Here is a 107,529-nt window from a genome sequence, read left to right on the forward strand (position 1 = left end):
TTCTATTATACATAAAAGTACCCCATAGAATAGGCTTTTTTAAATTGTCTATTCTATAGGGTACATTTTAAAAAGCTAGTAGGACGTGTCTTTTTTATGTTTTCAAAAGGGAAAGAAAGGGAGAATGGCGAAATATATAAGCTGGGGAATTATTAAATGGGTATTTGAAGAAAATCTTGGAATAGGAAGGAGATAAAAATGAAACTATTAATATATGAATCAGCATATAGACTATTAGATTTTGATAAAGGGGAGTTTGATAGCCATGAGAGTTATATTAAAAATATTGCTGATATTATACAGTGTTTTACATGCAATTCTGTAATATTATTTCCGATTCAAGAGAAGATTTTTTATGATGAAGAATATGAGTTAAATCGTACATTTATAAAAGAGAGAATACAATTTCGTAATAATTTTTGGATGTATAATATTCCTATAGATGACAAAGAGTCTCCTAATATAATATGGTATGGAGTACGAAATGCGAAGGAGGTAATTGAAGTACTTGAATTTAGCCATGATTTTGATTGTGCAATCGTCAGTGAAAATAGTAAGATTGAAGAAGCAATTTATTTATTGAATTTTAATGAAGATGATGAGTTTAATAGCTTAACTATTCGAGAGAAAAATGAAGGTGACTTTATTAATAAAATTGTTCCTAAACTTGAAAAGTTATTTAATGAGAAAATTATAATGGAATAGTAGAGATACGAATACCATCATCTCCAATGCTATGCCGTCTGTAATTCTGTATTCAGAGCTTATGCATGTATTCCCGTAAGGTTGAAAATTTATAAAGGAGAATTTATATTTATGAGATATTTTACAATAGAATTAAGAGATAAATTGAGTAATACTCTGAATAAAGATTATGAGAGTTACGAGAAGAATTGGTATGAAAATTTAAAAAGGTATTGGGAAGATTTTGAGAAATATGAATCTAGATTTCCTAAAAGTTTTTCAAATCAATATAAAAAACATGCTTTTCACGATTTTATGATTAGGCATATACATTTAAATGAAGTTGAGCTTAAAAATAGAATTAAGTATAATGCAGAACTGTTAATAGAAGATGGTAATGAAAAATATGTAATAATATATGAAGATGTTTCAAAATATGACATTGCAATAGATTCATTAGACTATGATACAGCTATCTTTCTGTATAGTGAATTGTTCCCTCTGAGCACTAACGGATTTTCACATGAAATAATATGTGGCAAAAAAAATCGAATATATATTGAATTTAAAAAATTAAAATTTAAAAAAGTAAAATAGGATAAATACAAGTCCAAACATTTGCTAATAAATGTTTAGGTATATATAAGAATATTAAGAAAAGAAGAGTTGATTTTATGGATTTAGCCTTCTTTCTATCATTAATTAAAAGTAGAATATATTGTGGTTCAAAATAAATTAATGTATAAAATGTTTTACGAAATAAACAAAGAAGTACTTAGTCTAAGCTAGGTACTTCTTCTTTTAAATAATAAATATATTCTTAATATTATAGAGTAAGATTTAACGGGTGTGCATCACTTCAATATTTACTATATCGAAGATAAATAGCGCTTATAAAAAGCTTTAGGAATCTAACAGTAATACACTTATAATACACAAATGCTATGTTAATCAGCTTATTTAAAGTACTTACAGTTGCTATTGAAGAAAGTCTGAACAAATAATTTAATTAGTATAAGTTAAATTAAAAATACAAGGCACGTTTTATTAGTGAAAAGCTAGTAGGACGTGTCTTTTTTTGAGTTTACGAAAGGGAAAGTATAGGGGATGGCGAAATATATAAGCTAGAGAATTATATTCAAAGAGAAACTGAAGATAAGGAGGCTTATTTGATGAAGTATTATTCAATGAATTATGATATGGATAGGTATGAAAGAAATGGGGTAATGGCTTATCATGGAGAATTATATGGGGTAGGACAATATGATGTAGGAATGGGTAAAAGCATTACTAATTGGGATGAAAGAATTACATTTGAATTAAAAGATGGGAATGAAATGGCTGATTATATATGGAATAATTTAGGATGGCTTATAGTTTCAAATAAATTTAAAGAAGCTATTGCAGGAGCTAAAATGGCTGGCATACAATTTTTACCGGTAGTTATAAATGATATAAATGGAGAAAGTTTAAAGGATTACTATGTGGTTAATATAACTAATCTAGTTGATGCAATAGATATGGATAGGTCTGAATGTTTTAAAATAATGGATGATTTATATTCTTTTATATCAGTAGTGCTGAAGAAAAATGAAATAGAAGGATTTGATATATTTAGAGTAATGGGTAATGAAATTTCAGAGTTTGTATCTGAGAATTTTGTAAAAATTATAAAAGAAAATAAACTAGCTGGGTTCGCTTTTAGAGAAATAAAAGTCATATAGAGTAAAGAAATGGGTGAGTATTTTGGATTTTAGCTTAGGTGAAGGTTATGATTTAATATGTAAGGTAGTGAATTCTGGAGTAAGTGTAAAGCAAGGTATGGAGGCGTTAATAAAGTATTCTAATGATTACAGCAATAATATGAGTTGGAAGAATGTATTAGAATTGGACTTTGATAATGATGAGAAAAACTTATTAAATTGGCTAGAGCAGGTACTTAAAGTAGAGCCACCTTCTAAAGACATAAAAAAACTTTGGTTTGGATTGTTTGACGGAATTTATGATGGAAATGAACAATGTATTTTATATATTTCAGGAAGTAGTATAGAAAGTAACGAAGACATTGAAGAGTTAGATTTTGAAGAAGAGTATTTACCAGATGATAGATACGCTGATTCTAAAATTTTATATCAAATATCAAGCATTCTTAAGACACAGGATAAAGAATCTAAATATATTGGTGAATATATTCTTTATCTAGGATATACTTGCTTAGTAATTCAAGATATATTTAAAAGAATAGATGAAAATATTTTAGATTGTTTAGATGAATCATGCAAAATAACAGTTGGATTTGATTCAGGTGATTATGTTGATTTAGGAATACTTAAGAATATTAGGATTCATTAAGATAACAATGAAGAATTAGGGAAAAAGTTATAGAAATGAACAAAGAAGTACTTAGTCTAAACTAGGTACTTCTTCTTATGAATAATAAAGATATTCTCAATATTATAGATTAAGATTTAACGGCATTGCATCACTTCAATATTTACTATGTCTAAAATGAATAGAGCTTATAAAAAGCGTTAAGAACCTTACAGTAATACACCTATAATACACAAATGCTGTGTTAACACGCTTGTTTCAAGCACTTACAGTTGCTATTGAAGAAGCTCTAGCAAAATAATTTAATTACTACGGGATTGAAATTAATTATTTATAAAGAAATATTATGGTATAATTTGTATATATTAAATTAATTTATGGAGGTTAGTTTAGTGAAAATAATTGAACTTGAGCCGGAGTTCATTTTAGACCAAGACAGTGAAATGGAGATTATACATATGGATGTAGGGTATAAAGATATTCCATATGGATTTTTTTATACTAAATATAAATATTTATCTTATGATTTTAATGGAAAAAAGATTGAAGATAAAAAAGACTATATTAGAACTAAATCTCTTTGGTTTGTAGATTTTAGTGATAAATCAAAGTACGAGGTTTTACCGTTTGGTGACTATGATATAAATGAAACAAGTATAATTGGAAACTATTTATACATTACAAAGATTATAGACAAAGATCAAGATGGAATACTTGAATATGACTATGATGGAGGAGATATTTATAGAATTAATATACACAATCTTCAAGTTGAATTTTGTTGTAACATTGAGCCATATAATTTTCATGGGTTTGAAGTTGCTACCGAACAGTTTTTGGTTTTTCGTTCTGAAGATCAAATTCCTGATACAGATGAAATTGTGTTTATTGATTTGAAAAATAAAACTAAAGCTATTCTTCTAAATGATTGGAATAAGGAATGTATGGATTATACATTTATTTTTGATGAATTTGGAACTCCTATTTATGTAATTACTAAAAGGTATGTAAATAAAGATGAAATTGGTTCAAGTAATGATAAACTAGGTTGTTTCAGTTGGACTAATTTCTTGAATAAACTTAAATGGAATAGTCTATAAAATATTATTACCAATGTCGCATTATTAAAAATGAAATAATTTAAATATTGAATTGGGATTAAGTAATTATAATTGTTTTTAGGGGGAAATACATGACAAGTATATACTTTATAAGACATGCTCAGCCAGACCATGATTGGGAAGAGGACAGAACACGTCCGTTAAGTGATGCAGGGATGATTGATTCCAAAAGAGTAACTGAATTTTTTAGGGAAATGGAGATTGGGTATTATATATCAAGTCCCTACAAAAGAAGCATTGATACAATAAGAGAAAGTGCAGATGGACATGGCATTAGTATTATTTTGGACGAAAGATTAAGAGAACGTGAAAGTGGCTTAAGTGGTAATAATATGGAAATGTTCAAAAGACGGTGGGACAACCTTGACTTTCACGAAGAATGTGGAGAGTCACTCAAAATGGTTCAAGAACGTAATATAAAAGCAATATTTGAAATTATAAATAATTATAAAGATGCGAATATTGTGATTGGAACACATGGTACAGCATTAAGTACAATTCTGAATTATTTTGAACCCTCATATTGCTGCGATGATTTTTTGAGAATGATTGACTTTATGCCATACATAATTCGCCTTGATTTTGATGGAATTAAATGCGTTGGAAAAGAAGAGTTATTGATAGTGAAAAAAGAATTTAAGGGTAAAAAGTAAATTTATTTTTAAAATAATTAAGTCTAGAATCATATAACTGCTTGTAGTTACACAAATAAAGAGAAGTATATTGTTAAGATTTCACAGTATCTAACAATCTACTTCTCTTTTTCATTGCTAATTATTTATCCTTAAGCTCATCAATATGAAGGGTATTATACCTAGCATTTCTAAGAGCTTTCACAATTCTTTGCAGAGGTGAGTCTGGATTATAATGTATGTTAAGTTTATTGTCATTTGTATCAAAATCAATATATTCTATTTCTATTGATGGATGGTAATAAAAACTTTTAAGTACATCAGGATTACCTTCATTAAATTTATCTATTATACGCTGAGTGTCTGAAACAGGATCTGATATACGGCCTAATGGAGTTGGAACAAATAGATGACTATCATCAGGCTTGTACACGTTATCTTTCTTTGAATAATCATATGGCTCGTATATAAACTGAAAATACTCGCTGATTATTTTCTTTTGCTCCATAGTCTCTCTATAATGAGGACTTTCGTAATATGAAATAGGAATATTTAAAGCACTAGCGGTGTCTATACCTTTTTCAATAACTGCTCGAGTTTCAGCTTCAGTATTATTTACGTCCTTTGACATTTCCTCACCTGTTCCACTTGCAGTGTTTCCAGATTGGTGCGAATAGCCATGTAGCCCAATTTCTCCACCTTTATTAATCATATAATCTAGTATATCTACAAAACCTACATTTGTTATATTGTCCTTTGTGAGTAAATCATTATCAAAATTTGAGGAAGGCACTATGAATCTAGGCATCCATGAAACATGAAACTTCATACCATTTGAATAAAGTAAATTTGACATGATTTTTATTTTTGTTTGATTTCTATCTACTATATTTGAATAACCGCAACCAAAATCTTCAAATCTCATTAGGGCAAATTTGTCACTAGATGGTATTGAAGACTTTTCAGGAGCTGTAACTTCATCTTGAATAAGATTAATTTTTTTATTTTGAAAATCGAATACAGCAATTAAATCGAAAAGCTTTTCTATATCAGATATTGAAATATAGAAAGTATTTTTGTAACTTATTAAATGACCTCGAAGACGTCCCTTTTTTGAGTTTTTTTCATATGAGTCTTCAGTTAAAGAAATTTTATTACTATTATTATATAAAGATAGAGATCCCTTTGAATTATCTAAATTATAATTTAATTTTTTTGATATAAAATCAAGGGGTATATAATATCTTTGAGATTTGAGTATCATTGGAACATCTGCAATGCTTGTCCCATCCAAAATGCTCAAACTTACATCATGAATTTCAGATATACGTCTGTCAGAAAATTTGATTTTGGGATTATAAGGACTCTTGAAGTTGTCCATTTGACGCAAATTTGAATAGGCATTTGTGTTTATTACAGTTCTACTGGTTCTAAAAAAATTAAAATAAGAAGTAATATTATATGCTATAAATAGAATTAAAATTAATGATGTAAAAGAAAAAATGAGTATTTTTAAATTCTTTGGCATATGTTTTATGCTCCTTTGATATTATGAATAAAACTAGTCTATTAACAAAATTATATCATTTTTTTTTTGTGAATTATATTTAATAAACATTAAATTTATGTTACAAATTGGGGAAATTTATTCATAATTTCAAAATAATAATATTAAAGATAGAATTTTATAAATATTTATACACTTCTTGGAAAATATAACAATACAAATTGTAAAAATATTACATAGAATATATATTGGTAAGAAAATGGTTTAAGTATAAATTAAAAATACAAGACATGTTTTATTAGTGAAGACTAATAAGGCATGTCTGTTTTTTATTTGCTTGTAAAGGGAACCAGTTATTCACTTTAAAGGTAAATTGTGAAGTATATTGTAAAATAATCGATAACATAGATAGTGAATTAAAAATAGAATTTATAAAACTGTTTGCCAATAAATGAAAGGAGAAGTTATTATGGAATTAATTTATTTAGGGATTTTGATGATTATAATACCTATATTAATATGGGTTATTTTAAAAGCAACATATAGAAGTATCAAAAGAAATGCTTATGGTAAGCTTATATTAAGTGTAAAGGATCATACATTTGCAATGGATATTTTTGCAGGAGTAATTTTCTTATTGATTGGAGGAAAAAATTTAATAGCTGTATTTATTGATGGAATGACATTAATTACTCCAGGTTCATATTTGATGATATTCTCACTGTGTTCAATTATCTATTTTGTTAGAGCAACATTTAAGATTGAGATAAGAGAAAATGGAATTCTATCAAAAAAAAGTGGTTGGACATGGGAAGAGGTAGAAAGTAGTTACATAAAAGAAACAAATAGCTCAGTAGTTATAACTTTTAAGTTTAAAGATAGTAGAAAAAAATCTACAAGTATTATGTTGCATAAAAAAGATAGGTTGGAAGTAGAGAGTGAGTTAGAAGAAATATTTACGAAAAAGTAATTGATAGGGATTTAAAGCCTCAAGATATAGATTATAATTCTCTTGGAAAGTATGGAAGTTTCACTAGGGATATTAGTAATGCTGTTATAAAATATAAGATTGATGCAGATGAGATTACAAAAGCTTATGAAAAATTTAATCCTAACGATATTTTTAGTGAGAAATATATCATGAATCCCGTTGAAGGTAAAAAATATATTCAAGATATCATTGATACGAATTTGAAATACGAGAAATCCGTAGACCAAGATATAGAACTATTGAATAATTCTGTGGAGAAATCTCCATTTTCTTCAAGAGATAAAGATCAAATCAGAAAAATTATTGATGGATTAGATAAGAGTACAATAAAGGATGCTAAATCAACTTTGACTAGTATAAATACTTTTTATTCAAAGGTTCAGTCCATCTATGATTATTTAGACAGCATAAAAGGTAGATATACATTTGAAGATAATACTATCGTGTTTAATTCTCAGCAGGATATGGACAAGTATGATGAGTTAATTAAAGAGATGAAAGCTAGCGAAAATGCTTTGAAATAGCATGGAAGCAAGGTAAGAAAAGTAAATTTAATTTAAATAATATACATAAAGAATACTTATTAGTTAGAAAATTTGATTAATGACTGATAAGTATTTTTTATCGCAAACTCACTTACATAATATGGTAAAATATTGTTATGATTAAATTATAAGGAGGGTAGAATTATGGTAAGTAAAATATCAGCTTCAAAAGGAAGTCAATACTGCTTGCAATGGTGTATGCTTAATGCCGAAAAGGAATTATCAGATTTAATATTATCATCTTCACCAAGTCTATTATCTTACACTAATTCCAAGGTTAAGTGGATATCTCCAATTTCTAATAATAATTTCTATGAGTATAGAGATGATTTTATAAGAGGTTTATCATTGAAGGACATTAATATATCTGAAACAGAAAAGAAGTTAAGAGAATTTTGGCCTAAGAATGGACCAAAGTGGGATGGACTTGGAGTGATAGAAGATAACGAAGGAAAGCAGGGAGTATTGCTTATTGAAGCTAAGGCACATGCAGATGAAACTAAATCAGATTTGAAAGCTTCATCAATGGAAAGTCTTAATATGATTGAGGAAGCCTTAGAAAATGTTAAGAGATATATGGGAGTAGACAAAAGCTGTAATTGGACAAGAAATTATTATCAATTAGGAAACAGATTTGCTTATTTATATTTTATGAATGAAGGTTTAAATATTCCAACTTGGCTAGTTCTTGTAAACTTTGTTAATGACACATCTTATATTGAGACAAGCCTTGAAGAGTGGATAAAACATTATAATCAAGTATATAGCAACATGGGGGTTAATAAAAATTGCAGACTTCTAGATAAAATTGTTCATGTTTTCCCTGAGACTTCAAATTTAAGCTTAAGGAAACAAGCAACTGTAAAGCCTTAAATTGTTAGGATTTAACCATATTACAATATTTCATATAACTATTTATTTAGAAAAATCCTTATTTTTAGTTTATTTAAGCTGAAAGTAAGGATTTTTACATTTCAAAATGGTTTATAAATTTATAAATTGGAATAATAAATTTAGATTTATATTTAGGAGTGATAGCTTTGAAAAAAAATGATTGCACAAATAATAGTAATGATTTAGAAGGAAAAAGTATAAATGCATATAGTTTAGCAGGTATAGGTGTTGGAGGCATAATAGGTGCTGGATTTTTTCTCGGTTCGAGCTTAGCAATAAATCAAGCAGGTCCTTCGGTAATCTTAGCCTTTTTACTTGGAGGATTAATTATGTCACAGGTTCTTGGAGCAATGACAAGTATAAGTATAAATAGGCCAACTCAGGGTTCTTTTAGAGTATATACAGAACAATATTTAGGAAGATTTATGGGCTTTTTATTAGGTTGGATAATCTTCATTTCAGGGGTATTTTCATTAGGATCAGAAGCAATTGCAACAGGAGTATTTTTAAAATACTGGGTTCCTAATGTTTCTGTATCTGTATTTGCTATAGTTTCATTAGCAATAGTTATAGTTATAAATACACTTGGTACTAAATATTTTGGATATATTGAAACAATAATGGCAGTATTAAAAATTATTGTACTATGTGCATTTATTGTTTTAGGGTCTATAACTATTATGAAAAATGGTATTGTTATTAAACAAAATCCTTTTAATAGCTTTCATGCATTTTTCCCAAATAACTTAAATGGTTTTCTACAGTCAATGTTAATAGTAATCTTTACATATAGTGGAATAAGTGCTGTTGCAATGGCAACTTCTGAGGTTAAAAAGCCATGTATTGAAATTCCCAAAGCCACAATAATCATGACTGTAGGAATAGTCTTTTTATATGTAGTATCAATGATTTTTATTGTTTGTACTGTAGATTGGAATTCTATTAATACTAATATGTCACCCTTTGTTCAGAGCATTAATAATATGGGATATTCTTGGGCTTCAACTTTAATTAACGGAGCAATATTAATATCAACATTTTCCGTAATGATAGGTACATATTATGCATGTGTTCAACTGGTGAAGTCATTATCAAAAACACAAACTATAAATAGTATAAAATTAAGCTCAAGTAAAATAGGTGCCGATATGTATCCATTAATTTTAACAGGAGGAGTTTCAATACTTGTAGTTTTACTGGCCTTTATATTAGGAACAAAACTATTTAATTATCTAATATCTTCATCATCATATTTTTCTTTTTTTAATTGGGTTGTTAATCTTATAACCTATATTACTTGGTTGAGAATGAGAGAAAAAAGTGAGATATATGATTCTCCACTCATAAAAGGCAAATTTGCTGCAATTTTAACAATTGTAATTATATTAATTTTATTTGTTTTGAGCTTAGGAGTGAACGATTTTAGAATAGGTTTTTATGTGGCCTTAGGTATATTATTAATTGTTTCAAGCTTATATAAACTTATTGAAAAGAATAAATAGCATACGTTTTCAAATTTTGAAAATGTATAGTTGTTTTTTATATTAGAATATATTTATAGAGTAAATAGAGCACATAATTGATTAAAGTATAAGATGAAAATTTAAGGGGGATTAAATAGCTATGTTAAAAAATAAAGATTTTCCAAAGGATTTTCTATGGGGAGCATCTACATCTGCTTATCAAGTAGAAGGTGCAAGCTTAGAATATGGTAAAGGCCCATCAGTTCAAGATGTAAAAGTTATACCTGATAATTTGCCTGATTTTAAAGTAGCTAGTGATCAATATCATCACTATAAGGAAGATATAGCATTAATGGCTGAAATGGGATTTAAAACATATAGATTTTCAATTTCTTGGTCTCGACTAATTCCAAAAGGAGAAGGTGAAGTAAATCCTCAAGGAATTGAATACTATAATAACTTAATTAATGAATGTTTGAAATATAACATACAACCTTTAGTAACAATGTACCACTTTGATTTACCAGCAGCTTTAGATGAAAAAGGTGGTTGGTCAAATCCAGAAACTGCAGATGCATTTGTTTATTTTGCAAAGGTAATGTATGAGAATTTTGGAGATAGAGTTAAGTACTGGTTAACAATAAATGAGCAAAACGTAATGGTATTAATGGGACACGTTATAGGAACCTTTAATCCAGAAGGTGTTGAAAATGTTCAAAAAGCATTATATCAACAAAACCACTATATGCTACTAGCTCAAGCAAAGGCTATGGTTTTATGTCATGAAATGCTTCCAGAAGCAAAGATTGGACCAGCACCTAATATATCTGCTGTTTATCCAGCTTCAAATAAGCCAGAAGACACTGAAGCAGCTAATACATTAAGTGCAATTAAGAACTGGATGTATTTAGACATGGCTGTTTATGGAATATATAATGCAAGAGTATGGAGTATTCTTGAAATGCTAGGTGCAACTCCTGAAATTCAAGAAGGAGATATGGAAATATTAAAGAAAGCAAAACCAGACTTTATTGCATTTAACTACTATAGTACTGCTACAGCAGAAGCTTATCCTATTGAGGAAGCAGAAGCAGCTGGAATTAAAGATCAACAATCACCATTCTCACTTCCAGGAGTATTTAGAGGAGTTAAAAATCCATACTTACCAAAAACAGAATTTGGGTGGGAGATTGATCCTATTGGATTCCGTAACACTTTAAATGAAGTTTATTCACGTTATCATTTGCCAATAATCATTACTGAAAATGGACTAGGTGCTTATGACAAACTAGAAGAAGATGGCACAATTAAGGATGATTATCGTATTAAATACTTACAGCAACATATAGAACAAATGCAACTAGCTATAAATGATGGAGTTGAGATGATGGGATATTGTCCATGGTCAGCTGTTGACTTAATATCAACTCACGAAGGCTTTGATAAACGTTATGGATTTATTTTCGTAAATCGTGGAAACTTTGATTTAAAGGACTTAAAGCGTATACCTAAGAAATCTTTCTATTGGTATAAAAAAGTAATCGCATCTAATGGAAAAGACTTATCAAATAATTAATTTTGCTAGTAAACTTTTAATATAGAAGGACCCAAAAAATGATCATGGTTTTTAGTAGTATATAAATACTCTAAAGACCATGATTTTTTTGTAGTATAATAAAGTATAAGTTTTAAATTGAGGGAGGACTTTTATGGGAAAACAAGCACTTTTAGTAATAGACGTTCAAAATGCAATAGTATTTGATAGGCCTTATGATATAGAAGAAGTTATTGGAAATATCAAAAAGTTAATTGAAGCTAGTAGAGAAAATAATATTGAGGTAATCTATATTCAACATACTGAAGAAGAGGGCGAATTTGCAGCTAACTCAGAAGGATGGAAGATCTATTGTGAAGTAGCTCCGGCTATAGGTGAGAAAGTAATACGTAAAAACTATAATTCTGCATTTAGAAAGACAAGCTTAAAGGAATATCTTGATAGTAAAGGAATAGAGGAATTAATCATGGTAGGCTTACAAACAGAATTCTGTTTTGATACCAGCGTAAAAGTTGCCTTTGAGTTTGGATATAAACTGATTATTCCAGAAAAAACAAACTCAACCTTTGATAATGGAAATATCTCAGCAAAGGATTTATATGAGTATTATAACTATAGAATATTTAATAATAGATTTGGAACTGTTGAGAGTATAGATAAGACTTTGGAGAGAATTTATAAATGAAGGGAAAATTCAAAGGATTAGGAATCTTAGCTATTTTTCTAGGAATGGCCCTTTCAAGGACAATTGGAGATAAAACTTATTTTGGCTTAAATGGAAGGGTATTAACGGGAATTATATGCGTAGTATTCTTGCTTATTATAATAAGCATAGCATTTATTAAGAGACAATATGCTGCAGCATTAGTGTTTTTTGGGATGGCTGTGCCTTTAGCGATAGCATTTATAGGAATATATATGGATAATTTAAAGTTGGTTTTCGGGGGAATTATAGGAATCTTTATTATTATGATAATAGAAATCAAAGCTTTAAAAAAATACACAGAAAAAAGAAGTAGAAAAATTAAATACTATGTACATGATATAAATAGAAAAAAATGAATAACTTGATAAAAATAGCTATAGCTTATATAAAAATCAAATAAGCTATAGCTATTTATTTTAGGCTCTGTTTAAGGGTAGTGTTGATATTGTAACATTTTTTAAGTGAACTTATATAAGTTCACTTAATTCACATTTTAATAAGATTATTTATTAACCTCTTTACGCATTTTTTTGTAGTTAATTCTGCTTATAATAAGAAATATTAATCCACAAAATAGAAATATAATTGATGAAGGGTAATTCACATTAATTGAATAAAGTAATGATGCTACAAAAAATGCAATTGCAGTAATCAAATTTAATATCCATAATTTTGCTTTCAACAATATTTCACCTCCTCAAAATATAACCGTATAATGCCTTTCAACTATCCATTTACTTAATTAATTATATAACATATAAATTGAAAAAATGAAATATTTGGAATGTATTACACATAAATTACTTCCCTAACCGTAAAATCCTTTAGTTTTGTATCAGTATGAGATGTATGAGATTGTACCAATAAATTTTTGCTCTTTACAGTATCTTTCTCAGTATTGAAGATTTCAAGCTATTTAAACAAATACATATAATTCACAAGGTATTTGGTTGCAACACCATTAAACCTATCCATCCACTTCTTGTGTTTACTATGGAGAGCGTTAATATGCTGTATATGATATATACCTTCTTTATGTTGATCACGCTTAATTTATTGGAGTTCCATACCTAAATTTTGTGCAAACCGAATATAACTTTTCCCTGTTGTTCCAAAAGCCTCTAAATCTTTTTTTAATGACTCTACTGTTGGCATAATAAGACCTCCATAATAATTTGAATAGTCTTATTACAAGCAATTTTGCAGGGAGTAGTCAGTTTTCAATATGGTTCTTTAACAGAGCCTTATTTTAAAAGTTATCTCAAATAGCTATACCATTTTATATTCTTATCTAATTTCTTGCATATATAGTGAAAAGTAAACATTAGTAAAAGTGAAACAGTAGAGACTAAGTATCCATTGAGCGCTATTGTAAGATAGGATGATAAAAGCATGATTATAGGGAATAAAAGTATCATGCACAAGACAAAGGTTATAAGAATGCAAAGAATTCTGTTTTTTAAACCTCTAAATCTTAAGAATAACTTTTTATAAATAAAGTTGATCATAGTACTAGAAAAAGACCAAGTCAGTAAAATGACCACAACTAAACTTAATGCAATCTTTTCATAAGACAACTGAAATAGAAAAGAAACAATAGTTAAAAATACTAAAGAAAAGTTTACCTTCTTTAATATTGAAACTATTATAGTGTTCTTAGAACTATATGAATTAATTATATCCTTGCAAAAACTTTTAACATCTTCTCCTATTATATTATCTACTGGAAGGCTGTTATTTTGTGCAGATAAAAGCATATCCATCATATCTTCACTTACTTCATTATATAACTTACTATCTACGGAAATATCAGAGCTTTGAAGATAGTTTAAAATATCAAAATAAGCTGCTTTATAGTCACCAGATAAATTATTTTTATTAATATAAATGTTCAACTAATATCACTCCTCTAGAATTGTATTAACATTTAAATATAATTTGTTCCAATAGGCTTTAAAATCATGAAGTTCTTTTTCACCTATCTCTGTTAAATAAAAATATTTTCTGGCAATACCAGTTTCCTCTTTGCGTTTCTTTGAAATAATAAAACCTTTCTTCTCAAGTCGTAATAGAAGGGGATAAATAGTTCCTTCTACCATATCATCAAATCCATTATCCTTTAACTTGATTAAAAGTTCATATCCATAAGTTTCTTCTTTAGAAATAATACTTAAAATACATCCTTCTAAAATTCCTTTTAGTATTTGAGTGTTATTTTCCAATCTATCACCACCTAGCATTACTTTGTATTACAAAGTATATATAAATTATAAAACTAGTTACTTTGTATTGCAAGGTATTTTTTAATTATAATGGAAGAAAATACTTGCATATAATTAAAACTCCACTTAAACTAAGTTATAATAATTTTATAAACTAAAGGGTTATAGGAGGAAATAATTTGAACTGGCATATCAAAAAATTTAATGAGTTAAATATAGATGAATTATATGAAATATTAAAAATAAGAAATTGTGTTTTTATAGTTGAGCAAGAATGCCCATACTTAGATTGTGATGGAAAGGATAAGAATTCATATCATATTTTTTGTGAAGAAGATGGAGAAATTGGGGCATACTTAAGAGTTATAGAAAAAGGAATTTCCTTTAATGAGATATCTATAGGCAGGGTATTGGTTAATGATAAATACCGTGGGAAAAGTTTAGCTAGGAAATGCATGAAAATGGCTATGGATTTTGTTGAAAATGAATTAAAAGAGAGTTCAATTAGAATTGAAGCTCAAGAATATTTAATTAAGTTTTATAAAAGCTTAGGGTTTAAAGAAGTGGGTGATGTTTTTTTAGAAGATGGAATTCCTCATGTAGAAATGTTATATATAAAATAAAAAGGTAATGAATAGGAGTGATTATTTATGGATGGTAGCAAGGATACTACATTTAATACCAAAGAAGAGTTAGTACGTGAAATATTAGAAAAAGATAAGGACTTAAAGGGCAGTAATATTGATGAAGAATTGCTCCATGAACTTATTAGTGGTAAGGTTTCAAAGAATATAAATAATTCAAATGATGAAAATGCTACATTAGGACAAAGAACTGCTGATAAAATAGCTGCATTCGGTGGTAGTTGGACTTTTATAATAACTTTTGGGCTGGTGTTAGCAATTTGGATTATAGGAAATGCTGTTATTCTAAGTAACAAAGCATTTGATCCATATCCTTTTGTATTTTTGAATTTAATATTATCTTGTCTTGCTGCTATTCAAGCCCCAATAATCATGATGTCACAAAATCGTCAATCAGAGAAAGATAGGTTAACGGCTGAAACTGACTATCTAGTTAATCTAAAATCTGAAATTGTAATAGAAGAATTACACTATAAAATTGATTTGCTTATGGAGCAACAGGAAGAGTATAGGAAAAACCAAGAAATACTATTAAAGGCAATAGAGGAGATAAAAAGCAAGATTAGCTAGTATTAATACTTAATTTAAAATACTAAAGAAAAGGATAAAGTATAAAAACATACTTTATCCTTTTTTATTATACTTTTTAAATTGTCTAGATGAAATAAAGAGTCCTATAAGCAATAAAGCTGAGTAAACAAATGCAGCTAAAAGAATTATATTGTTAGAATGAAGCTTGTCTCCATAATATATAACAATTGCTAAAATAGCAGTTAAGAAAGTTACAAAAAGCAAAAAAGCTCCAGCGGAATGGCATAATTTCTTCTCATCAAATTGAGCCTTTTCTTCTTTACTCATAGTATTATATCCTGCAATTAGCCAAGCACCTTTTCCTGAAAAAATGTAAATACTCATGATGAAAAAAATTATTATTAAGCCTATAAGAATGTACATAAGTTTCCTCCATAAGTTCTCTATAATGAAAGTTTTAATAAGTATAGCACAACTAAATAAAAACATATAATTTCATTGCTAGCTGTAAAAGAGAGCATTGTTTAAGAAAATGGTAATATTCATATATAAATGGTATAATTTTATATAAATTCAAGTTTATACAGCAGGTTTTATGGAAGAAATAACAGGTTATTAAGGAGGCAATTATATGAAGTTAGTATTAAGACAACCCCAATTATATAGGTTTTTAAGCTATTGTAACGAAAGTAATCTAGAAAAAACCATATTAGACTGTGGAGCAGGTGGAGATTTACCCCCTCTTTCTTTATTTTTAGAGCATGGTTATAAAACTTATGGCTTAGAAATAAGTGATTCTCAGCTAAATAAAGCAAAAGAATTTTCTGAGAAGCATGGAGTAAAGCTAAATATCTCCAAAGGAGATATGAGAAGATTACCTTTTGAAGATGAATCAATAAGCTTTATATACTCATATAATTCTATTTTTCATATGACAAAAAAGGATATAGAGGTATCCATCAATGAAATAAAGAGAGTTTTAAAACCAGAGGGCATATGCTGCTTAAATTTCCTTTCACTTAATGATGAATGGTACGGGGAAGGAAAAGAATTAGGGAAAAATGAGTTTCTTCAGATTGAAAGAGGAGAAGAGGTTATTCATACTTACTACGAAATCAATGAAGCTGAAAAACATTTTGAGGATATGGAGATTCTTTATAAAGAAGATAGAGTTATTGAAAGAGTGTATGAAGGAAGAATGATAAAGCAAGGGTATATTGATTATATAGTAAAGAGAACTAATAACTAAATTATATTTCTTTAAGGAGAATTAAGAGAATGAGTGGGCAAGTACCAGATCCTAATAAAGTATATCCAAGAACAAATGATGAAAGCATATGTTATTTAAAAAACATTATTACTAATCCCAATATAGAAGTTGGGGATTTTACATTTTATCATGATTTTGATGATCCTATGAATTTTGAGAAAAAGAATGTTTTATATCATTATCCCATAAATAAGGACAAGCTTATTATAGGGAAGTTTTGCTCTATAGCATGTGGAACAAAGTTTATTATGAATGGAGCAAATCATACTTTAAGTTCTCTAGCCACCTATACTTTTCCTATATTTTATGAGGATTGGGCAGGAATTTCAAATGTTACAGAGGCATGGGATAATAAGGGTGATATTACTATAGGAAATGATGTTTGGATAGGTTTTGAAGCTGTAATAATGCCTGGAGTTAATATCGGTGATGGTGCTATTATTGGTACTAGAGCCCTAGTAACTAAAGACGTTCCTCCATACACCATAGTTGGAGGAGTGCCAGCAAAGGAAATAAGAAAGAGATTTGATACTTCAGTAATAGAAGATTTATTGAAAATTAAATGGTGGAACTGGAATGTAGAAAAGATTTCTAAGAACTTATCTGCCATAAGAAATGGTGATGTGGAGGAATTAAAGAAGTTAAGGTAAAAGGAGAAATAATTTTTATGGATAGATTAAGAAGATATGGAGTTAAACCATATAATATTGCAGTTATTCATGGTGGACCAGGTGCACCAGGAGAAGTGGCTCCTATTGCAAGAGAGTTATCTGTTGAATATGGCATTCTCGAACCATTTCAAACTGAAGTATCTATAGATGGACAAATATTAGAACTTAAAAACATACTTAATAATAATGCTAGCTTCCCAATTACGCTTATAGGGCATTCTTGGGGAGCATGGCTTAGTTATATTTTTGCTGCAAAGTATCCTAAGTTAGTTAAAAAGTTAATAATAATTGGTAGTGGATGCTATGAAGCCAAGTATTTATCAATAATGAATGATAAAAGAGTTAATAGGCTTACTAAAGAAGAAAATATTAAAGCTGAAAGTTTATTTAAAACTCTAAATGATATTAATTGTAAGGATAAAAAAGAAGTTTTAGAAGAGTTCGGAAAATTAATGTCAAAGTCAGATTCCTTTTCGCCAATTGTTATTGAGAATGAATCACTTGATTTTTATCCTGAAGTCTTTAAAAAGTGTATGGATGAAGTAAATCATATAAGAAAAAATGGAGAGCTAATAAATATGGGGTATAGAATAAAATGCCCAGTAGTTGCAATTCATGGAGAATATGATTCCCATCCTTATGAAGGTGTCAAAGAACCACTTTCAAAGGTAATAGAAGACTTTAAGTTTATTTTGCTTGATAAATGTGGACATAGTCCTTGGAATGAAACCTTTGCTAAGGGGAAGTTTTATGAAATACTTAGGAGAGAGATTTAAATGGATAAGAAAAAGCTAGATCTATTAAAAAGGAATTTCGAATTAAGGAATATGGAAGCTAAGTACTTTGAGATACTTGAGGATGTGAAGTTAGAGATTTTAAATATAATATCTCTAGATAGTTCAATCGGAATTGGACATTCAGCTACTCTCCAAAGGATGAATATAACAGAAGAATTGCTAAAGAGAGGAAACCCTGTATTCGATAAGGAATTAGCCAAAGACAAGGAAGAATGTAAGATAATAAAAAGAAAAGCTTTATTAACAGACTGGTATATAACTGGATCTAATGCAATATCAGTTGATGGACGTATTATAAATATAGATCATAGTGGTAATAGGGTGGCAGCAATTAATTATGGACCAGATAAGGTTATTATAGTAGTTGGAATAAATAAGATAGTAGACACTTGGCAAGAAGGAATTGAAAGAGTGAAAAATAAAGCCTGCCCTTTAAATGCTAAAAGAGCAGGCTTTAATCCACCTTGTGTAGCTTTAAATAAATGTGTTGATTGTACTTCAGTGGAAAGGGTATGTAATAGTCTATCGATTATAGAGGGACAATCTGTAAAAGGAAGAATTGAGATATTTATAGTAAATGATAATGTAGGATTTTAGTTTAAAAATAAAACACATATATAGTTTATATACATTAGGTAATTTATCAAATATTAGAGTTAAGGGAAACTTTGAGAAAAGTTTCCCTATTTATATCAAAATTATCAAAAATATTTATAAAGTATATCCTAAATTAATTCACTATTTACTTGGATTAATATTTGATAATATCCATTTACTTAATGAATTACCTGCCAAGATGAAGTTATTCCCGTTATCCTTTGATAGAAAGACCTTATTATCATTTGTGATTATAATATTGATTCTATAAGCGATTCCAGCATATTCTTTACTTAAAATTTGAAGAGACATTATTTTATCAAGTTTTATTTCTTGAGGACTACCACCTTCAATAATACTTGAGGAAAATTCCTTTATAATATTTGCATCAGATGTAGTTGAAATTGGTACTCCTAAGGATTGTTTTACCCCTTTATTTGAAATTATACGAATCTCATTAATACTATCTTGTGATAGAGAAAAAGAATTGATTTCTTTTTGGTGATACAAACTTGGAATAGACATTTCACTAGAAGCACTAAAGGCAATCCAATTATGATTCTCTTGGCCATCTATTTCATATATTTTTCCATCTGAATTAGTTTTCCCAATTTCCTTTTCAAAAGAGATAGCTTCTAGTGATGTACAAAAATCCTTATCTAATATATATTCTTGTCCATTTTCATCAGTAAGTACATTTCCATCTTGGGATACAGTGAATTTTTCTAAAGCAGTGGATTTTATATATCCATATAATATTCCACCTATTGATATAAGTAGAGACAATACTATTATTACTATGATTTTTTTCATTGTAATCTCCTAAATGTTTAATTGTTTACTACATTTATTTTTCTTTAAAACAACAATTTTTATTATAATACATAATTTATGATTTGAGTATACTTATGAGATGTTTTGAATCTATTTACCTTAATATGGTAGAATATATAATAGCGTGAGGTTTAATTTTGAAAGGATGATATATTATGGAGCTTTTTTCAAAGCCAGCGGCAGGCGGAATTATAAGCAAAAATATAAGATGGGTTACTAAAAATGAATTAAAAAAAGATAAGTGAAGATATAAATAAGTTTTATCCTATGCATGTAATTGCTATTAAAAAATACTCAAGTGAGAGGTAGAAAAAATGTCATTCAAAATTACTATAAATTCACTATATATTTGTGTTAAAGATATGGAAAGAGCTATTGGATTTTACGAGAAATTTTTTGAACAAGATGTAGATAAGAAAGATGATGTATTTAGTATATTTAATCTAAATGGTTTTAGGTTTTGTTTATTTAATAATAGTAAAGTTAATGAAGAGGTAACTTGGGGAGATAATTGTTTACCGAGTATTGAAGTTGATGATATAGAGAAGCTTAACAAAAAATTAGATGAATTAAATGCAGAGATTGTATTTCCACTAACTAAAATAAATGAGAATCTTGTAATGGAGTTAAAAGATAGTGAAGGAAATGATATCGAAGTATACTGTAAGGCTTAATAGGGGGATAAATATGAAAATAGGTGTTTTATCAGATATACATGGAAATGGTGTTGCACTTAGGTCTGTAACAGATGATATGAAAAAAGAAAATATTAGTAAAGTTATAATACTTGGGGATGTAGTAGTTAAGGGGCCAATGCCAACTGAAGTATTAGAAGAATTGAGAAGATATGAAGCTTTAGCATGGGTTAAAGGAAATACAGATAAGTGGTTTGAGGAAGTAGCAGAAGATTTTTTACCAAAAACAAAAAGAGAAGAAGAAATATATTCATATTTGAAATATGCAAGAGAACATATGAATTTAAAAGATATATCATTTATAAATAAATTACCTGAAGAAGATACCCTAAAATATAAAGGAAGTAGCATTCTTTGTGTACATGGTACCCCTAAATCAATAGTTGAAGCGATAGATGGAAGTGTACCAGTAGATGAAATAAAAGAAATAATTAAAGATGTACAAGAAGATATAATTCTATGTGGGCATTCTCATTGCCCCTTCATAGGAGAAGTGAATGGCAAAAAGATATTTAATGTAGGGAGTATAGGTAATTCACTAGATAAAGATAATAGAGCCTCATATGGTATATTAGAATTTTTAGATGATGAGGTAAAGTTGATTAATAAAAAAGTGACTTATCCAATAGAAGATATCCTTAATCTTGCAAAAGAAAAGAATTTCCCTAATTTAGATGACTATAAAAATATAGTAACTTGTGCATCAATAGAATAAATGTTTAAAGACTATTGACTGTTCCCTTAGGTATTAGCTTATATTATTTCTATGAGGAGGGAGTTTTATGAGAATAAGTGAGGTTATGGAGATTACAGCTCTTACGAAGAAGGCTATTAATTATTATGAAGAAGAGGGATTGATTAAACCTGCAACTAACGAAGAAAATAATTATAGGGAATACTCAAAAGAGGATATTGATAAGCTAATACAAATATCAGTATTAAGGAAGTTTGACGTATCTATAAAGGAAATAAAGGATATATTACAGAATCCAGAACTATTAAAAGAAAATTTAGAATGTCATTTATTAAAGCTTGGAGAGGAAGCGAAAAGAATAGATAAAAATAGAAAAGTAATAAAAACTTGCCTTAGTAATTTATCTAGTTCGAAAATTGAAGTTTCTGATATTACAAAAGAACTTAGCATTTTAAATAAGTGCCTTGATATGGATGATAAAAGCAGGGAAGGATATATGAGGCGCCAAATAGAGAGAATTTTTCCTGGGAATTTTGGTAAGATGATGGCTATTAACTATAGTCCGTTTTTAAATGAACCTTTAGACACAAAAGAAAAGGAAGAAGCTTGGATTGATTTAGTTAAGTACTTAGATGAAACAGAAAGCTTAGAATATCCAGTAGAGATGAAGAAATTATATGATGGCATATCTGAAGAGGAGATAAGGAAATACGAAAAAATCACAAATGATAATGTAGAAAGGTGGCTTAATATTACTGAAGAGCAGCTTCGGGAAGAAAAAGAAAAGATTTTAGAATTCTATCGTAGATTTAAAATAGATTTAGAGGTGCAAGAAGGTTGGAAAAAGACTTTTGAGATGAATAAAACTATAAAGAAGCAGATGGAAGACATAAATTATCATGAAAAATTTGCAAGTAAGTTAAGAGTCTTAAGTAAAGATTACAGTAAATATATTGAAAATAAAGCAAAGTTAAATGGAATTTTAAATATAAAAGTTGATGAAGATGGAATGATAATTATAAATGAGTAATTATTAATTAAAGAGCTTAGGCTCTTTTTTATTTTACAAATTTATAATAATAGGAACTTTTTAGAACAATAATAAAAGCGAAAGTAGGATTTTATTAACTTGACTTTGATATTTGTAAGTTTTATAATAAGCATAAAATGAAGCGTCATTCTATGCTTGAAGTGAGGTGAGACAATGGTTTACAAAACATCAGTAGAAACACAGAAAAGAAAAGATCTTAAAAAGAAGCATATTATAGACACAGCAATTAGCGTATTTGCATTCAATGGATATCATAAAACTACAGTGAAAAATGTTGTAGATGAAGCAGATATATCCGTAGGTACGTTTTATTTTTATTTTAAAAACAAAGAAGAACTATTTGCTACTCTCTATGATGAAGTAATTGATGAATTTTATGAAACCCTATGCGCGTCATTAAGCAATATTAATAATGAAGTAGATGTGGGGTTTAGTAAGGCTATTGCCTTTTTTTTGAAAGCTATCCAATGTAATAAGCCGATAGTTAAAATTATGTTAATTGAGGCTGTAGGGTTAAATTCAGAGTTTGAGAAGAAAAGAGCTGAGGTTACAAAGAAGTTTGTAAATTATTCAGCTGGTCATTTTGAAGAAATGAAGGAAAAGAACATGATTAATGTTCCTGATATCAAGATTTCAGCCCTAGCATTTATTGGAACTTTATATAACGTACTTATGGATTGGCTTCAAAGCGAAGAGGAAAGAGATATTACTGAATATGCATATCCAATCACCATATTTAACCTTCAAGCATTAGGTATAACTTATGATGATGAAAAAGTGAAAAAAAGCATTAACGAAATGCTGACAAATGGAAAAGTACCATAAAGAATAAAAATTAATAAGGAGGCAGAAAGATGCGAAAAATATTAAAACTACGCTGGGCTGTGTTAGCTATTTGGCTTGTAGCAACAGTATTATTTACCATATATCAGCCCAATTTGAAACAAATATTGAACCAAAAAGGTCAAGCTACTATTAGTGAAGATTCGCCTTCTGTAGTTGCTTCAAAAATGCTTAATAATATGGGTACTTCTAAGGGAGATACACTTTTATTCGTCTTTAATGAAGACAGTAAAATATCTGATGAAGGTTTAAAAGATATTGAAAAAGGAATTGATAACGTAAGAGCCAAAAAAGATGAGTTAAAAGTAACAAATATCATGGATCCTTTTTCGACACCAGAGGCCAAAGATCAAATGATATCTGAAGATGGTACAACCTTAATGGTGCAAGTAAATTATGAAAAGGGAACTAGAGACGGGGAAACCATAATAAGTGCATTTAAGGATGCTCTTAAGGATGTAAAAGTTAATCATTATATTACTGGTGAACAAGCAATTAATAATGATTATCTAGATGCTACAAATAAGGGAGTAGATAAAAGTGCAATTATTACTGTAGCTTTCATTTTAATTGTATTAATTATTATGTTTCGTTCAGTAGTAACACCACTAGTATCACTTTGCGCAGTAGGTGTTGCATATCTATGCTCTATGGGAATCATAGGAATACTAATAAACGGATTCAATTTTCCAATAACGAGTTTAACGCAAATGTTTGTTATTTTGGTTCTGTTCGGTATTGGGACAGACTATAACATATTATTATTTAACAGATTTAAGGAAGAACTAGGACATGGTTTATCAATTGATGATGCTGTAGTTGCTACTTATAAGACTGCAGGTAAAACAATTATCTTTAGTGGATTAACAGTATTTATGGCGTTTGCAAGTCTTACTTTTGTTCAATTCCCAATTTATCGTTCAGCTAATGCAGTAGCAATTGGAATAGCAGTGTTATTGCTTGAATTAATGACTCTAACACCAGTATTAATGAAATTATTAGCAGGAAAATTATTCTGGCCATCTCATAATACTGCTGGTCATAAGGAAAGTAAACTTTGGGAGAATATAACTTCCATATCAGTAAAACATCCAGCTATTTCTCTTTTAATAGTTGCAGCTATTATCGCTCCAGTTATAGCATTAAACTCTACAAAATTATCTTTCGATAGCTTAAAGGATTTAAGTGCAGATACACCTTCTGTTAAAGGATTTAATATAGTTGCAGATAAGTTTGGTAGAGGAAAAGCTATGCCAACTACTATAGTTATTGAGAGTAAGAATGCTTTGGATAACAATGAATCTCTAGCAGTTATTGACGATCTAACAGCTAAGTTAAAGAAATTAGATGGTGTAAAACAAGTTTCAGGTGTAACTCAACCTAAGGGTGATGAAATAGCTGATTTTTATACAGATAAGCAAACAGGAACTGTAGTAGATGGATATACTTCAGCAAATGATGGAATAGGTCAAATTAAAGATGGTTTAAATCTAATAGATGAAAAGTTAACCACACCAGATTTTTCAGATGTTAAAAAGTTATCTGATGGTACTGGTGGTATTGCAACTGGAATGGGCGCATTGAATGATGGCTTAAAGAAAATTAACACTGGGATATCGCAAGGTGCAGGAGGGGCAGAAGGTATTGCTCAAGGAATAGCAGGACTTAAGGTTGGAGTGACACAATTAAATCAGGGGCTTCAAGCTATTTCAAGCAATCTTAGCCAAATAAATTCAGGCTACAAATCGCTTCAAGGTGGATATTCAAGTATAGCATCATCTATTACTCCTTTAAAACAGTTAGTGCAATCCATAAGTGGAACTGTTAATACTCTAGCTCAAAATAATCCTACAGATGTAAATATTCAAACACTTAAAGGACAGGTTGCAGGATTAACTGATGCTATAAATGGTATAGAAGCAGGACTAAATGATGCAAATACTAATTTTAAGACTTTGAATGGTGGATTGACAGCCTTAAATGCTGGAATTGATGAAATGATTAAGAATACAAATTCTCAGTCAGAGTTAGTTATAGGAATCGAAAAGTTGGAACAAGGAGCATTAGCTCTTGCAGATGGATTAAAACAAGGAGCTGCTGGACAGGCACAAGTAATTGCAGGTATTGATGCTTTGAAAGATGGGGCAACTCAAGTTAAAAATGGGCAAGATAAGTTGTATAGTGGCTTAACTCAACTAGGTAGTGGAATGGATCAATTAAAGGATGGAATAGGAAAGAGTCGTGATGGACTTGGAAGTATTCATGATGGATTAGATAAGGGAAATGATTTCTTAAACCAATTAACTAATACAAAAACTTTCTATATTCCAAAAGAAGCCTTTGAAAAAGACGATATTAATAAGATGTTTGACGCATATCTATCAAAGGATAGAAAGATTGCTAAGATTACTGTTAATTTAACTTCAGATCCATATTCAAAAGAATCAATAGCAGTAATAGATCAAATGCAAAACCTTGTTAAAAATGATCTTAAAGGTACAGTTTTACAAGATGCTAAGTTTGGAATTTCTGGACCAACAGCAAGTACAAATGATTTAAATTCAATAGCAACTCATGATATTACCTTTACTCAAATAATAGTACTAGCATGTATATTTATATTACTTGTTATTGTAATAAGATCCTTCTGGATTCCAGTATACATTGTAGGGGCTTTACTTGCTGCATACTATACAGCAATTTCAGTTACAGCCTTCTTAACTAGTAAATTATTTAGTGGTATGGATGGGATGTCATGGAATGTACCATTCTTCTCCTTTGTTGTTATAGCAGCACTGGGGGTTGACTACAGTATATTCTTAATGACTAGATTTAAAGAATATCCAGAAATGTCACCAAAGGAAGCTATAGTTATGGCTGCAAAAAATATTGGAGGAGTTGTAATGTCAGCTGCAATAATTCTTGCTGGTACATTTGCAACCTTATACCCTTCAAACATACATGTATTAATGGAATTAGCTATTTGTGTAGTTACAGGTTTATTATTATTAAGTTTAATTTTATTACCTGTTGTTATACCAGCATTAATTTCAATTACAGATAAAATAGCTTCTAAAACTTCAAGAAAAAGCTATAGTGAACATTCAGAAATATAGTTAATATGGAAATTATAATTGGACATCCAAAGTTGAATTTTGGGTGTCCAATTTTTCATATAGAAAAATAAATGGTTCCATTTTTATAAAAAGTACCCCAAAATTATGAGAATTAAAATAACAATTGGTAAATATTTACATACGAATAAGCGTTATGTTAAAGTGTATTGGGAACGATTTCTGAAATTACTCTTTAAGTAAATAAGGAGTTCGTTCGTATCATAATTAGTTAAGGGGGAGAACTGAGTGAAAAAAGCAAAAAAATTATCACTGTTATCAGGAATTTTGAGTTTGCCTATTTTATTAGGTAGTTTACCAGCATCTACGACTTGGGCTTTGGAAGCTTCTGCACTAGGGAAAACTGTGGAAGTTCAAGGAACCTATTCTTCTGGGACAACTCATAAATGGGAAACCCTTAATCCTGTAACCTTTGGAGAGGATGCAGCAAATGATAAAGTTGATACAACAATTACTTTAGATCCATCAACGAAATACCAAGAATATCAAGGGGTTGGTATATCCTTAGATGAAACGAGCATATCCAATCTTTGGAAACTTAGTGCAAGTGATAGAGAAGCAGTTGTTAAAAATTTAGTAGATCCAGTATCCGGTGCTGGATTAGAACAATTTAGAATAACTATAGGTAGTCCAGATTGTATTGAGCACATTCCATTTTGGTCTTATGATGAACTTCCAGAAGGAATAAAGGAAGACTGGAATTTAGAATATTTTTCTATAGAGAAAGATAAACAATATCACATTATAGATACAATTAAGCTAATACAAAAATACAATCCAGATGCACAATTTTTTGCGTCTGCATGGTCTGCACCTGCATGGATGAAGACAAAAAATTTATTTACAGGTTATGTAGAGCCTAAGAATGATGGTTCTAATTCATTTGTACAAGCTAATAAGCTTAGAGATGACTGTATAAATGTATTTGCAAGATATTATACAAAGACTATTCAGGCCTTTGCTAATGAAGGAATTGATATTCGTGCAATTACATTACTGAATGAACCAGGTATGGATGTAGTTTATCCAGCTATGGATATTAGTATAGAACAACAACAAAAATTAGCTTTAGAAATAAAGAGTGAATTTGCAAAAGCTAATTTAAATACTGAACTTTGGGTTCATGATTTTAATTTCTGGGATTGGAAAGATCCATCAAGCACAGCTACAAAGAATTATTATAGAATATTCAAGGACTCTAATGTAGCAAAAGGTGAGGATGTTTTAAAAGCAAGTGATGCAGTTGCATTCCATCCTTATTGGGGGGATCCAAGTGTAATGGCCGATGTTGCAAAAGAATATCCTAATCTTAAGGTACATCTTACTGAAACAGGTGATTTTTCTCCATCCTCTGCAATGAATGATTTTAATAATTATTCTAGCAGTTATACTGGATGGGTAGGAGTTACAGATCAAAATGGGGGAACTTTACATTGGACAGATGTAAGGGATAATAATGTTAATTGGGATGCCGTTAATCCAGGTTGGAAGAATAGATTAGTTGTTGTAGATACAAATAAAAAGACTGCAACATATATGGATTCCTTATATGGACTTGGACAATTCTCCAAATATCTTGCATGTGGAGGAAGAAGTGGCTCTGATAATAGTGTAAAGCAAGGCGCACGTAGAATTTTCTCAACTGGATCAGTAAATGGAGTTTCTAATGTAGCATTCCAAAATCCAGATGGAGAAATTGTAATGGTATTAATAAATTCAGGTGCTGAAAAAGATATAAAAGTAAATATGTTAGGCAAGGCTTTGGTTGAAAAGGTGCCTGCAAATTCTACTACAACTTTAAGATGGAAACCTGAAATTCCTCAAAAAGGAGAAAATAAAGCTCCAGCACTAAATAATATTACTGATATAGGGATGGATCAATATTCTACTAAGAACTTTAAGTTAGTTGGTACTGATGGGGACGGAGATACATTAATGTATTATGGAATAAATCTTCCTGACGGTATTACTGTAGATGCGAAAACTGGCTTAGTAACACTTGCACCAACTAAAGCAGGAACCTTTGATTTATCATTTGTAGTTAGTGATGGGCAAGATAAAGATACTAAAACTATGAAGCTTATTGTAAATAGAAAGGCAACCCCACTATTAGGAAAGATTGAAGCTGAAGATTACTCAATGCAAAATGGTTGGTCAGATGGAGGTGGAAACTTCGTTGAAAATTCGGGTTCAGCAAGTGGTGGTAAGGATGTAGGCTATACATCAGCAGGAAATTGGCTAAAATACTTTGTTAACGTACCAAAGGATGGAGTTTATGATGTAGAATTTGGTGTGGCAAATGGTAGTGGTTCTGAAAGCAAAAATTGCTTCTCAATAAAGAATGAAGCAAATGACGTACTTTGCACAGTTTCTGTACCAGATACCAAAGGATGGGGAACATGGACTGCAGTAAAATCCAAGGTAGCCCTTAAAGCAGGTGATCAATTTATTACTTTATATTGTAATAAAGGAAACTTTAATATAGATTATTTGAAATTCTCTATTGTAGATAAATCTGAGCTATCAGCAGCAATTAGTGGTGCTGAAAAAATTGATTTGACTAAATATTCAAAAGAAAGTGGAGATAAGCTTAAAGATGTTATTAATAATGCAAAACTTATAGTAAATAATTCTGAAGCAACTCAAGAAGAAGTTGATAAAGCTTTAGTAATTCTTAATGAGGCAATGAGCAAGCTAGTTAAACTTCCAGATACTCCTAATAATCCAGGCAATCCAGGTAACCCTAATAACCCAAGTGACCCAAGTAATCCTAGTAACCCAACAACACCAACTAACCCTGGAGACAATGGAAATACAACACCAGATACTCCGACAGCACCAGTTGATAATAATCTTCCTAAAACTGGAGCAATAATTGGTTCAGGTGTATTAATAGCTATAGGAGCAATATTTGTAATAGCTGGTATTGTAGTTAATAGAAGAAAGCTCTCAAAAAAGTCTTCAGAAAATAATTAATATGTATATAATGCAAAAATCATAAGAATCCACCCTTAAGCCTTACATGTATTTAATATATGTAGGGCTTATTATATGATAAAATAAATATATTAAGAAATTAGAGAAAGTAAGAAGATTGAGGTTTGAAAATGAAGGGTATTGAGATAAGAAGATTAATGCAAAATGAAGAAGTTCCCTATGATTTATTATTACTTGCAGATCCATCTATAGTTATAATCAAAGATTATGTAAGTAGAGGTGAAATTGTTGTAGCAAATTACATGGGTGAGCTTATAGGAGTATATGTTTTGATAAAAACGAGACCTCTTACTATGGAATTAGTAAATATAGCAGTTAATGAAAAATATCAAGGAAAAGGAATAGGGAAAAAGCTTATATTTGATGCTATTAAAAGAGCAAAGGAAGAGAATATAAAAGTTCTTCAAGTAGGGACAGGTAATTCAAGCTTGTCACAATTAGCATTATATCAAAAATGTGGCTTCAATATATGTGGAGTAGATAGGGATTTTTTTATAAAACACTATAAAGAAGAAATAATTGAAAATGGAATTAGATGCAAGGATATGATTAGGCTTGAAATGGATTTATAGATAACAAAGCAGTTAGTACTTAAGTTCCCTTAAGTGTCTAACTGCTTTATTAATTAAAGGTATTTTCTCTTTTTAAAAAAGTATACCTCAAATAAAATAATAATCATTAAGACAAGCATAGACATGATAAATCCAAAAGGACGATTTATCAATGGCATATTTTCAAAATTCATCCCAAATATCCCTGTAACTATTGTTGCAGGTAAAGATATAACTGTGATTATGGTTAATAACTGCATAGTTTTATTCATTTTATTAGAAGAAACTGAGTTATATATATCTATACATGAGAAAATAGATGTTTCTACATTTTCAACTAATATAAAGGTATTATCTAATATAAAGGATATTTTATCAAATAACGCTAAATCATTAAATTCTTCTTCAAGATAACTAAGCATAGATCTATAGAAAGTTGTATTTCTCTTCATAATAGAAATTTCTTTTTTTATTGAAAGCAGTTCTTTAAGATTAATATCATCTTTATAGACTGCATTTTCAAAAAGATCATCTAATAGACCTTCAATCTTTATTAACTTTTCTGTATATGTAATGGAGAAATGTTGAAACAATTGAAGTAAAATAATCCTCCAGCTTATATTCTGATATAAAGACCATTTTTCTTTTAAATATTCTATGAAGTCAACGTCATTATAATTAACTATCAGGATATCATCTTCAATTACTGCATGAATATGTATATTTTTATTGTCATGATAAAAAGGAATTCTCATAAAGAGATTATCTTTATTCTTAACAACTATGTCGTTGTGGATGTTACTAACAAATTCACTATTAATACTAAAGTCGTCATTTTTGTCCATTAAGTAGCATATAAGGTCAGGAATTTCTTTATCCCATTCTCTATTTTCTTCTATTGTAAAATCAGAGTAAATTAATGTACCCATATAAACCTCCATATATAATTTTTAAATTATATGTAAATATAGTTTAACATAAAGGCTTTAATAGTTATAAGAATTTATTGTAAAAATTGAGCTTTACTTTTAATTTAATAGAACTATAATAATTATAAATAAATATAAGTAACAGGAGGTTAGAAGATGACTAAGATTTTTGATTCATTTAAAATTAAAGATTTAGAATTTAAAAATAGAATTATAATGGCACCAATGTGCATGTATTCTAGTGACATTACTGGAGAAGTAAAGGATTTTCACATACATCATTATGTAACAAGAGCAATTGGTGGTGTAGGTGGAATTGTTATTGAGGCTACAGCTGTTGAGGAGAGAGGGGTAATATCTCAAAGAGATTTAGGTATTTGGAAAGACGAACATATAGATGGCTTAAAGAAACTAGTTGATTCTGTTAAAAAACATGGAACACCTATTGGTATTCAAATAGCTCATGCAGGTAGAAAATCAGAATTTACAGGAGAGATCGTTGCGCCATCAGCAATCCCATTTGACGATAAAAGCAAAACTCCTAAGGAATTATCAGTTAATGAAATAAAGGAAGTTGTAGAAGCTTTTAAAAATGGAGCGAGAAGAGCCGTAAAAGCTGGTTTTGACTTTATTGAAATACATGGTGCTCATGGATATTTAATTAATGAGTTTCTATCACCATTATCAAATAAAAGAGATGATGAATATGGTGGAACCTTACAGAAAAGAGCAAAGTTTTTAGATGAGGTTCTTAAAGCAATAAAGGAAGTAATTCCAGAGAATATGCCAGTAGTACTAAGAGTTTCAGCTTCAGACTTTACTGAAGGTGGAAATACACCTGAGGATATATCGAAGATAATAAATCTAGTTAAAAATTATGGAATAGATTTAATTAATGTAAGTGCAGGTGCAGTTGTTCCGGCTGCCATAAATCTTTATCCAGGATATCAAGTGAAATTTGCAGAGAAAGTTAAAAAGGAAACTGGATTACCAGTTATGGCAGGAGGATTAATTCTAGATAGAAATATGGTAGAAGAAATTCTAGGAAATGAAAGAAGTGAGTTTGTATTTTTAGCAAGACCATTACTTAGAGAGCCTTACTTGGTATTGAGATGGGCAAAAGAAGTAGGAAGGGAAGATTTAATTCCATATCAATATAAAAGAGGATTTTAATTTAATAATTAATATAAAAGGCTGTAGCGTATTTTTGCTACAGCCTTTTTAACTGAGCAAAAAAAGACAGGATTTATAAAAAGAATTAAAATATAATAAAGTAAAAGAGTAACATAGGTAGGTGATTTAACATGGATCATGATTTATGTATTAAGGAGTCTATTGAATATATTGAAAAGAATTTAATGGAAAAAATAGAACTTAAGGAACTAGCTGATAAAGCATTCCTATCAAAGTATCATTATCATAGAATTTTTCATGCAATTGTTGGTGAACCAGTAGCTGAATATGTAAGAAAAAGAAGGCTTGAAGAAGCAGCTTATGAGCTTATTAGTTCAGATAATAAAATCATTGATATTGCATTAAAATATCAGTTTGGTTCGCAAGAAACTTTTACAAAGGCATTTAAAAAAATATATGGAGTACCACCAAGGGTGTTTAGAGAAAATAGAAGTCAAATTACTTTAATTAGTTCAAGAAATAAGGGTATAAGCAAGCTTTCTATGGTAGCTTGATAGATATTTTAAGGAGGGATTTATGTGAGTTATGTACCAGTTGTAATTGAACAGACAAGTTTAGGGGAACGTACTTATGATATATACTCGAGGCTATTAAAAGATAGGATAATAATGTTAAATGACCAAGTGACTGATGCCTCAGCTAATATAATAGTAGCCCAATTATTATTTTTAGAGTCAGATGATCCAGATAAGGATATACATTTTTATATTAATAGTCCAGGAGGATCAATTACTGCAGGAATGGCTATTTATGATACTATGCAATATATTAAGCCAGATGTATCTACAATATGTTTAGGTATGGCAGCTAGCATGGGATCTTTTTTACTTACAGCTGGGGCAAAAGGAAAAAGATATGCACTTCCTAATAGTGAAATTCTAATACATCAGCCCTCAGTGCAAGGTGGTTTTCAAGGGCAAGCCACAGATATAAAAATTCATGCTGATTGGCTACTAAAAACTAAGAAGAAAATCAATAGGATATATAGTGAAAATACAGGCAAATCTATTGATAAGGTAGAAAAAGATATGGAAAGAGACTATTTTATGTCTCCAGAGGAAGCACTAGAGTATGGAATAATAGATAAAATTTTAATAAAGTAATAAAGTGTAAGTTTGTAAGAGTAGAAATCTAAAAGATTTTTACTCTTTTCATTTTATAAATATTTGGAAAAAATAATTGACATTCTAGCTACTATACATTACCATATAGTTAAGAACTATTATGCATTGCATAATACCTTGCAAAACATAAAAGTTAAGGAGAGATATTATGAAACCTAATGAACTAATTAAAGAAATGAATGAATATGGTCTGAAACTAAATGAAGAAAATCAAGCTTTGTTTGATGAAATAAAGTTAAAAATACGTTTCTCTAAGTTACAGGAGCAAGATGCAGAAGAGTTTAATCATCATTGCCTTTCACTTTTTATTCAAGCAGAAAAAGAGGGGAAAGATATAAAAACAGTACTTGGAACGGATAATATTGATGAATTTTGTAATGAATATATAAGAGAAGTAAGAGATAATTATAGCTTATTAAAAAAGATAGTATTAGCATCAACAATTATACCTTTAGTTATGGCTATTTTTACAGGGGTTTGGGAGATGCTCTTTGGCTACTTAATTCCACTATGGGTAAAAGATAAAACCATTTCCTTTGATGTACCAATAACATTATCAATGATAATTGATACAGTTATTGCTTTTTTAATCATTAACTTAGCCATAAAAACTCTACCGAAAGCCTCTTGGATACTTAATCATGGATCAAAGAAGGAAGATAGAAAATGGACATTAATAATGTATATTGTAGCTTTCTGTACCATAGGAATGTTCGTAGTGACCAAATTATTATTTAATCAGATTCTATTTAATTTAAATTTCTTTATATTTATTATTGGAATAGGCATTTTTTACTTGCTTCTTAAAGTACTTGAAAATAAGCTGGATTAAGGTGACGAATAATGAATAATAAATCACAATTATTAAAAGGAAGTTTAGAGGGGTGTGTTTTAAAAATCATCGATCTAAAAGAAGAGATATATGGTTATGAAATAGCTAGACTATTAAAAGAAAATGGATTCTCAGATATTTCAGAAGGAACTTTATATCCTTTGTATACAAGACTTCAGAAAAATGGACTAATAACTAGTACCATGAAGGCATCAGCTTTTGGGCCAGCTAGAAAATACTACAAACTTACTGATAAGGGTGTTCAGGAGTTGAATGATTTCTTAGAGGCCTGGGGTTATTTAACACAAAATATTAATGCAATCATTAATGGAGATATAGAGTAGAAATTTATTAAATGTTTCATGCTCAATGGATATTTTTATGAATATAAATTCTTAATTATATCATTAATAAAAATAAAAAACCGTGATAATTGTAACATTAGTTACTGAATTGATTCATCTCATAAACTATAATTTAGTTATAAATTATGGGTGGAGGAATCAAAATGAAAAGAAAAATTGTTAGTATAGATAAAGAAAAATGTAATGGATGTGGAATTTGTATTACTGCTTGCCATGAGGGGGCATTAGAACTTATAGATGGAAAAGCAACCTTGGTAAGTGATATCTATTGTGATGGCTTTGGAGATTGCCTTCCAGGATGTCCAATGGATGCAATAAATATAATTGAACGAGATGCAGAGGAATATGATGATGATGCAGTACAGGAAAGAATTAGAAAGAAAAATTTAACTAAAAGTAAGGATATCTTTGACTTTACTCCTTTTGGATGTCCATCAACAAAAGTTGAGATAAATAAAAAGAATAATTCAAAAAAGGTTGAAGTACAAGATAAAGAAGAAAGTGAAACAGCCCTAGCTCAGTGGCCATGCCAAATAAAATTAGTATCACCTAATGCACCATTTTTTAGAGATGCAGAGCTTTTAATAGCAGCAGATTGTACTGCTTTTGCATATAGAGATATGCATAATATAATGGAAGGTAAAATCACACTTATAGGATGTCCTAAACTAGATTCGGTGGACTACTCAGAAAAACTTTCAGCTATTTTAGAAAATAATAAAATTAAAAGTATAAAGGTTGTTAGAATGGAAGTTCCTTGTTGTGGAGGTTTAGTAGAAGCAGTTAAAAGGGCGATGCTAAAGAGTGAGAAAGTAGTTCCTTGGGAGACAATAACTATAGGAACAGATGGTAGAATTATATAAATATTTTAAGGAGAAAATAAGCTTGTCATCAAGACAAGCTTATTTTTATTTGCTTTAAATTAATACTAGTATAAATTACTAGTATATTGCATTTAATACAAAAATGTAAATTTAAATATATTATTCACACACTAATTAATAATTTTGGTATAATGATAGATATTTGTAAAATTTTAAAGTTTAGCGAAAGATGAGATATATTAAACAAATTCGGAGGAAAAATGAGAAATATAGCAAGAAGATGTATATTATTTCTAATGGTTTGTAGCTTGGGTTTAAATTTATCTGTTGAAACCTTTGCTTATAATAATCCAAAGATTAATTTTAGTAGAATAACAATAGATGATGGACTATCACAAGCTTCTGTTCAAACAATACTACAAGATAAAAGTGGATACATGTGGTTTGGAACGTCAGATGGATTAAATAGGACTGACGGCCAAGAATTTAAAATATTAAAGTATAGTGATAAACAAAATGATAGCATAAGTTCTAGTTATATTTCAGATATGATCGAGGATGAGGAAGATAATTTTTGGGTAGGAACAAGTAATGGTCTAAATAAGTTAAACAAAGATGGAAAACTAATTAAAAAGTACGGAATGAATAATAGTAACGAGGGATTATCGCACTATAATATTTGGGCAGTAACAGAGGATAAAAACGGAGATATCTGGATTGGTACTGAAAATGGATTAGATATATTTGATAAAAAGAATGAAACATTTAAGAAATACTTCTATAGTAAAGATGTAGAAATAGGACTAAGTAATAATTTTGTAACAGCATTAACCTTTGATGATAATGGAAATGCATGGATTGGAACCAAAGATGGTCTTAATTTTTATGATGTAAAAACAAAAAAATTCAAGAGATTCACTGATGAGAATGCAAATACTCAACTAAAAAATGATTATATTAAACGTCTTTTATACTATGACAATAAAATATGGATTGCAACTAACGGCGGTGGGTTAAGTGTGTATGACATTAGTAATAATGTATTTAAAACATATGTAAATAATGAGAGTGATAAAATGTCTTTGCCATCAGATTCGGTTGAATGTCTATATAAAGATAAGGACAATAATATTTGGGTGGGTACAGACAAGGGACTAGCATTATATAAAAAAGATACTGATAATTTTGTAGTATATAATAACAAATTTTATGATAGTCAAAGCTTGGTAAATGATGTAGTTCTCTCAATATATCAAGATGAATCCGGCATAATGTGGATAGGTACATATAATGGGGTAAGTTATTTTAACCCCATAAACAGCTTTAATCATTTCAAAAAGAATCCAATTGATGATAATAGTCTTAATGATAATGAAATTGAAGGTTTTTATGAAGATAATGAAGGGGTTCTATGGGTTGGTACCAGTGAAGGTGGACTAAACTCAATGGATAGAAAGACTGGAAAAGTAAATCATTACATGTATTCTCCAACTGATGAGAATAGCATAAGCAGTGATAGCGTTTGGGGAATAACAGGATACGGAGATAAATATGTATATATAGCAACTTCAAATGGACTTAATAGATTTGATAAAGAGACAGGAAAATTTAAAAGATATGATTTGAGTGAATTAACAAATGGATTAGTAAGCAGTGAGAGCAGATTTTTATACATAGATAGCGAAGGATTATTATGGATTGGTACTAGAAATGGGTTAGCGGCTTTTAATCCTAAAACAGAAGGCTTTACATATACAGATTTATTATCTGTTAGCAATATAACTGATAAATTGATTACTTCCATTTATGAAGATATAAACGGCAATATGTGGTTTGGATGCGGACTTGATGGAGGATTAATTAAATATAATAGAAGGACGGACAAGCTTAGAATATATAAAAACGAAATAAATAATCCTAAGTCGTTAAGTATTAATAGTATAAAATCAATAAATGGAGACAGTAATGGAACCATTTGGATTGCCACAAATCATGGCTTGAATTCATTTAATGTAAGCAAGGAGGAATTCACTAGATATACTGAAGATGAAGGTTTAGCTAATGATTATTGCTACGGAGTATTAATTGATAAAGATAATAATCCATGGGTAAGTACAAATGGAGGAATATCAAAAATTGATATGAGTAGTAATAGAGTAATAAACTATGATGTTTCAGATGGCCTTCAAAGTACTGAATTTAATGCATACTCGTTTTATAAAAGCAAGTCTGGCGAAATGTTTTTCGGAGGAATTAATGGATTTAATAATTTTTATCCAGAAAATGTAGTTAAAAACTATTATTTAACGAATGTTAGAGTTAGTTCCTTTAAAATTTATGATAAAGCTATTAATTTTACTCAAAATATAGATTTAAAATATAACGAAAATTATTTTACAATCAGCTACTTTCTTCCTGATTATAGAAATACTAAAAAAATAAAATATGAATATATGCTCGAAGGGGTAGATAAAGATTGGGTAGAATCCGATAACAGAAACTATGCAATGTATACAAATGTAGATCCTGGAAAATATGTTTTTAAAGTTAAGGCAAGAAATTCATCAGGAATATGGAGTGCACCAACGGAAGTAGAAATAAATGTTAATAATCCCCCTTGGAAAACACCAGGAGCATATTTTTTATATGCTATGTTACTTGCTTTAGTGATTTATTTAATTTGGAATTATGTTTATATACTTGAAAACATGGTAAATCAAAGGACGGTACAATTAAATAAAGAACTTGTAGAAAATAAAGTTCTATATAATAAACTTATAGAAAATGAAAGATATAAAAATAACTATTTTATAAATTTATCCCATGAATTAAGGACACCTCTTAATGTTATATTATCTTCTATTCAGCTTATAAGAACACTAAACCAAGAAAATAAGTTAAAGAAGGAGAAAATTGAGCAATACGTAGAGGTTTTAGATAAGAACTCTAATAGATTATTAAAAAATATTAATAACATTATAGATACATCTAGAATAGAATCGGGAAATTACAGACTTAACTTAGAGAAAGTGGATATCGTATATTTAGTAGAAGAAGTTGCACTTTCAATGAAAGACTTTATTGAAAGTAATGGGTTAGAACTTATAATAGATCCGGAAGTTGAAGAAAAACAAATACTATGTGATGCAAACGAAATTGAAAAATGTATAATAAATTTAATAGGAAATGCAGTAAAATTTACTCCGGAAAATGGGTCTATTTATATTAGTATATTAGACTTAGATGATAAGATTGAAATTTCAGTTAAGGATACAGGCGTTGGAATAAAGAAAGAATATATCAATATAATATTTAATAGATTTGCACAGGCCTATAACACTATTACAGAAGAACATGGAGGAAGCGGCTTAGGATTGACACTAGTGAAACATTTAGTCACTCTACATGGAGGAGATATTAGGGTTAATAGTGAGGTAGGAAAGGGTAGTGAATTTATAATAACATTACCTACAAATATAGAAGAGAATAATTAAAATGATGACCTAATGAAAAATACCATTCTCAAAGGAATGATATTCATTGGGTCATTTTTATTTTACTCTTTAAGAATTTATAATATTTTACACATTTTAATAATTAAAGCATATAAATGAAAACAAATGCCAATTAAAGATAAATTGCAATATACCCTCCAGGGGCATGCTAATCATTGGAAATGGGTGATAATTATTATTGATTAATAATACATATCAATTATAATGAAGGTATAAAAGAAATTAATGATTTTAAATATATACAAAAATACAAGGAGGCATGAAACGTGAAGTATAATATATTAATTGGTGGAGCCGCAGGACAAGGAATGGACACCATAAGCGATTTTTTAGAAAAAATACTAAAGCTAAAAGGATATAATGTTTTTTCAAATAAAGATTATATGTCTAGAGTAAGAGGAGGACACAATTTTATTCAAGTAAGGTTTGGGGATGAGCCTATATACAGTCATTCTCCAAATCTAGATTTTATTTTTGCATTAGACAAAAATACATTAGATATTCATCTTGAAAGATTATCACCTGATGGAATAGCAATTGTAGATGAGGCAATAAATTCAGAAGATGACCGGGTTAAAGCATTACCACTTAAGAAAATTTCTTTAGAACTTAAGTTGTCAAAAGCTTTAGGAATGGTAGGACTAGGAGCTATTCTTAAGTTTTTTGGAATATCTCTGGACAAAATAGAAGAAGTTTTTCCTAAAAAGTTTGCTGCTGAAATAAGAGACATCAATCTAAAATCTTTAACCAAAGGATATGAGTTGGTAAATAAAAAATACGAACTTAAACCCATAGGGGATCAAAAAAACTTGCTTTTAGATGGAAATACTTCAATTGCATTAGGAGCATTAGCAGGCGGATTAAATTTTTATTGTGGTTATCCTATGACACCAGCAACTTCAGTAATGACATATTTATCAAAGAAACAACTTCAAGCAGGAATTGTAGTTGAGCAAGTGGAAGATGAGATTGCTGCATTAAATATGGCAATAGGTGCATCTTATGCTGGTGCGAGAGCGATGACAGGTTCATCTGGTGGAGGAGTAGCATTGATGGTTGAAGCCTTTGGACTTGCAGGTATTACTGAAACACCCATAGTAGTACTAGACTCTCAGAGACCAGGACCAGCTACAGGGCTTCCAACAAGAACAGAACAAAGTGATCTAAGCTTTTTATTAACTGCATCTCAAGGAGAATTTCCAAGAGCAGTATTGTCTGTAAGAAACGCTGAAGATGCATTTTATCAGACATTTAAAGCCTTAAATATAGCAGAGAAATATCAAACTCTTGTTGTCTTATTAACAGATCAATATTTAGCAGATGCAAAGGTTACAGTTCCATATTTTAATTTAGATAAGCTCACTATAGATAGAGGAAAATGGCGAGAGGATGACTTCCAAGAGGGAGAAGAATATAAGAGGTATTTACTAACAGATGATGGAATATCTCCTCGAATTGTTCCAGGAAAAATAAAAGGGCAGACAGTTTTAGTAGATTCAGATGAGCATAATGAAGACTCTCATATAACAGAATCGGAAAAAGTAAGAATTGAGCAGATGAAAAAGAGAATGAAAAAGCAAAAGTTGATTGAAAGTGATATTGAGGAACCTGAATATATGGGAAGTGAAAAGCCTGAATTGATTCTAATAGGATGGGGTTCAACTTATGGAGCCTTAAAAGAAGCAGTTGAGCTATTAAATAAAGAGGAAGATAGATTTGGTGCTTTAAGCTTCGGAGATATTTATCCTTTGCCTAAAAAAACATTAGTAAAATTTAAAGGTAAGGTTAAGTTTATAAATGTAGAACAAAACTTTACTGGTCAATTAGGAAAGTTAATAACTCAGGAAACAGGAATTCTAATGGATTCAAGTATCCTAAAATACGATGGTAGACAGATAAATGGGTACGAATTAGTTGAAAGGATAAAAAGTGAGGTGAAATAATATGCTTGATATAAAAATATTTGAATCAAAAGATGAAAATGCTTGGTGTCCTGGTTGTGGGAATTTTGGGCTTCTAGAAGGGATAAAAGAAACCTTAGCGGAACTTGAAATAGAGCCACATGAGGCAGTTGTAGTTTCAGGGATTGGTCAAGCTGCAAAGATGCCACATTATCTAAAAGTAAATGGATTTAATGGACTACATGGAAGAGCACTTCCACCTGCTCAAGGAATAAAGCTTGTAAATAAGAATTTGAAAGTTATTGTTGTAGGAGGAGATGGAGATGCCTATGGTGAAGGCGGAAATCATTTCTTGCACGCAATAAGAAGAAATTTAAATATTACTCAAATTGTTGGAGATAATCAGATATATGGATTAACAAAAGGTCAAGGATCTCCAACTACATTTCTAGGGCAGATAACTTCTATGCAATTTGAAGGAGTAATTCAAAATCCTATAAATCCACTTGCAGTGGCACTTGCTGCAGGGGCTACATTTATAGGAAGGGCTTTTTCAGGAGATAAGGAAACCCTTGTAAGTGTTTTAAAAGAGGCTATAAATCATAAGGGCTATGCATTGGTAGATGTATTAGAACCTTGTGTTAGCTTTAATAAAGTAAATACTTTTAAGTGGTATAAGGATAGGGTTTATAGATTGCCTAAGGAATATGATGCAACAGATAGAGTTAAGGCAATGGAAAAGGCACTAGAATTTGGAGATAAGATACCTACAGGTATTTTATACAAGGAAGAAGGGAAGGCAACTTTTGAGGATTTACATCCTGTCATTAAAAATAAGCCACCAATAATTGATAGAAAGTGGCAAGTTAATGATGTAGAAAAATTCTTAAATGAGTTTAAGTAATCTATAAAATAAGAGAGGCTTGTATAATCATATTTACAAGCCTTATTTTTATGATATAATATCAATAAATTTAAAATAAAGGGGCTAAAACAAATGAAAGATACGAATAATGTTCGAACGGCAAGGTATTATTTAGATAAGCTTATAGAAGGAAATGAGAGATTTTATCATAAGAAAAATTATGAGGAAGTTGATATATCAGAAGCAATGATAAAAAGTTTAGAAGAGGGACAAAATCCATTTGCAACAATACTATCTTGCTCGGATTCAAGAATTACTCCAACAATAATTTTTAATCAAGGACTTGGGGATATATTTGAAATAAGATTAGCCGGAAATATAATTAGCAGTGAAGCTTTGGGATCAATTGAGTATGGGATAACAGCAGTTAATATTCCTGTACTTATGGTATTAGGCCACCAGGGATGCGCAGCTGTTAATGTTGCCATTGAGTATGAAAAAGGAGAAGGGAAATATCAAGGAGAAATAAAATCTATACTTGAAAGAATTTCTCCCTCAGTTAAAAGAGTAAAAACAAGAGTTTATAAGGATTTATATCAAGAAAGCATAATTGAGAATATTGGTAATACCCTTAAGGAAATACTTAAAAGTAGTATAGTTACTGACGCAATAAAAGATGGAAGATTAATTGTTGCTTCTGCTATATATAACTTTGACGGAAAGGTAGAAATATTAGACGTGATTTCATAGGTGTTATTAATTTTATGGAGGTAATAATTATGAAAAAGGATTATAGTAAATATTTTTCTGAAAGTAAACTATTAGAAAAAGCTAAGCATTATTCAAAAAGTGCAGGAATTAAAGTTATTTATGCGGTATTAATACTTTTTTATACCTTACAAAAACCAGAAATCTCAATGAAAGACAGAGCTATCGTAGTTAGTGCCTTAGGCTATTTTATACTTCCTTTTGATGCAATACCAGATTTCATACCTTTTGCAGGCTATAGTGACGATTTTGCAGCATTAGCATTTGCAATAATGAAAATATCAAGACATATTGACCAGGAAGTTAAAGATAAGGCAAAAAGAAAATTAAATACATGGTTTAATAAGGTTGATCCTAAATCGTTAATAATTGTTGAAGATAAAATATTTTAATAAGAGAATAAGAAAAAATTTAAAAGGCTAATTTAAGCCTTTTTTAATTTGACATAAAAGTTCTTATATTCTAGAATTGATTTATTATTTATGGAGGATTTTTTATGTGGTTTATTAATTATATAGATTTAGGAACTATAGATTTTATTAAAAATAATTTAGATAATAAGTTTTTTGACACGATCATGCCTGTTTTCACTAACCTAGGCAATGGAGGCCTAGTCTGGATTATAATATCTATTTTCTTGCTTACGCAAAAAAAGTATAGAAAAATAGGGGTTGTTACTTTAGTTGCGTTACTAGTAACTTATTTAGTTGGAGAGATAGGAATAAAAAACTTGGTTAGAAGAGAAAGGCCTTTTATGAGCATACATGAAATAAAGCTTTTAATTAAGGCTCCAAGTGGATTTTCCTTTCCTTCTGGACATACTGCCAGCTCCTTTACAGCTTCAACAATATTAAGTTCATATTTTAAAAAATATAGAGCAATAATATTTTCTTTAGCTATAATAATAGGATTTTCTAGGATTTATCTAATGGTTCATTACTTAAGTGATGTTTTAGGAGGAGCAGTGCTTGGTATAGGTATGGCTATACTAATAAAATACATCTTTAAAAAATTTGAGAAAAACTATTTATTATAGGATAAATTTTAATTATATATGAATAAAGTGTTACTTATGTAATATAGATATACTATAGTATTAAATAAGGTCGTGTTGAGCAATGGGTAATGGGGTTATCATTAGGTGTAATAACTGCCACTTTTCTCAAGAATTTCTATTGGGTAAAGGGGCATATTTGCCTCAATTAGAAGAAATTTTAAAAACTTCTGATAAAAAATGCATAAGAATAGTAAAACAGATAAATGAAGAGTACCCAATAGAAAGATATACTGTTGTAAGACAATTATTTTATTGTAGTGATTGTAAAAATATAATTGATAAAAGTATACTTAAAGTAGAATTTTCTGAAGGAATTTCCTATGAAGAGGAGATATTTTGCAGTAATTGTGGAAGCAAGCTTAAAAAAGTAATTGATTACAATGAGATAAAGGACATTGCATGTCCAGAGTGTGGACTTGAGGCATTAACTTATATCAATAATTATAGTTCCTGGGAGTAGGATTATTATTTTTAAAAATTAAATTAATTAGTAAAAAATCGATTATTTAATTAATATAAATAATCGATTTTTTTGTATATCCTATTTTATATATAGGTATTTACTAGAATTGGTGGTCTTTGTATAGTATAATAAATGAAAATATAGGGTTTTAAGTTTCCTATAAAAAACCCTATATCACAAATAAAGAAATATAATTTTGAAATAATGGAGGTAAGCATGAGGGGGCATTTATTTAAAAATTCAAGATTAGTTAAGGATTTAGAAGAGAGAATTTTAGTTCTTGATGGGGCAATGGGAACTAGTATTCAATCTTTCAAGCTTAATGAAGTGGATTATAGGGGAGAATTATTAAAGGATTTTCCAAAAGAGCAAAAGGGAAATAATGATATATTATCTTTAACGAATCCAGATATAATAAAAGAAATACATAAGAGTTATTTGGAAGCTGGGGCAGACATTATAGAGACAAATACCTTTAATAGTACTATAATTTCTCAAGAAGATTATGAACTTACTCATTTAGTTTATAATATAAATCTTAATGGTGCTAAAATAGCGCGTGAGGTTGCAGACTTATATACTACAAAAGATAAATATAGATATGTTGCTGGTTCTGTAGGACCTACAAATAAGACATTATCAATGTCTCCAGAAGTAGAAAATCCTGCTTATAGAAGCGTTACTTTTACACAAGTTAAGGAATCCTATAAAGAACAAATTAAAGGACTTGTAGATGGAGGAGTGGATTTACTATTAATTGAAACTATATTTGATTCATTAAACGCTAGAGCCGCAATTATTGCTGCTGAAGAAGTCTTTCAGGAAAGGAATAAAGCTCTTCCAATTATGATATCAGGCACGATTAATGACAAAGGTGGAAGAATACTTTCAGGACAGACTTTAGAAGCCTTTTGTGCATCTATGAATAGTGAGTATGTTATTTCTATTGGGTTAAACTGCTCCTTTGGGGCTAAAGAGTTAGTTCCATTTGTAAAAGAGTTAGCTAAAAGCCAAGGGTTATTTATATCAGTTTATCCTAATGCAGGATTGCCAAATGTATTAGGAGAATATGACGAGACTCCTGAGGTTACAGCTGAAAATCTCAAAGAATTATTAGAAGATAATTGTTTAAATATAGTTGGTGGATGCTGTGGTACTACGCCTGAGCATATTAAAGCAATTAGTGAACTAGTAAGTAAATATAGAGCAAGAAAGATTCCAGAAATAAAAATTTATAGTAAATATGCAGGGTTAGAATTACTAGAAGCTAGAGAAGAAAATAATTTCATAAATATTGGTGAGAGACTAAATGTAGCTGGATCAGCTAAATTTGCAAGACTTATTAGAGAAAAGCAATATGAAGAAGCATTAGTAATTGCTAGAGATCAGGTAGAAAATGGAGCACAAGTTTTAGATATAAATTTTGATGATGGCCTTTTAGAAGCAAAGGAAGAAATGGAGAATTTCCTTAAACTTTTAGCATCTGAACCAGAAATAGCAAGCAAACCAATTATGATTGATTCATCAAGATGGGAAGTTATTTTAGCTGGGTTAGAATCTATAGGAGGTAAACCTATAGTAAATTCTATTTCTTTAAAAGAGGGAGAAGAGGAGTTTTTAAAGAAAGCAAAAATAATTAAATCTTTTGGTGCTGCGGTTGTAGTAATGGCATTTGATGAAAATGGGCAAGCAGATAGCTTTGAAAAAAAGAAAACTATTTGTAAAAGAGCTTATGATTTATTAACAGAAAAGATTAAATTTCCACCTGAAGATATAATATTTGATCCTAACATTCTTGCAATAGCAACTGGAATGGAAGAGCACAATGGATATGCAGTTGATTTTATAAAGGCTACTAAATGGATAAAAGAAAATCTTCCATATGCAAAAGTATCAGGAGGAGTATCAAACTTAAGCTTTTCATTTAGAGGAAATAATGCAATAAGAGAGGCTATGCATTCTGTTTTCTTATACCATGCTATTAAGAATGGGATGGATATGGGGATAGTAAATCCTGGAATGATTAAAATATATGATGATATTCCTAAAGATTTATTAGAACTTGTAGAAAATGTTGTGTTAAATAAAAAGCCAGAAGCAAGTGAAGAACTTTTAGAGGCAGCAGAAAGATTTAAAGGTGAAGGAGTAGCTAGTGATACAAAGGTTGAACTATGGAGAAATGAATCTTTAGAAAAGAGATTAAGTAATTCTATAGTTAAAGGAATTGGAGACTATTTAATTTTTGATTTAGAAGAAGCAAGAGAAGCTAAATATAAGGCCTTAAGTATAATCGAGGGACCATTAATGGATGGTATGAAGATTGTAGGAGAGCTTTTTGGAGATGGGAAGATGTTTCTTCCTCAGGTGGTAAAGTCAGCTAGAGTTATGAAAAAAGCTGTGGAAATATTACTACCATTTATTAAAGAAGAAAATTCAAAGTCAGGAGCTAAAGCAGGTAAAGTTCTACTTGCTACTGTAAAAGGTGATGTACATGATATAGGTAAAAATATCGTAGGAGTAGTTTTAGCTTGCAACAATTTTGAAGTTATTGACTTGGGAGTAATGGTGAGTTGTGAAGAAATATTAAGAAGGGCTAAGGAAGAGGAAGTAGATGTTATAGGCTTAAGCGGTCTTATTACTCCATCACTAGATGAAATGGCTCATGTTGCATCAGAATTAGAAAGACAAAATTTTGATATACCATTAATAATCGGAGGAGCTACTACATCAAAAACTCATACAGCTCTAAAGATAGAACCAAATTATTCAAAAGGTGTTATTTACGGTGGAGATGCGTCTAAAACAGTTGAGATATTAAAAGAACTTATTAAAGATAAAGAAGGATATATAAATAAAATTAAAGAAGAATATCAGGAAGTAAGAAATAACTATAATAATATTAAAATCAATAATGTTTCTATAGAAGAAGCAAGACAAAAATCATTAAAGCTTGAATGGAGAAAAGAGGATATAGCTGTTCCAAAGGTTATAGGCAAGCAAGAGATAGTCTATAGTATTAAGGAATTAAGAAGATATATTGATTGGACTTTTTTCTTTATTGCTTGGGAAATGAAAAAAACTTATCCAGAAATATTAGAGGATGAGAAATATGGTGAAGAGGCCAAGAAGTTATTAGAAGATGCTAATTCAATGTTAGATATTCTTGAGAAAAATGGAAGAATAGTTCCTAAGGGAGTGTATGGAATATTCCCATGTAATTCAGAAGGTGATGAAGTTACTTTGTATGATGAAAATAATAAAGAAATAGAAAAGTTTTATTTTCTACGTCAACAAAGGCAAAGTAATAAAGGTAAATATTTAAGTTTAGCAGACTTTATTGCACCAAAAACCTCAAATATAAAAGATTATATAGGTGCATTTATAGTGACTGCAGGGGACAGCATGTATGAGTACGAAAAGGAACTTAAAGATTCAGGAGATGACTATGGTGCTATTATGCTGAAACTCTTATGTGATAGATTAGCTGAAGCTTCTGCAGAAAAACTACACGAGGATATTAGAAAGAAATTTTGGGCTTACGATGAAAATGAAGATTTAAGCATGAAAGAAATATTCCAAAGTAAATATAGAGGAATTAGGCCTGCTTTTGGATATCCTTCACTTAAGGATCAAAAAGAAATAGAAAAAGTATTTAAACTTTTAGATGGAACAGAAAAAATTAAAGTTACGCTAACAGAACATTACATGATGAATCCAGTTTCATCAGTATGTGGTTTGTATTTTGCTTCAAAAAGTTCAAGGTATTTTGATTTAACAAAATTATCTATGGATCAGATTGAAGATTATAGCCGTAGAAAAGGAGAAGACTTACAAACCATTTTTAAAAGACTTAAAGGTTATGTGCTATAATAATAGTTAGTAATGTTTTTGATATAGGAGGCACATATGAAAAGTATAGTAATTTTAGATGGTAGAACAATGGGAAAAGTAAATTTTGAGCTTTTAAAAGAATTTGGAGATGTAAAGTATTATGATATTACTCCAAGTGAATTAGTAGCTGAAAGAGTTAAAGATGCAAATGTAATATTAACTAATAAGGTTGTATTAAATGAAAGTAATTTATCAGGAAATACAAAATTAGAACTTATTTGTGAAATGGCAACAGGGTATAACAATATCGATGTAGAGTATGCAAGAAAGAGAAATATAGCTGTTACAAACGTGGCAGGATATTCTACAAATACTGTAGCGCAACATACCTTTGCTACATTACTTCATATTTACGATGAAATTGCATATTATGATAACTACGTTAAAAGTGGAGAATATTCAAAAAGCCCTATATTCACTAATTTAGATAAAGAATATAATGATATATCAGGGAAGACTTGGGGAATAGTAGGATTAGGAGCAATAGGAAGAAAAGTTGCACAAATAGCAGAAGCATTTGGTGCAAATGTTCAATATTACTCTACATCTGGTCAAAATAATAACGCTGATTATAAAAGAGTAGAGTTAGATGAACTATTAGGAACTTCTGATATTTTATCAATTCATTCACCTCTAAATGATAAAACTCAGGGATTAATGAATTATGATAATATTTCTAAAATGAAAAAAAATGCTGTACTTATTAATATGGGAAGAGGACCTATAGTTGTAGATGAGGACTTAGCAAGGGCTTTAGACGAGGATTTAATAAAGGCAGCAGCTCTAGATGTGTTTAAGGTAGAACCAATTAATGAGGATAATCCATTACTTAAAATAAAAAATAAACAAAAGCTAGTAGTTACTCCTCATATAGCTTGGGCGAGTTTAGAGGCTAGAGAAAGATTGTTTAGGGATTTATTAAATAACATTAAGGCGTTTTATGCTGGAGAGAAGAAAAACAGAATAGTATAGAAACTTTATGTTAAAGCTACACTAAAATAGATTTATTTTAGTGTAGCTTTTAAATTTGCTCAAATGAGTAAATGTTTACAAGGATAGTTTGCTTAAAATTTTAAAATTTAGTCTTTTATGTACAAGTTGAAATATATTTTTTAAGGCTTTGTTGTTAGCTATAAACAAAAAAAGATAAAAAAAGATTGAGTTAATTGTATATCATCAAAATAAGAAAATGATATTAAAACCCTAAAAATAATGAAAATATATCAACTAAACAATGATTTAATTGACAGATGCTCAATCAAATAGTAAAATTTTAGACATAGTAATAATACAAAATTATTTCGGAATTTATTTAAGGGGAGGTTTTATTATGAACGCAATTAACAGTGCAGATACGGTGTTTGTTTTTATTTCTACAGTATTAGTATTAGTAATGACACCAGCTTTAGCATTATTTTATGGGGGTATGGTTAGACGAAAGAATGTATTAAGTACAACCTTACACAGTTATGGTGCGATAGCAATTATTTCCATCCAATGGATACTTATAGGATATACATTAGCCTTTGGATCAGATATTAATGGAATATTAGGTGGATTTAATTTCTTAGGATTAAACGGGGTTGGATTTGAACCAAATGCTGATTATGCAGGTACAATTCCTCATCAAGCATTTATGATGTTTCAAATGATGTTTGCAGTTATAACACCAGCATTAATTTCAGGTGCAATTGCTGAAAGAATGAAAACAATGGCATTTATGTTATTCATGTTGCTATGGGCAACCTTTGTATATGATCCTCTAGCTCACTGGGTATGGGGTGTTGGCGGTTGGATTAGAAATCTAGGTGCATTAGACTTTGCTGGTGGGGACGTAGTTCATATAAGTTCAGGAGTCTCAGGTTTAGTTGCAGCATTGGTTTTAGGACAAAGAAAAAAGAAGGAAACTGTTACACCTCATAACCTTACAATTACAGTTTTAGGAGCAGGATTACTATTATTCGGATGGTATGGATTTAATGCGGGTAGTGCGCTTTCGGTAAGCGATGTAGCATTTAATGCATTTATTACAACAAATACAGCAGCAGCAGCTTCAGCAATTGCATGGAGTATTGGTGAATATATACACAGAGGAAAAATAACTGCACTTGGAGCAGCAAGTGGACTTGTAGCTGGATTAGTTGCAATTACACCTGGAGCAGGTTTTGTAAGTCCAATGTCTTCCATTGCAATTGGTGCAATAGGTGGATTCATATGCTTCTTTGCAGTAACAATATTAAAATCAAAGTTAAACTATGATGATGCTTTAGATGCTTTTGGATGCCATGGTATAGGAGGTATCTGGGGAGGTATAGCAACTGGTATATTTGCATCAAAAAGTATAAATTCAGCTGGTGCAGATGGATTGATTTATGGTAATATACATTTATTAGGGGCTCAATTAATTGCTATTGTCGCAACTATAGCATTTGCAGCAGTAATGACATTTATAATCTTAAAAGTTATTGATAAGACTATTGGATTAAGAGTTTCTAGTGAAGACGAACAAGCTGGAGTTGACGTTTCGAATCATGGAGAGGAAGCTTACGGCGGACTAAGCTAATAAGGGGGTATTATTATGAGCCAAAAATTATCAAAAATTGATATTATCACTTCTCAAAGTAAATTTGATGATCTTAAGGATGCATTAAATGAAATTGGGATAACAGGTATGACCGTATCAAACGTGTTAGGTTGTGGAACACAAAAGGGGCACAAAGAATTTTATAGAGGAACTACTGTAGATATAAACCTATTGCCTAAAGTGAAAGTTGAGATTGTTGTATGTGATGTTCCAGTTGAGGAAGTAGTAAAGACAGCAAAAAAAGTGCTTCATACTGGAAAAATAGGTGATGGAAAGATATTTGTATATAATGTTGAGAATGTTGTTAGAATAAGTACTGGAGAAGAAGGTAGAGACGCTCTTCAATACAAAGAATAATTTATAAATTTAAAGCTAGAAGTGTAAGTATAACGCTTATACCTCTAGCTTTTTCTTTTTTGCAAATTATTGGTATAATAGAAATAAGCTTACGTAAACTCGATTTATGACCGTTGGTTCTTGGAATGTTCAACCAAGAACCAACAGAATAAATCGCTAGTTGAAGTTGCTTATTTCGAAATAAGCTTACGCAACATCAATTTATGCTTGTTAATTTTGGAAAGTTCAGCAAAGAAGTGGCTAGAATAAATTCATATAAATAGAGAGCATTATTAAAAGAAAGGTGGTGAGATAATGTCAAGAGGGAAGTTTCAACTTCTAATAAATGAGGGTAATAGATTAAAAAATGAGGAAAAATATAAAGATGCCTTTGAAATGTTTATGAAAGCTTTAGATGAAATTGAAGAGAATGATGAAGAACTTCTATGTTATTTTTCGATGATTGACTGTGCAATTAATTTAGAAGAATTGGACACAGCAAAAGAATTTTGTTATAGGTCATTATCTAAATATGGGGAAAAAGAGGATTTTTACTTGAACCTAGCTTATATAGCTGAGATGGAAAGGGAATTTCTTGATTCATTTATTTTTTTGAACAAGTCTTATAATATTTCTAAAAGAGAACATTATAAGGAAGGAATTAAAAACAAGGTATTTCTATGGCAAAGGGACTTATGGTTTGAGTATAAATATAATTTTGAGGTACATAATACGAATAAAGCCATTGAATGTTTAGAACAATTAATTTCTCTAATACTTTTAAGTGAAGAAGTGGAATTTACAATAAAAGAAGTTTATGAAACTTACACAGATTTATCAATTAGAGCCAAAAAGTACTGGAAAGTATATGAGCTAAAGGATAAGTTAATAAAATTAGGTGTAAATGAAGAAATAATTTTGTCATTAATAAATGATGAGAAATATTTTAGCAAAATGAAATCATATGACATTTCACGAGAATATTTTAACTTATTAATTGATTACCTTATTAAGAAAGAAAAGAAGGATTTATATTATCTAGAAAAATTAAAATTAGCAAAAGAGTTTGGCAGTCAGGAGTATTACTCCATGTTAATTAGAGACTTTATAGATAGACCTTACGAAGAAAAGTTAAGAAGTAGAAAGGATAACTATAAAAGAGAAATAGAAATATATGAAATGTCTTTAGGCTTTTTAAGTAAAAATGAACAAAATATTGTTGATGAAATTCATAAAGAAATTCAAGAAATAAGAAATACAATTATTTAATATATTCCTAATAAAAATCGAAGATAATTAAAGGAAAACATAGTAAATGGGATATAGGTTGATTTAAATTAACTTATATCCTATTTTTGGTTGAATTTCGGATTACATATATGTATTTAAAGTGTGGTATATTATTAAATGGTTAATATATATAAAACTGGTGGTTTAATATTACTAAACAAAAGTTTATAAATTTAATAAATTAAACTGAAAGTTATGTATTACTAAACTAATTGAAGATAAAATAGATAAAAATCATTAAAAATAAATAAATTACTAATAAAATTCTATGTAAATAAATTATAGGTGAATAATTTAGGAGGGATTTAAATGCATATAGAACAACTAGGAAGACATATTTTAATTGAATATTACAACTGTAATAAGGAAATATTAAAAGATCATGAAATAATTGAAAAGTACATGAAAGAAGCTGCGATTGAATCAAAGGCTACTATCGTGACAAGTTGTTTTCATAGATTTAATCCTTGGGGAGTAAGTGGAGCTGTAATTATTCAAGAATCTCATCTTACAATTCATACTTGGCCAGAATATGGCTATGCATCTGTTGATTTATATACTTGTGGAGATACTATAAATCCATGGGATGCTTTTGCATACCTTGAAAAGGTTCTAGAAGCTGAAAGAAGTGAATCAACTGAGATCGCAAGAGGAATTGTAGAAAAAATTAAAAATTATTCAAAAGTAGATGTAGAAATAACATCTCATAAGCCTTTTGAATTTATGGATTAGGAGTGAATAATATGGAATTATGGTTTACAGAAAATCAAACTGAAAATGTTAAATTTTCTATGAAGGTTAAAGGTCATGTATTTTCAGGAAAGAGTGATTTTCAAAAAATTGATATAATTGACACTTATGAGTTTGGTCGTGTCTTAGTTATAGATGGCTGGACTATGGTTACAGAAAAAGATGAGTTCATTTATCATGAAATGATTACACATGTTGCTTTAGGAGTAAATCCTAATATCAAGAGAGCATTAGTTATAGGTGGAGGAGATGGAGGTACAGTAAGAGAACTAACTGGCTTCCCTACAATTGAAGAGATTCATATGGTAGAAATTGATCCAGTAGTAGTTCAAGCTTCAAAGGATTACTTATCATATACTTCTTGTAAACTTAATGATCCAAGAGTAACTGTTTATTATGAAGATGGAATAAAATATATTAAGGATAAAGAAAACTATTATGATTTAATAATAGTAGATTCAACAGATCCTATAGGACCAGGAGAAGGTTTATTCTCTGAAGCATTTTATAATGATTGCTATAAAGCATTAACAGAAGAAGGAATAATGGTTAATCAATGTGAAAGTCCATACTATCCTAATAATGCTAGAGAAATGAAAAGAGCATATAACAAGATAGGTAAGATATTCCCTATATGCAAAGCATATCAATATAATATGCCAACCTATGCATCTGGTCATTGGTTATTTGGATTTGCTTCAAAGAAATATGATCCAATTAATGATTTTAAGGGATTTAAATTTAAAGAAAAACTTGAAAATACAAAATATTATAATGAAGAAATACATAAAGGAGCTTTTGCTTTACCTAATTACGTTTTAAAACAATTGGAAAAATAGCATTGACTTTTAGTTTGAATTAGTATAATATTTTACTAAATTAGTAAATGATATATTATTTTAAATAATAAATTGGGGTTAATTTTAAATAATATCAATCATTATTTGTAAAAGCGATGACTGAGAGTAGTAGGAGATTTAATTTTTAAGAGAGTAGTCGGTTGGTGCGAGACTATAAATGATATTTCTGAACTCGCTCAATGAGCTGTGGATTGAAATTAAGTAGATTCAACCGGTTAATAACCGTTATTATAATTAAGTTATAAGTTTGGATGGTACCGCGCCTTTGCGCTCCAATGGAGTGCAAGGGCGCTTTTTTGTTATCTAAAAATAATAAAATATATATTTAAGGCTACGAAATTTAAAATAAAATTTCCGCGCTTTTTCTAATATAAGAATAAATTAAGGGGGCTATAATTATGAAAAAAGAAGGATTCAAAAAGTACAAACAGTACAAAAACGTAGAATTAAAAGAGAGAAAGTGGCCAAGTAAGCTAATTGAAAAGGCACCTATTTGGTGTAGTGTGGATTTGAGAGATGGAAATCAAGCATTAAGAAATCCTATGAGTTTAGAAAAAAAGATAGAATTTTTCAATTTACTTGTAAAAATGGGGTACAAGGAAATTGAAGTTGGATTTCCAGCTGCATCACAAATAGAATATGATTTTACTAGATACTTAATAGAAAATAATCTTATTCCTGATGATGTAACTATTCAAATATTAACACAAGCAAGAAGAGAACTTATAGAGAAGTCTTTTGAAGCACTTAAAGGTATAAAGAAGGCAGTAGTTCATTTATATAATTCCACATCAGTAGTTCAAAGAAAAGTTGTATTTAATAAAAGCAAGAAAGAAATTATTGACCTAGCAGTTGAGGGTACAAGAATAATAAAGGAATTAGTTAGAGAATATCCTGAAACAGAGTTTATTTTAGAATACTCACCAGAAAGCTTTAGTGGAACAGAACTAGACTATGCACTAGATATATGTGAAGCTGTGGTTGATGAATGGAAGCCGACAACAGAAAATAAAATTATATTGAATTTACCAACTACAGTTGAAATGTATACACCTAATGTATATGCAGATCAAATAGAATGGTTTTCAGATAATATTAAAGATAGAGATAAGATTATTTTAAGTGCACATCCACACAATGATAGGGGGACAGCGGTTGCAACAGCAGAACTTGCAATGCTAGCAGGCATCGACCGTATTGAAGGAACTATATTTGGAAATGGAGAAAGAACGGGAAATGTTGACTTAGTTACCTTAGGACTAAATTTATATACACAAGGTATAGATCCAGAAATAGATTTTAGTAGTATAGATGAAGTTATAGGGATATATGAAGAGTGTACTGAAATGCCAGTTCCAGATAGACAACCTTATGCTGGGTCTCTTGTGTATACAGCGTATTCAGGCTCTCACCAAGATGCAATAAAGAAAGGTTTAGGCATATATAATGAAGAAGAATATTGGGAAGTGCCATACTTACCTATAGATCCTAAGGATGTTGGTAGAACCTATGAGGCAATAATTAGAATAAATGCACAATCAGGTAAGGGCGGAATTGCCTTTATAATGCAAAATTACTATGGATTTTCTATTCCTAAGTTTATGCAGAAAGATTTTAGTCTAGTGATCCAAAGTATCGCTGATGAGAGTGTAAAGGAAGTTAATTCTGAAGTCATATACGATGCATTTAAGAAATCATACCTAAATATTGACTCTCCAATAACCCTTGAAAGTATCGAAATAAATAGTAAAGAAGTAAGTAAAAAGGATATAGAAATACTAGCATCTATAAATTATAAAGGTAATCTTATGAACATTGCAGGGGTAGGTAATGGGCCTATAGATGCATTTGTAAGGGGTATGAATAATATAATTGAAGGTTTCAAGGTAAGTTCCTATAATCAACATTCTTTAGGTGATGATTCAAATGCTGAATCTGTAGCATACATTCAAATAATAGATAAAGATGGAAGAAAACATTATGGAGTAGGAACAGATAATAATATTATCTTAGCTTCAATTAAGGCTGTAGTAAGTGCAGTAAATAAATCAATAGCATAGCAAAAGGTTCTAAGTTCAAATAGTAACTTATTCATGTATGAATAAATTAAGTTTCCTATAAAAAACCTTTAAAAGATTAATTAAGAAATAATTAATAAAAACGCCAGAATTTTTCTGGCGTTTTTTATGTTCAAAATACGACTTTTTATGATATTATGTAAAGGTGAGGTGTTAAAATGAGAAAGAGAAGAATGAGATATATAGTTTTTCTTGCACTTTTAGCTGTAATAACTATAGCTTCAATTGTAGGATTAAAAAAATATAATAGATATAAGCTTGAAGAAAACAGATTGAAAAATATTGCAATTACTAAAGATGCAATGAAGTTATACATAAATGAAGCAGATTCGGTTGGAGAAAATAGAATACAGCTTAATTGGAAGGAAATTGCAGCAGTAAGTGCAATTCAAGAAAATAATTATTTTACTAGAATGGATGAAAATAAAGTTAAAGCTTTGGCTGAAAAGTTTATTGAGGAAAAGAAAGTTTCAGGAAAAACCTATTATGGTTCTAAAGGTATAGATGAAGTAATTGATGAATTACAATATACTGATAAAGAAAAGAAGAGAGTACATAACTACTACGACCAACTTGAAAATATGGGATTATATCCTGAAAATTATACAGATAAAAATCTTCAATTTATAAAAACAGTAGAACCATATGCATATCAAATATATGAAAAATACGGAATATTACCTTCTGTAGTAATAGCTCAATCTATAGCAGAGTCAGGTTGGGGAAATTATGCAGAAATTAATAATTACTTCGGAATAAAGGCAGACACAAGCTGGAAAGGTCCAAGCAAGTTGATAACAACTACCGAGTATAACGGTGAAACTATTAAAGCTAAATTTAGAGTGTACGATAGCATTGAAGCATCTTTTGAGGATTACGGAAAATTTTTAAGTAATAACGCTAGATATAAGCAAGCAGGTGTTTTTGAAGCTAAAAACTATAAAGATATGGCCAAAGCAATAGAAAAGGGTGGCTATTCGACACATGAAAACTCAAGTGGAGAAAAGATTTATGCAGATAATCTAATATCTATAATTAAAGCAAATAATCTTATGATATTAGATAACAATGCTGAAAATAAAAAGTTTAAAGAATTGAGTAATTAAAAATAATTAAGTAAAATACTAGGTTAGAGGAATGTATATGTACAAGCCTCTAACCTTTTTTTAATATGATATTCTAAAAGTTTTTTCTTTTTCTACTAGAGGAACTTCTTTCGTGGATAAATCATCTATTCTAGAAAAACCATTACCCTTCATAAGCTGAGTTTTAAAATTTTCTATTTGATTTTCATCTCCTTGAACCATGATTTCAACCATGCCATTAGATTGATTTCTAACTGTTCCAGTTACTTGAGTTTTTTTTGCAATAAGTAAAACAAAATATCTAAAACCTACCCCTTGAACCCTTCCAGAGACAATCATTAAATATCTTTTCATAGGACCCTCCTGTATAATTTGGTATTTAATAATTCTTTTTATATTATAACAAAGAAAAAAGTTTGGAACAAAATAAAAATTGTTTAAATATTTGAAATATACTGAAAATTTGTTATAATTATGATTATTAAGTTAAGGAGGGTTTATAACTATGGTGGAAAAGAGTTTAGTACTAATTAAACCAGATGCTGTAGAAAGAAATTTAATAGGAAAAATAGTTGATGCGTATGAGTCAAATGGTCTAAAAGTAATAGCAATGAGATTGTTAAAGGTTTCTGAAGGGTTAGCAGAAATACATTACAAAGAACATGAAGGAAAAGCTTTTTACAAGAGTTTAATAGAGTATATTACAAGAAGTCCATTATGTGCATTAGTTTTAGAAGGGGAAAATGCTATTAGTGAGATAAGAAGAATAAATGGGGCGACAGACCCTAAAGCAGCTGAAGCAAATACAATCAGAAGCTTATATGCAATTGATAAAACAGAGAATTCAGTTCATGCATCTGATTCAAAGGAAAGTGCTTTAAGAGAGATTAGTTTATGGTTTCCAGAAGTAATTAATAAATTAGAATTAGAACATATATCTTAAATAATTTAAAATCCCCCCAAAATATTTTATCTATTCTGGGGGGAATATATAATGCATTAAAGAATTTACATGTCACTGTTAAGCTTTTAGAAGTTTCAACTAAGAGTTGAACATGAGATGTAATATGATTTTTGCATTATATATAATTAGTTACTCTTTATTTCTAGCCATGCATCATCATAGAGTTTTAAGCTGTCTCCTAAGTCTACAAATACTTCACATTTATCTAGTAATTCATCTGAAGGATATGATGCAGGATTATTTTGAGTATCTTCATCCAGAAGCTTAAAGGCTTCTTTATTTGGAGTAGAGTATCCGATATATTCTACATTTTGTTTTGCATTTTGAGGATCGCATAAGAAGTTTATAAATGCTTCTGCTTCCTCCTTATGAGGAGAATCCTTAGGAATTACTAAGGTATCAAACCATTTATTACTACCTTCATTAGGAACTACATATTCTAAGTCAGGGTTTTGCTCCATCATATATACAGCATCTCCTGACCATACTGTAGCAAGGGCAGCTTCTCCACCTATCATTCTATCTTTAACTTCATCAACTACATAGGCTTTAACAAGAGGTTTTTGTTTTATTAACTCTTCTTTTGCTTCATTTATTTCCTTTGGATCTGTTGTATTTATTGAGTATCCAAGCCTTTTTAATGAAATTGCCATAGTATCTCTTATGGAATCAAACATCATTATTTGTTTTGAGTATTTAGGATTCCAAAGTATGTTCCATGAATCAACTGGATCGGTAACCATGGTCTTATTATAAATTATACCAACTGTTCCCCACATATAAGGGACAGAGTATTCATTTTTAGGATCATAGGATAGGTTTTTAAACTTATCATCAATGTATTTATAGTTCGGAATATTATTAAAATCTAATTTTTCAACCATATCTTCTTTTATCATTTTTTGAAGCATATAGTCTGAGGGAACTACAATATCATAGCTGGAATTTCCACCTTTTAATTTTTGATACATAATTTCATTAGTATCATATTCTTCGTAGTTAACCTTAATTCCAGTTTCATCTTGGAACTTTGTTATAAGCTCTTTATCAATGTAGTCACCAACATTAAATACATTTAGAACTTTTCTATCAGATTTCTTCTTGCCATATATAGCAAATGAAGTAACTAAAACTATTATAACCAAAGCAAACGCCATAGCTCTATTTCCATTCTTGTTACTGCTTGGCTTATTTTTCTTAATAGGCTCCTTTGATAAATCTTTTTTGTTTACTAAGATTAATAATGTAAGCACTGTAATGAACATTAATGTTGAAAGAGCATTAATTTCAGGCTTTATACCACGCCTAGCCATTGAAAATATTTCTATTGATAGGTTAGATACGCCTGAACCTGTAGTAAAGAACGAAATTACAAAATCATCTATAGACATAGTAAAGGCCATAATGAAGCCGGAAATAATTCCAGGGGTAATTTGAGGAATTATTATTTTTCTCATAGCATAGCTTGGGGTTGCCCCTAGATCTAATGCAGCCTCTGTTATATTGCTTGGCATCTGTTTAAGCTTTGGTAGAACAGATAAGATAACATATGGAATATTAAATGTTATATGAGCTAACATTAGTGTCTTAAAGCCAAAGGTTAGGTGCAAAAATACAAATAAACTCATAAGTGCTATTCCAGTAACGATATCTGGATTTAAAACAGGTAAATAGTTAATATTTAGAATTAACTTTTTTGTTTTACCTCTCATATTATAAATACCTATAGCAGCTATAGTTCCCACTATAGTTGAAATAATTGAGGAGGATAAGGCTACTAATAAAGTGTTATAAAGTGCTTTAAGTATTTTATCATTATCAAGTAATGCTTGATACCACTTTAAAGTAAATCCTTCCCAAGACGCCATTGATTTTGAGCTATTAAAAGAAAAAACTATTAAAGCAAGTATTGGTGCATATAAAAATAAATATATTAAGAACATATACACCTTAGCGCTTATCTTTTCTAAGGTTTTCATCATAGTAATGCACCACCTTCTTTGTCAGATTCCCCTTCATATCTAGACAATAATGCCATTGAAATTAATATTATTATCATCATAAATATTGAAATAGCTGAACCAAAATTCCAGTCACCTATATTGGTAAATTGTTGTTCAATTAAGTTACCAACAAGCATATATTGTCCACCACCTAATAGGCTGGAAATTATAAAAGTGGATACTGCAGGCATAAATACCATAGTAATACCAGACATAACACCAGGTATTGATAGTGGGAAAATTACTCTTTTAAATAATATACGTCTATCAGCACCTAGGTCTTGCGCTGCACTAATTAAGTCGCTATCTATTTTGATTAATACAGTATATATTGGTATAACCATAAAAGGAAGAAAGTTATAAATCATTCCTAATATAACTGTCCCATCATTATATAGTAAATTTAATGGGCCTATACCTATATAACCTAGAAGCGTATTTATAATTCCATTTTTGCCTAGTATAGCAAGCCATGAATAAGTTCTAAGTAAAAAATTCATCCACATTGGCAATATAAATAACATAATTAATACATTTCTTTTACCTACGTTCATCTTTGAAATCATATATGCAATAGGGTAGCCCATAACTAGACACGCTACTGTAGAAATAACTGCAAGCAATAAACTTCTTCCGAAAACTTTAAGGTATTGTGGAGATATAAGTTTTTGGTAGTTTTCTAAGCTAAAAACATATTGAGAATCAATTTTTTTAGTGAAGCTGAAAAATAAAACTATAATCAGTGGAACTACTATGAAAAGCAAGCTCCATAATAAATAAGGATAGGCAGCAAGGCCCCTTTTCTTATTCATTTTCAGAAACCTTTCTCATAATGTGAATATCTTCAGGGTATATATCCATTCCTATGATATCTCCAGGTTTTGCATTTTGTGTGTTGTGAATAATCCAGCTTCTATCATCTTCTATGACTTCAATTTCATAGTGAACACCTTTAAATATTACAGAATTAACCGTGCCTTTAAGCATGCCTTTTTCACTATCAGTTATTTTAATATCTTCAGGTCTAATAACAACTTGAACTTCTTCATTTTTTTCGAACCCTTTATCAACACATTTAAAATCTTTATTACAGAAATTCACTTTATAATCTTCAAGCATTACTCCATCTATTATGTTACTTTCACCAATAAATCTAGCAACAAAAGCATTTGCCGGCTCATTATAAATATCTTCTGGTGTGCCCATCTGTTGAATTATACCTTTATTCATTACAATAATTTTATCAGACATAGTTAGGGCTTCTTCTTGATCATGAGTTACAAAAACAAATGTTATCCCCAATTTCTTTTGAATCTTTTTTAATTCTAATTGCATTTCCTTTCTTAACTTTAAGTCTAATGCACCAAGAGGCTCGTCCAAAAGTAGAACCTTAGGCTCATTGACTAATGCACGTGCAATAGCTATTCTTTGCTGTTGTCCTCCAGAGAGGGACTCAATGCTACGTTCTTCAAAGTTTTCTAAAGAAACTAATTTAAGTATTTCTTTAACCTTTGAGTCAATCTCATCTTTAGGTAACTTCTTTATTTTTAATCCAAAAGCTATGTTCTCATATACGTTCATATGAGGGAATAGAGCATATTTTTGAAAAACTGTATTTAGGGGTCTTTTATATGGAGGGATATCATTGATATTGCTTCCCTCAAAAATAACTTCCCCTGAATCTGGATTTTCAAAACCACCTAAAATCTTCAACGTAGTAGTTTTTCCACAACCACTTGGACCTAAAAGTGTTATAAATTCATTTCTTTTAATATTCATGCTAATGTTGTTTAGTACAACGTTGTCTTCATAAGATTTAGTTAAAGTTTTAATTTCTATAATATTTTCTCCCAAAATAAAGCACCTCTTTCTGATCACTAAAATGATGGTGGAGTACTAATCCAAATTACTTTCGCAGGAGTTTTTCCTGCATTTGAAATATAATGATTTTCACGTGGTTTAAAATAGAAGCTCTCGCCTTTTTTAACTTTATATTTCTTTTCACCTATATGAAGAAATATAACACCAGATAATACATATCCAAATTCTTCACCTTCATGTGGCTCTTCTTCTGTATACCTTCCATCAGGTTCTAAATTTATCATTATTGGTTCCATTTCATTTTTTTGTGCATTAGGTACTAGCCACATTAAAGAGTATTTGAGGTCATTATTTTCAGTTTCAAACATATCATCCTTTGTAAAGGCGATTCTCTCTTGGTTATCTTCACTAAAGAATTCAGTTAAGTTTGTACCTAAGATTTCAAGAATATCCATTAAGGTTGCAATTGAAGGAGAAGTTAAGTCATTCTCTAACTGAGAAATAAAGCCTTTTGAAAGCTCGCATCTATTTGCTAATTCTTCTTGAGTAAGTTGTTTTTCTATTCTTAATCTGCGAATTTTTTCACCTATTTGCATTTGATTTTCCTCCCATATATTTTATAAATAAACAGTTAAGTTATTTCTAATAAAACATAATATACTAAACATAAAGTTTAAAAATACTAAACAACATTATATAGATTTTAATTTTAAAAATCAATAAATAATTGGAAATTTGTATGATAAAATAATTGATTAACAAGAATTGAAAAGTTTTCTGATAATTCATTTGATTAAAAGGTGAAAATATGAGATATTATTAATATAATATAGAAAATATTAGGTGATATTATGGAAAGTAATTTTTATAGAAGAGATGGAAAACTAGTTTATATAAAACAACCAGAGTTTTCGGAACTCAAATATGTTCAAAACTTATGGAAAGACAGAGAAACAATGGACGGTATTGGTGGAATATATCATTTTCCAGAGGAGAAATGGAAGGTCTTTTATCATAAAATGGTTGTGCCTTCTGATGGGAAGAACTTCTATTGTTTAGTATATAATTTAGATGATTTGCCAGTTGGAGAAGTAAGCTTTCATGGTTATGACTCAGCAGCAAAGATTGCAAGATTTAATATAAAGATCCAAGGAAAATATAGAAAAAGGGGATATGGTAGAGAAGCTATAAGATTACTATTAGAATATTATTTCCTTGAATTTGGTGGAAATATCATGATGGAAAAAGCTAAACAGGAATTTTCGAATGAATTTATTAGTTCCTTAGGTTTTGAAGTTATAAGAAGGGACAAGGGTGAGATAACTTACCAAATATCTAAGGAGTCATTTAAAGCTTTATCTAATAATGAAAAGAAAAATGTTTGTTGCATTTTATATCCTGGAGTTGATTTATTAGAAGTTTCATTTACTTTCGAGCTATTTAATTTAATTAATAAATTTAATGGGGAAGAAGTATTTAAGTTATATGTTATTGGTGATGAAGAAGTGGATTTATCAAATGGAATGAAGATAATACCATCACATTCTTATGAAGCAGCAATAAGTCCCAATATTATTATAATACCTGGTGGATGTGGCTGTTTAGAAAATAATAAAATTTCAAGCTACATAGATAAATTCTATAAGGATAGTGACTATATATTAGCTACAGGCCATGGAATAATGACTATAGCAAAGTGTGGAATAGTAAAAAATCATATCATTGCAGCATTAGAAGAAGATAGAGAACAAATTTTAAATATGTCTCCAAGTTCTAAGATTGCAGAATTAAGCTATGTAGATACAGGAAAAATTATTACAACAGTTGGAGGAAAAAGTTCTATAGAGGGAACTTTGAAGATTATAGAAAATATATTGGGAAATGAGAAGACAAAAGATTTAAAAGAATACTTGAGTATACATAAAAAATAAGATGGACGCTTGTCCATCTTATTTTTTAAATACATTTTTTATTAAGAATAAAATATCTTTAAATATGTTTATGTATTCACTAATATTTTCTTTTGCAACTATTACGTCTGCAGTAGTCTCAGTTACAACTTCACTAACATCTTTAACGTTATCAGTTATATCTGCCATATTTTTAATTATGTTTGTCATGGAACCTTTATTTGATTCTAGTATTGAGTTAACGTTGCTTAATACTTGAATCAATTTTCTTAAAACAAATATTAAATAAATTATTGCAACAAAAAATGCAATTGCAATTATACCCCAAAATAGATATCTTATATCAATTAACATATTAAATCCTCCACTTATTCGGTAAATGTTTCAGTATTTGATTCAGTATCCTTGATATCATCTTGAGCAGAGCTAGAGTTAACTTTGTTTTTCTTTTCCTCTAAGTATGAAGAAATTTTACTTTTAGCTTCTTTTATATTTGAGACAGTAGTTTCTTTTTTATCCTTAGCTAGATTTTTAGCTTCTTCAACTTTTAGTTTTATATTTTCATTTGCCTTTGAATAACCTTCTTTGATATCATTTCTTGTTTCTTTTCCTGATTTAGGAGCAAGTAGAATCCCTCCAACAACACCAGCTGTTACACCAGCAGCAGCACCTAAAGTAACCTTTTTTGCAGTTTCGATTTTTTTCTTTCTTTTTTGTGCTTTTCTTTTTTCTTCAATTAATCCTTTTAAACCCATAGTACTTTACCTCCATTTGTTTGATAAATTTATTATACTACTTAGTACAAAAATGGACAACAAAAAACAAGAAAGAGATGGATTAAGTTCCATCTCCTTCTTGTTTAATTATTATTCGGTTTTCCCGTATTATTAGTTTCATTACCATCTAAGTCTACATTGGTATCATTGTTATTAGGTTGATTTCCTTGAACTGGGACACCAGTAGTAGGAGACTTAGTTGGTTGTACTGTATAATCATCTTGCTCAGTAGGAAGAGTATATTGGGCATCTTTTACATAAGCATTATCCGTGTTCCATGGCTTCTTTAAAAAAACTCTTTCCTCAATCAACTCTTTGGGTGTATTTTCAGTTGCTAATTTATTATTTAATTTATTAACCTTAGCTGATACATGGACATCGCAGGTTTCAGTAGGTTCTGCACCATCTATAACCCAATCTTCAACAACTTTACTTCCTCTAGGATCCTTTGAACATAAATCTGTAGGAATTTTACCTGATAGGCTACATAAAGCCATTTTCTTAATTCCTGAAGGTACCGGGATTTCTTTATCAGCTAAACCTTCATGTGCCTTTTCCATGATTTTTCCCCAAATTGGAGTTACAACAGCACCACTTTCACCTTGTATTTCAGTAGGAACATCATATCCAACCCATATTGCAGCTGAAAGGTATGGTGTTAAACCAGCAAACCATAGGTCTTTGTTATCAGTTGTAGTACCAGTTTTACCAGCAACAGGCATTGAACCCCATTTTGCGTGTGAAGCAGTATAATGCTCAACTGGTTCTTTAAGCAAATCATAAGTTATATATGATGCTTGAGGTGATAATACACTCCTTGTTTCTGGTTTCTTTTCTAAAAGTACCTTTCCAGTTGCATCTTGAACTTTTGTATATAGAATACCTTCAGTATAAGTACCATTATTTCCAAAAGTACCGTATGCGGCAGCCATCTTATATGGATTTCCTCCATCTGGATTGCTAGGATCATTATTAAACTGACCTAAAGCAACAGAAGCTATAGAAGTTCTAGATTGATTGTTATATTTTAATCCAAACTTTTCACCATAAGCTACACCATTTTTTATTCCAACCTTATCTTCTGTTAATACAGCAACGATATTCTTTGAGTATCTTAAACCTTCACGAATTGATATAAGACCAGAAAAATCATTACGTGATTGGTTACGTGGATCATATGCTTTACCATCTGTAGCATATTTCATGCCTATTTCTTTAGGAATAGGTGCATCATTAATACCTGTTGCTGGGGTAATTAATTTCATGTCTATTCCAGGGCCATATACTGTTAATGGCTTAGTAGAAGATCCGATAGGTTTTAAAACATTATAAGCTCTGTTTAACGAATTAGCAGCTTTAGGTTCTTTTCTACCTCCAACCATTGCCTTAACTTCACCTGTATGATAATCCATAATTACAGCAGCAGCTTGAAGCTTTGGTATTCCATTTTCATCAAGAACTTCTGGATTTCCAACGTTAAAATTACTTCTATCATCTAATACACTTTGAGTATAATCTTGAAGTTTTTTATCCATGGTAGTATAGATTTTTAATCCACCATTAGCAATTAATTTGCTAACTTCATCATCACTCAATTTAAGTTGTTCCTTTAAATCCTTTTTTACTTGCGAAATAACAGGGTTTGAGAACCATTCATAATTTAATTTATAAGATATAGTTTGAGTTTTAAATTCAAATTTTTTAGCATCAATATCTTTTATTGCTTGATCATAATCAGCTTCAGAAATTTTACCTAAGTCTTTCATCTTAGTAACTACAGTTTTTGTTCTATTTAAGTATGGAGTAGGATCCTTTTGCATTGTTGGATTATAAGCACTATAGTAAGATGGAGCTTGAGTAAGCCCTGCAATGTATGCGCATTGAATCAGGTTTAATTCTTTAGCTGGTTTACCAAAGAAATACATTGAAGCAGCTTCAACACCATAGATTTTACCGCCAAGAGGAATTGTGTTTAAGTAAGCTTCTAAAATTTGATCTTTTGAAAGTAATTTTTCTAATCTAGTAGCTAAGTAAGCTTCCTTTATTTTTCTATTTATTGAAACCTCATTTGTTAGAATGGTGTTTTTTAATAATTGTTGGGTAAGAGTAGATCCTCCATGAAGGCCAGATTTACCAGTAACTTTATTTTTAACATCAATAAGTACAGAGCCAAGGATTCTCTTAACATCTACACCACTATGTTCATAAAATCTTTCATCTTCTATTGAAACATAGGCATTTTTTAGATTATCAGGCATATCTTTAAATGGGATAATACGACGTTCCTCATCCGAATGTACCGTATCTATAACATTACCATCATTATCATAGAGAGTTGAGGGTTGGCTCAAATTTAGAACTGAATTAACATCTAAATCAGGTGCACTCTTTATTATGGCATAAGCATACCCCCCTGCAACTACAAGTAAAGTTAGTGCTATAAAAAATAAGGAAAGTAAAATATTCCTAAATATACGACCTTTCTTACGTTTTTTACTTTTACTTTTATTTTTAGTTTTAGGATCGCTTTTATTAGTTGAGCTAGCTTTATTCATTATTTCCTCCTAAATATTTAAAATGAATTAATCATCATTAGTCCATATTATAGCATAAAAAAATATAATAATAAATGGAGTGGTTGATATGAAATATTATACTAAAAAAAATAAATGGAATAAACGTATTATAATGCTAATTATTATAATTATTATCTTGTTAACATTTTTTATATACATTTTTAATAAAATAATTTTGGGGACATTGATGGTGGTTTCAGATACAGAGATGAGAGCGAAAACTATAGAATCTATTGATGAAAATGTATTAACACTTTATTCAAAGGAATTTCAATATGATGATGTAATTAAGATAGAAAAAGACAAAGAGGGAAATATAACAATGCTTAGGGCAGATACCATAAAATTAAATGCGCTCTCAACTAAAGTATCATTAGAGGTACAGCATGATATTAATAGGATAGGTTCACTTGGAATTAAATTTCCTATTGGTTATATTTCTAGAAATAACTTAGTATCCTCATGGGGACCAAAGATAACAGTTAGAATGGAGCCTATAGGAACAGTTAAAACAAATTATTATTCAGAGTTTGAATCAGCAGGGATAAATCAGACAAGACATAAGATTTATCTAGTAGTGGAAGCAAAAATAAATGTGATTGTTCCTACTAAAAATGATGAGGTGGAAGTAAAATCAACAATACCTATTGCAGAAACAATTATTGTAGGTAAAACCCCTCAAACTAATTTGGATTTTGGAAAATAAGTTTTTAAGATAAATAGTTCTTTAGACTAAAAAAGAAGAGTTTAAAACTCTTCTTTTTTAGTCTGAAGTTATGTAGTTTGAATTTTATTCCCAATTAAAAACATAAGGAACATTTCTATAATAGTCTCCGTAGTTTAATCCATATCCAACTACAAAAACATCTTCTATTTCAAAGCAACAATAATCTGGGTTAAGATCAACTTTTCTTCTTGAAGGCTTATCTAAAAGAACACAAGTCTTTACAGATTTAGCGCCAAGAGATTTAACATGATTAACTACAAATTCCATAGTATAACCTGTATCTACAATATCATCAACTATTAAAACATCATAACCTTCTATATTATCAGGAATATCATTTACAACTTTAACTTTACCAGTAGATTCTTCTGAATGTCCATAACTTGAAGTAGTCATAAAACCAATTTTAGCATTTGCATCGATAGATCTAACTAAATCTGCAGCATAAATAAAACTTCCTCTTAAAAGTGATAAAACATATAAGTTTTTATCTGAATATTCCTTAGTAAGTTCTTGACCAAGTTCCTTGATTCTAGTAGCAATTTGTTCTTCAGTAATAAGTATATTCCTTTTCTTATCTTCCATGGTAATCCTCCAAAATAAAATTTATATATAATCTACTATAGAGTTTAAAGTTTGTATTTAATTTATACATTAGAAATTAATAGCTTCAATCAGTATAAGTTAAGTTTTTTTAGCTAAACTCTTTATTCATATTAACCATATTAACAATTTTTTTGACATTTTTCAACTATTACAATATTACCGTGAGTAGTAATAATATTAATATTAATAAACAAATTAATAAAATTAATATGTGGATTAATAAAATTAATTATATTAAGTTTAAAATTAAATATTTTAAAAATGATATTGAAATTATAAATATAAAGTAGTATAGTATGATTATAGGAAGGAAGTGACAATTAGTGTATAAAGTTATAAACAAATGTCCAGTATGTAGTTCGAAGCTTGTAGTTACTAAGCTTAAGTGTTCTAAATGCAGTACAGTAATAGAAAATGAGTTTGAGATGTCAAAGTTTGAATATTTATCTCTAGAGCAGCTTAAATTTATTGAGATTTTCTTAAAAAATAGAGGAAACATCAAAGATGTTGAAAAAGAATTAGGTATTTCATATCCAACAGTAAGAGCAAAGCTTGATGAGGTTATTTCATCATTAGGTTATAATATAAATCCTACTCCAGCAGTAGATAAGAAGAAAGTAATAGATATGTTAGATAAAGGAGAAATAACTCCAGACCAAGCAATCAAGATGTTAAATGAATAGAATTAAGGAGGAATTATTAATGAATGAAGAAATATCAAGAATATTAAAAATGGTTGAAGAAGGTAAAATTACATCAGATAAGGCTCAAGAATTAATTGAGGCTCTTAATGAGAAAAAAACAGAAATTCAAACAGTACAAGAGAATGACATTATGAATATGATGCTTAAGATTAAGGTTAATTCACATGAGGGTGATGTAGTAAATGTGAAACTCCCAATAAAGCTTATAAAGACTTTATTAAAAACAGTAGGGAAGCTTCCAATTGAGAGTAATGTTAAAGGACTTGAAAATTTAGATTTAAATCTTATTTCTGAAGCAATTGATAACGGACTTTGCGGAAAGATTGTTGATGTTAATAGTGCTAATGGAGATATTGTTGAAGTTGTAATAGAGTAGGAGAGTGGATTTCATGAGAATATATGTTAAGGCAGAAGGAAGACGCTATTTTATACCTGTTCCATTAGTATTTGCCAAGTGGGGAATGTCACTTGTGAAAAGTCCTTTTATCATGAAGAATATACCAGAAAATGAAAGAAAATATGTAGAGATGATAGATTTTAACGAGCTTGCTAAATGTTTATATATTTTAAAAGAGTACAAAGGATTAACCTTAGTAGATGTTAAGGCAAAGGATGGAACTATTGTAGAAATTACAATATAAAGTAATAATTTTATTTAGGAGATGTTTATGAGTAGTAAAAGAAATTTTCTGTTATATATGATGGGAAGGTTTATTTCATATATTGGAACTGGAATACAGCAAATCGCCCTACCTTTATATATACTTGATATCACCCACTCAGGAATAATGATGGGATTATTCTCAATACTAAATTTAGTACCCAATTTAATAACCTTACCTTTTGCTGGAATATTAGGGGATAGAAAAAATAGAAGAAATATAATGGTTGCAACAGATCTTGGAAGAGGTATTATTGTTTGTTTACTAGGGACGTTAGCATTAACAGGAAATATTAATATTTACATGTTATTTATAGCTCAGATATTTATTTCTATTATGGATAGTATTTTTGGTGGTTCATCTACAGCACTACTTCCTGAATTAGTATCAGAGGAGAGCCTGATGAAAGCTACTTCAACCAGAGGAGGACTTGACGCAGCATCGATGATAGTTGGGCCTGCTCTTGGTGGTATAATATATGGGCTCTTTGGAATTAAGGCAGTATTTTATATAAATGCAGCTTCCTTTATAATCTCAGGAATATTATCTGCGTTCATTATATATGAAAGTAAAATTAATGATAAAGGTAAGATAACATTAAAATCATTTTTAAGTGAAAACTTAGAAACATTAACCTTTATAAAAGGTAATAAAGGCATAATGCAGTTATTTGGATATGCAATGATGACAAATCTGCTTTTAACTCCTTCTTTTGATATTGTTCTACCATATATAATGAAAAAAGGAATAGGTTTTAGTTCTCAGCAGTTTGGCTATTTAATGTCTATATTTACACTAGGTGTTCTAGTGGGAAATGTAGTTCTAGGATTAGGAGCTAAAAAAGCTAAAACAAAGAATATTATGAATTTATCTTTCATAATGGAAAGCGTAATGTTATTTGGTTTCTCAATTGTAATTTTTCCAAAACAAGTTTCATTATTAGGAGGGCATTCTTGGACACTATTTATGGTAATTGCTTTAATATGTGTGACCATAGGAGGCTTTAATGCAGGAGTTAATACTCCAATAAGTACAAATCTTCAGAAGATGGTTCCTAACGAAATGAGAGCAAGATTCTTTTCATTAATTGGGATGATAGCACAAGGAGCAGTTCCGCTTGGATCTATTATGTATGGAGTATTATTAGATAGATTTCACTATTATAATATATTTATGATTGTTACTATTTTAAATACAGTTATAACATTAATCTTTATATTTAAGGCAGTGCCAGAAGTTTATGAGCCAAAAGCTCAAGTAATACTTGAAAATTAATAATAGTAAGTAGCTTAAAATTATATTTTAGCTACTTATTTTTTTATTCCATTAGGAAATTATAAATAGTGTGTACTATTTATTTACATCTTTTATGTTATAGTTTAAAATTAGATGAAGAAAATGAGGTGAGAGTATGATTCATGGTAATGTAGAAGGGATTAAGAATTCCTTTTTAAAAGAGTTAGATGATATATATGGTATTAAAACTCAAAGATATGAATTTTGTGCGACAGAAATAGTAGAAAGTATTTCAAGGTTAACTTCTTTAATTGAAAGAGAAATATCAGTTGCAATAGATAGAAGAGGAAATGTTGTTTCAGTAGCTATAGGAGACTCAACATCAGTAGAACTTCCAATAATAGACATAAAGGAAAAAAAGTTATCTGGAATAAGAGTTATTCACACACATCCTAATGGTTATTCACAACTTTCAGCTTTAGATGTTACTGCACTATTGAAATTAAAGCTAGATTCTCTTGTTGCTGTAGGGGTTGTTGAAGGTGCAATAACAGATATATCTCTTGGATTTTGTTCAATAGAAAATAATGTTTTGGTTGAAGAAACAATAGAGAAACTTTCTTTTGATGAGGCCTATAGATTTAATGTAATTGATAAGATACTAGAAATAGATAAGGCTTTAAAGGAAAGTGAAATTGAGGATGACGATTCAGAAAAAGCTATAATAGTTGGAACTGATACAGAAGAAAGCTTAGATGAACTTGAAGAATTAGCGCAAGCTTGTGATATTCCGGTTATGTATAAGGTATTTCAAAGTAGAAATAAAATAGATGCAGCTCTATTTATAGGAAGTGGAAAAGTGGCGGAAATTGCCAGCTTAAGGCAAGCACTTAGAGCTAATTTAGTTATATTTGATGATGAACTTTCAGGCTCACAAGTTAGAAACTTAGAAGAATATATAGGAGCAAAAGTTATTGATAGAACAACATTAATATTAGAAATTTTTGCAAGAAGAGCAAAAACTAGAGAAGCTAGAATTCAAGTTGAATTAGCTCAATTAAAATATAGGGCTTCAAGGCTATCAGGACTAGGAACTGTTTTATCTAGAACAGGTGGAGGAGTTGGAACCAGGGGCCCAGGAGAGAAAAAGCTTGAAACAGATAGAAGACATATAAAAGAAAGAATATATGATCTAAATGATGAACTTAAGAAAATAAAGAAAAATAGAGAAGTTCAAAGAGAGAGAAGAGGAAAGCAGAGTATTCCTCAAGTTTCGCTAGTTGGATATACAAATGCTGGTAAGTCTACATTGAGAAATACTTTATGTGATATGGTAGCAACTAAAGATGCAGTAAAAAAAGAAAAAGTATTTGAAGCTAATATGTTATTTGCTACATTAGATACAACTACTAGAGCTATTAACCTTCTAGACAATAGATTAATAACATTAACTGATACAGTTGGATTTGTTAGAAAATTACCTCATGAGCTGGTTGAAGCTTTTAAGTCGACCCTTGAAGAAGTAATCTACTCAGATTTGCTTGTTCATGTAGTGGATGCTGCATCACCTACAGCAATAGAACAGATAAGAGCAGTTGAGGAAGTGCTTGAAGAGTTAGGAGCCAGAGATAAGGAAGGATTTTTAGTTCTTAATAAAATAGATTTAGCTTCAGAAGATGCAATAAATAAAATTAAGGAAGAATTTAAGACTTACGAGATCTTAGAAATATCAGCAAAAGAAAGAATAAATCTTGAGTTACTATTAAAAAAGATATCAGAAAAGTTACCATATAAATTAAAAATGGTTGAATTCATAATTCCATATTCAGAGGGAAATATAGTTTCATATCTTCATAATAAGTCAAATATAATAGAGGAAGACTATAAAGATGAAGGAACCTATATTAAAGCTGAGGTAGATGACGAAGCTTATAATAAATATAATGAATATATATTAAAATAAGATTCTTAAAATAGAGCATAGAAAATAAAATTATGCTCTATTTTTCTATTTATACAAATAGTTATTAAACTTTATTTTTTATGTACTATAGAGTATAATAAGTTTAAAAATCTTCAGGAGGGATATTGTGAATTTAAAAATAGCAGAATTTCAGAAAGTAATTTCAAAAATTACATCAGAGTTTGAAGAAAATAAGGATGTACTAGCCCTCTTAGCTTATGGTTCTCTAGTAAGTGGAGATTTGTGGGAAGAATCTGATATTGATCTATTAGTAATTATAAAGAATGAATTAGATGGAATAAAAGATATATATATTTATGAAGAAAATATACCAGTACATTACAAACTAATTTCTAAGAGTGTCATTACTGACAAGAAAAATAAGAAAATAAACAAGATGAATATGGATAAGATACTTATTTCTTCAAAGCTTATTTTCTCAAAGGATGATGATATAACCAAAATTCATAGGGAATTAAGGTATTTCCCAGATAATGAAAGACAAAGAATGAATTTGGTATATCTTGGAGAGACGCTAAAAGTACTGAGCGTATTAAAAAAATACATGTATAATCATAGAGATATAACTAGTTACGAAATAGCAGTAAAGTGTATTGACTCTTTTTCTAAGCTCTATATTAACAATAGCGACTATTTAGTAAGTAAGGATGCCATTACTATGGCAATAAATTTAAATGATGATTTCAAAGTAATAGTCGAAAATGTGTTTTTTTCAAACGAAGATAAAGCAAAGTCCATAAATAGTCTTATAAAATATATAGATAAATATATTAGAAGTAATATAAAAAATTGTTGTAGTTTTTTAATTGAACATATAAAGAATACAAATAATTGGGTAACTTCTCAATTGCTAAAAGAGGACGAGCTTTTTAGAGATTTATCAATTAATATGGAAGATATATTAAAAGAACTATACAAAAATAAGCTGCTTAAGAGTAAAGTTCTAATGCAGAGTTTAAATGGCTTCAGATATAAGGAGAATGTTTATTTTTATGATACCCTATAATGGGTATTTTTACTATCTAGTATATTTATGAAAGTATATATTTTTGAAAAAATTGGAGGAGAAATGAAGGAATTTAGCTTAATTTTTCATGAGGAAATACCAAAGTATATACAATTATCAGATTATATAAAGCATAAAATAGATATTGGAGAGATAAAAGACAGAGAAAAACTACCAACGATAAGGGCTTTATCTGAGATGCTTAAAGTAAATAATGTAACGATTGTAAATGCCTATAAAAAGCTTCAGGCGGATGGATATGCAAATATGAAGATTGGAAGCGGAACTTATGCAAGAAGAAAAGAAGTTATAAGAAGTTTTAACAAGGAATATAATAAAACTTTTAAGTTATTAAGTTCAGGTGGGCTTAGGGAGTATATTGACTTTACAGGAGAAACTACATCTTCATCCTTCTTCCCAGTTAAGGATCTTCAAAAGGTTATAAATGAAGTTTTTGATAGAGATGGAGCAGAGGCACTTTTATATCAAGATGTTTTAGGATATGAAAAATTAAGAGAAGAAATTAGTAAAAGGTTTTGGAAAAATAAATATAGTGCAGAGGATATTTTAATAGTTTCTGGAGCTCAGCAAGGAATAGATATTGCAGCTAAAGCCATATTAAATGTAAATGATAAGGTAATAGTAGAAAGACCAACCTACGGAGGAGCTATTTCAGTTTTTAGGTGGAAGAGGGCAGATATAATAGAAGTACCTATTGAAAATGATGGGATTGACATTGCTATCCTTGAGAAAATACTAAAAAAGCAAAAGATAAAGTTTATGTATATAATGAGCTATTTTCAAAATCCAACAGGTATTAGTTATTCTGAAGAAAAGAAAAAGAAGCTTATAGAATTAGCTGAAAAATATGATTTTTATATTTTGGAGGATGATTACTTATCTGAGCTTATTTATGATAGTAACCTTGTATATAATCCGTTAAAAAGTTATGATATTTATGATAGGGTTATATACATAAAAAGTTTTTCTAAAATATTTATGCCAGGAATCAGAATAGGATACGTAATTATTCCAGAGATATTTAAGGATAGTATGTATCTTTCAAAGATAAATACAGATATTTCAACATCTTCATTAATGCAGAGAGCATTAGAAAGATATATAGTTAAAGGCTACTGGAAAAAACATATAGAGTATTTAAATGAAGAATACAGATCAAGGTATACATTTATCAAACAAATATTAGAAAGAGATTTTAAAGGCATACTTGAGTTTAAGGAACCTAATGGTGGACTTAGTTTTTTACTTAAGTTTTCTGAACCAGAGAAATTTAATTCAAGAAAATTATTCTTTATACTAAGAGATAAAGGAGTATTGATTTCTCCTGGTGCTTTATTTTTTAGAAAAGAGCAAGAGGGAGATAAGTATTTTAGAATAGGTTTTTCCCAAACAAATCATGAGAAAATAGAAGAGGGGTTAAATATAATCTTAAAAGAGCTTAGCTTATAAGGAGGAGAATCTTAATGTCTTATTTAACGATAAAAAAGCAGGCTAATGATGAGTTTGATGAAAAAAAATCACAGTTTATAGGGTATATAAAAAGAGTAGAATCAGAGGATGAGGCAAAAGAATTCGTTCAAGAGATTAAGAATATGCATAAAATGGCTACACATAATTGCTGGGCATATGTTATAGGTGAGAACCTAGGAATTCAGCGTTACTCTGACGATGGGGAGCCTCAAGGAACTGCAGGTATACCAATTTTAGAGGTAATTAAGAAAACAGGATTAACTGATTGTGCTATTGTTGTAACTAGGTATTTCGGCGGAATAATGCTTGGTGCAGGTGGACTAACTAGGGCATATACAAAGGGTGCATCTATTGCTATTAAAGCAGGTGGAATTGTTGAGAAAGTTAAGGGAATGCCAATAGATATAAATATTAATTATGATTTACTTGGTAAGATTCAGTATATTTGCAGCGAAAATAATTGGACAATTGAAAATACTGAGTATACTGAAGATGTAAAAATTACACTTATCCTTGAACTTGAAGAAGGGGAGAAAGCTTTAAAAGAAATAATGAATGTTACCAATGGGAAAGCTGTCATTAATAAAGGAAATATTGGTATATATTTTAAGGAACAAAATAGGCTTTTTGAGCGTATTGATAACTAGGGGGCACTTAAAATGTGCTCTTTTAAGGTTGCAGAAAAAAATTCTACTATGTTATAATGGTTTAGGATTATTATGTATATAATGCAAAAATCATATTACATCTCATTGCCCAACTCTTTGTTGAAGCGTCTAAGAGCTTAACAGTGACATGTAAATTCTTTAATGCATTATATATAATACAAACTTTTAAGGTACAAAGTTAGGAGGAAGTTTAATGTCAGGACATTCAAAATGGCATAATATACAAGCAAAAAAAGGTAAGACAGATGCTAAAAGAGGTAAAATCTTTACTAAAATAGGTAAAGAAATTATGGTAAGTGTTAAAAATGGAGGACCAAATCCAGAAGCTAACTCTAAATTAAGAGATGTTATAGCAAAAGCTAAGGCTGAAAACATGCCTAATGATACTATTACTAGAGCAATTAAAAAAGCTTCAGGTGAATTAGGTTCTGTTAACTATGAAACAATAGTATATGAAGGATACGGCCCATCAGGAGTAGCTGTTATAGTTGAAACTCTAACAGACAATAAAAATAGATCTGCTGGTAATGTTAGAAGTGCCTTTACTAAAGGTGGTGGAAACATGGGAGCATCAGGTTGTGTTGGGTTCATGTTCCAAGAAAAAGGTGAAATAGTTATAGAAAAAGAAGATAAAGATGAAGATGAAATCATGATGTTAGCTTTAGATGCTGGTGCAGAAGACTTTGCTTCAGAAGAAGAAGTGTTTGTAGTAACAACTACACCAGATGATTTTGGAGCAGTTAGAGAAGCTTTAGAAGCGGCTGGATTAGAATTCTTAGAAGCAGCTGTAAAGATGATACCAGATACATATACAGCTATTAACGAAGATGATGCTAAGAAATTCCAAAAGATGCTTGATTTACTTGAAGATGATGATGACGTTCAAGATGTTTACCACAATGCTGAGTTCCCTGAAGGATGGGAAGGCTAGTAGTTATATCAATGGCTTAGCCTAAATTGTTGATGTTAAGTTACTGTTATCTATTATGGTAAACATTAAAAAAACTAACCCATTATGGTATATGCTGAATTGCTGTTAATTCCGTTTCGGATATGCAAGTAGTACACCTTTATAAGCTTATATAAAAGTTTATATAGGTGTATTTTTTATGTTATTATCAGAGGCTTTAAAGAAATTTATTTTCGATTGTGAGATTAGAAAAACGAGGTATTCTATTCTGATTTAAGTTATTGTAATAATATGGTATAATCTAATCAATTTATTGATTTGACTTTGTAAAAGAGTGCGAAATAAATTTGTTATCTGAGATGGTGGTGATTAGTTTGTGCCCAATATGTGATGATTTACATGAAACCATCAGAATAGAACATCCTTATCAATACTACAGTATTGTTGAACAAATAAAAACTATGTTGCAAGAAGGTATATTAGTATTAACTGAAGGTAACTGTGATTTTAGTCTTATAGATAGAAATAAGACTTTTCCTAATGATGGTCCTTATCATGTTTTCAAATGTGGAAACTGCGAATGTAGATTTGGATTATGTGTTGATACATATCACGGAAGCGGAGGCAGTTGGGAAGTTATACATAATTAGTTCGGAATGTTCTTTTTAGATGAACAATAATAAACTATTTTGAAGTTAAAAGAGGGAGAAGAGTTATGGACGAACTAAAATATTTGACTGATTATTATAATAATTATGATGAAGATAAGCGACTTACAACAAAATATGGTCTGGTGGAATTTCTTACTACGATGAAGTATATAAACAAGTTTTTGAAAAAAGGAATGCGTGTTTTAGAAGTAGGTGCAGGGACCGGCAGATATTCACTTACAATTGCAGAACAAGGATTTAAAGTTGATGCAATCGAACTTATACAACATAATATTGATATTTTCAAAAGCAAGATTACAAAAAATTGTAATATAGATGTTAGACAGGGCAATGCGATTGACTTGTCAAGCTATGAGGATGAAACTTTTGATATTACGTTAGTTCTTGGGCCTTTATACCATTTGTTTAATGAGGATGATAAAAGACTAGCCATCAGTGAAGCTATCAGAGTTACCAAAAAAGGCGGGGTTGTATTTATTTCGTATTGTATGAATGATGCAACGATTGTAAATTGGGGCTTCCAAAAAAGTAATATTATTGAAGGTATTCAAAATGGCATTGTTGACGGAGATACGTTTAAATGTCTGTCAAATCCATCATTACTGTTTGAAATGTATAGGAAAGAGGAAATCGATGAATTAATGGAAAGATATGATATTGAACGCCTTCATTTTGTTGCAACGGACCTGTTAACAAATCATATGAGAAATACAATTGACGAAATGGATGAAAAAATGTTTGAAGCTTACTTAAAATATCATTTTTCTATATGTGAACGTATTGATTTGGTTGGAATAACACATCACAGTTTAGATATTTTTAGAAAAAAGTAGTGAACCATCTTCTTATATGATGAACTAAAGAAGCCTTAAATAGGGGCAGAGAATGTGTTATTAATTAACACTCAACTCTGATTTTAACTATCCTTTGATAACTTTATCTCTTACTTATTTACAATATCTTTGAACCATTTAATGTAGGATAATGTTAAACTTTTTATCAGAAGTGTACTTATATGCAGTATTAACTCAATACTATATAATGCGATTAGTGCGTAATTGTAAAATATTACGAAGTAAAGATTATTTTTATAATGTTCAGGAGGTCAAAAAGTGTGTAAAATGCAAGGTATAATTGTGTTCGGAGCAAACGGAAGCGGCAAGTCCACACTTGGACGTGAATTGGCAAATATATTGAACTTTAAGTTTATGGACATTGAAGATTATCACTTTGAAAAGTCAGAAATTCCATATACCATAGAACGCTCACATGAGGATTGTTTGAATTTAATGCTCGCTGACATAAAAAAACATCACTCCTTTGTCATTTCTGCGGTCACTGGAGACTTTGGCGACACAATTACGCAGTTGTACGAACTCGCTGTATTAATATCAGCACCGATTGAACTACGTATAAAACGTATAGAGCAACGTGAGTATGAGAAACATGGAGAACGCATTCGTGAAGGTGGCGATATGCATGAGCAACATTTGAAGTTTGTTGATTTCGTAGCCTCGCGATCTCTATCAAAAATCGAGCAATGGGGAGAAGTGCTTATGTGTCCAGTAATCTGTGTTGATGGCACAGAGGATTGTCATATAAATGCAATCAATATAGCGGAACGTTTTTATGATAAAAATAGTTTTTCAAAACAACAATGAGTATATGATAAGGAAAGTAGAAAAATACGTTTTCCAATAATATGGTTTTCAGATGGAGACATTCGAAAACTACTTAACTATTTAGAAAAGGCGAATCAAAGGATTGATTGGATAGAGATTTAGGTTTTTATATTTACACATATAAATATATGGAGGGGCAATTAATAATGGGAAGTCATGGAATAACATTTGAAATTCCTAATGCACATGGGAGCTATTTAGCCGATATATTAATGGGCATGCCATTTAGCAATTTTAAATGGTTAATTGATAATGATGAAATCCATATGATTGAAGATAATGAGTTTACAGGTGAGTTTTTATATAATGAAGAAATAATAAGTGGAGATAAATTGTTTGATATAGCAGCTAATAATACTTACTATATGATATTTGTGACGTTAAGAGCGTTTTTAAATGAAAGTGATGTACAAAGTGTATCAACATATAGAGAGTTTTTAGAAAGTAGTTGCGAAATTGCTTTTGGTGTATATGATTGCTCAGAGGTTATATTTTGGAGTAAAGGGGAACAATTAGTATCAAAGATGTACAATTATTGTTTATCAAAAGGATATAACAAGGTTAAATATATTAGTGAAGATGATTTAATTAAAGGTATATATCATATTGAATAAACCAAGTTTATAATTTCTATTATTGCTTGATAAACTTTAGCTAAATTAAACTATAAATGGAGGAATCGATTATGTTTACAAAAGAGCAAATTGAGACAGCACATAATAAAGTGAAAAGTGGTGCTGACTTCCCTAAGTATGTTAAAGAAATAAAGAATATGGGAGTAAAAAGTCATGAGGTAGTTCTTATAGATGGGACTTGGATTTTTAAAGGATCAGATGGACAGGTTGTACGATTTAAAAGAGGTTTGGACAATGTATATGTCTCAACACAACCTTCTCCAGAGAAATTTAAACAGATTCTATCCATGCACCAAAGAGGGGACACGGATTATCCTACATTTTGTATTCAAGCAGGAGAATCCGGGGTTGAAAGATGGATATCTGACTTTGAACATATGACTGTAACTTACTTAGGTTCAAATGAAAGTGTAATTGATGTCGAGCCAATCCCAGGTGTATAATAGAATTATTGGAGAATAAATATTGAATTTGTTAGAAAGTAATAATTATAGCTTTGGAGCGATACTTATGGAACTTTTCCGTCCAGTTGGAAAAGCTGAGTTAGAGTTAATTGAAAAGAGTAATTATACCTTATTCCCACCGAGATTACCTCAACAACCTATCTTTTATCCAGTACTTAATCAAAAATATGCAGAGGAAATTGCCAAGAGGTGGAATACTAAGGGTTCTAGTTCTCAGTATAAAGGATATGTTTTTAAAAATGAAAGTAGAGGAGACTCTACTTTTTTATTTGCAAATAAAAAGAGCAGATATGCCAATATCTGCTCGGTTTCAATAACTAATTTAGTCCCGCTTGGAGACTTAAAATCCGTAATCCTATACTAGCATTTTAAGAAGCGAGATACAAGAGTTTATATCTTCCATATCTTTAGTCCTACAATATAAAATAGTCATTTAAATAATTTTATAAATATTAAAATAAATTTAATGGATTAATAATAGAATATAAATATATATGCTTTATAATTAGTTTAATAATAATGATAAGGGAGCGGTAGTATGGTATATATACTTATATTCTTACCTATATTTTATGGGCTCATAATATTATCACTATGTAAGGCAGCTGGAAGGGAAAGTAGATTTAATTAGTAACTTAATATATTAATATTTGAATAGTTTAGTGTAGATTATATCTGCACTATTTTTTATAAAAACAATTTTAAATTAGGAATAAATAAAAATAGCCATTCTTTATATTAAAAAGGATGGTTATTTTTATAATATGGTTATTTCTCCTTCTTCTTGTAGTCTTTGTAAAGCTCCGATAGCTCTAAAAACAAGACCACTAATAACCACTTTATAGCCAAAGGTTATATTTATGTTCGGGGTTATGGTTCCCTTAGCAATTCCAGATTCTATGTTTTGTTCTCTTTCAACAAGTCTTATTTCGGCAATTTCACCAAGTATAGTAGCTGCATGCAATGTGAGTAATGATGAAAGAGCAGCTAGTTGAGTGGCTTCCAGAGGATTAGATGGCTCTATGCCTTTTTTTCTATCTAGAATTAGTTGTCTGTTTTTAGTTGCGGACGCAATAAGAGCCAAATTAGCTATTATAGAGATTAAAGTTCCTTGAATCTCTCTTTCTATTAGTTCTAAATCTAATTGATCATTACCGGTATTTATAACATTATTGCTGGTACCACCAGAAGGAGTTGACGTATTGGTTGTAGCATTCGTAGTCTGATTTCCAGTGCTATTAGCAGGCATAATATCACCTCCTCTAATATAATATTAAGATTAAATTCAATTGTTCACCTGATTTTGATTTTTTGATTTTAATTGAGGTTATTAAGAAATGTGAACAGATAAAATCAGAAAAGTTTAAAAATTCTGATAATTTAAAGAGGAATTTAAAGTTTTCGCTAGAATATGTATATATAGAATATAAAGTAAGGGGGATTATTATGATTTTAATTTGGGATGATAATTTCACTACAGGAATTGATAGTATAGATAATCATCACAAAGAGTTATTTCTACTTATTAATAAATCGTTACAAGCTATGAAAAAAGGAAAACAAACCATGGATATCATAAGTTCATTAGATTATTTAGAAAAGCATGTAATAGAGCATTTTAAAGAAGAAGAAGAAATTCAAAAAAATAATAGTTATCCTAATTATACTTTGCAACACATACAGCATGAACAGTTTAAAAAGGAACTTAAGGATTTAAGAAGAACATTTGCAACTTCAGGAGCCTCAACATTATTTATAATTAATGCTCAAAAATCAATCTCTTCATGGTGGGTAAATCATATAAGTAATATGGATAAGGATTTTGGAAGGTTTCTATTAGAGAAAAACTATAATTGAAGAACCTACTAAAATTCAAAACTAAATAATGATTTTAAATAAAGCTATATCTCGTGATATAGCTTTTTCTTATGCATATAAATTTACAATAATAAAGACTAAATAAGCATAAATTGCGTGCGTCCACATATTGTTAAATATATATAAGATAAATATTATAGAAAATTTAATTGATTTTAATATTTTCTTGAAAAGAAAAATAAAACTCATAAAAAATATTACAAAAAAAGGAATTTAACATATAAAAGAGAAATATAAAATTATATTAATTAACTTAAGGAGGTAAGTGTATGGAAATCAATGATTTTATAACTTTTGATTTTTTATCTAGCTATGTAGGCACAGTAATTGTAACAATGCTTATAGTTCAATTTCTAAAAGATATCCCTTTTATTAAAAAGATCCCCACAAGGTATTTTACGTTCCTTGTAGCTTTTATAACCATACTTATATCTGGTATATACCATGGTACAATATCCTTTAGTAATTTATATATTATGCTAATTAATGCTATCTTAGTTACATTCACAGCAACTGGAGGATATGATTTTGCAGCTAGAAAAGTAAGTATAAACGTGGATAAATCCAATAATAGTGATGGGGAGAAATAAAAAGAAGCCCGTAAATAATCAATGGTTTTCAACAGTGTAGAAATAGCAATTGATTAAAAGAGGGAGGGGCTTATGTCTAAACTAAATCAAATACAGCAAAAAATACAAGAATTAAATGGTGGAAGTTTTCAGAAACTAGCAGATAGCTATTTAGTTTCATGTGGTTATGGACATATTGTTTCTTTAGGTTCAGTAGTTGGAAACGATGGTACAAGAAAAGGAACTCCAGATTCATATTTTATCTTACCTAATGGAAAGTACGCTTTTGCAGAATATACAGTTAAAAAAAGTGGTCTATATGAAAAAATAGAAGAAGATATTGATAAATGTTTTGATTTTTCTTTAACTAACATAAGAGCTGAAGAAATTCAAGAAATAATATACTGTCATACCTCACAGCTCTATACTAATCAAGTGGATGGACTTATAAAAAAGTGCAAGAAGAAAAGTGTATACTTGAGAATAATAGGAATAGATGAACTTTCTCAGCAGATTTATCATTATTATCCCAAGATAGCAAAAGATTTTCTTGGGATAGAAATAGATACTGGACAAATATTGAGATTAGAAGATTTCATAGCAAGTTATGATAGAAATTCAATGGTAACACCCTTGGGAATGAAATTCTATTTTAGGGAAATGGAATTGAAAGAAATCTTAAGTACATTAGAAGGAAATGATTCTACTATAATATCAGGTAAGGCAGGGGTAGGAAAATCCAGATTAGTAATTGAATGCTGTAAGAAATATGCAGAAAAACATAAGGATACGATTGTTTGGTGCATAAAAAATAATGGACAAAATATTTTTGAGGATTTAAAGACATATTTTTCAGAACCGGGTAGCTACTTAGTATTTATAGATGATGTAAATCAAACAACCCCACTAACAGATATATTAGATTATCTACACAAAGGAAATCTTGGAATTAACCTGAAAATAATAGCTACAGTTAGAGATTATGCACTAAGGAGAATCTTGGATAAGTTTTATGAAGAAACTCACCCTAAGATTATTAAGATTAATCTTTTAGAGGATGAGCAAATTAGAGAAATGGCAAGGCAAGAATTTAATATAAATAATTCATTATATTTAGATAGAATAATTCAAATAGCACAGGGTAACCCTAGACTGGCAGTAATGTCAGCGCAATTAGTTGTGAAGGAGAACACCTTAGAGAGCATAAAAGACAGCACTCAATTATTAGAAGAATACTTTAGAAATATAAAAAAAGATCTTCAAGCCTTAGATGATGAAAACATATTAAGAATTGCGGGAATAGTATCATTTCTTAATCATATTAGTCTTAAAGATAGCCAGAATATTAATAAAATATGTACTATATGTGAAATAGAGAAGAGTATGTTTTTTGAATCAATTCAAAAATTAAGCAACATGGAAATTATAGATATATATGAAGATGAGTTAGTGAAAATTTCGGACCAGATTCTTTCGACTTATCTATTTTACTTAGTTTTTATTGATAAGAAAGCTCTTCATTATGCTGAATTAATAGAAGCATACTTTCCAAATATAAAACAAAGGATAATAGAAACAATAAATTCAGTATATACACATTTCAACTTTGAAAAAGTAAATGAGGTTATTAATTTAGAGATAAATATTGTTTGGGATAGCTTTGAAAGAAAAAATGATTATAGATTAACTGAATTGATGCTAACTTTTTGGTTTGTAAGAGAATCAGAAACACTTATTTATATTAAGAAAAGAATAAATAGTTTAGGTTCCAGTATGAAAGAACCGGAGAGTTATGTAATACCTAAAAATGAGTATTTAATAGTTCCAGAGGGTATTAAAACTTTAGTGCAGTATAGAAGCAGCAATAATTATGCAATAGCCATAAGTCTAATATTAGAATACTTAAGAAAGAAGCCAGAAGATTTCCCTATGATCTATTCTGTGTTAGTAAATGCACTAGGTTTTAATGAAGATTCATATTATCAGAACTTTATTATTCAAAGAAATATTGTAGATCAAGTTATTAGACTTACAAATGGCTTTGAAAATAAACTCTATACTATGTTATTTCTTCGTTTATCAAACTATTATTTAGGATTTGTTTTTGATGAGAATGAGCCATGGGGAAAAAAGAATATCTTATTTCATAGAATAGCATTAAAAAATTCGCCTTCGCTTGAAAAGCTTAGAGAGAAGATATGGCTGAGTCTTATTGAATTATATAATAATGAAGCATATAATAAAGAGGTTATAGCCATTCTAAAAAATTTTGGGGAAGATTACTTCACTGAAGTTGATAGAGAAGTTATAAAAAACGATATGATATTTATAAAGTTATTTATTAACGAAAAACTACGAGAGAATAATTTCAATCATTGCATTGCAGCAGATTCATTATTTGAGGCTGTTGACAAGGCACAATTAGAAACTGATGATATAAACATTAGAAAATTTTATGTAGGTGGATATAAAATATACAAATTACTAAAAGGAAGAAAACACCTAAAGATATTTAATTATAATAAAGAAGAAAGACTAAGAGAATTAGATATAAGAGTGTTTGTTGAAGATTACAACTTAGAAGATTATAAAAGTTTTATAACCCATTGTAAAGAATTTGGAGAGCTTTCATCTAGTGACGAATACGAGTTAGGAGAAGGCATGGATATAGTATTTTCATCCTTAATGGTAAATAAAAGTCTATTTGTAGAAGTAGTAGATTTCTATTTATCACAAAACTTATCAATTAGTGTAAGTCCAAAATTGATTATTAAGGGATTGATTGAGGTAGTAGGATTAGATGAAGCAGAAAGAATAATAAATAAATATGAATACTTTAATAAGAGTAAGTGGCTATATTGTTACTTTACACTAATTCCTGAGAAGGAAATAAATACAGAGTATGTTAATAAGTTATATGAATATTTCGCTGATAATGAAGATGAAATAATTGGTTGGACACGAAATGTAAGCTTTTTATCAAATTACATGCATGTTGATTCTAGGATATTTATAAATGTAACCAATATTGTTTTAAATAAAACAAAAAAATCACCCTTAACTGTTATTAGAACTTTAAAGTCATTATTTAATGTGTATAGTGATATCTATAAGTGTTTATTTGAAGTATTTAAGGATGATTTAAAGGTTTTAAGAAAAGCATATTTTACACTGCTTAAAATAGACAAAACAATGAATTATGATTCTAATATATTAAACAAGTTAATGGAGAAGGATGATGAATTTAAAGAGGAGTTTATATGTTTAATTCTGAATTCTAGAAATATAGATGAAAGCTTTGACTTTACATTCTTGTGGCAAGGAGATAATTATCTTGAATTGGTTTCGTCAATTGTAAAGATTTTTAAGGAAAAATCAATTGAGAAGAGATATTTGTTTTATGATTTTATAAAGCAATTATTGAAACTAAAGTATAGTGATATAGTAGATATAAGCGAAAAACAAGATAAGTGGATTAGAATGTATATTGAAGAAAACTATTCTAGTGATGAGGAAATGCAAATACTTTTTTATGGGATATCTTATTTTGAGGATAAGAGAAAGATCAAATTACTTTCATTCTTACTATCATATAATAAATCTTTTGAATTATTTAAACAGTTAAATTTAGTATCAAGAACCATGACCTCAAATGGAAGTGAAATTTCAGCACTAGAAAAACGAATTTCACTCTATGAATCATTATTACCAGTTCTTAGAGATGTAGAATTATTAGAACATAAAAAATATGTAGATGATGTTATTAGAAACTTAAGAAGCAAAATGAAAAGTATGAAGATTAAAGAATTAATCGAGGATAATTAATAATTAAAAATAGTGTATATGACAACCTAATTTTATTAAAGTTAGGTTGTTTTTTCATATTTTCATAAAAAAATTAAAAAAATTTATTGGAAGAAAAATAGCAAAATAATACAGGTTGTCCACGTTAAGAATACATATGTACTCAATGGTTTAACTGTGTATAGGGGAGGGAAGCAGGTCTCTTTCTGGATAAAATTGAAAAAATCATGGAAAAAAATTAATGTTTATACATGTTTGCAATGTTTAATTCATTTAACAGTAATAAAGAAATAAAAGTTGTAAAAGATGTGTCCTTCATTGAAATACAAATGTTCTGTAATTGAGTAAAATTGCCTTGAGTCACTCTGTTGCAATTTCAAATATATCATGCTAATATAAACTGGTTAATAATAATAGGGACAAATTATTGATATATTATCAATTTTAATTCTACTTTACTTCAAAAATGTCAATTTAAATCAAGGACAAATTTGAAGTAATATGTCTAAATGGGGGGGCAATTTTTATGAAAAGAAAGATATCATTACTTTTGGTACTAGCTATCTCAACTACATTTACTTTAGCAGGATGTAAAGCTAAAACAAAAACAAGAGTAGATAGTGATGTAGTTAAAATTGGAGTATTTGAACCAATGACAGGAGCAAACGCAGCAGGTGGACAACTTGAAGTTGAAGGGGTAAAACTTGCAAATAAGTTATATCCAACGGTACTTGGGAAAAAGGTTGAATTGGTTTTTGTAGATAATAAATCAGATAAGGTTGAAGCAGCAAGTGCAGCAGCAAACCTAGTGGAACAAGAAAATGTTAATGCTATAGTAGGAAGCTGGGGAAGCGGTAATTCTATGGCTGCAGGTGATGTGGTTATGGATGCAAAAGTGCCAGCAGTAGCAGCTTCTGCAACAAACCCACTAGTAACAGCAGGAAATGATTACTATTTTAGAGTATGTTTTATAGATCCTTTTCAAGGAACTGTAATGGCTAAGTATGCAGCTGAAAAGCTAAAGGCAAAAAAAGTTGCAATACTTCAAGAAGTTTCAAGTGATTACTCCGTAGGAATATGCAAGTTTTTTACTGATTCTTTTATTAAGTTGACTGGAGAGAAGAATGCTATAGTAGCAAAAGCAAATTATAATACTGGAGATCAAGACTTTTCAGCACAACTAACTAATATAAAAAGTAAGAATCCAGATGTTATATTCGCGCCTGGTAACTTTACTGAAGGTGCGCTAATAATTAAACAAGCAAGGCAACTTGGAATAAAAACTCCTATTATTGGTGGAGATACTTGGGAAACACCAGAATTTGTTGATATAGGAAAAGATGCAGTGGAGGGAACAGTATTTTCAACCTTCTTTGCAAGTGAAACTCCTATAACAGATGAATCAAAGAAATTCTTAGAAGAGTACAGAAAAGAATATAAGAAAGAGCCAGCAGCAGTAACTGCACTATCATATGATGCTTATATTTTAATATTAGATGCAATTAAGAGAGCTAATTCTACTGACCCAGTAAAAATAAGGGATGAAATAGCTAAGACAAAGAACTTCCCAGGAGCAGCAGGTATGATAACAATAGATGAAAATAATAATGCAGTAAAAGATGCAGTATTAAAACAAGTTAAAAATGGCAAGTTTACTTATCTCGATACTATAAAAGCAGATAATTAAAAATAGGTGGTGGAATCATGACTTTTAGTATATTTATGCAACATTTAACAAATGGAATTTCCCTTGGTAGCTTATATGCACTTATTGCTATAGGTTACACAATGGTTTACGGAATATTAAAACTTATAAATTTTGCTCATGGAGATATTTTCATGATGGCAACTTACTTTGCATTTTTTGGAGTAGCAACATTTAATCTTCCTTGGTATTTTGCATTTATTATAGCAATAGTTATAACTGCAGTACTTGGAATGACTATTGAATTTACAGCGTATAGACCGCTTAGAAGTGCGCCTAAGATTTCAGTATTAATTTCTGCTATTGGTGTTTCCTTCTTACTTGAAAATCTAGCGATTGTTTTATTTGGGGGAATGCCAAAAGCTTTCCCAACACCTGATATATTTACAAATGTTGTTACTATAGGGGGAGTATCTATTCAAAACCTTACATTCATAATTCCTGTTGTAACATTAGTATTATTATTTGTTCTTTTATATCTAGTTAATCATACAAACGTTGGTATGGCTATGAGAGCTGTTTCTAAGGATGTGGATACAGCAAGACTTATGGGTATAAACGTAAATAGAATAATATCCTTTACCTTCGCTATTGGTTCAGCATTAGCTGCAGTTGGGGCAATGATGTGGTCTGTTAAGTACCCACAAATAATTGCAACTATGGGAATAATCCCAGGACTTAAATGCTTTATAGCCGCTGTTATAGGGGGAATAGGTGATATCAAAGGAGCAGTTATTGGAGGCTTCATATTAGGAATTGGTGAAATTATGATAGTTGCTTTCCTTCCAAGTTTAACTGGATATAGAGATGCCTTTGCATTTATACTTCTAATAGTAATATTACTATTTAAACCTACTGGTATAATGGGCAAAAATTTAGCAGAGAAGGTGTAAGTATGAAAGATAAAAGAAAACTTTTAAATATAGGACTAATTTTAATCATATTTCTATTACTATTAGCCGCCAACACAGGCTTAGACACATATAAAATTAGAATTTTAAATCTTTGTGCAATATATACAATACTTGGCTTAAGTTTAAATTTAATAAATGGATTTACAGGTATGTTTTCGCTTGGACATGCTGGATTTATAGCTATAGGAGCATATACAACAGCACTTCTAACAATGTCCGAAAGAGTGAAGAATCAAAACTTCTTTTTAGAATCTTTGATTTCTCCACTTAACCATATCCAAATTCCATTTTTGCCAGCGTTAATAATAGCAGGATTAGTTTCTGCATTAATAGCATTTTTAATTGGAGCTCCGGCATTAAGACTTAAGGGAGACTATTTAGCAATTGCTACATTAGGATTTGCAGAGATTATAAGAATAGTTATAACTAATGCTCAAAATGTTACTAATGGTGCACTTGGACTAAGAGGTATTCCACATAAAACTAATTTGTATTGGAGTTTCGGTATTGCAATATTCACTATTATAATCATAGTTTCACTTATGAATAGTTCTTATGGAAGAGCATTAAAGTCTATAAGAGAAGATGAAATAGCAGCTGAAAGTATGGGAATAAGCTTATTTAAACATAAAACCATCGCATTTACTATTGGAGCATTTTTTGCAGGCGTTGGGGGAGGTCTTCTAGGAAACTTAATGGGAACTATAGATCCAAATATGTTTAAGTTTGTTCTTACATTTAATATATTACTAATAATTGTTATAGGTGGAATGGGAAGTGTAACTGGTACAGTAATTTCTGCGTTTGTAGTAACAATTTTAGGAGAAGTTTTAAGATTCTTAGATATGGAGAAACATTTTAATTTTGGTATTATAAGCTTTAATGGAGTTCCAGGATTAAGAATGGTAGTTTTCTCAGCAATACTTATGGTTATAGTTCTTTTCTTCAGAAATGGAATAATGGGAACAAAAGAGTTCTCTTGGAAAGGAATTTTTAAAAACTCAAGTGATAAACCTCTAACAGAAGGAGGAAGCAAATAATGGCATTATTAAAGGTTGAAAATGCAACAATGCAGTTTGGAGGACTTACTGCAGTAAATGATTTTAATTTAGAAATTAATGATGGAGAGATTGTTTCATTAATAGGTCCAAACGGAGCTGGTAAGACAACAGCTTTTAACATGATAACAAATGTTTATACTCCCACAAAGGGGAAAATCATATTAGAAGGAAATGATATTACTGGCCTTAGACAAGACCTTATAACACAAAAAGGAATAGCAAGAACCTTCCAAAATATTAGACTTTTTAAAGATTTATCTGTACTAGATAATGTTTTAATAGCAAATCATGTTCATATTAAGTCTAACTTCATTGAAGCAATATTTAATCTTCCTAAATATAAAAAAGAAGAAAAAGAAATGGTTGAGAAGTCTTTAGAACTATTAAAAGAAGTAGGACTAGAAAGTTTAAAGTATGAAAAAGCTACTTCACTTCCTTATGGAAAACAAAGAAAGCTTGAAATAGCAAGAGCCCTTGCAACAAATCCAAAACTTCTTCTACTAGACGAGCCTGCAGCAGGTATGAATCCTACAGAAACAGATGAACTTACAGATTTTGTTAAGGAAATAAAAGAAAAGTTTAAGCTATCAATTTTTATGATTGAACATCATATGCAAATGGTTATGAGTTTATCAGATAAGATTCAAGTTTTTGAGTATGGAATTACTATAGCTGAAGGAACACCTTCTGAAATACAAAATGATAAAAAGGTTATAGATGCATATTTGGGGGTGTCTGAAGATGATTAAAATAGATAACTTAGTAGTGTCATATGGAGGAATTGAGGCGTTAAAAGATATAAGTTTAGAAGTACCAAGTGGCAAAATAGTCACTTTAGTTGGAGCTAATGGTGCAGGTAAAAGTACTACATTAAAATCAATAGTAGGGCTGGTAAAACCTAAAAGCGGAAGCATTAGTTATGAAGGAATAGATTTAACTAAATTAAGTACTGAAAAGATGGTTGAGAAAGGTATAGCTTTAGTTCCAGAAGGAAGAAAAGTTTTCACTGACCTTACAGTACTTGAAAATTTAAAGATAGGTGCATATTCAAGAAAAGACCGTAAAGAAATATCAGAAGATATTGAAAATGTATATTCCCTATTCCCAAGATTAAAAGAAAGAAGCTGGCAATTAGCAGGTACCCTTTCAGGTGGAGAACAACAAATGCTGGCAATAGGAAGAGCTCTAATGTCTAGACCTAAATTAATAATGATGGATGAGCCATCTCTGGGACTTGCACCAATAATAGTAAAGGAATTGTTTGGAATAATTAAAAGAATTAGAGAGGAAGGTACAACTGTTCTTTTGATTGAACAAAATGCTAATGCTGCATTAAAAATAGCAGATATAGGTTATATTATGGAAACTGGTAAAATTACATTAAAAGGCTCAGGAGCTGATTTATTGAATAACGACGAAGTTAAAAAGGCTTACCTTGGCGAAAGTGTAAAATAAATATTAGCGAAAACATTAGAAAAACTCCCTAGTGAATTGCCACATCTATTGGATTTAAGGCAGTTCATAGGGATTTCTTTTTCTTAAGGAATATGTAACAAAATCTTAATGGATAAATTGGAAAAATGTATTACACTGTAAAAAGAGGAAGTGTGGTAATTAAACTTTATAATTTAATTAAGGTATAAGGGGATTGTAAATGAAGAAAAAGATAATAACAATTCTATTGGTAGTAGTTAGTGTTTTTTCTGTAGCTTGTGGAAATAAAAAAGATGAGGGTGCACAAGGTAGCAAGGAAAATAACCAAAGCGTTTCACAGACTAATAATAAAGATAATTCAAGCTCTGAAGAGGCTAAATCTAATACAGCAGATTCAAGTAATAATAACAAAACTCAAAATTCTATTAAGAATACATCAAGTCAATCAACAAGTAATAAACAAGAAGAGAAATTTTATGGTAATTGGGTAGCTAAAAAGAAATTAGGTTTTGCAAAAGTAGGTACTCTTTCGAATGCGGATATAGATAAGATAATAGGTATGAAATTTAGTTTTTCAAAGGAAAGTGCATCTTGTTTTAGAGATTCATTAGATTCTTTGAAAGATGTTGCTTCTAATCCTAAGTACACAAAACGAATTTTAAATGAAGATGACCTTTGGAATGATTACAGAATAAATCTAAAACTTAAGGATTTAGGAATAGAGAATGGAACAATTACTGAAGTTAAAGCTCAAGATGCCTCAGGAAAAGGATGTACTTTTTTTATAAAAGATGACAATACACTTATCTTAAATGGCGGTGGAGTACTAATCGAACTTAATAGAGCATAAGGCAAAAATATAACTAATATAATGTTTATAATAAATTTGTAAATTAGGAGTTTGTATGGGATATATTGAGAGGAAGCCAATTAATCGTTCAAAACTAAGATTATATTTTGGAAAGAAATATTATGATGTAAAGAGATTTGTTCAATGGCATTTCAGCAATATAAAATTCTCTAAACATTTAAATGAAGATCTTTATCAAAACATTATCTTCCAGCATAGAACACCTCTTCTAAGAAAACTTAAAGGTGTAGACATGCAGTTGCAAATTAATAAGATTCAAAATCTTAAAATAGCAACTAAAAAGATAAATGGAATAGTAATAAAACCTGGCGAAACTTTTTCATATTGGAAGCTTATAGGAAAACTCACTTATCAAAAAGGCTATTTAGATGGTCTTGTATTATATCCAGATGGAACTTTTAAATCAGGAGTAGGAGGTGGGCTTTGTCAGCTTTCAAATTTAATATATTGGATGACATTGCATACTCCATTAAAAGTTACTGAAAGACATAGGCACAGCCATGATATTTTCCCAGATTCAAATAGAACTCAGCCTTTTGGTTCTGGAGCAACTTGCTCATTTAGCTCACTAGATTTACAGATATTTAATGGAACTAATAGTGACTTTCAGCTTATAGTTTACTTAACTAAAGATGAGCTTGTTGGAGAATGGAGAAGTTCAGAATCGTCTATGTTACAATATGAAGTTTATGAAAAAGATCATTCAATAACACCTGGGCTTTGGGGTGGCTATATAAGGAACAATACTATTTATAGAAAAGTATATGATAATATAGGATTTATTAAGGACGAATATGTCACTGAAAATCATGCTTACATGACTTATAATCCATATTTAAATGGTATACAGAATGTAAAATAATTTTTAATCGTGTTATGTACTATAGTAAAATTAACCTAACTAATAATTTTAGTTAGGTTAATTTTTTTTGAAAATAGAGAGAGAGTTTAAAAATTTAATACGTTTATATAATTGAGTAACTATTGGAGGTGAACTTTTTGAAAATTGATGATAATAATCTAATCCAAGAGCTAATTAGGAAGAATGAAAAAGCATTGGATTATCTAGTTGAGAGATATGGTAATCTTTTATTTAAAGTTTCCTATTCAGTGTTAAATGATAGAGAGACAAGCTTAGAATGTATGAATGATTCATTACTAAGAATATGGAATAATATTCAATCATTTAGGGGGGATTATAAGAATTTTGTTAGCTGGATTGTAGTAATCACAAAAAGAATTGCTATAGATGAGGTAAGAAAAAAAGATAAAAGAGCCACATCAACCTTAGTAGAATTTATGGTAGTAGATGAGATATCCTTAGAGAAACAATTAGAACACAAAGAAACTAGGGATAGAATTATGAGGGAAATAGATACAATGGAGGATATAACACGAGAAATATTTTTAAGAAGATTCTTTGTAGAAGAATCAATTGTAGATATTTCTAAAAAATTAGGTATATCAGTTTCAGCAGTATCAAATAGGATTCTTAGAGGTAAAAAGAAATTGGAGTTTCTTTTTAGAGAGGAGGTAATTTAGTATGGACGACTTAGAAATAATGAGGATATCCCAAGGTCTAGATATAAAGGAAGAGGATTTTGAAAATATACCAGTTGAGTTAAGTGAGTTTGAGATAAAGAAAGCTAAAAAAGTATTAAGAAAAAGAATAAATGAGGATTCAATAAATAGAGGGTCCAAGAAACATTGGATAAAAAGATTATCCATAGCTGCGTTAGCTTTTGTTTTTATTTCAATATCCATTATACTTTTATCTAAACCAGCATTTGCAGAAAACATTAAGCTTTTAGATACGGTTTATGAAAAATTAGGATACTATAAAGAATATAAAGACTTTTCAGAGATGGTTGGACAGACCCAAGAGAATAATGGATATTCTTTTACTATAGACAAGGTAGTAGTTACACCAACTAAAGCTGTTGTTGCAATTAGGGTAAATTCTAAAAAACCTTTTGAAAAGGATAAGAAAACTTCATTACTTAATAATCTCACAATTATAATGGATTTCCCTGAAAATCAACCAAAGTCAGGTTCAGGAGGACAACATGTAGAATATATTGATGAACATAATGCACTTTTAGTTAATGAAGAGGAGATTCAAGGAGGAACCTTTAAGAAAAGAGGGGATTTCAAATTGCACCTTCATTCTTTTGGATTAGATGGCATTGAGAAGGTAAGTGCAGACTTTAATTTTAAGGTTGATTTTAGTAATTCTTTTGATAAGGTTATGAATACGAGATTGGATAAAATGCTTGAATTTGGAGATGAAAAGATATATTTAAAAGAGATGCAAAGTACAATTTTAGGAACAGAGATCAGATTTACCACTGCTGATTTAGAGAAGTGTGGAAAATTCTTAATTGAAGTTGATGGTGTTGTATATAGATTTATAAATTGGGGGTCTAGTGATGATGGAGGACATGCATTTATTAAGGAATTGACCTATGATAAAGTAAAAAATGCAAAAAGTATAAAAGTTATCCCACTCTATATTGAGAATATAGACGAAAATCCACAGGATTTAAATAACAACGATATAGAAATAACTGAAGAAATGAATTTACCACAAAAATTAGAGCTTTTTAAGGAGTCCCAAGGAGAAGTATATAGAATCGATAAAACAGATAATAAAATAAGAGTGTATTATGATAATGGTGAAAAAACATTAGCTGAATTAGGTTATATATATATTTATGGAGAAGATGAAAATGATTTTGCCCTAAGTACTATTGGAAAAGACCCAAATAGAAAAGATGGATACTATATTGAAAGAGAGAGTCAAGGAGATAAGAAGTACTATATAAGAAAAACAAGGTCTGGACTTACAATGAAGACTGGAGATGCGATAAACATAAAATAACATATTAGGGTAGTTCAGATAGTATTACTGAACTATCCTTATTATGTTATTTATGGTAAAATTAAAAATAAATTATTAGTATACGAGGTTATTTACATGAATATAGAATTACTTTTTTCTGAGATTTCAAAGCTTCAAGGTAAAAATGTAATATTAAAATCTGTTGGAGATAAGGATGTTGAAGAGTTATTTTCAATATATAGTAATGAAGAGGTTTTTAAATATTGTGGCATTATTCCAAAGAAAAATAAAAACACAGTAAAAAATATGGTTGGTCATTTTGAAAGAGACTTTAATAAGAAGGATAAGATTAAATGGGGAATATATAGTAAAAGTAATGGTTTGAAATTAGTAGGAATTATTGATATTTTTAATATTAATCAAAGAGTAGATATGCTTACCCTTGGATATTTTCTAGAAGAAAAAAGTTGGGGAAAAGGAATAGCAACAGAAGCAGTATCTATTATTGTTTCGTATTTATTTGAACAAATTAATGTAAATAGAATAAATGCAGAAGTAATGTTAGATAACAATCCATCTAAAAAAGTATTAATGAAAAATAGATTTTTAAAAGAAGGGACTATAAGACAAGGAAATTTCTGGCCAGGAAAAGGAATTGTAGATTTAGAGTACTATGGATTACTTAAAGAAGATTTTTTTAAGAGATAATATTGAGGTGAAATATTATGAGTTTCGATGAATATGCAAGGAATTGGGATACAGATATTAGAATTAAAAGAGCTAAAGTAATATCAAATGAAATAATAAAATCATTAGATATCAAAGAGGGCCTTAGAGCTATGGAATTCGGATGTGGTACAGGGCTTATAAGCTTTAATATCTATGATAAGTTTAAGAATGTGATACTTGTAGATTCTTCTCAAGGGATGATTGATATAGTAAAAGATAAAATTATTAGGTATGAAGTAACTAATATGATTCCATATAAAATAGACATCCTTAATGAAGAATTTGAATTAAAAAATTTTGATGTAATATTTAGTTCAATGGTATTGCACCATGTGGAAGACATTTCTAAAATAACAAAGAAATTTTATGAACTATTAAATACATTAGGAACTCTGTGTATTATAGATTTGGATAAGGAAGATGGAAGTTTTCATAGAAATGAACCTCATTTTAAAGGTCATAATGGTTTTGATCAAGAAGAATTGAAAAACATACTAATAAAAATTGGGTTTAGAGATGTTGAAATAAAGACATTCTATAGAGATAAAAAAGTAATAGATGATAAAGAATTTGGTTATTCATTATTTTTGCTTAAGGCACGTAAATATTAAATAATACACACATTGGATAAGTCTTTTTATAAAACCAGTGAAATATATTCTAAATATAGTAATAGAATATGAAGGTTGATGTAGTTAAATATGGCAAGTGAAAAGAAAAGTATCATAGGTGGGAAAATAGTTAGTATGAAGATAAAAGAAAATAGTACTAATTCTAGATTTGAAGAAGACGTAGAAAAGTATTTTAGACCATCTAAATTACCTATAATTAATACAAAAGAATTTCAATATGACTTTTATCAGGATATAGCTAAAACTAATGTATTACCTGAGTATCTATTTAAAAATCCAGAAGATACAATAATTAATTATTTTAGTATATTAAGAGAAGCCTCAAACTATGAAGAAGGTAAAAAAGCAGGTTGTGGGTCAATTGGAGATACTAGAGCACCATATCCAATAGCATATAGGTTTTTAACTGAAAGTTATCAGAATAGGGAAAGGTATACGAAATATCTACAATCATTTAAAAATATACTTCATATTAACCTTTTGAAATTAAAGAGGGTAGAATCAGATAAAGAACATCCTGAAGCAATAAAATATTTTGTGGAATTTGAAACTATAGAAGGGTCAGAAAAAGATGCAACTTATTTCGCATACTATTATGGATACTTATATTTAACTAAGATAGATGAACAGTATCTAATAGATGATATGATTTTTTATGGAGAAAATTATCTATGTGCACCTTATCATGGATGGTCTCATATTGGAGAAAATGTAGTTGATATAGAATACGGATACTGGTGTAATTTAGTTCAAAAGAGAATGCCATCTGAAGAAAAGGGATACATAAAAAAGGTACTCTTTAAAGGAACAGATGGAAATATGTATATGATTGAGTTTATAAAACTAACCAATGATACAGATTTGAAAATTGGAGAATATGAGAAAGCAGAAAATGGGATGTGGGAACCAATAATTATAAATCCTGAGGAATGTTTAAAGAAGAAAAAACTAAAGGATAGTAAATAAGAAAATGAGGGATGATGTATGAGAGGATTAAATGAACTAGAAAATGTTATAAGAGAAAAGGCTGAAAAACAAGAGTTTTCAGGAGTTGTTCTTATAATGCAAAGGGGCAAAGAAATTTTTTCAGGGTGCTATGGATATGCAGATAAGTCATGGAAGGTTCCAAATACAATAGAAACAAGATTTAGGATAGCTTCTATATCAAAGATGTTTACAGCTGTAGCTATATTACAACTAATAGAAGAGGGTAAAATAGATTTTGATACTAAGGTTACTGAGTACTTAGAGCTTTCTAATACTAAGATTCCAAAGGAAGTTGATGTTGAAAGTTTGCTCACTCATACTTCAGGTATTGGAGATTACTATGACGAGAGCCTAGGAGATGAGGAGTGGGAGAGAATATGGTCTAGGATTCCTATATATAAAATTCGTACTAACTCAGATTATCTTTCTCTATTTAAAGATAAAGATCCAATTAATGAAGTAGGAAAAAAATATCATTATAATGGAGCAGGCTATATTTTATTAGGATTAATCATAGAAAAAGCATCTGGGGTATCTTATTTTGATTATGTCAGAAAAAATGTTTTTAATAAGATAGGCATGAAGGATTCGGATTTTTTATCTATAGATAAGGTTTATGAAAGAGTTGCAGAAGGGTATGAAGCTATAAGAAATTCTGATGGTGAAATAATTGAATGGAGCAAAAATATTTATACAACTACCCCTGATGCAGCATCAGATGGCGGGGCTACATCAACAGCGCATGATTTGATTAAATTTATCAAAGCGTTAAGGAATAATAACCTTTTGGGAGAAAGACTTAGCAAAGAGATGTTTATTCCCAAAGTTATAGATGAAGAAGCTAATGGTGCAAGAGGATACGCATGGATGTATGGGTATGGTAATTCATTTGTACTCAATCAAGAAAATAATATAGTAAGATGTGGACATACTGGAGAAGAATACGGAGTTAGTGCTAGACTTTATTATTACCCTGAGCTTGAAACTGATGTAATTATTCTAGCTAATCAAGGCATGTGTGCAGGCGCTTTAGGGTGGGATATTCATAATATGTTGTTACAATAAATAAAAAGGCTTGCAATAAGCCTTTTTTATTTAAATAAGGCATTAAAAGATCTATAACTCTTCCTAATAAAGTTTAAACAAAAATTAGGGATAGCAGGATGACGCTTATAAAAGAAAGGAATATATATTGAGTAATATGCTTTTTTAAAGTCAGCCCAATGTGTACAAGTTTCTAATTTTAAGAAGTCAGAAACATCAACAACTACACCCTTACCATCAACAATCATAACATTTTTAGCATGTACATCATGAGGAGATAGTCCAAGATTTTTAGCATAAACTAAAGCATAATCTATGTCTTTAATAATTCTTTCTGGAATTTGTATACCTTTATTTATGCAATTATACAATGTTTCACCATTAAGTCTTTTAAGAATCAAGTAATTATCGGTATAGTAAAAACACTTTGAAAACGAAGGGTGTTCATTTATTCTATTATAAACTTCTACTTCTTCTTTAATTCCAGGTCTTCCAGGTGCATATATTTTAACAACATACTCTGAAAAATCAGGATGAATTATGCCAGCAGCATAATTCCCAACCCCTAATAAAAGCCATGGTTCAGGTAAAGCGTTTACTACAATTGGATCATGGGGATTTAAACTTTTAATATCTATATTAGGCAAAAGCTTATTATCAATGTTATGAACTAATTTAGTCACATCACTCATATAAAAATCTCCTATCTCAAGGTAAATATGATTACTCATTATTATACGTTAAGGCTTGTATATGTGAAATAGGTAAGTATTTCAAATGAATAATATTAATAAGGTTATCATTGACGTATCATTTAATATACATATATTCCTTAAATTGTTATAATAATTACAATATGGAAAATTAGTTTTTCGATAATAGCAATAAGTATTTATTAATAATAAAGAGGTGCAAATTAATTGTGAAAACAGTGATAATAACTGGTGGTAATGATGGCATTGGATATTACATGGTAGAGAGATTTTTATCTGATGGTAAAAATGTAGCGGTTCTTGACTTAGAATTGAATAAAATATCAGAGTTAAAAAAGAAGTATCCAGAGTCACTTGTGGGATTTCAATGTGATATTAGAGATGTAGGTAAATTGAAAAATTGTATAAGTGAAGTAGCACAAAAATTTAAAACTATTGATTATGCAATTCATAATGCTTGTAAGTGTATATTTAAGAGTTTAGAAGAGTTAACATATGAAGAATATAACGAAGTATTTCAGGTTAATTACTATGGTGCAATTAATTTAACTAAAGAAGTTTTACCATATATGAAGAAACAAAGTGATGGAAAAGTATTTTTTACAAGTTCAGGGGTTGGGGTTACAGGTTTTACAAATATAAGCTCATATGCATCAAGTAAAGGGGCAATAGAATCTCTTGCTAAATGTATGAATATTGAATATGAGTCAAGTGGAATTAGTTTTCATTTATTACATCCTCCATTAACTAGAACAAAATCTTCAGAGCCACTACCAGTACCTAAAGAGTTTAAGGCAGATGTCTGTAAGGTGGGAAATGGACTAGCTAAAAATATAGATAAGAATAAATTTATTATTTGTCATAGTTTTTCTCAAGCATTGCAAACCAAAATGGCATACTTGTTTCCCATATATATTGGAAGAATGATGTCAAAGATGACTGCTAGGGCAAATATGAAAAAGTAGGTAGTGAGTTAGTTCAAGTTTTATATTTTGATTGCAATAATGCAAATAAGTAAATTAAAAGGATAAAGGAGAAAATTATGGTAACAGTAACATCATTAGTTGAAGAAGATTTGGAAGAATTAAAATTGGTTTATGATGAGGGATTTGAAGATACAAATACAGATTTTAATAAGATGAAGAAAACTTTTAATAGGATGAAAGAAAATCCAGATTATATAGTTTTATGTGCTAAATATAATGGTAAAGTTGTTGGGTCGATAATGGGTATAGCTTGTAGTGAATTAATAGGAGAATGTGATCCATTTATGGTGATAGAAAATGTTGTAGTATCAAGTGAATGCAGACGAATGGGGGTAGCTAGGTTACTTATGGAGGAAATTGAGAAAAATGCAGTGAAAAGAAATTGTTCTTTTATGATGCTTTTATCAAGAAAGCATAGAAAAGGTGCACATAAGTTCTATGAGTCTGTTGGTTTTGATGGGGATGCAGCTAGAGGATTTAAAAAATATCTATAATTAGGTAATTATGAAGTGGGATAATAAGTAAAAAGGGGGATCGGGCATGATTAAAGGAAAAAATATCAACTTAAGACCAATATGTAAAGAGGATTTTGATTTAGTATATACCTGGAATACAAATCAAGAATATTTAGGTGAATATATGGATGCAGAAATGAGAGTAAAAGATTCAGCACTAGCAGATATGGAAAGGTCTGTAGCATCTAATAGAATATCCTTTATGATGATTGAAGATAAAGAAGGTAGCACCATTGGCATAATTAATTATCTTAATTCTATGGCAACAACTGAAGCCTATGATTTTGGAATGTTAGTAGCTAATAATGAGAGAAAAGGAAAAGGGATAGGAACAGAAGCATTAAATCTTTTTATAAACTATATATTTAATACTAAAAATATAATGAGACTTCAATTTATCACAAGAAGTGATAATGATGGAATGAAGAAGCTTGGTGAAAAGAATGGATTTACACTCGAAGGAATTCTTAGAAAATATAAGTTTGAGAATGGAGACTATAGAGATTATTGTTTGTATAGCATTATAAGGGATGATTGGAGAAAACCTATTAAGTAAAGGGTGATATATATATGTTAAAAAAGCATAAAAAGAAAATAGCCTTAATTTTAGTTTTACTATGTATATATGCAACTGATTTTACCTTAGTATACTTAAATAAAAGACCTATATTTGCTATTAAGAGAAGAATGATAAAGGATGGCGGTTCTACTGAATATTATGGACTTGGGTATAAAGTGATAAAATGGAATATAGCTGAATCTGAAAAAGTTGATGGTGAGGAAGTTATGGGAGCCCTAGTAGGATGTGATATAAGTATTTTCCCTTTTTATCAGCAGTTTAAGGATGGTCCAATAAGAAAACTTAAATTTGTTCCAATCAAAAAATAAGGGAGGATACTATGGATATTTCAATAATTGAAAAAGATATTAATGAAATTAATATTATAAAACCATTATGGGAAGGCCTTAATTCTGTACATTTGGAGAAATCAATTAGCTTCAAAGAGAAATATAGGGAATTTACTTTTGAAAAAAGAATAGAATCTATACATGCGAAAGCTAATAAAGGAATAGTTAAGTTTGATGTATTATTAGATTCAGATAGCGATAGCTATGTTGGGTACTGCATAAGTTCAATTGAAGATGGAAGAGGAGAGATTGAGTCAATTTTTATTCATAAGGATTACCGTAAATTTGGACAAGGAAAAAAGCTAATGGAGAGAGCAATTAAATGGTTTAATCAAAATGAGGTTAAAGATATTTCAATAAATGTAGTTTATGCAAACGAAGCGGCACTACCTTTTTATGAAAGCTTTGGTTTTAATATTTCAAATTATATATTAAAAAGGAGATAGATATATGAGCAAGAATATTTTAAATAAAATAAGATTAAAAAATGGAGAAGAGCTTGTACTTAGGGAACCAACTGTAGAAGATGCAGAAGGAATGATTAACTATTTAAATGTGGTTGGCGGAGAAAGTGACAACCTTTTATTTGGTAAAGGGGAATTTAGGCTTACTTTAGAGCAGGAAAGAGAATATCTTAAAAATGTAAGTAATGATGCAAATACCATAATGGTTTTAGGAATTATAAATAATACAATTATAAGCGTTTCTCATTTGAGTGCATCTAATAGAAAAAGGATAGCTCATAATAGTGAAATGTCCATTTCTGTAAAGAAAGAATTTTGGGGAATGGGTATAGGGAGTGAAGTTATGACCGAACTAATAAAGTTTGCCAAGGCACATGAAAATATTAAAACTATAAGCCTTGGAGTTAAAGCAAGCAATAAAACAGCTATGAAGCTTTATGAGAAGTTTGGGTTTGAACGAGTTGGAATGCATAAAAACTATTTTAATATCAATGGGGAATTTGATGATGAGTACCTTATGGATTTATATCTTTAATTTGTTTTAAGGAGGAGAAAATGGATATCAATCTATCAACAATAGTAATGACCATAATTAATATTGTAGTATTAATAGCTATCATAGTAATTATTTATAATGGAATAAAAAGCTTTAGATCTTTTATAAAAAGGAATCAAGAAATTGACAGAAAACTTGATATAATTACGAAAAGACTAGATGAGCAGGATAATAAATAATAAATAGCCTAATTACGAAAGGAGAAATATAAATGAGTAAGATATTAGTTTTCATTTTTGATGGTATGACTGATTATGAAATAACATTTATAACTCATCTTTTAAATTCAGATGCTGGTAAGGAGATAATTACAATATCATATACAGACGAGAGTATAAAAGCTAAATCAGGATTTGTATACAAGCCTCACAAATTGGTCAAAGATGTGCTAAATGAGGATGTTGATGGATTAATTATTCCTGGGGGATGGTATGGTGAAACTAAACCAGAATTAATGGATTTAATCGAGAAATTAAATTCAAAGCACAGGCTTATTAGTGCAATATGCGGAGCAGGAACCGTATATCTTGCAAAATCCGGAATTTTACAAAATGCAAAATACACAACACCAGTAGTAGAATGGACAGAGAAGCATGCGGAGGTATTTGGAGAAAAAGATCCTTTCCCAAGAAATAATTTTGTTTCAGAAAGAGTTGTTAGGGACAAGAATATTATTACTGCGCAGGGAACAGCATTTGTAGATTTTGCAGTGGAGATATGTGATTGGTTTGACTTATTTGAAGGGGAAGAAGAAAAAAAAAATTTTTTAAAAAGTATTAAAGGTAAATAATAAATCAAACACAAAAAATCAAAATACATATTTAAGGTGGTTTTTATCTTCTATAATTGATAAAAATCACCTTACTTTATGGGTATAAATAATTGAAATATTGGAAAAAACTAAGTGTAAAATAATATATATGAGGTAGAATCATGGATTATTTAATTTTATTTATAGTTGCAGCATTTTCCACTATAGTTTTTTCAGTACTTATTAATGTATTTAATAATAATGTTATCGGAATTTTTATACCCATTCAAAAACATGCAAAAAATCTTAAGAGAAAAAAATTGTATAGAAATATGGCAAGCATTGTATTTATACTAATAGCAATAAATATTGCTTGGTTTTTTAAATTAGGGAATGTTGGATCAGGATTAGTTTTAGGAGCATTTATTGCATTAAATGGAGTGCTTTTTGATAGTGGATTTGGGTCTGATTTAAAAAATTAAAATAGTTATAGAGAATATATTTGAAGATATAGGAAAGTTAATGTAAAATATTTGTAATTATATTAATTTTCTAAGGAGTGATGAAGTGTGAAACTAAAACTAATGAGACCCAATATTGATATGCAAGAGGAATACTTTGATTTCATAAAAGAATGGAAGGAGTATGGACAAGATATTGTTCCTTATTCAGCAAGACTCCTTGATATGGATTATAAAGAATGGCTAGATAAAACCTATAAATACGAAAAAGAAGAGACATGTCTAAAAGATTTTGTGCCAGCACATACATATTTTTTAATTAATGAGAATAAAAGAATTCTAGGTGCTATAAATATAAGACATCGTTTGAATGATTACTTATTAAATTATGGGGGCCATATCGGTTATGGAATTCGTCCAACAGAGAGAAGGAAAGGATATGCTTCTGTTATGTTAGAGCTTGCACTACCAATAGCCAAAAAACTTGGAATTAATAAGGCATTAATAACTTGTGATAAAAATAATCTTGGGTCTGCAAAGACAATTATAAAAAATGGAGGAGTCTTAGAAAATGAAGTTAAGGAGGATGGAGAAATAACTCAAAGATATTGGATAAACTTGTGACTTGATAATTAATAATAATAGGAGCTTTAGAAATGAGGTTTAAAGCAGAATTATTTGATGAATTACAATTTCTATTTGAAAAGAATAAATTTAATGATCATGTACTGCATTGTATTCTAAGATTTAACGGAAAAATAGATAAAACAATACTAAAAAAAGCTATTGATATGACTATAGATGTAGTACCTATTCTAGGAAGCAAATATGTTGAAGGCAAAAAAGAGGCTTATTGGATAAAGGAAGATAGATTAAATTATGAAGAAGTATTTAAAGTTGTAGATAATGAGGAAGAGCTTAATGATTTTATAACTTCAAAAATTAATGAGTTCAAAGCCCCACAAGTTAAAGCATGCTTATTTTATTCTGAAAATGATACTTTAGCTATAAGCATGAATCATATGATATGTGATGCTGCAGGTTTTAAGCAGTACATGTATTTGTTATGTGAGATATATTCTAACTTGACAGGAGAACAATCATATAAACCAAGGTTCGTTATTAATGGTGATAGAAGTATAGGAAGAGTTACAGACAAATATAAGTTAACAGAAAACATAAAAACTTTTATTACACAAAATAACGAAAGTAATAAACAATTTAAACACACATTTCCCTTAAGTTCTCACGAAAAAAAACATCCCTTTATTATAACTCATAATATTTCTAAAGAAAGATTTCAGTTAATTAAAGTTTATAGTAAAAAGCATAAAGTAACCGTGAATGATATAGTGTTATCAGCTTACTATAGAGTTATGTTTAGAATTTTAGATATACAAAACGGAAATGAACTTAATATTCCTATAATGATTGATATGAGAAGATATTTAGAAGAGAGGAATATTGATGCTTTATGCAATTTAGCATCAACAGTAATTACTAGTTTAAAATTTGATTCGAAGGAGAACTTTCTAGAAACTGTGAAAAGACTTAGTGAGAGTATAAATAGGAAAAAGAATAGTGGACTTGGATTAAATGGATTTATAAAAATTTCAATGATATACAAAATATTTAGTTATAAAAACTTTAAAAGGCTAATAAGTTTTGGTTTTAAACACCCGTTAATAGCCATGACCAATATAGGAATTTTAGAGGAAGACAAGCTATGTCTTAGTGGAGCACAAATAAAGGATGCCTATATGTGTGGCTCTATAAAATATCCACCATATTTTCAACTTGCCATAAGTAGTTATAAGGAGAGCCTTACATTGAGCGTTAATTTATATGGAAATGTTAAGGACAAGATAAAAATAAAAAAATTCCTTGAGTTATTAGATGATGAATTACCTAAACAATAATATTTGGAGGTTAAAATGTTTAAAAAGGTAACACCTAAAAAAATAGCTATATTTGCCCTTGTAGTTTTTGTTTTATTAAATATTGGAATTTTTATTACGGTGACTATTTTATCTAGACAAACATTTGGAACTAGATATGATACCAAGATAAAATACAATTACCAAGACTTTAAAGGGATGATAAGAACTGAGAGTTCATTTACTAGCAATGAAGGACAACATCTAAAGGGGTACGTTTATTCAAAACAAGAAGAAACAAAACCTAAGGCATTAATTATTTTATCTCATGGCTTTGGTGGGGGAGGTCATAATTCATATTTACCTCAGATATACTATTTCATTAATAATGGATATTGGGTATTTGCTTATGACGGTACTGGATGTGATGAAAGTGAAGGGAAAAATGTTATAGGATTACCACAAGCTGTAATAGATTTAGACTATGCAATAAGATATGTGAAGGAAGAGAGTAATTTAAAGAACCTAAAACTATTACTTTATGGACAATCCTGGGGAGGTTATGCAGTTACAACAGTTGGAAATTTAGATAATAATATTTCGGCAGTAGTGTCACTTTCAGGCTTTTCTAATGTTACAGATTTATCAGTTAATCAAGCAAAAGGGATGATAGGACCAATAGCTTCAATTATCTCACCTTATGTAAAACTATATAATTATATTGGTTTCGGAAAGGTAGCAAATTATACTGGTATAGGTGGACTAGATAAGATTAAGTCAAATGCCAAGGTAATGATAGTACAAAGTGAAGATGATAAAGTAGTAAGTTATAATAATTTTACAAAATATAAAAATACATTTGGTGATAATAAAAATTTTGAATTTATAAGTTATAAAGATAGAGGTCACTCAGTTGAACTTTCACCTGATGTTACAAATGAAGTAAAAGAAGAAGTAGCAGCATGGAAGTCTTTAGTTAATGAAAAGGGTGAAGAAAATATACCAGAAAGTGAAAAGGATGAATTCTATAAAAATTATTTAAGCACTAATGTAAAAATAGATATGGATCTTATGAAGGAAATTGTAAAGTTTTATGATGATGCTATAAAATAATAAAAGTATATAAATGAAAAGGTTTTTATGATAGAATTGTGTTAAGAAAATAACAAAGGATGATAAGGGGAGTGGATGACTTGGATTCAAAAAAAGAACTTAAAGTTAGAGGTAAATTAACGCTGGAGGACTATAAAAAATTAACCTCATATTACATGGGAAGATTATCAAAGCAAATGCTTATAGTTGTATACCTATTATTTTTGGGTGTCTATGGAATAATCTTTTATAAAAGATACGGAATACCTTTCGTATTGGTAGCAGGGGTGTTTGGAACCTTAGTAGTGTATTTAGCTTTATATATTGCTACAAGACTAAGAATTAAAAAGACTTTTAAGAAAGACACTGCACTTAATAATGATTTTGTATATACAATAAATAAAAAAGGTGTCCATGTTCAATCTGAGAGGGGCGGGGATATCTATTATTGGAAGGATATTACTGAAGCAACAAATCATAAGGATTTATATATTTGGCTATGTTTTAATATAGTGTTGAAAATAGACTAATAAAAATTATAGGTGGGATTGTCCACCTATAATGCTAA

The 107,529-nt window shown here is 29.6% G+C and carries 113 protein-coding genes, 1 pseudogene and 1 other annotated feature; of the genes and pseudogenes, 95 read left to right on the forward strand and 19 right to left on the reverse strand.

The window, feature by feature from the left end; genetic code table 11:
* Window positions 1-198: 198 nt before the first annotated feature.
* The 6 genes from L1S47_RS16840 to L1S47_RS16865 all read left to right on the forward strand — a co-directional run bounded on the left by L1S47_RS16840 (window position 199) and on the right by L1S47_RS16865 (window position 4,789).
* Window positions 199-705: a hypothetical protein gene (locus L1S47_RS16840; protein WP_238885058.1), complete on the forward strand. Its 507-nt coding sequence runs from the start codon at window positions 199-201 to the stop codon at window positions 703-705.
* A 111-nt stretch (window positions 706-816) separates the two neighbouring features.
* Window positions 817-1,281: a hypothetical protein gene (locus L1S47_RS16845; RefSeq protein WP_238885060.1), complete on the forward strand. Its 465-nt coding sequence runs from the start codon at window positions 817-819 to the stop codon at window positions 1,279-1,281.
* A gap of 575 nt (window positions 1,282-1,856) precedes the next feature.
* The gene (locus tag L1S47_RS16850; RefSeq protein WP_238885062.1) at window positions 1,857-2,408 is read left to right on the forward strand and encodes an imm11 family protein; all 552 of its coding nucleotides are present in this window, start codon (window positions 1,857-1,859) and stop codon (window positions 2,406-2,408) included.
* Window positions 2,409-2,430: 22 nt separating this feature from the next.
* A complete protein-coding gene (locus L1S47_RS16855; RefSeq protein WP_238885064.1) occupies window positions 2,431-3,036 on the forward strand; it encodes a hypothetical protein in 606 nt (201 codons plus the stop codon).
* A gap of 371 nt (window positions 3,037-3,407) precedes the next feature.
* Entirely contained in the window at window positions 3,408-4,115 is a 708-nt protein-coding gene (locus tag L1S47_RS16860) for a hypothetical protein (protein ID WP_238885066.1), read from the forward strand.
* 92 nt (window positions 4,116-4,207) lie between these two features.
* Window positions 4,208-4,789 carry a histidine phosphatase family protein gene (locus tag L1S47_RS16865; RefSeq protein ID WP_238885068.1) on the forward strand — a complete coding sequence of 194 codons (582 nt, stop codon included), beginning with the start codon at window positions 4,208-4,210 and terminating at the stop codon, window positions 4,787-4,789.
* Window positions 4,790-4,910: 121 nt separating this feature from the next.
* On the opposite strand, the gene L1S47_RS16870 is transcribed toward L1S47_RS16865, so the two are convergent.
* Entirely contained in the window at window positions 4,911-6,296 is a 1,386-nt protein-coding gene (locus L1S47_RS16870; protein ID WP_238885071.1) for a DUF2334 domain-containing protein, read from the reverse strand.
* 448 nt (window positions 6,297-6,744) lie between these two features.
* Here L1S47_RS16870 and L1S47_RS16875 point away from each other — a divergent pair, with 448 nt between their 5' ends.
* The 7 genes from L1S47_RS16875 to L1S47_RS16905 all read left to right on the forward strand — a co-directional run bounded on the left by L1S47_RS16875 (window position 6,745) and on the right by L1S47_RS16905 (window position 12,785).
* Window positions 6,745-7,245: a hypothetical protein gene (locus L1S47_RS16875; protein ID WP_238885073.1), complete on the forward strand. Its 501-nt coding sequence runs from the start codon at window positions 6,745-6,747 to the stop codon at window positions 7,243-7,245.
* A 170-nt stretch (window positions 7,246-7,415) separates the two neighbouring features.
* On the forward strand, window positions 7,416-7,790 hold the full coding sequence (locus tag L1S47_RS16880; protein ID WP_238885075.1) for a hypothetical protein: 375 nt from the start codon (window positions 7,416-7,418) through the stop codon (window positions 7,788-7,790).
* Window positions 7,791-7,955: 165 nt separating this feature from the next.
* Window positions 7,956-8,684 carry a hypothetical protein gene (locus L1S47_RS16885; protein WP_238885076.1) on the forward strand — a complete coding sequence of 243 codons (729 nt, stop codon included), beginning with the start codon at window positions 7,956-7,958 and terminating at the stop codon, window positions 8,682-8,684.
* A gap of 158 nt (window positions 8,685-8,842) precedes the next feature.
* Window positions 8,843-10,207 carry an amino acid permease gene (locus tag L1S47_RS16890; RefSeq protein ID WP_373689108.1) on the forward strand — a complete coding sequence of 455 codons (1,365 nt, stop codon included), beginning with the start codon at window positions 8,843-8,845 and terminating at the stop codon, window positions 10,205-10,207.
* Between the two features lie 121 nt (window positions 10,208-10,328).
* A complete protein-coding gene (locus tag L1S47_RS16895) occupies window positions 10,329-11,744 on the forward strand; it encodes a glycoside hydrolase family 1 protein (RefSeq protein WP_238885081.1) in 1,416 nt (471 codons plus the stop codon).
* A gap of 133 nt (window positions 11,745-11,877) precedes the next feature.
* A complete protein-coding gene (locus L1S47_RS16900) occupies window positions 11,878-12,408 on the forward strand; it encodes a cysteine hydrolase family protein (RefSeq protein WP_238885083.1) in 531 nt (176 codons plus the stop codon).
* On the forward strand, window positions 12,405-12,785 hold the full coding sequence (locus tag L1S47_RS16905) for a hypothetical protein (protein WP_238885085.1): 381 nt from the start codon (window positions 12,405-12,407) through the stop codon (window positions 12,783-12,785). The genes L1S47_RS16900 and L1S47_RS16905 overlap by 4 nt, the downstream gene beginning before the upstream one ends.
* Window positions 12,786-12,931: 146 nt before the next feature.
* On the opposite strand, the gene L1S47_RS16910 is transcribed toward L1S47_RS16905, so the two are convergent.
* The 4 genes and pseudogenes from L1S47_RS16910 to L1S47_RS16920 form a co-directional block, all read right to left on the reverse strand.
* Window positions 12,932-13,114, reverse strand: a complete 183-nt coding sequence (locus tag L1S47_RS16910; protein WP_238885087.1) for a hypothetical protein — start codon at window positions 13,112-13,114, stop codon at window positions 12,932-12,934.
* Window positions 13,115-13,218: 104 nt separating this feature from the next.
* Window positions 13,219-13,464 (reverse strand): annotated as a pseudogene (locus tag L1S47_RS20775) (IS1595 family transposase); the annotation flags it as partial.
* A 221-nt stretch (window positions 13,465-13,685) separates the two neighbouring features.
* Window positions 13,686-14,324 (reverse strand): DUF1048 domain-containing protein, encoded by a 639-nt coding sequence (locus L1S47_RS16915; protein ID WP_238885091.1) that lies wholly within the window; start codon window positions 14,322-14,324, stop codon window positions 13,686-13,688.
* Window positions 14,325-14,330: 6 nt separating this feature from the next.
* On the reverse strand, window positions 14,331-14,651 hold the full coding sequence (locus L1S47_RS16920; RefSeq protein WP_202767616.1) for a PadR family transcriptional regulator: 321 nt from the start codon (window positions 14,649-14,651) through the stop codon (window positions 14,331-14,333).
* Between the two features lie 179 nt (window positions 14,652-14,830).
* Here L1S47_RS16920 and L1S47_RS16925 point away from each other — a divergent pair, with 179 nt between their 5' ends.
* Window positions 14,831-15,274 carry a GNAT family N-acetyltransferase gene (locus L1S47_RS16925; protein WP_238885093.1) on the forward strand — a complete coding sequence of 148 codons (444 nt, stop codon included), beginning with the start codon at window positions 14,831-14,833 and terminating at the stop codon, window positions 15,272-15,274.
* A 27-nt stretch (window positions 15,275-15,301) separates the two neighbouring features.
* Window positions 15,302-15,865, forward strand: a complete 564-nt coding sequence (locus L1S47_RS16930) for a DUF1003 domain-containing protein (RefSeq protein ID WP_238885095.1) — start codon at window positions 15,302-15,304, stop codon at window positions 15,863-15,865.
* 54 nt (window positions 15,866-15,919) lie between these two features.
* Here the strand turns inward: L1S47_RS16930 and L1S47_RS16935 are convergent, their stop codons facing one another.
* Window positions 15,920-16,249, reverse strand: a complete 330-nt coding sequence (locus L1S47_RS16935; RefSeq protein ID WP_238885097.1) for a DUF3784 domain-containing protein — start codon at window positions 16,247-16,249, stop codon at window positions 15,920-15,922.
* Between the two features lie 208 nt (window positions 16,250-16,457).
* Between L1S47_RS16935 and L1S47_RS16940 the strand changes: the two genes are divergently transcribed.
* From L1S47_RS16940 to L1S47_RS16955, 4 genes are read left to right on the forward strand one after another with little or no spacing between them, the layout of a single operon-like run.
* Entirely contained in the window at window positions 16,458-17,075 is a 618-nt protein-coding gene (locus L1S47_RS16940) for a class I SAM-dependent methyltransferase (RefSeq protein ID WP_238885099.1), read from the forward strand.
* 29 nt (window positions 17,076-17,104) lie between these two features.
* Window positions 17,105-17,746, forward strand: a complete 642-nt coding sequence (locus tag L1S47_RS16945) for a CatB-related O-acetyltransferase (RefSeq protein ID WP_238885101.1) — start codon at window positions 17,105-17,107, stop codon at window positions 17,744-17,746.
* A 17-nt stretch (window positions 17,747-17,763) separates the two neighbouring features.
* Window positions 17,764-18,543, forward strand: a complete 780-nt coding sequence (locus tag L1S47_RS16950) for an alpha/beta fold hydrolase (RefSeq protein WP_238885103.1) — start codon at window positions 17,764-17,766, stop codon at window positions 18,541-18,543.
* Window positions 18,544-19,161, forward strand: coding sequence for a lactate utilization protein (locus tag L1S47_RS16955; protein WP_238885104.1), 618 nt, complete (start codon window positions 18,544-18,546; stop codon window positions 19,159-19,161).
* A 141-nt stretch (window positions 19,162-19,302) separates the two neighbouring features.
* On the opposite strand, the gene L1S47_RS16960 is transcribed toward L1S47_RS16955, so the two are convergent.
* Complete coding sequence (locus L1S47_RS16960; protein WP_238885107.1) at window positions 19,303-19,974, reverse strand: hypothetical protein; 672 nt, start codon at window positions 19,972-19,974, stop codon at window positions 19,303-19,305.
* A gap of 335 nt (window positions 19,975-20,309) precedes the next feature.
* Here L1S47_RS16960 and L1S47_RS16965 point away from each other — a divergent pair, with 335 nt between their 5' ends.
* The 7 genes from L1S47_RS16965 to L1S47_RS16995 all read left to right on the forward strand — a co-directional run bounded on the left by L1S47_RS16965 (window position 20,310) and on the right by L1S47_RS16995 (window position 29,981).
* Window positions 20,310-20,669, forward strand: coding sequence for a VOC family protein (locus L1S47_RS16965; RefSeq protein WP_238885109.1), 360 nt, complete (start codon window positions 20,310-20,312; stop codon window positions 20,667-20,669).
* Between the two features lie 13 nt (window positions 20,670-20,682).
* Window positions 20,683-21,405, forward strand: coding sequence for a metallophosphoesterase (locus L1S47_RS16970; RefSeq protein WP_238885111.1), 723 nt, complete (start codon window positions 20,683-20,685; stop codon window positions 21,403-21,405).
* A 67-nt stretch (window positions 21,406-21,472) separates the two neighbouring features.
* Complete coding sequence (locus L1S47_RS16975; RefSeq protein WP_238885113.1) at window positions 21,473-22,414, forward strand: MerR family transcriptional regulator; 942 nt, start codon at window positions 21,473-21,475, stop codon at window positions 22,412-22,414.
* A gap of 174 nt (window positions 22,415-22,588) precedes the next feature.
* Complete coding sequence (locus L1S47_RS16980) at window positions 22,589-23,260, forward strand: TetR/AcrR family transcriptional regulator (RefSeq protein ID WP_202767602.1); 672 nt, start codon at window positions 22,589-22,591, stop codon at window positions 23,258-23,260.
* A 29-nt stretch (window positions 23,261-23,289) separates the two neighbouring features.
* Window positions 23,290-26,394: an MMPL family transporter gene (locus L1S47_RS16985; protein WP_238885114.1), complete on the forward strand. Its 3,105-nt coding sequence runs from the start codon at window positions 23,290-23,292 to the stop codon at window positions 26,392-26,394.
* 246 nt (window positions 26,395-26,640) lie between these two features.
* A complete protein-coding gene (locus L1S47_RS16990) occupies window positions 26,641-29,388 on the forward strand; it encodes a carbohydrate-binding protein (RefSeq protein WP_238885120.1) in 2,748 nt (915 codons plus the stop codon).
* Window positions 29,389-29,519: 131 nt separating this feature from the next.
* Window positions 29,520-29,981, forward strand: coding sequence for an N-acetyltransferase (locus L1S47_RS16995; RefSeq protein ID WP_238885122.1), 462 nt, complete (start codon window positions 29,520-29,522; stop codon window positions 29,979-29,981).
* A gap of 53 nt (window positions 29,982-30,034) precedes the next feature.
* Here L1S47_RS16995 and L1S47_RS17000 read toward each other — a convergent pair whose 3' ends face one another.
* Complete coding sequence (locus tag L1S47_RS17000; protein WP_238885124.1) at window positions 30,035-30,889, reverse strand: magnesium transporter CorA family protein; 855 nt, start codon at window positions 30,887-30,889, stop codon at window positions 30,035-30,037.
* A 156-nt stretch (window positions 30,890-31,045) separates the two neighbouring features.
* Here L1S47_RS17000 and namA point away from each other — a divergent pair, with 156 nt between their 5' ends.
* From namA to L1S47_RS17110, 22 genes are all read left to right on the forward strand, one after another.
* Window positions 31,046-32,062 carry an NADPH dehydrogenase NamA gene (gene namA / locus L1S47_RS17005; protein ID WP_238885126.1) on the forward strand — a complete coding sequence of 339 codons (1,017 nt, stop codon included), beginning with the start codon at window positions 31,046-31,048 and terminating at the stop codon, window positions 32,060-32,062.
* 131 nt (window positions 32,063-32,193) lie between these two features.
* Window positions 32,194-32,577 carry a helix-turn-helix transcriptional regulator gene (locus L1S47_RS17010; RefSeq protein ID WP_238885128.1) on the forward strand — a complete coding sequence of 128 codons (384 nt, stop codon included), beginning with the start codon at window positions 32,194-32,196 and terminating at the stop codon, window positions 32,575-32,577.
* A 24-nt stretch (window positions 32,578-32,601) separates the two neighbouring features.
* Window positions 32,602-33,186 carry an ATP-dependent Clp endopeptidase proteolytic subunit ClpP gene (clpP, locus tag L1S47_RS17015; protein ID WP_238885131.1) on the forward strand — a complete coding sequence of 195 codons (585 nt, stop codon included), beginning with the start codon at window positions 32,602-32,604 and terminating at the stop codon, window positions 33,184-33,186.
* A 169-nt stretch (window positions 33,187-33,355) separates the two neighbouring features.
* Entirely contained in the window at window positions 33,356-34,039 is a 684-nt protein-coding gene (locus L1S47_RS17020) for a hypothetical protein (RefSeq protein ID WP_238885133.1), read from the forward strand.
* Between the two features lie 11 nt (window positions 34,040-34,050).
* A complete protein-coding gene (locus L1S47_RS17025) occupies window positions 34,051-34,383 on the forward strand; it encodes a PadR family transcriptional regulator (protein ID WP_202767593.1) in 333 nt (110 codons plus the stop codon).
* 164 nt (window positions 34,384-34,547) lie between these two features.
* Window positions 34,548-35,267: an ATP-binding protein gene (locus L1S47_RS17030; RefSeq protein WP_238885135.1), complete on the forward strand. Its 720-nt coding sequence runs from the start codon at window positions 34,548-34,550 to the stop codon at window positions 35,265-35,267.
* 221 nt (window positions 35,268-35,488) lie between these two features.
* The gene (locus L1S47_RS17035) at window positions 35,489-38,722 is read left to right on the forward strand and encodes a two-component regulator propeller domain-containing protein (RefSeq protein WP_238885137.1); all 3,234 of its coding nucleotides are present in this window, start codon (window positions 35,489-35,491) and stop codon (window positions 38,720-38,722) included.
* A gap of 287 nt (window positions 38,723-39,009) precedes the next feature.
* On the forward strand, window positions 39,010-40,686 hold the full coding sequence (locus L1S47_RS17040) for a 2-oxoacid:acceptor oxidoreductase subunit alpha (protein ID WP_238885139.1): 1,677 nt from the start codon (window positions 39,010-39,012) through the stop codon (window positions 40,684-40,686).
* A 1-nt stretch (window position 40,687) separates the two neighbouring features.
* Entirely contained in the window at window positions 40,688-41,548 is an 861-nt protein-coding gene (locus L1S47_RS17045; protein WP_238885141.1) for a 2-oxoacid:ferredoxin oxidoreductase subunit beta, read from the forward strand.
* Window positions 41,549-41,641: 93 nt separating this feature from the next.
* Window positions 41,642-42,259, forward strand: coding sequence for a carbonic anhydrase (locus L1S47_RS17050; RefSeq protein WP_238885143.1), 618 nt, complete (start codon window positions 41,642-41,644; stop codon window positions 42,257-42,259).
* Window positions 42,260-42,288: 29 nt separating this feature from the next.
* On the forward strand, window positions 42,289-42,669 hold the full coding sequence (locus tag L1S47_RS17055; RefSeq protein WP_238885145.1) for a DUF1232 domain-containing protein: 381 nt from the start codon (window positions 42,289-42,291) through the stop codon (window positions 42,667-42,669).
* Window positions 42,670-42,773: 104 nt separating this feature from the next.
* A complete protein-coding gene (locus L1S47_RS17060; RefSeq protein ID WP_238885147.1) occupies window positions 42,774-43,313 on the forward strand; it encodes a phosphatase PAP2 family protein in 540 nt (179 codons plus the stop codon).
* Window positions 43,314-43,470: 157 nt separating this feature from the next.
* A complete protein-coding gene (locus tag L1S47_RS17065) occupies window positions 43,471-43,794 on the forward strand; it encodes a hypothetical protein (protein ID WP_238885149.1) in 324 nt (107 codons plus the stop codon).
* Between the two features lie 219 nt (window positions 43,795-44,013).
* Complete coding sequence (metH, locus tag L1S47_RS17070; RefSeq protein WP_238885158.1) at window positions 44,014-47,667, forward strand: methionine synthase; 3,654 nt, start codon at window positions 44,014-44,016, stop codon at window positions 47,665-47,667.
* 36 nt (window positions 47,668-47,703) lie between these two features.
* On the forward strand, window positions 47,704-48,660 hold the full coding sequence (locus L1S47_RS17075; protein ID WP_238885160.1) for a D-2-hydroxyacid dehydrogenase: 957 nt from the start codon (window positions 47,704-47,706) through the stop codon (window positions 48,658-48,660).
* Between the two features lie 358 nt (window positions 48,661-49,018).
* Window positions 49,019-50,251: an ammonium transporter gene (locus L1S47_RS17080; RefSeq protein ID WP_275297869.1), complete on the forward strand. Its 1,233-nt coding sequence runs from the start codon at window positions 49,019-49,021 to the stop codon at window positions 50,249-50,251.
* A 15-nt stretch (window positions 50,252-50,266) separates the two neighbouring features.
* On the forward strand, window positions 50,267-50,629 hold the full coding sequence (locus L1S47_RS17085) for a P-II family nitrogen regulator (RefSeq protein ID WP_202767582.1): 363 nt from the start codon (window positions 50,267-50,269) through the stop codon (window positions 50,627-50,629).
* 294 nt (window positions 50,630-50,923) lie between these two features.
* The gene (locus L1S47_RS17090; protein WP_238885162.1) at window positions 50,924-51,877 is read left to right on the forward strand and encodes a hypothetical protein; all 954 of its coding nucleotides are present in this window, start codon (window positions 50,924-50,926) and stop codon (window positions 51,875-51,877) included.
* A 336-nt stretch (window positions 51,878-52,213) separates the two neighbouring features.
* On the forward strand, window positions 52,214-52,630 hold the full coding sequence (speD, locus tag L1S47_RS17095; RefSeq protein ID WP_338031231.1) for an adenosylmethionine decarboxylase: 417 nt from the start codon (window positions 52,214-52,216) through the stop codon (window positions 52,628-52,630).
* 11 nt (window positions 52,631-52,641) lie between these two features.
* The gene (gene speE, locus L1S47_RS17100; protein ID WP_202767579.1) at window positions 52,642-53,487 is read left to right on the forward strand and encodes a polyamine aminopropyltransferase; all 846 of its coding nucleotides are present in this window, start codon (window positions 52,642-52,644) and stop codon (window positions 53,485-53,487) included.
* Between the two features lie 107 nt (window positions 53,488-53,594).
* Window positions 53,595-53,786: a binding site (T-box leader), on the forward strand.
* Window positions 53,787-53,906: 120 nt separating this feature from the next.
* The gene (leuA, locus tag L1S47_RS17105) at window positions 53,907-55,568 is read left to right on the forward strand and encodes a 2-isopropylmalate synthase (protein WP_238885168.1); all 1,662 of its coding nucleotides are present in this window, start codon (window positions 53,907-53,909) and stop codon (window positions 55,566-55,568) included.
* A gap of 176 nt (window positions 55,569-55,744) precedes the next feature.
* A complete protein-coding gene (locus tag L1S47_RS17110) occupies window positions 55,745-56,692 on the forward strand; it encodes a glycoside hydrolase family 73 protein (protein ID WP_238885171.1) in 948 nt (315 codons plus the stop codon).
* A gap of 60 nt (window positions 56,693-56,752) precedes the next feature.
* On the opposite strand, the gene L1S47_RS17115 is transcribed toward L1S47_RS17110, so the two are convergent.
* Window positions 56,753-57,025 (reverse strand): acylphosphatase, encoded by a 273-nt coding sequence (locus L1S47_RS17115; protein WP_238885174.1) that lies wholly within the window; start codon window positions 57,023-57,025, stop codon window positions 56,753-56,755.
* A gap of 151 nt (window positions 57,026-57,176) precedes the next feature.
* Between L1S47_RS17115 and ndk the strand changes: the two genes are divergently transcribed.
* Entirely contained in the window at window positions 57,177-57,614 is a 438-nt protein-coding gene (ndk, locus tag L1S47_RS17120) for a nucleoside-diphosphate kinase (protein ID WP_202767575.1), read from the forward strand.
* 146 nt (window positions 57,615-57,760) lie between these two features.
* Here the strand turns inward: ndk and L1S47_RS17125 are convergent, their stop codons facing one another.
* The 4 genes from L1S47_RS17125 to L1S47_RS17140 are packed head-to-tail and all read right to left on the reverse strand — an operon-like array spanning window position 57,761 to window position 62,055.
* The gene (locus L1S47_RS17125; protein ID WP_238885176.1) at window positions 57,761-59,617 is read right to left on the reverse strand and encodes an extracellular solute-binding protein; all 1,857 of its coding nucleotides are present in this window, start codon (window positions 59,615-59,617) and stop codon (window positions 57,761-57,763) included.
* The gene (locus tag L1S47_RS17130; protein WP_202767571.1) at window positions 59,614-60,450 is read right to left on the reverse strand and encodes an ABC transporter permease; all 837 of its coding nucleotides are present in this window, start codon (window positions 60,448-60,450) and stop codon (window positions 59,614-59,616) included. Before L1S47_RS17130 ends, L1S47_RS17125 begins: the two co-directional genes overlap by 4 nt.
* Complete coding sequence (gene potA, locus L1S47_RS17135) at window positions 60,443-61,492, reverse strand: spermidine/putrescine ABC transporter ATP-binding protein (protein WP_238885178.1); 1,050 nt, start codon at window positions 61,490-61,492, stop codon at window positions 60,443-60,445. The genes L1S47_RS17130 and potA overlap by 8 nt, the downstream gene beginning before the upstream one ends.
* A 23-nt stretch (window positions 61,493-61,515) precedes the next feature.
* Window positions 61,516-62,055 (reverse strand): helix-turn-helix domain-containing protein, encoded by a 540-nt coding sequence (locus L1S47_RS17140; RefSeq protein ID WP_238885180.1) that lies wholly within the window; start codon window positions 62,053-62,055, stop codon window positions 61,516-61,518.
* Between the two features lie 255 nt (window positions 62,056-62,310).
* Between L1S47_RS17140 and L1S47_RS17145 the strand changes: the two genes are divergently transcribed.
* The gene (locus L1S47_RS17145; RefSeq protein ID WP_238885182.1) at window positions 62,311-63,390 is read left to right on the forward strand and encodes a GNAT family N-acetyltransferase; all 1,080 of its coding nucleotides are present in this window, start codon (window positions 62,311-62,313) and stop codon (window positions 63,388-63,390) included.
* An 18-nt stretch (window positions 63,391-63,408) separates the two neighbouring features.
* Here the strand turns inward: L1S47_RS17145 and L1S47_RS17150 are convergent, their stop codons facing one another.
* The 3 genes from L1S47_RS17150 to L1S47_RS17160 form a co-directional block, all read right to left on the reverse strand.
* Entirely contained in the window at window positions 63,409-63,723 is a 315-nt protein-coding gene (locus tag L1S47_RS17150) for a DUF948 domain-containing protein (RefSeq protein ID WP_238885184.1), read from the reverse strand.
* Window positions 63,724-63,737: 14 nt separating this feature from the next.
* Window positions 63,738-64,124, reverse strand: a complete 387-nt coding sequence (locus tag L1S47_RS17155; protein WP_238885186.1) for a YtxH domain-containing protein — start codon at window positions 64,122-64,124, stop codon at window positions 63,738-63,740.
* Between the two features lie 104 nt (window positions 64,125-64,228).
* Window positions 64,229-66,700, reverse strand: a complete 2,472-nt coding sequence (locus L1S47_RS17160; protein ID WP_238885188.1) for a transglycosylase domain-containing protein — start codon at window positions 66,698-66,700, stop codon at window positions 64,229-64,231.
* A 133-nt stretch (window positions 66,701-66,833) separates the two neighbouring features.
* Here L1S47_RS17160 and yunB point away from each other — a divergent pair, with 133 nt between their 5' ends.
* A complete protein-coding gene (yunB, locus tag L1S47_RS17165; protein WP_238885314.1) occupies window positions 66,834-67,427 on the forward strand; it encodes a sporulation protein YunB in 594 nt (197 codons plus the stop codon).
* A gap of 84 nt (window positions 67,428-67,511) precedes the next feature.
* Here yunB and hpt read toward each other — a convergent pair whose 3' ends face one another.
* Complete coding sequence (gene hpt / locus L1S47_RS17170) at window positions 67,512-68,033, reverse strand: hypoxanthine phosphoribosyltransferase (RefSeq protein WP_202767563.1); 522 nt, start codon at window positions 68,031-68,033, stop codon at window positions 67,512-67,514.
* Between the two features lie 344 nt (window positions 68,034-68,377).
* Between hpt and L1S47_RS17175 the strand changes: the two genes are divergently transcribed.
* The 15 genes from L1S47_RS17175 to L1S47_RS17245 all read left to right on the forward strand — a co-directional run bounded on the left by L1S47_RS17175 (window position 68,378) and on the right by L1S47_RS17245 (window position 80,531).
* Window positions 68,378-68,737, forward strand: coding sequence for a DUF2089 domain-containing protein (locus tag L1S47_RS17175; protein WP_238885190.1), 360 nt, complete (start codon window positions 68,378-68,380; stop codon window positions 68,735-68,737).
* A 19-nt stretch (window positions 68,738-68,756) separates the two neighbouring features.
* Window positions 68,757-69,134 carry a hypothetical protein gene (locus L1S47_RS17180; protein WP_238885192.1) on the forward strand — a complete coding sequence of 126 codons (378 nt, stop codon included), beginning with the start codon at window positions 68,757-68,759 and terminating at the stop codon, window positions 69,132-69,134.
* Window positions 69,135-69,147: 13 nt separating this feature from the next.
* The gene (locus tag L1S47_RS17185; RefSeq protein WP_238885194.1) at window positions 69,148-69,399 is read left to right on the forward strand and encodes a hypothetical protein; all 252 of its coding nucleotides are present in this window, start codon (window positions 69,148-69,150) and stop codon (window positions 69,397-69,399) included.
* Between the two features lie 27 nt (window positions 69,400-69,426).
* The gene (locus tag L1S47_RS17190) at window positions 69,427-70,695 is read left to right on the forward strand and encodes an MFS transporter (protein WP_238885196.1); all 1,269 of its coding nucleotides are present in this window, start codon (window positions 69,427-69,429) and stop codon (window positions 70,693-70,695) included.
* A gap of 136 nt (window positions 70,696-70,831) precedes the next feature.
* A complete protein-coding gene (gene hflX, locus L1S47_RS17195; RefSeq protein ID WP_238885215.1) occupies window positions 70,832-72,619 on the forward strand; it encodes a GTPase HflX in 1,788 nt (595 codons plus the stop codon).
* A gap of 127 nt (window positions 72,620-72,746) precedes the next feature.
* On the forward strand, window positions 72,747-73,646 hold the full coding sequence (locus L1S47_RS17200) for a nucleotidyltransferase domain-containing protein (protein WP_238885218.1): 900 nt from the start codon (window positions 72,747-72,749) through the stop codon (window positions 73,644-73,646).
* Window positions 73,647-73,709: 63 nt separating this feature from the next.
* The gene (locus tag L1S47_RS17205; protein WP_238885316.1) at window positions 73,710-75,116 is read left to right on the forward strand and encodes a PLP-dependent aminotransferase family protein; all 1,407 of its coding nucleotides are present in this window, start codon (window positions 73,710-73,712) and stop codon (window positions 75,114-75,116) included.
* A gap of 14 nt (window positions 75,117-75,130) precedes the next feature.
* Entirely contained in the window at window positions 75,131-75,784 is a 654-nt protein-coding gene (locus L1S47_RS17210; protein ID WP_238885220.1) for a YigZ family protein, read from the forward strand.
* A 214-nt stretch (window positions 75,785-75,998) separates the two neighbouring features.
* A complete protein-coding gene (locus L1S47_RS17215; RefSeq protein WP_202767554.1) occupies window positions 75,999-76,736 on the forward strand; it encodes a YebC/PmpR family DNA-binding transcriptional regulator in 738 nt (245 codons plus the stop codon).
* A 353-nt stretch (window positions 76,737-77,089) separates the two neighbouring features.
* On the forward strand, window positions 77,090-77,365 hold the full coding sequence (locus L1S47_RS17220; RefSeq protein ID WP_238885222.1) for a hypothetical protein: 276 nt from the start codon (window positions 77,090-77,092) through the stop codon (window positions 77,363-77,365).
* Window positions 77,366-77,430: 65 nt separating this feature from the next.
* Window positions 77,431-78,219, forward strand: a complete 789-nt coding sequence (locus L1S47_RS17225) for a bifunctional 2-polyprenyl-6-hydroxyphenol methylase/3-demethylubiquinol 3-O-methyltransferase UbiG (protein ID WP_238885225.1) — start codon at window positions 77,431-77,433, stop codon at window positions 78,217-78,219.
* 288 nt (window positions 78,220-78,507) lie between these two features.
* Window positions 78,508-79,047, forward strand: coding sequence for an AAA family ATPase (locus L1S47_RS17230; RefSeq protein WP_238885318.1), 540 nt, complete (start codon window positions 78,508-78,510; stop codon window positions 79,045-79,047).
* Between the two features lie 149 nt (window positions 79,048-79,196).
* Window positions 79,197-79,682 carry a DUF2691 family protein gene (locus L1S47_RS17235; protein ID WP_238885227.1) on the forward strand — a complete coding sequence of 162 codons (486 nt, stop codon included), beginning with the start codon at window positions 79,197-79,199 and terminating at the stop codon, window positions 79,680-79,682.
* A gap of 71 nt (window positions 79,683-79,753) precedes the next feature.
* Window positions 79,754-80,146, forward strand: a complete 393-nt coding sequence (locus tag L1S47_RS17240; RefSeq protein WP_238885229.1) for a DUF1398 domain-containing protein — start codon at window positions 79,754-79,756, stop codon at window positions 80,144-80,146.
* A 22-nt stretch (window positions 80,147-80,168) separates the two neighbouring features.
* A complete protein-coding gene (locus tag L1S47_RS17245) occupies window positions 80,169-80,531 on the forward strand; it encodes a hypothetical protein (protein ID WP_373689110.1) in 363 nt (120 codons plus the stop codon).
* A 393-nt stretch (window positions 80,532-80,924) separates the two neighbouring features.
* Here L1S47_RS17245 and L1S47_RS17250 read toward each other — a convergent pair whose 3' ends face one another.
* Window positions 80,925-81,416: a hypothetical protein gene (locus tag L1S47_RS17250; RefSeq protein ID WP_238885231.1), complete on the reverse strand. Its 492-nt coding sequence runs from the start codon at window positions 81,414-81,416 to the stop codon at window positions 80,925-80,927.
* 197 nt (window positions 81,417-81,613) lie between these two features.
* Between L1S47_RS17250 and L1S47_RS17255 the strand changes: the two genes are divergently transcribed.
* From L1S47_RS17255 to L1S47_RS17330, 16 genes are all read left to right on the forward strand, one after another.
* On the forward strand, window positions 81,614-82,024 hold the full coding sequence (locus L1S47_RS17255; RefSeq protein ID WP_238885234.1) for a bacteriohemerythrin: 411 nt from the start codon (window positions 81,614-81,616) through the stop codon (window positions 82,022-82,024).
* A gap of 290 nt (window positions 82,025-82,314) precedes the next feature.
* Window positions 82,315-82,635, forward strand: coding sequence for a hypothetical protein (locus tag L1S47_RS17260; RefSeq protein WP_202767548.1), 321 nt, complete (start codon window positions 82,315-82,317; stop codon window positions 82,633-82,635).
* 72 nt (window positions 82,636-82,707) lie between these two features.
* Window positions 82,708-86,439: a hypothetical protein gene (locus tag L1S47_RS17265; RefSeq protein WP_238885245.1), complete on the forward strand. Its 3,732-nt coding sequence runs from the start codon at window positions 82,708-82,710 to the stop codon at window positions 86,437-86,439.
* A gap of 505 nt (window positions 86,440-86,944) precedes the next feature.
* The gene (locus L1S47_RS17270) at window positions 86,945-88,105 is read left to right on the forward strand and encodes an ABC transporter substrate-binding protein (protein ID WP_238885247.1); all 1,161 of its coding nucleotides are present in this window, start codon (window positions 86,945-86,947) and stop codon (window positions 88,103-88,105) included.
* Window positions 88,106-88,122: 17 nt separating this feature from the next.
* Window positions 88,123-89,016: a branched-chain amino acid ABC transporter permease gene (locus L1S47_RS17275; protein ID WP_238885249.1), complete on the forward strand. Its 894-nt coding sequence runs from the start codon at window positions 88,123-88,125 to the stop codon at window positions 89,014-89,016.
* A gap of 2 nt (window positions 89,017-89,018) precedes the next feature.
* A complete protein-coding gene (locus L1S47_RS17280) occupies window positions 89,019-90,077 on the forward strand; it encodes a branched-chain amino acid ABC transporter permease (RefSeq protein WP_238885251.1) in 1,059 nt (352 codons plus the stop codon).
* Window positions 90,077-90,847, forward strand: a complete 771-nt coding sequence (locus L1S47_RS17285) for an ABC transporter ATP-binding protein (RefSeq protein WP_238885253.1) — start codon at window positions 90,077-90,079, stop codon at window positions 90,845-90,847. The genes L1S47_RS17280 and L1S47_RS17285 overlap by 1 nt, the downstream gene beginning before the upstream one ends.
* On the forward strand, window positions 90,840-91,553 hold the full coding sequence (locus tag L1S47_RS17290; protein ID WP_238885255.1) for an ABC transporter ATP-binding protein: 714 nt from the start codon (window positions 90,840-90,842) through the stop codon (window positions 91,551-91,553). Before L1S47_RS17285 ends, L1S47_RS17290 begins: the two co-directional genes overlap by 8 nt.
* A 199-nt stretch (window positions 91,554-91,752) precedes the next feature.
* Window positions 91,753-92,382, forward strand: a complete 630-nt coding sequence (locus L1S47_RS17295) for a hypothetical protein (protein WP_238885261.1) — start codon at window positions 91,753-91,755, stop codon at window positions 92,380-92,382.
* Between the two features lie 55 nt (window positions 92,383-92,437).
* Window positions 92,438-93,265 (forward strand): VanW family protein, encoded by an 828-nt coding sequence (locus L1S47_RS17300; RefSeq protein WP_238885263.1) that lies wholly within the window; start codon window positions 92,438-92,440, stop codon window positions 93,263-93,265.
* A gap of 137 nt (window positions 93,266-93,402) precedes the next feature.
* A complete protein-coding gene (locus tag L1S47_RS17305) occupies window positions 93,403-93,945 on the forward strand; it encodes a sigma-70 family RNA polymerase sigma factor (protein ID WP_238885265.1) in 543 nt (180 codons plus the stop codon).
* 1 nt (window position 93,946) lies between these two features.
* Complete coding sequence (locus L1S47_RS17310) at window positions 93,947-95,284, forward strand: DUF4179 domain-containing protein (RefSeq protein ID WP_238885267.1); 1,338 nt, start codon at window positions 93,947-93,949, stop codon at window positions 95,282-95,284.
* A gap of 96 nt (window positions 95,285-95,380) precedes the next feature.
* A complete protein-coding gene (locus L1S47_RS17315; RefSeq protein ID WP_238885269.1) occupies window positions 95,381-95,953 on the forward strand; it encodes a GNAT family N-acetyltransferase in 573 nt (190 codons plus the stop codon).
* A 17-nt stretch (window positions 95,954-95,970) separates the two neighbouring features.
* Complete coding sequence (locus tag L1S47_RS17320) at window positions 95,971-96,585, forward strand: class I SAM-dependent methyltransferase (RefSeq protein ID WP_238885271.1); 615 nt, start codon at window positions 95,971-95,973, stop codon at window positions 96,583-96,585.
* A 90-nt stretch (window positions 96,586-96,675) separates the two neighbouring features.
* On the forward strand, window positions 96,676-97,572 hold the full coding sequence (locus tag L1S47_RS17325) for a hypothetical protein (RefSeq protein ID WP_238885273.1): 897 nt from the start codon (window positions 96,676-96,678) through the stop codon (window positions 97,570-97,572).
* Window positions 97,573-97,590: 18 nt separating this feature from the next.
* Window positions 97,591-98,658, forward strand: a complete 1,068-nt coding sequence (locus L1S47_RS17330; RefSeq protein ID WP_238885275.1) for a serine hydrolase — start codon at window positions 97,591-97,593, stop codon at window positions 98,656-98,658.
* Window positions 98,659-98,684: 26 nt separating this feature from the next.
* Here the strand turns inward: L1S47_RS17330 and L1S47_RS17335 are convergent, their stop codons facing one another.
* Entirely contained in the window at window positions 98,685-99,329 is a 645-nt protein-coding gene (locus L1S47_RS17335) for a serine/threonine protein kinase (RefSeq protein ID WP_238885277.1), read from the reverse strand.
* Between the two features lie 230 nt (window positions 99,330-99,559).
* Here L1S47_RS17335 and L1S47_RS17340 point away from each other — a divergent pair, with 230 nt between their 5' ends.
* The 13 genes from L1S47_RS17340 (at window position 99,560) to L1S47_RS17400 (ending at window position 107,491) form a co-directional block, all read left to right on the forward strand.
* Window positions 99,560-100,315, forward strand: a complete 756-nt coding sequence (locus L1S47_RS17340) for an SDR family oxidoreductase (protein ID WP_238885279.1) — start codon at window positions 99,560-99,562, stop codon at window positions 100,313-100,315.
* Between the two features lie 77 nt (window positions 100,316-100,392).
* On the forward strand, window positions 100,393-100,830 hold the full coding sequence (locus L1S47_RS17345) for a GNAT family N-acetyltransferase (RefSeq protein ID WP_238885281.1): 438 nt from the start codon (window positions 100,393-100,395) through the stop codon (window positions 100,828-100,830).
* A 46-nt stretch (window positions 100,831-100,876) separates the two neighbouring features.
* Window positions 100,877-101,407 carry a GNAT family N-acetyltransferase gene (locus tag L1S47_RS17350; RefSeq protein WP_238885283.1) on the forward strand — a complete coding sequence of 177 codons (531 nt, stop codon included), beginning with the start codon at window positions 100,877-100,879 and terminating at the stop codon, window positions 101,405-101,407.
* Between the two features lie 14 nt (window positions 101,408-101,421).
* Complete coding sequence (locus L1S47_RS17355) at window positions 101,422-101,739, forward strand: hypothetical protein (RefSeq protein WP_238885286.1); 318 nt, start codon at window positions 101,422-101,424, stop codon at window positions 101,737-101,739.
* 11 nt (window positions 101,740-101,750) lie between these two features.
* Entirely contained in the window at window positions 101,751-102,206 is a 456-nt protein-coding gene (locus L1S47_RS17360) for a GNAT family N-acetyltransferase (protein ID WP_238885289.1), read from the forward strand.
* A gap of 4 nt (window positions 102,207-102,210) precedes the next feature.
* Window positions 102,211-102,759: a GNAT family N-acetyltransferase gene (locus L1S47_RS17365; RefSeq protein ID WP_238885291.1), complete on the forward strand. Its 549-nt coding sequence runs from the start codon at window positions 102,211-102,213 to the stop codon at window positions 102,757-102,759.
* Between the two features lie 20 nt (window positions 102,760-102,779).
* On the forward strand, window positions 102,780-102,959 hold the full coding sequence (locus tag L1S47_RS17370) for a hypothetical protein (RefSeq protein ID WP_238885293.1): 180 nt from the start codon (window positions 102,780-102,782) through the stop codon (window positions 102,957-102,959).
* A 32-nt stretch (window positions 102,960-102,991) separates the two neighbouring features.
* Window positions 102,992-103,570: a DJ-1/PfpI family protein gene (locus L1S47_RS17375; RefSeq protein ID WP_238885295.1), complete on the forward strand. Its 579-nt coding sequence runs from the start codon at window positions 102,992-102,994 to the stop codon at window positions 103,568-103,570.
* Window positions 103,571-103,713: 143 nt separating this feature from the next.
* Window positions 103,714-104,013 carry a hypothetical protein gene (locus tag L1S47_RS17380; RefSeq protein ID WP_238885297.1) on the forward strand — a complete coding sequence of 100 codons (300 nt, stop codon included), beginning with the start codon at window positions 103,714-103,716 and terminating at the stop codon, window positions 104,011-104,013.
* 87 nt (window positions 104,014-104,100) lie between these two features.
* Window positions 104,101-104,616 (forward strand): GNAT family N-acetyltransferase, encoded by a 516-nt coding sequence (locus tag L1S47_RS17385; RefSeq protein ID WP_238885299.1) that lies wholly within the window; start codon window positions 104,101-104,103, stop codon window positions 104,614-104,616.
* A 32-nt stretch (window positions 104,617-104,648) separates the two neighbouring features.
* On the forward strand, window positions 104,649-105,911 hold the full coding sequence (locus L1S47_RS17390) for a WS/DGAT domain-containing protein (RefSeq protein WP_238885305.1): 1,263 nt from the start codon (window positions 104,649-104,651) through the stop codon (window positions 105,909-105,911).
* A gap of 15 nt (window positions 105,912-105,926) precedes the next feature.
* Window positions 105,927-106,982 (forward strand): alpha/beta fold hydrolase, encoded by a 1,056-nt coding sequence (locus tag L1S47_RS17395; RefSeq protein WP_238885307.1) that lies wholly within the window; start codon window positions 105,927-105,929, stop codon window positions 106,980-106,982.
* Between the two features lie 80 nt (window positions 106,983-107,062).
* The gene (locus L1S47_RS17400; protein WP_238885309.1) at window positions 107,063-107,491 is read left to right on the forward strand and encodes a hypothetical protein; all 429 of its coding nucleotides are present in this window, start codon (window positions 107,063-107,065) and stop codon (window positions 107,489-107,491) included.
* Window positions 107,492-107,529: the final 38 nt, after the last annotated feature.

This window comes from Clostridium sp. YIM B02551, from assembly GCF_022324735.1.
GTDB lineage: Bacteria > Bacillota > Clostridia > Clostridiales > Clostridiaceae > Clostridium_T > Clostridium_T paridis.

Coding starts and splice junctions, on each gene's coding strand:
- L1S47_RS16840 (WP_238885058.1), top strand. CDS start 199: ATGAAACTATTAATATATGAATCAGCATATAGACTATTAGATTTTGAT.
- L1S47_RS16845 (WP_238885060.1), top strand. CDS start 817: ATGAGATATTTTACAATAGAATTAAGAGATAAATTGAGTAATACTCTG.
- L1S47_RS16850 (WP_238885062.1), top strand. CDS start 1,857: ATGAAGTATTATTCAATGAATTATGATATGGATAGGTATGAAAGAAAT.
- L1S47_RS16865 (WP_238885068.1), top strand. CDS start 4,208: ATGACAAGTATATACTTTATAAGACATGCTCAGCCAGACCATGATTGG.
- L1S47_RS16870 (WP_238885071.1), bottom strand. CDS start 6,296: ATGCCAAAGAATTTAAAAATACTCATTTTTTCTTTTACATCATTAATT.
- L1S47_RS16875 (WP_238885073.1), top strand. CDS start 6,745: ATGGAATTAATTTATTTAGGGATTTTGATGATTATAATACCTATATTA.
- L1S47_RS16880 (WP_238885075.1), top strand. CDS start 7,416: ATGAATCCCGTTGAAGGTAAAAAATATATTCAAGATATCATTGATACG.
- L1S47_RS16885 (WP_238885076.1), top strand. CDS start 7,956: ATGGTAAGTAAAATATCAGCTTCAAAAGGAAGTCAATACTGCTTGCAA.
- L1S47_RS16895 (WP_238885081.1), top strand. CDS start 10,329: ATGTTAAAAAATAAAGATTTTCCAAAGGATTTTCTATGGGGAGCATCT.
- L1S47_RS16900 (WP_238885083.1), top strand. CDS start 11,878: ATGGGAAAACAAGCACTTTTAGTAATAGACGTTCAAAATGCAATAGTA.
- L1S47_RS16905 (WP_238885085.1), top strand. CDS start 12,405: ATGAAGGGAAAATTCAAAGGATTAGGAATCTTAGCTATTTTTCTAGGA.
- L1S47_RS16930 (WP_238885095.1), top strand. CDS start 15,302: ATGGATGGTAGCAAGGATACTACATTTAATACCAAAGAAGAGTTAGTA.
- L1S47_RS16935 (WP_238885097.1), bottom strand. CDS start 16,249: ATGTACATTCTTATAGGCTTAATAATAATTTTTTTCATCATGAGTATT.
- L1S47_RS16940 (WP_238885099.1), top strand. CDS start 16,458: ATGAAGTTAGTATTAAGACAACCCCAATTATATAGGTTTTTAAGCTAT.
- L1S47_RS16945 (WP_238885101.1), top strand. CDS start 17,105: ATGAGTGGGCAAGTACCAGATCCTAATAAAGTATATCCAAGAACAAAT.
- L1S47_RS16950 (WP_238885103.1), top strand. CDS start 17,764: ATGGATAGATTAAGAAGATATGGAGTTAAACCATATAATATTGCAGTT.
- L1S47_RS16955 (WP_238885104.1), top strand. CDS start 18,544: ATGGATAAGAAAAAGCTAGATCTATTAAAAAGGAATTTCGAATTAAGG.
- L1S47_RS16960 (WP_238885107.1), bottom strand. CDS start 19,974: ATGAAAAAAATCATAGTAATAATAGTATTGTCTCTACTTATATCAATA.
- L1S47_RS16965 (WP_238885109.1), top strand. CDS start 20,310: ATGTCATTCAAAATTACTATAAATTCACTATATATTTGTGTTAAAGAT.
- L1S47_RS16970 (WP_238885111.1), top strand. CDS start 20,683: ATGAAAATAGGTGTTTTATCAGATATACATGGAAATGGTGTTGCACTT.
- L1S47_RS16975 (WP_238885113.1), top strand. CDS start 21,473: ATGAGAATAAGTGAGGTTATGGAGATTACAGCTCTTACGAAGAAGGCT.
- L1S47_RS16980 (WP_202767602.1), top strand. CDS start 22,589: ATGGTTTACAAAACATCAGTAGAAACACAGAAAAGAAAAGATCTTAAA.
- L1S47_RS16985 (WP_238885114.1), top strand. CDS start 23,290: ATGCGAAAAATATTAAAACTACGCTGGGCTGTGTTAGCTATTTGGCTT.
- L1S47_RS16995 (WP_238885122.1), top strand. CDS start 29,520: ATGAAGGGTATTGAGATAAGAAGATTAATGCAAAATGAAGAAGTTCCC.
- L1S47_RS17000 (WP_238885124.1), bottom strand. CDS start 30,889: ATGGGTACATTAATTTACTCTGATTTTACAATAGAAGAAAATAGAGAA.
- namA (WP_238885126.1), top strand. CDS start 31,046: ATGACTAAGATTTTTGATTCATTTAAAATTAAAGATTTAGAATTTAAA.
- L1S47_RS17010 (WP_238885128.1), top strand. CDS start 32,194: ATGGATCATGATTTATGTATTAAGGAGTCTATTGAATATATTGAAAAG.
- L1S47_RS17020 (WP_238885133.1), top strand. CDS start 33,356: ATGAAACCTAATGAACTAATTAAAGAAATGAATGAATATGGTCTGAAA.
- L1S47_RS17025 (WP_202767593.1), top strand. CDS start 34,051: ATGAATAATAAATCACAATTATTAAAAGGAAGTTTAGAGGGGTGTGTT.
- L1S47_RS17030 (WP_238885135.1), top strand. CDS start 34,548: ATGAAAAGAAAAATTGTTAGTATAGATAAAGAAAAATGTAATGGATGT.
- L1S47_RS17035 (WP_238885137.1), top strand. CDS start 35,489: ATGAGAAATATAGCAAGAAGATGTATATTATTTCTAATGGTTTGTAGC.
- L1S47_RS17045 (WP_238885141.1), top strand. CDS start 40,688: ATGCTTGATATAAAAATATTTGAATCAAAAGATGAAAATGCTTGGTGT.
- L1S47_RS17050 (WP_238885143.1), top strand. CDS start 41,642: ATGAAAGATACGAATAATGTTCGAACGGCAAGGTATTATTTAGATAAG.
- L1S47_RS17055 (WP_238885145.1), top strand. CDS start 42,289: ATGAAAAAGGATTATAGTAAATATTTTTCTGAAAGTAAACTATTAGAA.
- L1S47_RS17060 (WP_238885147.1), top strand. CDS start 42,774: ATGTGGTTTATTAATTATATAGATTTAGGAACTATAGATTTTATTAAA.
- metH (WP_238885158.1), top strand. CDS start 44,014: ATGAGGGGGCATTTATTTAAAAATTCAAGATTAGTTAAGGATTTAGAA.
- L1S47_RS17075 (WP_238885160.1), top strand. CDS start 47,704: ATGAAAAGTATAGTAATTTTAGATGGTAGAACAATGGGAAAAGTAAAT.
- L1S47_RS17080 (WP_275297869.1), top strand. CDS start 49,019: ATGAACGCAATTAACAGTGCAGATACGGTGTTTGTTTTTATTTCTACA.
- L1S47_RS17085 (WP_202767582.1), top strand. CDS start 50,267: ATGAGCCAAAAATTATCAAAAATTGATATTATCACTTCTCAAAGTAAA.
- L1S47_RS17090 (WP_238885162.1), top strand. CDS start 50,924: ATGTCAAGAGGGAAGTTTCAACTTCTAATAAATGAGGGTAATAGATTA.
- speE (WP_202767579.1), top strand. CDS start 52,642: ATGGAATTATGGTTTACAGAAAATCAAACTGAAAATGTTAAATTTTCT.
- leuA (WP_238885168.1), top strand. CDS start 53,907: ATGAAAAAAGAAGGATTCAAAAAGTACAAACAGTACAAAAACGTAGAA.
- L1S47_RS17110 (WP_238885171.1), top strand. CDS start 55,745: ATGAGAAAGAGAAGAATGAGATATATAGTTTTTCTTGCACTTTTAGCT.
- L1S47_RS17115 (WP_238885174.1), bottom strand. CDS start 57,025: ATGAAAAGATATTTAATGATTGTCTCTGGAAGGGTTCAAGGGGTAGGT.
- ndk (WP_202767575.1), top strand. CDS start 57,177: ATGGTGGAAAAGAGTTTAGTACTAATTAAACCAGATGCTGTAGAAAGA.
- L1S47_RS17125 (WP_238885176.1), bottom strand. CDS start 59,617: ATGATGAAAACCTTAGAAAAGATAAGCGCTAAGGTGTATATGTTCTTA.
- L1S47_RS17130 (WP_202767571.1), bottom strand. CDS start 60,450: ATGAATAAGAAAAGGGGCCTTGCTGCCTATCCTTATTTATTATGGAGC.
- L1S47_RS17140 (WP_238885180.1), bottom strand. CDS start 62,055: ATGCAAATAGGTGAAAAAATTCGCAGATTAAGAATAGAAAAACAACTT.
- L1S47_RS17145 (WP_238885182.1), top strand. CDS start 62,311: ATGGAAAGTAATTTTTATAGAAGAGATGGAAAACTAGTTTATATAAAA.
- L1S47_RS17150 (WP_238885184.1), bottom strand. CDS start 63,723: ATGTTAATTGATATAAGATATCTATTTTGGGGTATAATTGCAATTGCA.
- L1S47_RS17155 (WP_238885186.1), bottom strand. CDS start 64,124: ATGGGTTTAAAAGGATTAATTGAAGAAAAAAGAAAAGCACAAAAAAGA.
- L1S47_RS17160 (WP_238885188.1), bottom strand. CDS start 66,700: ATGAATAAAGCTAGCTCAACTAATAAAAGCGATCCTAAAACTAAAAAT.
- yunB (WP_238885314.1), top strand. CDS start 66,834: ATGCTAATTATTATAATTATTATCTTGTTAACATTTTTTATATACATT.
- hpt (WP_202767563.1), bottom strand. CDS start 68,033: ATGGAAGATAAGAAAAGGAATATACTTATTACTGAAGAACAAATTGCT.
- L1S47_RS17180 (WP_238885192.1), top strand. CDS start 68,757: ATGAATGAAGAAATATCAAGAATATTAAAAATGGTTGAAGAAGGTAAA.
- L1S47_RS17185 (WP_238885194.1), top strand. CDS start 69,148: ATGAGAATATATGTTAAGGCAGAAGGAAGACGCTATTTTATACCTGTT.
- L1S47_RS17190 (WP_238885196.1), top strand. CDS start 69,427: ATGAGTAGTAAAAGAAATTTTCTGTTATATATGATGGGAAGGTTTATT.
- hflX (WP_238885215.1), top strand. CDS start 70,832: ATGATTCATGGTAATGTAGAAGGGATTAAGAATTCCTTTTTAAAAGAG.
- L1S47_RS17205 (WP_238885316.1), top strand. CDS start 73,710: ATGAAGGAATTTAGCTTAATTTTTCATGAGGAAATACCAAAGTATATA.
- L1S47_RS17210 (WP_238885220.1), top strand. CDS start 75,131: ATGTCTTATTTAACGATAAAAAAGCAGGCTAATGATGAGTTTGATGAA.
- L1S47_RS17215 (WP_202767554.1), top strand. CDS start 75,999: ATGTCAGGACATTCAAAATGGCATAATATACAAGCAAAAAAAGGTAAG.
- L1S47_RS17225 (WP_238885225.1), top strand. CDS start 77,431: ATGGACGAACTAAAATATTTGACTGATTATTATAATAATTATGATGAA.
- L1S47_RS17230 (WP_238885318.1), top strand. CDS start 78,508: ATGCAAGGTATAATTGTGTTCGGAGCAAACGGAAGCGGCAAGTCCACA.
- L1S47_RS17235 (WP_238885227.1), top strand. CDS start 79,197: ATGGAGGGGCAATTAATAATGGGAAGTCATGGAATAACATTTGAAATT.
- L1S47_RS17240 (WP_238885229.1), top strand. CDS start 79,754: ATGTTTACAAAAGAGCAAATTGAGACAGCACATAATAAAGTGAAAAGT.
- L1S47_RS17250 (WP_238885231.1), bottom strand. CDS start 81,416: ATGCCTGCTAATAGCACTGGAAATCAGACTACGAATGCTACAACCAAT.
- L1S47_RS17255 (WP_238885234.1), top strand. CDS start 81,614: ATGATTTTAATTTGGGATGATAATTTCACTACAGGAATTGATAGTATA.
- L1S47_RS17260 (WP_202767548.1), top strand. CDS start 82,315: ATGGAAATCAATGATTTTATAACTTTTGATTTTTTATCTAGCTATGTA.
- L1S47_RS17265 (WP_238885245.1), top strand. CDS start 82,708: ATGTCTAAACTAAATCAAATACAGCAAAAAATACAAGAATTAAATGGT.
- L1S47_RS17270 (WP_238885247.1), top strand. CDS start 86,945: ATGAAAAGAAAGATATCATTACTTTTGGTACTAGCTATCTCAACTACA.
- L1S47_RS17275 (WP_238885249.1), top strand. CDS start 88,123: ATGACTTTTAGTATATTTATGCAACATTTAACAAATGGAATTTCCCTT.
- L1S47_RS17280 (WP_238885251.1), top strand. CDS start 89,019: ATGAAAGATAAAAGAAAACTTTTAAATATAGGACTAATTTTAATCATA.
- L1S47_RS17285 (WP_238885253.1), top strand. CDS start 90,077: ATGGCATTATTAAAGGTTGAAAATGCAACAATGCAGTTTGGAGGACTT.
- L1S47_RS17290 (WP_238885255.1), top strand. CDS start 90,840: ATGATTAAAATAGATAACTTAGTAGTGTCATATGGAGGAATTGAGGCG.
- L1S47_RS17295 (WP_238885261.1), top strand. CDS start 91,753: ATGAAGAAAAAGATAATAACAATTCTATTGGTAGTAGTTAGTGTTTTT.
- L1S47_RS17300 (WP_238885263.1), top strand. CDS start 92,438: ATGGGATATATTGAGAGGAAGCCAATTAATCGTTCAAAACTAAGATTA.
- L1S47_RS17310 (WP_238885267.1), top strand. CDS start 93,947: ATGGACGACTTAGAAATAATGAGGATATCCCAAGGTCTAGATATAAAG.
- L1S47_RS17315 (WP_238885269.1), top strand. CDS start 95,381: ATGAATATAGAATTACTTTTTTCTGAGATTTCAAAGCTTCAAGGTAAA.
- L1S47_RS17320 (WP_238885271.1), top strand. CDS start 95,971: ATGAGTTTCGATGAATATGCAAGGAATTGGGATACAGATATTAGAATT.
- L1S47_RS17325 (WP_238885273.1), top strand. CDS start 96,676: ATGGCAAGTGAAAAGAAAAGTATCATAGGTGGGAAAATAGTTAGTATG.
- L1S47_RS17330 (WP_238885275.1), top strand. CDS start 97,591: ATGAGAGGATTAAATGAACTAGAAAATGTTATAAGAGAAAAGGCTGAA.
- L1S47_RS17335 (WP_238885277.1), bottom strand. CDS start 99,329: ATGAGTGATGTGACTAAATTAGTTCATAACATTGATAATAAGCTTTTG.
- L1S47_RS17345 (WP_238885281.1), top strand. CDS start 100,393: ATGGTAACAGTAACATCATTAGTTGAAGAAGATTTGGAAGAATTAAAA.
- L1S47_RS17350 (WP_238885283.1), top strand. CDS start 100,877: ATGATTAAAGGAAAAAATATCAACTTAAGACCAATATGTAAAGAGGAT.
- L1S47_RS17355 (WP_238885286.1), top strand. CDS start 101,422: ATGTTAAAAAAGCATAAAAAGAAAATAGCCTTAATTTTAGTTTTACTA.
- L1S47_RS17360 (WP_238885289.1), top strand. CDS start 101,751: ATGGATATTTCAATAATTGAAAAAGATATTAATGAAATTAATATTATA.
- L1S47_RS17365 (WP_238885291.1), top strand. CDS start 102,211: ATGAGCAAGAATATTTTAAATAAAATAAGATTAAAAAATGGAGAAGAG.
- L1S47_RS17370 (WP_238885293.1), top strand. CDS start 102,780: ATGGATATCAATCTATCAACAATAGTAATGACCATAATTAATATTGTA.
- L1S47_RS17375 (WP_238885295.1), top strand. CDS start 102,992: ATGAGTAAGATATTAGTTTTCATTTTTGATGGTATGACTGATTATGAA.
- L1S47_RS17380 (WP_238885297.1), top strand. CDS start 103,714: ATGGATTATTTAATTTTATTTATAGTTGCAGCATTTTCCACTATAGTT.
- L1S47_RS17390 (WP_238885305.1), top strand. CDS start 104,649: ATGAGGTTTAAAGCAGAATTATTTGATGAATTACAATTTCTATTTGAA.
- L1S47_RS17395 (WP_238885307.1), top strand. CDS start 105,927: ATGTTTAAAAAGGTAACACCTAAAAAAATAGCTATATTTGCCCTTGTA.